General features: G+C 67.4%; 105 protein-coding genes and 1 riboswitch (2 of these 106 only partly in view). Of the genes, 44 read left to right on the top strand and 61 right to left on the bottom strand.

The features are described 5' to 3' along the window. Positions 1-1,636, top strand: partial view of an acetyl/propionyl/methylcrotonyl-CoA carboxylase subunit alpha gene (locus tag AB1281_RS21115; RefSeq protein ID WP_430346903.1) — the 3' portion only. 347 nt of this gene lie to the left of the window's left edge; only the last 1,636 of its 1,983 coding nucleotides appear in the window; the start codon falls outside the window, past its left edge; it ends in the stop codon at positions 1,634-1,636. A 19-nt stretch (positions 1,637-1,655) separates the two neighbouring features. Here the strand turns inward: AB1281_RS21115 and AB1281_RS21110 are convergent, their stop codons facing one another. Further along, positions 1,656-2,822: a putative peptide maturation dehydrogenase gene (locus tag AB1281_RS21110; RefSeq protein WP_075675644.1), complete on the bottom strand. Its 1,167-nt coding sequence runs from the start codon at positions 2,820-2,822 to the stop codon at positions 1,656-1,658. Positions 2,823-2,960: 138 nt separating this feature from the next. On the opposite strand from AB1281_RS21110, the gene AB1281_RS21105 reads away from it, so the two are divergent. Beyond that, positions 2,961-3,257 (top strand): NHLP-related RiPP peptide, encoded by a 297-nt coding sequence (locus AB1281_RS21105; RefSeq protein ID WP_075675645.1) that lies wholly within the window; start codon positions 2,961-2,963, stop codon positions 3,255-3,257. Positions 3,258-3,264: 7 nt separating this feature from the next. On the opposite strand, the gene AB1281_RS21100 is transcribed toward AB1281_RS21105, so the two are convergent. The 4 genes from AB1281_RS21100 to aceB all read right to left on the bottom strand — a co-directional run bounded on the left by AB1281_RS21100 (position 3,265) and on the right by aceB (position 10,216). Next, on the bottom strand, positions 3,265-5,757 hold the full coding sequence (locus AB1281_RS21100; RefSeq protein WP_430346902.1) for a putative peptide modification system cyclase: 2,493 nt from the start codon (positions 5,755-5,757) through the stop codon (positions 3,265-3,267). 13 nt (positions 5,758-5,770) lie between these two features. Continuing rightward, positions 5,771-6,811, bottom strand: a complete 1,041-nt coding sequence (locus AB1281_RS21095) for a GGDEF domain-containing protein (RefSeq protein WP_014035584.1) — start codon at positions 6,809-6,811, stop codon at positions 5,771-5,773. A 416-nt stretch (positions 6,812-7,227) separates the two neighbouring features. Then, positions 7,228-8,529: an isocitrate lyase gene (gene aceA, locus AB1281_RS21090; RefSeq protein ID WP_004153647.1), complete on the bottom strand. Its 1,302-nt coding sequence runs from the start codon at positions 8,527-8,529 to the stop codon at positions 7,228-7,230. A gap of 64 nt (positions 8,530-8,593) precedes the next feature. Then, a complete protein-coding gene (gene aceB, locus AB1281_RS21085; protein WP_430346901.1) occupies positions 8,594-10,216 on the bottom strand; it encodes a malate synthase A in 1,623 nt (540 codons plus the stop codon). A 110-nt stretch (positions 10,217-10,326) separates the two neighbouring features. Here aceB and AB1281_RS21080 point away from each other — a divergent pair, with 110 nt between their 5' ends. Together AB1281_RS21080 and AB1281_RS21075 are read left to right on the top strand one after the other, a co-directional pair. Beyond that, on the top strand, positions 10,327-11,295 hold the full coding sequence (locus tag AB1281_RS21080) for a LysR family transcriptional regulator (protein ID WP_430346900.1): 969 nt from the start codon (positions 10,327-10,329) through the stop codon (positions 11,293-11,295). 293 nt (positions 11,296-11,588) lie between these two features. Continuing rightward, the gene (locus AB1281_RS21075) at positions 11,589-12,497 is read left to right on the top strand and encodes a LysR family transcriptional regulator (protein WP_075675649.1); all 909 of its coding nucleotides are present in this window, start codon (positions 11,589-11,591) and stop codon (positions 12,495-12,497) included. A gap of 92 nt (positions 12,498-12,589) precedes the next feature. Here AB1281_RS21075 and AB1281_RS21070 read toward each other — a convergent pair whose 3' ends face one another. Together AB1281_RS21070 and lepB are read right to left on the bottom strand one after the other, a co-directional pair. Continuing rightward, positions 12,590-13,846: an MFS transporter gene (locus AB1281_RS21070; RefSeq protein WP_430346899.1), complete on the bottom strand. Its 1,257-nt coding sequence runs from the start codon at positions 13,844-13,846 to the stop codon at positions 12,590-12,592. 124 nt (positions 13,847-13,970) lie between these two features. Beyond that, positions 13,971-14,597, bottom strand: coding sequence for a signal peptidase I (gene lepB / locus AB1281_RS21065; protein ID WP_430346898.1), 627 nt, complete (start codon positions 14,595-14,597; stop codon positions 13,971-13,973). A 182-nt stretch (positions 14,598-14,779) separates the two neighbouring features. Between lepB and AB1281_RS21060 the strand changes: the two genes are divergently transcribed. Continuing rightward, positions 14,780-15,181: a hypothetical protein gene (locus tag AB1281_RS21060; protein WP_019661885.1), complete on the top strand. Its 402-nt coding sequence runs from the start codon at positions 14,780-14,782 to the stop codon at positions 15,179-15,181. A gap of 3 nt (positions 15,182-15,184) precedes the next feature. Next, positions 15,185-15,631 (top strand): 3-dehydroquinate dehydratase, encoded by a 447-nt coding sequence (locus AB1281_RS21055; protein WP_004153636.1) that lies wholly within the window; start codon positions 15,185-15,187, stop codon positions 15,629-15,631. A 183-nt stretch (positions 15,632-15,814) separates the two neighbouring features. On the opposite strand, the gene dcp is transcribed toward AB1281_RS21055, so the two are convergent. The 3 genes from dcp to arfB all read right to left on the bottom strand — a co-directional run bounded on the left by dcp (position 15,815) and on the right by arfB (position 19,121). Next, the gene (dcp, locus tag AB1281_RS21050; protein WP_430346897.1) at positions 15,815-17,971 is read right to left on the bottom strand and encodes a peptidyl-dipeptidase Dcp; all 2,157 of its coding nucleotides are present in this window, start codon (positions 17,969-17,971) and stop codon (positions 15,815-15,817) included. A 111-nt stretch (positions 17,972-18,082) separates the two neighbouring features. Next, complete coding sequence (locus tag AB1281_RS21045; protein WP_014035575.1) at positions 18,083-18,685, bottom strand: lysophospholipid acyltransferase family protein; 603 nt, start codon at positions 18,683-18,685, stop codon at positions 18,083-18,085. 4 nt (positions 18,686-18,689) lie between these two features. Continuing rightward, complete coding sequence (arfB, locus tag AB1281_RS21040) at positions 18,690-19,121, bottom strand: alternative ribosome rescue aminoacyl-tRNA hydrolase ArfB (protein ID WP_005420755.1); 432 nt, start codon at positions 19,119-19,121, stop codon at positions 18,690-18,692. Positions 19,122-19,234: 113 nt separating this feature from the next. Between arfB and AB1281_RS21035 the strand changes: the two genes are divergently transcribed. Continuing rightward, positions 19,235-19,783 (top strand): DUF2059 domain-containing protein, encoded by a 549-nt coding sequence (locus AB1281_RS21035; protein WP_170871738.1) that lies wholly within the window; start codon positions 19,235-19,237, stop codon positions 19,781-19,783. A 75-nt stretch (positions 19,784-19,858) separates the two neighbouring features. Here the strand turns inward: AB1281_RS21035 and AB1281_RS21030 are convergent, their stop codons facing one another. From AB1281_RS21030 to AB1281_RS21015, 4 genes are all read right to left on the bottom strand, one after another. Beyond that, positions 19,859-20,602: a pseudouridine synthase gene (locus AB1281_RS21030; protein ID WP_430346896.1), complete on the bottom strand. Its 744-nt coding sequence runs from the start codon at positions 20,600-20,602 to the stop codon at positions 19,859-19,861. Between the two features lie 86 nt (positions 20,603-20,688). Then, positions 20,689-21,267: an O-methyltransferase gene (locus AB1281_RS21025; RefSeq protein WP_430346895.1), complete on the bottom strand. Its 579-nt coding sequence runs from the start codon at positions 21,265-21,267 to the stop codon at positions 20,689-20,691. A 5-nt stretch (positions 21,268-21,272) separates the two neighbouring features. Beyond that, on the bottom strand, positions 21,273-22,928 hold the full coding sequence (gene ubiB / locus AB1281_RS21020) for a ubiquinone biosynthesis regulatory protein kinase UbiB (RefSeq protein WP_430346894.1): 1,656 nt from the start codon (positions 22,926-22,928) through the stop codon (positions 21,273-21,275). Continuing rightward, positions 22,925-23,560, bottom strand: a complete 636-nt coding sequence (locus tag AB1281_RS21015; RefSeq protein WP_014035565.1) for a ubiquinone biosynthesis accessory factor UbiJ — start codon at positions 23,558-23,560, stop codon at positions 22,925-22,927. The genes ubiB and AB1281_RS21015 overlap by 4 nt, the downstream gene beginning before the upstream one ends. Before the next feature lie 441 nt (positions 23,561-24,001). On the opposite strand from AB1281_RS21015, the gene ddlA reads away from it, so the two are divergent. After that, positions 24,002-25,096 carry a D-alanine--D-alanine ligase gene (gene ddlA, locus AB1281_RS21010; protein WP_430346893.1) on the top strand — a complete coding sequence of 365 codons (1,095 nt, stop codon included), beginning with the start codon at positions 24,002-24,004 and terminating at the stop codon, positions 25,094-25,096. Between the two features lie 196 nt (positions 25,097-25,292). Here ddlA and AB1281_RS21005 read toward each other — a convergent pair whose 3' ends face one another. The 3 genes from AB1281_RS21005 to oleC all read right to left on the bottom strand — a co-directional run bounded on the left by AB1281_RS21005 (position 25,293) and on the right by oleC (position 28,178). After that, a complete protein-coding gene (locus AB1281_RS21005; RefSeq protein WP_004153593.1) occupies positions 25,293-25,448 on the bottom strand; it encodes a DUF1328 domain-containing protein in 156 nt (51 codons plus the stop codon). Between the two features lie 82 nt (positions 25,449-25,530). Then, the gene (gene oleD, locus AB1281_RS21000) at positions 25,531-26,523 is read right to left on the bottom strand and encodes a 2-alkyl-3-oxoalkanoate reductase (RefSeq protein WP_430346892.1); all 993 of its coding nucleotides are present in this window, start codon (positions 26,521-26,523) and stop codon (positions 25,531-25,533) included. After that, positions 26,520-28,178, bottom strand: a complete 1,659-nt coding sequence (gene oleC / locus AB1281_RS20995; RefSeq protein WP_430346891.1) for an olefin beta-lactone synthetase — start codon at positions 28,176-28,178, stop codon at positions 26,520-26,522. The genes oleD and oleC overlap by 4 nt, the downstream gene beginning before the upstream one ends. Before the next feature lie 104 nt (positions 28,179-28,282). On the opposite strand from oleC, the gene AB1281_RS20990 reads away from it, so the two are divergent. Then, complete coding sequence (locus AB1281_RS20990; RefSeq protein WP_014035561.1) at positions 28,283-28,708, top strand: YkgJ family cysteine cluster protein; 426 nt, start codon at positions 28,283-28,285, stop codon at positions 28,706-28,708. 146 nt (positions 28,709-28,854) lie between these two features. Here the strand turns inward: AB1281_RS20990 and AB1281_RS20985 are convergent, their stop codons facing one another. The 4 genes from AB1281_RS20985 to AB1281_RS20970 form a co-directional block, all read right to left on the bottom strand. Next, complete coding sequence (locus AB1281_RS20985; RefSeq protein ID WP_430346890.1) at positions 28,855-29,745, bottom strand: alpha/beta fold hydrolase; 891 nt, start codon at positions 29,743-29,745, stop codon at positions 28,855-28,857. 117 nt (positions 29,746-29,862) lie between these two features. After that, on the bottom strand, positions 29,863-30,879 hold the full coding sequence (locus tag AB1281_RS20980) for a 3-oxoacyl-ACP synthase III (protein ID WP_014035559.1): 1,017 nt from the start codon (positions 30,877-30,879) through the stop codon (positions 29,863-29,865). A gap of 103 nt (positions 30,880-30,982) precedes the next feature. Next, positions 30,983-31,300, bottom strand: coding sequence for a DUF4156 domain-containing protein (locus AB1281_RS20975; protein WP_005407628.1), 318 nt, complete (start codon positions 31,298-31,300; stop codon positions 30,983-30,985). Positions 31,301-31,490: 190 nt separating this feature from the next. Then, entirely contained in the window at positions 31,491-34,340 is a 2,850-nt protein-coding gene (locus AB1281_RS20970; RefSeq protein WP_430346889.1) for a M16 family metallopeptidase, read from the bottom strand. Positions 34,341-34,755: 415 nt separating this feature from the next. Here AB1281_RS20970 and AB1281_RS20965 point away from each other — a divergent pair, with 415 nt between their 5' ends. Further along, positions 34,756-35,232, top strand: a complete 477-nt coding sequence (locus tag AB1281_RS20965) for a hypothetical protein (protein ID WP_101764697.1) — start codon at positions 34,756-34,758, stop codon at positions 35,230-35,232. 69 nt (positions 35,233-35,301) lie between these two features. After that, on the top strand, positions 35,302-35,781 hold the full coding sequence (locus AB1281_RS20960; protein WP_005407625.1) for a tRNA (cytidine(34)-2'-O)-methyltransferase: 480 nt from the start codon (positions 35,302-35,304) through the stop codon (positions 35,779-35,781). 193 nt (positions 35,782-35,974) lie between these two features. Here AB1281_RS20960 and AB1281_RS20955 read toward each other — a convergent pair whose 3' ends face one another. Next, entirely contained in the window at positions 35,975-37,138 is a 1,164-nt protein-coding gene (locus AB1281_RS20955) for an acyl-CoA dehydrogenase family protein (RefSeq protein WP_032962241.1), read from the bottom strand. A gap of 315 nt (positions 37,139-37,453) precedes the next feature. On the opposite strand from AB1281_RS20955, the gene AB1281_RS20950 reads away from it, so the two are divergent. Together AB1281_RS20950 and AB1281_RS20945 are read left to right on the top strand one after the other, a co-directional pair. Further along, on the top strand, positions 37,454-39,130 hold the full coding sequence (locus AB1281_RS20950) for an electron transfer flavoprotein-ubiquinone oxidoreductase (protein WP_430346888.1): 1,677 nt from the start codon (positions 37,454-37,456) through the stop codon (positions 39,128-39,130). Between the two features lie 65 nt (positions 39,131-39,195). Beyond that, complete coding sequence (locus tag AB1281_RS20945; protein WP_101764694.1) at positions 39,196-39,597, top strand: c-type cytochrome; 402 nt, start codon at positions 39,196-39,198, stop codon at positions 39,595-39,597. Here AB1281_RS20945 and AB1281_RS20940 read toward each other — a convergent pair. Beyond that, positions 39,591-43,190, bottom strand: coding sequence for an ATP-binding protein (locus AB1281_RS20940; protein WP_430346887.1), 3,600 nt, complete (start codon positions 43,188-43,190; stop codon positions 39,591-39,593). The genes AB1281_RS20945 and AB1281_RS20940 overlap by 7 nt on opposite strands. Positions 43,191-43,265: 75 nt before the next feature. Between AB1281_RS20940 and AB1281_RS20935 the strand changes: the two genes are divergently transcribed. The 7 genes from AB1281_RS20935 (at position 43,266) to pnuC (ending at position 52,120) form a co-directional block, all read left to right on the top strand. Further along, positions 43,266-43,904, top strand: a complete 639-nt coding sequence (locus AB1281_RS20935; RefSeq protein WP_430346886.1) for a response regulator — start codon at positions 43,266-43,268, stop codon at positions 43,902-43,904. Positions 43,905-44,279: 375 nt separating this feature from the next. Next, positions 44,280-45,050: a hypothetical protein gene (locus tag AB1281_RS20930; RefSeq protein WP_430346885.1), complete on the top strand. Its 771-nt coding sequence runs from the start codon at positions 44,280-44,282 to the stop codon at positions 45,048-45,050. A gap of 112 nt (positions 45,051-45,162) precedes the next feature. Beyond that, the gene (locus AB1281_RS20925) at positions 45,163-47,163 is read left to right on the top strand and encodes an XVIPCD domain-containing protein (RefSeq protein ID WP_430346884.1); all 2,001 of its coding nucleotides are present in this window, start codon (positions 45,163-45,165) and stop codon (positions 47,161-47,163) included. Between the two features lie 247 nt (positions 47,164-47,410). Then, complete coding sequence (locus AB1281_RS20920; protein ID WP_014035547.1) at positions 47,411-47,818, top strand: glycine zipper 2TM domain-containing protein; 408 nt, start codon at positions 47,411-47,413, stop codon at positions 47,816-47,818. Between the two features lie 121 nt (positions 47,819-47,939). Continuing rightward, entirely contained in the window at positions 47,940-49,064 is a 1,125-nt protein-coding gene (locus AB1281_RS20915; protein ID WP_430346883.1) for a phosphotransferase enzyme family protein, read from the top strand. 119 nt (positions 49,065-49,183) lie between these two features. Next, positions 49,184-49,279: riboswitch (TPP riboswitch) on the top strand. A 70-nt stretch (positions 49,280-49,349) separates the two neighbouring features. Beyond that, positions 49,350-51,539 carry a TonB-dependent receptor gene (locus AB1281_RS20910; protein WP_430346882.1) on the top strand — a complete coding sequence of 730 codons (2,190 nt, stop codon included), beginning with the start codon at positions 49,350-49,352 and terminating at the stop codon, positions 51,537-51,539. 8 nt (positions 51,540-51,547) lie between these two features. Further along, on the top strand, positions 51,548-52,120 hold the full coding sequence (pnuC, locus tag AB1281_RS20905; protein WP_346486200.1) for a nicotinamide riboside transporter PnuC: 573 nt from the start codon (positions 51,548-51,550) through the stop codon (positions 52,118-52,120). Between the two features lie 268 nt (positions 52,121-52,388). On the opposite strand, the gene AB1281_RS20900 is transcribed toward pnuC, so the two are convergent. From AB1281_RS20900 to AB1281_RS20880, 5 genes are all read right to left on the bottom strand, one after another. Continuing rightward, a complete protein-coding gene (locus AB1281_RS20900; protein ID WP_430346881.1) occupies positions 52,389-52,808 on the bottom strand; it encodes a hypothetical protein in 420 nt (139 codons plus the stop codon). Between the two features lie 86 nt (positions 52,809-52,894). Further along, positions 52,895-53,869 (bottom strand): Dyp-type peroxidase, encoded by a 975-nt coding sequence (locus AB1281_RS20895; protein WP_121505025.1) that lies wholly within the window; start codon positions 53,867-53,869, stop codon positions 52,895-52,897. A gap of 122 nt (positions 53,870-53,991) precedes the next feature. Next, complete coding sequence (locus AB1281_RS20890; protein WP_430346880.1) at positions 53,992-54,360, bottom strand: VOC family protein; 369 nt, start codon at positions 54,358-54,360, stop codon at positions 53,992-53,994. Between the two features lie 69 nt (positions 54,361-54,429). After that, entirely contained in the window at positions 54,430-55,197 is a 768-nt protein-coding gene (locus AB1281_RS20885; protein ID WP_430346879.1) for a helix-turn-helix domain-containing protein, read from the bottom strand. Between the two features lie 123 nt (positions 55,198-55,320). Next, positions 55,321-55,896, bottom strand: coding sequence for an Ax21 family protein (locus AB1281_RS20880; protein WP_005411880.1), 576 nt, complete (start codon positions 55,894-55,896; stop codon positions 55,321-55,323). A gap of 160 nt (positions 55,897-56,056) precedes the next feature. On the opposite strand from AB1281_RS20880, the gene AB1281_RS20875 reads away from it, so the two are divergent. From AB1281_RS20875 to AB1281_RS20850, 6 genes are all read left to right on the top strand, one after another. Next, on the top strand, positions 56,057-57,061 hold the full coding sequence (locus tag AB1281_RS20875; protein ID WP_430346878.1) for a DUF2268 domain-containing putative Zn-dependent protease: 1,005 nt from the start codon (positions 56,057-56,059) through the stop codon (positions 57,059-57,061). 211 nt (positions 57,062-57,272) lie between these two features. Then, entirely contained in the window at positions 57,273-57,545 is a 273-nt protein-coding gene (locus AB1281_RS20870; protein WP_010487149.1) for a hypothetical protein, read from the top strand. A 166-nt stretch (positions 57,546-57,711) separates the two neighbouring features. After that, positions 57,712-58,398, top strand: a complete 687-nt coding sequence (locus tag AB1281_RS20865) for a hypothetical protein (RefSeq protein ID WP_430347022.1) — start codon at positions 57,712-57,714, stop codon at positions 58,396-58,398. 414 nt (positions 58,399-58,812) lie between these two features. Beyond that, positions 58,813-59,076, top strand: a complete 264-nt coding sequence (locus AB1281_RS20860) for a helix-turn-helix domain-containing protein (protein WP_430346877.1) — start codon at positions 58,813-58,815, stop codon at positions 59,074-59,076. Continuing rightward, positions 59,073-60,455: a HipA domain-containing protein gene (locus tag AB1281_RS20855; protein ID WP_430346876.1), complete on the top strand. Its 1,383-nt coding sequence runs from the start codon at positions 59,073-59,075 to the stop codon at positions 60,453-60,455. Before AB1281_RS20860 ends, AB1281_RS20855 begins: the two co-directional genes overlap by 4 nt. A 135-nt stretch (positions 60,456-60,590) precedes the next feature. Continuing rightward, positions 60,591-61,235 (top strand): DUF2306 domain-containing protein, encoded by a 645-nt coding sequence (locus tag AB1281_RS20850; RefSeq protein WP_430346875.1) that lies wholly within the window; start codon positions 60,591-60,593, stop codon positions 61,233-61,235. Here the strand turns inward: AB1281_RS20850 and AB1281_RS20845 are convergent. Next, positions 61,221-62,651, bottom strand: a complete 1,431-nt coding sequence (locus tag AB1281_RS20845; RefSeq protein ID WP_430346874.1) for a helix-turn-helix domain-containing protein — start codon at positions 62,649-62,651, stop codon at positions 61,221-61,223. The two genes, AB1281_RS20850 and AB1281_RS20845, sit on opposite strands and share 15 nt — an antisense overlap. A 234-nt stretch (positions 62,652-62,885) precedes the next feature. Here AB1281_RS20845 and AB1281_RS20840 point away from each other — a divergent pair, with 234 nt between their 5' ends. After that, positions 62,886-63,260, top strand: coding sequence for a hypothetical protein (locus AB1281_RS20840; RefSeq protein WP_042358390.1), 375 nt, complete (start codon positions 62,886-62,888; stop codon positions 63,258-63,260). Positions 63,261-63,273: 13 nt separating this feature from the next. Here AB1281_RS20840 and AB1281_RS20835 read toward each other — a convergent pair whose 3' ends face one another. Beyond that, positions 63,274-63,939 (bottom strand): Ivy family c-type lysozyme inhibitor, encoded by a 666-nt coding sequence (locus tag AB1281_RS20835; RefSeq protein WP_430346873.1) that lies wholly within the window; start codon positions 63,937-63,939, stop codon positions 63,274-63,276. A 136-nt stretch (positions 63,940-64,075) separates the two neighbouring features. On the opposite strand from AB1281_RS20835, the gene AB1281_RS20830 reads away from it, so the two are divergent. Further along, complete coding sequence (locus AB1281_RS20830) at positions 64,076-64,531, top strand: YybH family protein (protein ID WP_430347021.1); 456 nt, start codon at positions 64,076-64,078, stop codon at positions 64,529-64,531. Positions 64,532-64,675: 144 nt separating this feature from the next. Here AB1281_RS20830 and AB1281_RS20825 read toward each other — a convergent pair whose 3' ends face one another. The 5 genes from AB1281_RS20825 to AB1281_RS20805 all read right to left on the bottom strand — a co-directional run bounded on the left by AB1281_RS20825 (position 64,676) and on the right by AB1281_RS20805 (position 67,761). Then, positions 64,676-65,701, bottom strand: a complete 1,026-nt coding sequence (locus tag AB1281_RS20825) for an NAD(P)H-dependent glycerol-3-phosphate dehydrogenase (RefSeq protein ID WP_010487166.1) — start codon at positions 65,699-65,701, stop codon at positions 64,676-64,678. 20 nt (positions 65,702-65,721) lie between these two features. Continuing rightward, positions 65,722-66,240, bottom strand: coding sequence for a protein-export chaperone SecB (secB, locus tag AB1281_RS20820; RefSeq protein ID WP_005407596.1), 519 nt, complete (start codon positions 66,238-66,240; stop codon positions 65,722-65,724). Positions 66,241-66,340: 100 nt separating this feature from the next. Continuing rightward, positions 66,341-66,778, bottom strand: a complete 438-nt coding sequence (locus AB1281_RS20815; protein ID WP_014035527.1) for a rhodanese-like domain-containing protein — start codon at positions 66,776-66,778, stop codon at positions 66,341-66,343. Positions 66,779-66,835: 57 nt separating this feature from the next. After that, entirely contained in the window at positions 66,836-67,261 is a 426-nt protein-coding gene (locus tag AB1281_RS20810; RefSeq protein WP_014035526.1) for a hypothetical protein, read from the bottom strand. 32 nt (positions 67,262-67,293) lie between these two features. Beyond that, a complete protein-coding gene (locus tag AB1281_RS20805) occupies positions 67,294-67,761 on the bottom strand; it encodes a YiiD C-terminal domain-containing protein (RefSeq protein WP_005407593.1) in 468 nt (155 codons plus the stop codon). A gap of 35 nt (positions 67,762-67,796) precedes the next feature. Between AB1281_RS20805 and AB1281_RS20800 the strand changes: the two genes are divergently transcribed. From AB1281_RS20800 to AB1281_RS20790, 3 genes are all read left to right on the top strand, one after another. Beyond that, positions 67,797-68,606 carry a uroporphyrinogen-III synthase gene (locus tag AB1281_RS20800; protein ID WP_430346872.1) on the top strand — a complete coding sequence of 270 codons (810 nt, stop codon included), beginning with the start codon at positions 67,797-67,799 and terminating at the stop codon, positions 68,604-68,606. A gap of 104 nt (positions 68,607-68,710) precedes the next feature. Beyond that, positions 68,711-69,688: a uroporphyrinogen-III C-methyltransferase gene (locus AB1281_RS20795; protein WP_430346871.1), complete on the top strand. Its 978-nt coding sequence runs from the start codon at positions 68,711-68,713 to the stop codon at positions 69,686-69,688. Positions 69,689-69,694: 6 nt separating this feature from the next. Next, positions 69,695-70,990 (top strand): heme biosynthesis HemY N-terminal domain-containing protein, encoded by a 1,296-nt coding sequence (locus AB1281_RS20790; RefSeq protein WP_430346870.1) that lies wholly within the window; start codon positions 69,695-69,697, stop codon positions 70,988-70,990. A 118-nt stretch (positions 70,991-71,108) separates the two neighbouring features. Here AB1281_RS20790 and AB1281_RS20785 read toward each other — a convergent pair whose 3' ends face one another. After that, positions 71,109-72,404, bottom strand: coding sequence for an acetyl-CoA C-acetyltransferase (locus AB1281_RS20785; protein ID WP_029550824.1), 1,296 nt, complete (start codon positions 72,402-72,404; stop codon positions 71,109-71,111). Between the two features lie 93 nt (positions 72,405-72,497). On the opposite strand from AB1281_RS20785, the gene AB1281_RS20780 reads away from it, so the two are divergent. Next, positions 72,498-73,385: a hypothetical protein gene (locus AB1281_RS20780; RefSeq protein WP_053448458.1), complete on the top strand. Its 888-nt coding sequence runs from the start codon at positions 72,498-72,500 to the stop codon at positions 73,383-73,385. Positions 73,386-73,507: 122 nt separating this feature from the next. Here AB1281_RS20780 and AB1281_RS20775 read toward each other — a convergent pair whose 3' ends face one another. The 14 genes from AB1281_RS20775 to glnA all read right to left on the bottom strand — a co-directional run bounded on the left by AB1281_RS20775 (position 73,508) and on the right by glnA (position 85,619). Further along, positions 73,508-74,134 (bottom strand): superoxide dismutase family protein, encoded by a 627-nt coding sequence (locus AB1281_RS20775; protein WP_430346869.1) that lies wholly within the window; start codon positions 74,132-74,134, stop codon positions 73,508-73,510. A 32-nt stretch (positions 74,135-74,166) separates the two neighbouring features. After that, positions 74,167-74,736 carry a superoxide dismutase family protein gene (locus tag AB1281_RS20770; protein ID WP_014035519.1) on the bottom strand — a complete coding sequence of 190 codons (570 nt, stop codon included), beginning with the start codon at positions 74,734-74,736 and terminating at the stop codon, positions 74,167-74,169. A gap of 93 nt (positions 74,737-74,829) precedes the next feature. Further along, positions 74,830-76,278, bottom strand: coding sequence for a nitrogen regulation protein NR(I) (ntrC, locus tag AB1281_RS20765; RefSeq protein ID WP_430346868.1), 1,449 nt, complete (start codon positions 76,276-76,278; stop codon positions 74,830-74,832). Continuing rightward, positions 76,271-77,332: a two-component system sensor histidine kinase NtrB gene (locus AB1281_RS20760; protein WP_430346867.1), complete on the bottom strand. Its 1,062-nt coding sequence runs from the start codon at positions 77,330-77,332 to the stop codon at positions 76,271-76,273. The genes ntrC and AB1281_RS20760 overlap by 8 nt, the downstream gene beginning before the upstream one ends. A gap of 81 nt (positions 77,333-77,413) precedes the next feature. Next, positions 77,414-77,728: a hypothetical protein gene (locus AB1281_RS20755; protein ID WP_053461818.1), complete on the bottom strand. Its 315-nt coding sequence runs from the start codon at positions 77,726-77,728 to the stop codon at positions 77,414-77,416. A gap of 72 nt (positions 77,729-77,800) precedes the next feature. Continuing rightward, positions 77,801-78,967, bottom strand: a complete 1,167-nt coding sequence (gene mltA, locus AB1281_RS20750; RefSeq protein ID WP_430346866.1) for a murein transglycosylase A — start codon at positions 78,965-78,967, stop codon at positions 77,801-77,803. A gap of 67 nt (positions 78,968-79,034) precedes the next feature. Beyond that, positions 79,035-79,781: an N-acetylmuramoyl-L-alanine amidase gene (locus AB1281_RS20745; RefSeq protein ID WP_430346865.1), complete on the bottom strand. Its 747-nt coding sequence runs from the start codon at positions 79,779-79,781 to the stop codon at positions 79,035-79,037. A gap of 122 nt (positions 79,782-79,903) precedes the next feature. Continuing rightward, the gene (locus AB1281_RS20740) at positions 79,904-80,212 is read right to left on the bottom strand and encodes a hypothetical protein (RefSeq protein ID WP_430346864.1); all 309 of its coding nucleotides are present in this window, start codon (positions 80,210-80,212) and stop codon (positions 79,904-79,906) included. Positions 80,213-80,375: 163 nt separating this feature from the next. After that, entirely contained in the window at positions 80,376-80,882 is a 507-nt protein-coding gene (locus AB1281_RS20735; protein WP_430346863.1) for a hypothetical protein, read from the bottom strand. Between the two features lie 51 nt (positions 80,883-80,933). Beyond that, positions 80,934-81,344 (bottom strand): imm11 family protein, encoded by a 411-nt coding sequence (locus AB1281_RS20730; RefSeq protein WP_430346862.1) that lies wholly within the window; start codon positions 81,342-81,344, stop codon positions 80,934-80,936. Positions 81,345-81,413: 69 nt separating this feature from the next. Then, a complete protein-coding gene (locus tag AB1281_RS20725; protein WP_430346861.1) occupies positions 81,414-81,926 on the bottom strand; it encodes a hypothetical protein in 513 nt (170 codons plus the stop codon). A 168-nt stretch (positions 81,927-82,094) separates the two neighbouring features. Continuing rightward, positions 82,095-83,525: an ammonium transporter gene (locus AB1281_RS20720; RefSeq protein ID WP_164117485.1), complete on the bottom strand. Its 1,431-nt coding sequence runs from the start codon at positions 83,523-83,525 to the stop codon at positions 82,095-82,097. A 22-nt stretch (positions 83,526-83,547) separates the two neighbouring features. After that, on the bottom strand, positions 83,548-83,886 hold the full coding sequence (locus AB1281_RS20715) for a P-II family nitrogen regulator (RefSeq protein WP_004134334.1): 339 nt from the start codon (positions 83,884-83,886) through the stop codon (positions 83,548-83,550). Positions 83,887-84,209: 323 nt separating this feature from the next. Continuing rightward, positions 84,210-85,619, bottom strand: coding sequence for a type I glutamate--ammonia ligase (glnA, locus tag AB1281_RS20710; RefSeq protein ID WP_004153533.1), 1,410 nt, complete (start codon positions 85,617-85,619; stop codon positions 84,210-84,212). Between the two features lie 223 nt (positions 85,620-85,842). On the opposite strand from glnA, the gene AB1281_RS20705 reads away from it, so the two are divergent. From AB1281_RS20705 to AB1281_RS20695, 3 genes are all read left to right on the top strand, one after another. Next, entirely contained in the window at positions 85,843-86,637 is a 795-nt protein-coding gene (locus AB1281_RS20705; protein ID WP_110710690.1) for an undecaprenyl-diphosphate phosphatase, read from the top strand. 73 nt (positions 86,638-86,710) lie between these two features. Further along, positions 86,711-87,538 carry an META domain-containing protein gene (locus tag AB1281_RS20700; protein ID WP_430346860.1) on the top strand — a complete coding sequence of 276 codons (828 nt, stop codon included), beginning with the start codon at positions 86,711-86,713 and terminating at the stop codon, positions 87,536-87,538. A gap of 121 nt (positions 87,539-87,659) precedes the next feature. Next, positions 87,660-88,118: an META domain-containing protein gene (locus AB1281_RS20695; RefSeq protein WP_430346859.1), complete on the top strand. Its 459-nt coding sequence runs from the start codon at positions 87,660-87,662 to the stop codon at positions 88,116-88,118. Between the two features lie 75 nt (positions 88,119-88,193). Here the strand turns inward: AB1281_RS20695 and AB1281_RS20690 are convergent, their stop codons facing one another. The 9 genes from AB1281_RS20690 to AB1281_RS20650 all read right to left on the bottom strand — a co-directional run bounded on the left by AB1281_RS20690 (position 88,194) and on the right by AB1281_RS20650 (position 97,159). Next, positions 88,194-88,805, bottom strand: a complete 612-nt coding sequence (locus tag AB1281_RS20690; RefSeq protein WP_430346858.1) for a YbhB/YbcL family Raf kinase inhibitor-like protein — start codon at positions 88,803-88,805, stop codon at positions 88,194-88,196. A gap of 10 nt (positions 88,806-88,815) precedes the next feature. After that, on the bottom strand, positions 88,816-90,885 hold the full coding sequence (locus AB1281_RS20685; protein WP_430346857.1) for a tetratricopeptide repeat protein: 2,070 nt from the start codon (positions 90,883-90,885) through the stop codon (positions 88,816-88,818). Between the two features lie 56 nt (positions 90,886-90,941). Beyond that, entirely contained in the window at positions 90,942-91,931 is a 990-nt protein-coding gene (locus AB1281_RS20680; RefSeq protein ID WP_042359058.1) for a YheT family hydrolase, read from the bottom strand. Between the two features lie 52 nt (positions 91,932-91,983). Then, entirely contained in the window at positions 91,984-92,775 is a 792-nt protein-coding gene (locus AB1281_RS20675) for a lysophospholipid acyltransferase family protein (RefSeq protein WP_430346856.1), read from the bottom strand. Between the two features lie 118 nt (positions 92,776-92,893). After that, the gene (locus AB1281_RS20670; protein ID WP_430346855.1) at positions 92,894-93,328 is read right to left on the bottom strand and encodes a hotdog fold thioesterase; all 435 of its coding nucleotides are present in this window, start codon (positions 93,326-93,328) and stop codon (positions 92,894-92,896) included. A gap of 10 nt (positions 93,329-93,338) precedes the next feature. After that, the gene (locus AB1281_RS20665) at positions 93,339-95,396 is read right to left on the bottom strand and encodes a phospholipase D family protein (protein WP_430346854.1); all 2,058 of its coding nucleotides are present in this window, start codon (positions 95,394-95,396) and stop codon (positions 93,339-93,341) included. Then, positions 95,393-96,010 (bottom strand): YceI family protein, encoded by a 618-nt coding sequence (locus AB1281_RS20660; protein ID WP_430346853.1) that lies wholly within the window; start codon positions 96,008-96,010, stop codon positions 95,393-95,395. Before AB1281_RS20660 ends, AB1281_RS20665 begins: the two co-directional genes overlap by 4 nt. Positions 96,011-96,014: 4 nt before the next feature. After that, entirely contained in the window at positions 96,015-96,491 is a 477-nt protein-coding gene (locus tag AB1281_RS20655; protein ID WP_014035499.1) for a SixA phosphatase family protein, read from the bottom strand. A gap of 38 nt (positions 96,492-96,529) precedes the next feature. Then, complete coding sequence (locus tag AB1281_RS20650) at positions 96,530-97,159, bottom strand: ParA family protein (RefSeq protein WP_010487235.1); 630 nt, start codon at positions 97,157-97,159, stop codon at positions 96,530-96,532. A gap of 123 nt (positions 97,160-97,282) precedes the next feature. On the opposite strand from AB1281_RS20650, the gene AB1281_RS20645 reads away from it, so the two are divergent. Continuing rightward, positions 97,283-98,767, top strand: a complete 1,485-nt coding sequence (locus AB1281_RS20645) for an AAA family ATPase (RefSeq protein WP_005420987.1) — start codon at positions 97,283-97,285, stop codon at positions 98,765-98,767. A gap of 594 nt (positions 98,768-99,361) precedes the next feature. On the opposite strand, the gene AB1281_RS20640 is transcribed toward AB1281_RS20645, so the two are convergent. Beyond that, positions 99,362-99,997 (bottom strand): tetratricopeptide repeat protein, encoded by a 636-nt coding sequence (locus tag AB1281_RS20640; RefSeq protein WP_049444419.1) that lies wholly within the window; start codon positions 99,995-99,997, stop codon positions 99,362-99,364. A 169-nt stretch (positions 99,998-100,166) separates the two neighbouring features. On the opposite strand from AB1281_RS20640, the gene AB1281_RS20635 reads away from it, so the two are divergent. From AB1281_RS20635 to AB1281_RS20625, 3 genes are all read left to right on the top strand, one after another. Further along, positions 100,167-103,853, top strand: a complete 3,687-nt coding sequence (locus AB1281_RS20635; protein WP_430346852.1) for an indolepyruvate ferredoxin oxidoreductase family protein — start codon at positions 100,167-100,169, stop codon at positions 103,851-103,853. Between the two features lie 207 nt (positions 103,854-104,060). Beyond that, complete coding sequence (locus tag AB1281_RS20630; protein ID WP_430346851.1) at positions 104,061-104,387, top strand: helix-turn-helix domain-containing protein; 327 nt, start codon at positions 104,061-104,063, stop codon at positions 104,385-104,387. 170 nt (positions 104,388-104,557) lie between these two features. Continuing rightward, positions 104,558-105,709, top strand: a complete 1,152-nt coding sequence (locus tag AB1281_RS20625; RefSeq protein WP_430346850.1) for a type II toxin-antitoxin system HipA family toxin — start codon at positions 104,558-104,560, stop codon at positions 105,707-105,709. Here AB1281_RS20625 and AB1281_RS20620 read toward each other — a convergent pair whose 3' ends face one another. Continuing rightward, entirely contained in the window at positions 105,710-106,324 is a 615-nt protein-coding gene (locus tag AB1281_RS20620) for a DUF938 domain-containing protein (RefSeq protein WP_430346849.1), read from the bottom strand. Positions 106,325-107,031: 707 nt separating this feature from the next. On the opposite strand from AB1281_RS20620, the gene AB1281_RS20615 reads away from it, so the two are divergent. The 5 genes in view from AB1281_RS20615 to AB1281_RS20595 are tightly spaced (at most 30 nt apart) and all read left to right on the top strand, a layout consistent with a single transcriptional unit that may run on beyond the window. Continuing rightward, entirely contained in the window at positions 107,032-108,663 is a 1,632-nt protein-coding gene (locus tag AB1281_RS20615; protein ID WP_197622185.1) for a TldD/PmbA family protein, read from the top strand. 30 nt (positions 108,664-108,693) lie between these two features. Then, positions 108,694-110,328: a TldD/PmbA family protein gene (locus AB1281_RS20610; protein ID WP_430346848.1), complete on the top strand. Its 1,635-nt coding sequence runs from the start codon at positions 108,694-108,696 to the stop codon at positions 110,326-110,328. A gap of 21 nt (positions 110,329-110,349) precedes the next feature. Then, positions 110,350-111,684, top strand: a complete 1,335-nt coding sequence (locus AB1281_RS20605; RefSeq protein WP_014035492.1) for a TldD/PmbA family protein — start codon at positions 110,350-110,352, stop codon at positions 111,682-111,684. Beyond that, on the top strand, positions 111,684-112,391 hold the full coding sequence (locus AB1281_RS20600; RefSeq protein ID WP_014035491.1) for a DUF4159 domain-containing protein: 708 nt from the start codon (positions 111,684-111,686) through the stop codon (positions 112,389-112,391). The genes AB1281_RS20605 and AB1281_RS20600 overlap by 1 nt, the downstream gene beginning before the upstream one ends. 16 nt (positions 112,392-112,407) lie before the next feature. Then, positions 112,408-112,782: the start of an AAA family ATPase gene (locus tag AB1281_RS20595; protein ID WP_430346847.1), read on the top strand. Its footprint extends 609 nt past the window's final position; 375 of the gene's 984 nt are visible here — the first part of the coding sequence; its start codon is at positions 112,408-112,410; its stop codon lies off the right edge, out of view.

The following is a 112,782-nucleotide window of genomic DNA, read 5'->3' as shown; positions in this document are numbered from 1 at the left end:
GAGCGCGGCCAAGGCGCTGATGGCCAAGGCCGGTGTACCGCTGACGCCGGGCTACCACGGCGACCAGCAGGCGCCGGACTTCCTGCGCGCGCAGGCCGATGGCATCGGCTACCCGGTGCTGATCAAGGCCAGCGCCGGTGGCGGTGGCAAGGGCATGCGCAAGGTCGAACGCAGCGAGGACTTCGTCGATGCGCTGGCCAGCTGCCAGCGCGAGGCGGCCTCGGCGTTCGGCAACGACCACGTGCTGGTCGAGAAGTACGTCGAGCGCCCGCGCCATATCGAGATCCAGGTGTTCGGCGACAGCCACGGTGAGGCGGTCTACCTGTTCGAGCGCGACTGCTCGGTGCAGCGCCGCCACCAGAAGGTACTGGAAGAAGCACCCGCGCCGGGCATGAGTCCCGAACGTCGTGCTGCGATGGGCAAGGCCGCGGTCGATGCCGCGCGCGCGGTGGGCTACGTCGGTGCCGGCACGGTGGAGTTCATCGCTGGCCCGGACGGCGATTTCTACTTCATGGAAATGAACACCCGCCTGCAGGTCGAACACCCGGTGACCGAGTACATCACCGGTACCGATCTGGTGGAATGGCAGCTGCGCGTGGCCGCTGGCCAGCCGATGCCGCTGCGCCAGGACCAGCTGGCCATCCACGGCCATGCCATCGAAGCGCGCCTGTACGCCGAGGATGCCGACCGTGGCTTCCTGCCCTCCACCGGCACCCTGCGCCGCCTGCGCCTGCCGGCGCCGTCGGCCCATGTGCGCGTGGATACCGGCGTCGAGGAAGGCGACAGCATCACGCCGTACTACGATCCCATGATCGCCAAGCTGATCGTCTGGGACGTGGACCGCGACGCCGCGCTGCGCCGCATGAGCCAGGCCCTGGCCGACTGCCAGGTGGTGGGCGTGACCACCAATGCCGGCTTCCTGCGCCGCCTGGTGAACACCGATTCGTTCACGCACGCCAGGCTGGATACCGCGCTGATCGAACGCGAGCAGGCCGCATTGAGTGCGGTAGGCGACAGCGACGACGCGCTGTGGCTGCTGGCCGCGGTGGCCTCCGTTGCAAGCACCGCGCACGCCGGCAGCGATGCGCGCGACCCGCATTCGCCGTGGCGAGCACAGGATGGCTGGCGCCTCGGCGCGTCCGCGCCGCGCGTGTTGCCGCTGCAGCAGGGCGAACGCAGGCACACGCTGAAGGTGTGGGCGCAGGCCGATGGCTGGCGCGTGCAGTTCGATGACGCTGCACCGGTGCAGGTGATCGGCACGGCCGATGTGCACGGCCTGGCGGTGCAGCTGGGCGAGCGCCGCTGGTCACTGCAGCTGCTGCGCGACGGTGACCAGCTGTACCTGTTCGGCGCCGACGGCCAGCACCGCTTCACCCTGCACGATCCGGTGGGTGAATCGGACCACGCCGTGGCCGACGCCGGCAGCCTGCTGGCGCCGATGCCGGGCAGAATCGTGGCCACGCTGGTCGCGGCTGGCACCGAGGTCAAGCGCGGTACGCCGCTGGTGGTGCTGGAAGCGATGAAGATGGAGCACACCCTGCAGGCACCGGCCGATGGCACGGTGAAGGGCTACCGCGCAAAGGCCGGCGACCAGGTCGGCGACGGTGCGGTGCTGGTGGACTTCGAAGCGGCGTGAACGCCGGGGCGACGGCCGCTCAGCGGTCGTCGCCCGCCGTCACCCGACCAGCGGGATCGAATTCGGCCGTGTCCAGCGTGGCACTGCGCCAACCCAGGCCGCAGATGGCCATCGCGCTCTGGCCGATGCCATCGAACCCGAAGGCACGATCGACATCGGCATCGTTGATGGCTGCGGTGACGAACGCCGCCAGCCCACGCTCGGTCGCGCACAGGTACAGCAGCTGCGAGATGTGGCCGACATCCAGCGTCACCGCACGGTGCGCCTTGGCGTGGTTGCGGTACTTCCAGAAGCAGCGGTCATAGCGCGGCGCCAGCACCAGCAGCGCCGGTGCATCGGCGAACCACTCCTGCCCGGACAGCATCCGCCGCGCCAGCGCAGCCAGTGCCTGCGGCGGTGGCGAGGGCAGCGGCAGCACGGCGTGCTGCACCGGGTGGTAGTGGTACAGGCCCGGTACCAGTCCTTCCACGTTCTGCACCAGCAGGAAGCCCTCGGTGGGATGCAGGCCGCCACCGGAAGGCACGTTCTTCTTCAGGAACTCGGTATCGCGCTCGACCTTCTGCACCGCGTGGGCCATCAGCGTGCGCTGCAGCACCTGGGCCAGCAGCGGCAGCGGCAGCGCGCGCTCCGGGTCGAAATTGCGGCAGGTGGTGCGACGCGCCAGCAGTGCATCGAACGCGGCCTCCTCGCTGCGCGGCAGCGGCTGGTAGTCGCCCTGCATGGGCTGTACCACCGGCGGTGGCGGCCCCAGCCGCTGGCGCAGGCCGGCAGCGGTGTCCAGCCCCTGCCGACGCATGTCCTCCACGCTGTCCACGGCCTGCCAGCGCGCATGGCGATGCGCCAGCGCAGCCAGCGGCCACCACTGGCTGCGGCGCAGCGCCTCGTCGCGCATCTGGTGCCCCACCTCGCTCGGCGGGTCGGTCAGCAGCAGGCCCTGCTCGACCAGGCGGGCCAGCATGGCCGGGGAGGCATCGGCGGGCGGTTCGCTCCAGCGGTGCGCGCTGAGCTCGCCCAGCAACTGGCGCTCCTCGGCGTCCACCGGCAGCGGCTGGTCCAGATGGGCGGCCAGCGCCACCCAGCTGATCTGACTGTCCATCTCGGCATGGCCGGCCAGCATCGCGCGCAGGTCCAGGGTGACCGCCTCGCGGGGCTCGAACATCAGGCTGGCGCAGCGGCGCAGGCGCATGGGTTTCCTTCCTTCTGCCGCACAACCGGCATAGCAGCAACGACCGCAGCGCGGCCAACTTTAGCGACGTGCAACGCGCGGCCCTCAATGGCAGGCTGTCGCGGCCGATACGAGAAACTCCACCTACGGACGATCCCCATGAGCACCCATCCCCGCCTTTCCGCCGCAGACGCCAGCACCCTGCTGGACCACCTGATCGGCAGCGACGACTTCCGCAGCCACTTCACCGCTTCGCCGGCCAAGGCCCTGGCCTCGATCGGCCTGGACGGTGCCGTTGGCGAAAACGACTGCATGAAGATCGGCACCCTGGCTTCGGTCGAGGAGCTGAGCCAGGTGCGTGACGGGCTGCAGGCCCACCTGTCCGGGTCGGTGGCGGCCATGACCGTGGTGTTCTGCTTCGAAGCCGGCAAGGTCGGCGAGCGCATCGACGGCTGACCCGCCATCAGGGCGCGCCGGCCGTGGCCGGCGTTGCCCACGTGGAGACGTCATACACGTTCAGCGGTTGCCACACCTGCAGGGCAGTGACCTCGGCAATGGCCTGGCCGCGATGCTGGACCAGCCATGCCTGCTGACGACGCACGGCGGCTTCATCGCCCTGTGCGCGCAGCGCGAGCAGCAGTACCACGTGCGCCTGCACCGGCTCGTTGCCATCCAGCATCGGTTCGATCAGGGTGCGGGCGGCCTCGGGGCGCTGCATCTGCAGCTCATCCATGGCACTGACGATGCGTAGCCAGCGGTCCGCGACCGGGCTGCGCAGACTGCGCAGCAGGGGCCGCTGATCGTCCAGCCAGCGCCTGGCCAGCTCGAACTGGCCCTGGCGCTGCGCCAGATGGACCAGCGCCAGCCACTGCAGGCCACGGGCATGCAGCATGGGATCATCGCGCTCCTGCAGCATCGGCTGCAGCAGCGCTGCGATGGCCTGCAGCTCGGCACGGTCGGCGCCCGAACACAACGCCGCCACGCTGGCGTGCTGCAGGCGCTGCTGTACCTGAAGGTCGATCAGCGTCGGCGCCGGTGCATCTTCGCGTATCGCCCGCTGCATCGCCGCGCAGTCGCGCTGCGCGGCCGCCAGCAGCAGCTGTGCACGCAGCTTCATCCGCTGCTGCAGGGCATCGCTGGCGTGGATCTGCGGCAACAGCTTTGCTGCCTTGGCGTACTGTCCCTGCGCCACCAGCACATCCACGCCGGTCTCATCGGCGTCATCACGGCCGCGCAGGATCTGCGCCTGGGCCAGTGTTTCGGCGGCACGCTGCGGTTGATTGGCAGCAATCTGTATCCGCACCAGATGGACCAGCGGATACAGCCGCAAGGGGTCCTGCGGCACCGCGGCCGCTCGCGCATAGGGCTCGGCCTCGCTGAACTGGTTGGCCTGCAGAAGGTACCAGGACGTGTTGGACAGCCCCGCGAACGAATCCGGGTAGACCTTGGCCAGCGTGCGCCATTGCTCCAGCGCCCAGCCGCCCGGCTCCAGCTCGGCCATCCAGGCCTTCAGGTACAGCCGCTCGCGGGGTGGCAGGCGATCCTGCAGGTCCAGCGCATGCTGCATGGCTTCGCGCGCGCGCCGCCCTTCCTCGACGCGCGCATGCAGTTTGGCCACGCCCATGTAGGCCAGGGCAAAGCCAGGATCGATATCGATTGCCGCCTGGTAGAGGTTGCGCGCTTCCTCGAAGCGACGCTGGCCCAGCGCACTCTCGGCCAGCGCGAATGCACGCAGTGCGCGCAGGTCCTGGGTCGATGCCCGCGGCAACGGCAACGACTGTTCCAGGCTTGCCACCGACTCGCCCAGTCCACGCCGCAGGCGCCCGACCACATCGTCCACCGCGAACACCATCTGATCGGATCGATCCGCAGTGGCGGTGAACGTCTGGATCACCTGCCCGCTGCCTGGCGCAGCAACATCGATGGCCAGCTCATAGCCACCGATCTTCTGCCGCACGGTCGGCAACAGCACGGCGCGCGCGCCTTCCCGCACCGCTACGTCGACGGCGGTATCGCGGTTCAACCGGGTATCGCCCGAGAGCCGCGCCATTTCCAGGCTTTCGCGGATCTTGCCCTCCGACAGCACGTTCACGTAGCGCGACTGCTCCAGCGCGATCCGGATCGCGTGCCGCATCGAGTCATCGAAGATCGGATCGCCGGTGAGGTTGTCGACATCGCCGAGCACCACCCAGTCGCGCTCAGCGAACGCAATCGCCGGTTCCGGCCGCAGCAGCAGCCAACCGCCGAGCACCGCCACCGCCAGTACCAGGCCTTCGGCGGCCAGCACCAGCGGCTGTCGCCACAGCGGCAGGTCGCGGCGCGCCTTGGCATTGGCGCGTGGCATGCGCAGCGGCGCCGAACCGATCTCGCCCACTTCGATCACTTCCTGCACTACCGGCACGCCCTTGAAGCGCCAGCGCCCGTGCGATTTCCACAGCAGGCGCGTGCCACGCTCGCCCAGTGCATCGGTGGCACGGCGGGTCAGCGATTCGGCCACCGCCGACAGCAGGATCTGGCCGGGGCGGGCCAGCATCATCAGGCGCGCCGCCATCGGCTTGGCCAGGCCTTCCACCTCCATCGACTTGGCACCGGCACGGACCGCCTCGGCACTGTTCTCCCAGGTCAGCACGTCACCCACGTGCAGGCCGGCACGCGCGCGCAGTTCAATCGCGCGCTGCTGGCCCAGCGCGTGCAGCTCACGCTGGTAGTCCAGGGCGAAGCCCAGTGCATCGATGGCGCGCTCGAACAGCATGAACAGGCCGTCGGAGCGATCGATCAGCTGGCCATTCCAGCGGTGCTGCAGCACCAGCACCAGGCGGTCGTGTTCCTGGAACAGGCTCGCCGCCGCCACATCGCCGATCCGCTCGACCAGCTGCAGCGAATCACACAGATCGGTGAACAGCAGGGCGCGTAGCTGTGGGCTATGCGGGGCTGACGTTCCGTTGTCGCCATTCATCGCCTGCATCTCCCTATTGGTCGTCCGGATCATCCACCCAGCGCAGGCAGTTGCCGCCGTCACGCTTGGCCCGGTACAGCGCCCGGTCGGCGCTGGCATACCACTCGCTCCAGTCCGCGTCGGCGGCCAGCAGGCTGGCTCCGATGCTGACCAGGCTTACATGCGGCGTGCCATGGCTGCGCTCGAGCAGGCCATGCACCGCGCTGAGGATGAACTCGGCCGCGTGCTGCACGATCTCGTGGTTGCCACGGCGCAGGATCAGGCAGAACTCATCGCCGCCGAGCCGGCAGGCCAGGTCCTGCTCGCCGGCCATCGAGCGCAGGATGTTGCCCATGCTCTGCAGCACGCGGTCGCCGGCCTGGTGGCCGTGGCGGTCGTTGATCTGCTTGAAACGGTCGCAGTCGATCAGCAGCAGCGCCTGCGGCGGCCCCTCGGCATGCTCGCGGCACTCCTGCAGGTACAGGGTGAGGCCACGGCGGTTGTGCAGCCCGGTCAGTTCATCGGTACGCACCAGCTCTCGGGTGTGGGTCAACTGGTGGGTGGTGATGTACAGGTTGTCCAGCGCGGTTTCCAGATCGTGGTTGCGCCGGCGCAGCTGGCTGATCAGTGCCTGTTCGTTGGTCAGCACGCGCATGATCGTGCGGCGCAGGAAGTAGGCCACCAGGCCGGGATCGGATTCGACCAGCCGGTGGAAATCGGCCGGGCCCAGCTCCAGCACATCGCAGTCGACCAGCGCGCGCGCGCTGGCGCTGCGCAGGTGATCGCCGACCAGCAGGCCCAGTTCTCCGAAGAACTCGTGCTGCCCGAGCGTCTTGATCACCAGGTCCTCGCCGAAGTCCAGTTCGATCTGGCCTTCGAGGATCACATACATGCGCTCGCCGCGGTGGCCGCGCTGGAACAGCCACTGTCCGGCACGGAGCTTGCATGCGCGGGCGAATCTGGCGAACAATGCCACCTCGGCATCTGACAACAGAGCGTGCACGATCTCGGCCATCGCCACCCGGGCGATACCTGTCGTCACATCACTGTTCTCGGCCGCACCCCTGCCGGTCATTCCCTGCACCCGCCGCCAGCGTCCCCTGGTGAGCCGCGGAGCATAGCACCGCTTTAAAGTGTGCGCCCTATCTCATTTTGACCCTTCCGCCGATCTTGATTGATGTGAAGATCGGTGCTGGCCCGTTCTGGTCACCGGTGTCCGGGCAAAACTCCTGCTGGATCAATCCGATGCCGGGTTTCACAGGGTTTCGGCCAAGTTGCCGGCCCAGGGGGTGCGCCTGATTGACGCTGCCCGCGCGCTGCACCCTTGCATCGATACAACAACGCCGGCAGGTCCCCCGACCGGCCGGCGTTGTCTGGCCCTTCCCTGGCCACCCTGATCGCTCTGAGGCCCGGTAGTGCCGGCCGCTGGCCGGCTTCCCTGCGGTGCCCGAAGGAGCACGTGGTTGCCGGCCAGCGGCCGGCACTACCGCATCATGCGGCGCGTTCGCTGCGCCCGCCGTGGAACTGCTCCTCTTCGGTCGAGCCGGTCAGCGCGGTGGTCGACGACTGGCCCTGCTGGATCGCCTGGGTCACCGCATCGAAGTAGCCGGTACCGACCTCGCGCTGGTGCTTGACCGCAGTGAAGCCGCGCTCGGCCGCTTCGAACTCCGCTTCCTGCAGTTCCACGAACGCGCTCATCTGCCGGCGTGCGTAGCCGTGGGCCAGGTTGAACATGCCGTAGTTCAGCGCGTGGAAGCCGGCCAGGGTGATGAACTGGAACTTGTAGCCGTAGCTGCCCAGTTCGCGCTGGAACTTGGCAATGGTGGCGTCGTCCAGGTTCTTCTTCCAGTTGAAGCTGGGCGAGCAGTTGTAGGCCAGCAGCTTGCCCGGGAACTTCGCATGGATCGCCTCGGCGAATTTCCGAGCGAATTCCAGGTCCGGCTTGCCGGTCTCGCACCACACCAGGTCGGCGTAGGGCGCGTAGGCCAGGCCACGGCTGATCGCCTGGTCCAGGCCATTGCGGGTCTTGTAGAAGCCCTCAACGGTACGCTCGCCGGTGGCGAACGGCTTGTCATTGCCATCGATGTCGCTGGTCAGCAGATCCGCGGCTTCGGCATCGGTACGCGCGACCAGCAGGGTCGGCACGCCCAGCACGTCGGCGGCCAAGCGCGCGGCGTTGAGCTTCTCGATCGCCTCGCGGGTCGGCACCAGCACCTTGCCGCCCATGTGGCCGCACTTCTTCACCGACGCCAGCTGGTCTTCGAAGTGCACGCCAGCGGCACCGGCCTCGATCATCGCCTTCATCAGTTCGAACGCATTGAGCACGCCGCCGAAACCGGCTTCCGCATCGGCCACGATCGGCTGCAGGAAATCGATGTCGTCCTTGCCTTCGGCGTGGTGCAGCTGGTCGGCGCGCAGCAGCGTGTTGTTGATGCGCTTGACCACCGCCGGCACCGAATCGGCCGGGTACAGCGACTGGTCCGGGTACATCTGCCCGGCCAGGTTGGCGTCGGCCGCCACCTGCCAGCCAGACAGGTAGATCGCCTTCAGGCCGGCCTTGACCTGCTGCATGGCCTGGTTGCCGGTCAATGCACCCAGCGCGTTGACGAACTCGCGCTCATGCAGCGACGCCCACAGCTTCTCCGCACCCAGGCGGGCCAGCGAATGCTCGATGTGGACGGTGCCGCGCAGGCGCACCACGTCAGCGGCGCTGTAGTTGCGCTGGATGCCTTCCCAACGCGGGTTGGTATCCCAGTCGTGCTGGATCTGTTCGGCAGTGGGCAGCTTGCTCATGTCTTTCTCCAGTTCGGTTCGTGCGTGCAGCGGGGAGGGAAACGGCGGGAAACGCGGGCGGCGATCAGTCGATGCGCGCGTAGGCCGGCAGGGTCAGGAAATCGGTCAGTTCGTCGCTGCGGCTCAGTTCGCCGAGCAGGGCGATGGCCTCGCCGATGCGTGCGCCACCGGGCAGCGCGGTGGTGTCACCCAGCCGTGCCGGCAGCTGCGCCAGCGTGGCATCCAGCAGTGCCAGGTCGATGGCGGTGCCGTCGTCCAGCTGCTGGCCCGGCGTATGCAGCCACTGCCACAGCTGGCTGCGGCTGATCTCGGCGGTGGCCGCGTCCTCCATCAGGTGGTGGATCGGCACGCAGCCGTTGCCATCCAGCCATGCCGCCAGGTAGCGCACGCAGACTTCCACGTTGCCTTCGAAGCCGGCGCGGGTGATGGTGCCGGGCGGCCGTGCGATCAGTTCGTCGCGGCCGACGCGCACATCCTGGCGCAGCACGCTGTGCTGGTTCGCACCGGGCATGTGTTCGTCGAAGATCGCCATCGCCACCGGAATCAGCGCCGGATGCGCGACCCAGGTGCCATCGTGGCCAGCGGTCACTTCGCGCAGCTTGTCGGCGCGCACGCGGGCCATCGCCTGTTCGTTGGCAGCGGCATCGTTGTTGATCGGAATCTGCGCGGCCATGCCGCCCATCGCATGCGCACCACGGCGATGGCAGGTCTGGATCAGCAGCTCCGAATACGCCTTCAGGAACGGCTGGGTCATGGTCACCTGGCCGCGCTCGGGCAGCACGCGGTCGGCGTGGCGGCGGAAGGTCTTCAGGTACGAGAAGATGTAGTCCCAGCGCCCGCAGTTCAGGCCGACGATGCGGTCGCGCAGCGCGTGCAGGATCTCGTCCATCTCGAACACCGCCGGCAGCGTTTCGATCAGCACGGTCACCTTGATCTGCCCGTGCGGCAGGCCGAGCATGCCTTCGATGTGCGACAGCGCGGTTTCCCACAGCGCCGCTTCTTCCATGCTCTGCAGCTTGGGCAGGTAGAAGTACGGGCCACGGTCCTTCGCCTGCAGGGTGCGGGCGTTGTGGAAGGCGAACACCGCCGCGTCGAACAGGCCACCAGCGATGAACTGGCCATCGATGCGCACGTGCTTCTCGTCCAGGTGCCAGCCACGCGGGCGCACGATCAGCACCGCCTGCTCGTCGTACGGGCGCAGGCGGTAGTGCTTTCCATTGGGTGCGGTGTATTCGAGATCACCACGCACCGCGGCGGCCAGCGACTGCTGCCCGGCCAGCAGGTTGCGCCAGGTCGGCGAGGTCGAATCCTCGAAGTCGGCCATGAACACCTTGGCGCCGGAGTTCAGCGCGTTGATGACCATCTTCGGGTCGGTCGGGCCGGTGATCTCGACGCGGCGGTCCAGCAGCGCGGCCGGCAGCGGCGCAACGCGCCAGTCGCCGCTGCGGATCGCGGCGGTGTCCGCACGGAAGTCCGGCAGGCCGCCCTGGTCGAAGAACGCCTGGCGCTCGCGGCGCGCCTGCAGCCGTGCCTGCCGGCCCGGTTCCACCGCACGGTGCAGCGACACCAGCAGGGCCAGCAGCGGCGCCGGCAGCAGGGTGTCCTGGCCGGCCACGCGGGTCGCCAGGGCGATGCCGGGGGTGGCCTTGCTGGCGGGGGTGGGAACAGCGGAAGCGACGGCGGACATGGGGCGACTCCAGCGGTGGGGGAACGTCTCCACGGTGCCGCCGGGGCCGAGTATTTGGCAAAACAGTTTTTGCAATGTTCTACATAAATTGTGCTAATACTTGTGACACGATGACCACACGCGCCCCGCCAAGTCCGCGTTTTTCCTACAAATCCGACCGGCTGAAGCCGTTGCGCGCGTTCTGCCAGACGGTGCGCCTGGGCTCGGTCTCACGGGCGGCTGAGGCGCTTTTCGTCAGCCAGCCGGCGATCAGCCTGCAATTGCAGGCGCTGGAACGGGAGCTGGGGGTGCCGTTGTTCGAGCGCAGCGGGCGCCGCCTGGTGCCCAGCCGCGAGGGCCAGCTGCTGTACGAAATGGCACAGCCGCTGGTGGAGAACCTGGACGGGCTGGAGGCGCGTTTCCGCGACAAGGTGCGTGGCCTGGATGCCGGCGAGCTGAACATCGCCGCCAACAGCTCGACCATCCTGTACCTGCTGCCGAAGATCGTCGAACGCTTCCGCATGCACCACCCGGACGTACGCCTGACCCTGCACAACGCGATCAGCGCCGATGGCACCGACCTGCTGCGCGAAGACGCCGCCGACCTGGCAATCGGTTCGATGACCGACGTGCCGGCCGACCTCAGCTACGCCCCGGCCTACCGCTTCGAGCAGGTGCTGATCGCACCGCACGACCATCCGCTGGCCAGCGGTGGCGAACTGGAACTGGCCGACATCGCGCGCTATCCGCTGGTGCTGCCGCCGAAGCGGCAGATCACCTACCGCCTGGTCGACCAGGTGTTCCAGCGCCACCGCATCGCCTACACCGTGGCGCTGGAGGTGGGCGGCTGGGAGGTGATCAAGCAGTACGTGGCGATGGGCATGGGTATTTCCATCGTGCCGGCGCTGTGCCTGAACGAGGCCGATCGCGAGCGGCTGGCGGCGCGGTCGATGAAGCGCTGGTTCCCGGAACGCAGTTACGGGGTGATCGTGCGGCGTGGCAAGGCGCTGTCGGCGCAGGCGCGGGCGTTCATCGAGCTGATCCAGCCGGAGTTGTTCAGTCCGCGCGATTACGACCAGAGCGGGCATTCCGAGCGGTGAGGGGTGTTCGGCAGGGCTGCGCCCTGCACGTGCCGAAGCCGAAGCAACGTCAACGTCAACGTCAACGTCAACGTCAAAAGCGGGCATTCCGTGGGATGGCGGGGTGGATCCGGTTGCGGGGGACGCTGCAAGTACGTCCATGTAAGCTCGGTCGCCGCATCCATGCGGCTCACGCCCCCGCAACCGGACCCACCCCGCCTTCGACAGTTGGCCGCGATCTGGCGGGGTCAGAGCCCGTTGCTGCGCAACGGGCTCTGACCCCATTTCCGGCTGACGATGAATAAACTGGCCCCATGTCCATCGAACTCCGCCATCTGCGTTACTTCCTTGCCGTCGCCGACACGCTGCACTTCGGCCAGGCGGCGGAGCGGCTCGGCATGTCGCAGCCGCCGCTCAGCCAGCAGATCCGCCAGCTGGAAGACCTGATCGGTGCGCGCCTGTTCGTGCGCAGCCATCGTCGTGTGCAGCTGACGCCGGCGGGCGAGCTGCTGCAGGAACGTGCGCGCGCCATCGTGCAGCAGGTGGAAACGGCGGTTGACGAAGTCCAGCGCGCGCAGCGCGGCGAGCAGGGTGAGCTGCGCATCGGGCTGACCCGCGCGACGCCACTGTCGCCGCAGATTCCACGCTCGATCCTGCAGTACCGCCAACGCTATCCGCAGGTGCGGCTGCAGCTGAGCGAGATGAATACCCTGCAGCAGATCGATGCGCTGCTCGACGGTTCACTGGACGTGGGCATCATCCGCAAGCGCGCATTGCCGCCGGAGCTGGTGGCGCACAGCCTGTTCGTCGATCCACTGGCGTTGATCGTGCATGCCGACCACCCTGCCCTGCGCAGGCTCTCGGCGCAGGGCACGCTGTCGCTGCGCGACTTCGCGCAGGAACCGTTCGTGGCCTTCCGCCGCAGCGCCGGTGCGGGTATCCATGACCACATGATCGCGTTGTGCGCGGCCGCCGGGTTCACCCCGCGCATCGTGCAGGAGGCCGGTGAGGCCTCGACCCTGATCAGTCTGGCCGCCGCCGGCCTGGGTGCGGCGATCCTGCCGTCGTCCTGCGATCACATCCGCGTGGAGGGCGCGCGCTTCGTCGCGCTGGCCGATGCCGGTGCGCATTCGGAAGTGCAGCTGGCGTGGCACCGCGAGGGTGTGACGCCGTTGATCCGCAATTTCGCCGGGCTGCTGCGTGAGGCGTTCGCCGAAGGGTGAGGTGCAAGCCACCCGGTAGTGCCGGCCGCTGGCCGGCATGCGGACCCAGGTGGGGTAGCCGGCCAGCGGCCGGCACTACCGTACGCGGTGATTCACGCCGTCACCGGCTGCGGGGCGCGCTGCTGCAGCGCCCAGACAATGCCACCGCCGATCAGGGTCAGCACGGCGGCGAACAGGCACACACCCAACCAGTCCCACGCCGCATAAGCCAGGCCGCCCACACCACCGAGCACGCTCGAACCCAGGTAATAGGCGAACAGGTACAGCGCCGAGGCTTCGGCGCGCATTGCACCGGCGCGGCTGCCGACCCAGCTGCTGGCCACCGAGTGGCCACCGAAGAAGCCAAAGGTCACCAGTGCGATACCCAGCGCCATCGTGCTCAGCCACGGCATCGCCAGCAGCACGATACCGGCACCAATCAGTGCGAACGAGATCGACAGGATGCGGCCGCGGCCGTAACGCGTCGCCTGCTGTCCCATCCACGCCGAGCTGAAGGTGCCCACCAGATAGACGCTGAAGATCAGGCCGACCACGGTCTGGCTGAGGTGGTACGGCGGCGCCAGCAGGTGGTAGCCCAGGTAGTTGTAGAGGGTGACGAACACGCCCATCAGCACGAACGAGGTAGCGAACAGCCACGGCAGGCCCGGGTCGGCGAACAGCGTGCGCCAGCGCGACGGTAATTGGCGCAGGCCGCCGCGACGTGCATGGAAGTGCCGCGACGGTGGCAGCTGCAGCCACAACAGCACGGTACTGGCGATGGCAATGATCGAGACCACGCCGATGCCCCAGCGCCAGCCCCAATGGTCGGCGATGATGCCGGCCAGCAGGCGCCCGCTCATGCCACCGATGGCGTTGCCCCCGATGTACAGGCCCATCGCCAGGCCCAGCGCGCGGCTGTCCATTTCCTCGACCAGGTAGGTCATCGCCACTGCCGGCACGCCGCTCAGCGCCAGGCCGAGCAGGGTGCGCAACACCAGCAGCGTGGTCCAGTCATCCACCAGCGCGGTGCTCAGCGACAGCATGGCCGAGGCCAGCAGCGCAGCGATCATCAACGGGCGACGGCCGACCGCATCGGACAGCAGGCCGGCCAGCAGCATCGCCACCGCCAGCGTGCCGGTGGTCAGCGACAACGACATCGCGCTGCCGGCGGCGGACACGCCGAAGTGACGGCTGAACTCGGGCAGCAGCGGCTGCACGGTGTACAGCAGGCCGAAGGTGGAGAAGCCGGCCAGGAACAGCGCCAGCGCGGTGCGGCGGAAGGCCGGCGTGCCCTGCTGGATGCGGGTCTCGGCAGCGGGGTCGACAGTGTGGGGGCGGCGTTCGAGGGCCGCCGCGGTTTCGCCAGTCATGGGATCGATGGGCCGGTGGGGGCGGCCAAGCGTGGGAGGGAACGGGCCTCAGACTAGGCCCGTCGATCCAGTCGATCCATAACCTGATAGGTCATGATTGATACACCAGAAGTATCAATTCAGCTTACAGGCGCTGCCATTCGAAGCCGTCGCCACTGCGGTAATACACCGCCACGGCGCGGCCATAGAGCTTGTCGGCGTCGACGAAGCCGAAGAAGCGGCCGTCGAAGCTGTTGCCGCGGTGGTCACCCAGCACCAGCACCTTGCCGGCCGGCACCACCAGATCGGCAATGTCCGGACCGCCGCCCATGTCCAGGTCGAGGCGGGCACGGCGCTCGCCGAAGGCTTCCACGTCCTGCAGGTCGGCGATCTGCAGCGGCTGGCCGTTGATGCTCAGATGGCCCTCGCGCATCTGCACATGGTCACCGGCCACCGCCGCGACGCGCTTGATCAGGCGGGTGCCGTCGGCCGGTGAATCGAACACCGCCACTTCACCGCGCTGCGGAACGCCGGTGGACATCAGTTCCTTGCCGGTGAACGGCAGGCGCAGGCCATAGGCGCGCATGTCCACCACTACCCGGTCGCCGGGCTGCAGGGTCGGCTGCATCGAGCCGCTGGGCACCACATAGTGGTTGGCCAGGGTATCGCGGGCGGCGGCGAGCAGGCCGAGCATCACCAGCAGCGGCAATGCTTCCTTCTTCAGCCAGGCCAGCGCGCGTTCGGAAAAGGGAGGACGGGCAACAGCATCCATGACAGGCTCCGGGTAGGTGGTAGCGGTATCAGACCACATGCAGGCGCCGCAGGTTCCCGGTAGCGCCGGACACGGGTTACGCAGGTTTTACGCCCCGGCCCGGCCGCGGGCATCGCACCTTTACGGGCAGCACGCGCATCGTGTGCCCACCGCGCCACAGGGCGCATTCCGCAAGGTGTTGTATGACCCTCCTGGTGATCCGCCACGCGTCTTCGTCGGCGCCGCGCCCGCAGCTGCCGGCGCAGCTGGCCGGCCATCGCGTGCTGTGCAGCGACTGCGCCAGCCTGTCCGAGGTACGCCAGTGCCTGTGCCAGCCGCAGGCGCGCTCGGCCGACTGGGTACTGCTGGATGTCGGCGCCGCCGACGAGGCGCAATGGCAGGCCGAAGGTGGCGCGCTGCAGGCGGCGCTGGAACGGCTGCCGGCGCAGTACATCGAGCTGCAGGCCCCCAGCGAGCCCGGCCTGGATGCACGCCTGCGCCTGCAGCACGGCCCCGCCGCCGTGGTGGTCGACCAGCGCAGCCAGCAGGCCGGTTACCCATTGTCGCTGGCCATTGTCGGCCGCCGCCTGGCACAGGAGGGCTGAGCCATGTCGATCTTCATCATCCGTGGCCCGGAAGCGGCCGGCGCCCTGATCCGCACCGCGATGCCGCTGCCGGCACCGGTCCTGAAGTCACTGGTGCATCGTGCGATCGACGCCGGCACCAGCGTGGCGATCCGTGCCTGTGGCTCGGAACAGGAACTGCTCGATGCGCTGCGCGTGGCCGACCACAGCCGCGGCGAGGTGACCCTGCTTGACCCGGGTGCGTGTGCCAACAGCCTGCGCCTGCAGCGCCTGCTGCCGTACCTGCACAACGCCTATGTGGAAGTGCATGACGACGGCGCAGTGGCCGAGCCGTGCTTGCCGGCCGGCGTCGGCCAGCGGCTGGGCATCGCCGCGGGGTATGGCGCGCAGAGTTATGTACTGGCGCTGGATATCGCGCTGGATCACCTGGGACTGGCCGAGCAGGCGAACCGCGTGCACGTGGGGACGTAAACCGCTTGTGTAGAGTCGAGCCATGCTCGACTGGCTTTTCATCGAAAGGCAGCCGAGCATGGCTCGGCTCTACAAGGGCGGGAATCGCAGCCGAGCATGGCTCGGCTCTACAGAAGAAAGTCGAGCATGGCTCGACGCTACATAATGAAAAACGGCGGGGTTGCCCCCGCCGTTTTCGCTTTCTTATTTCAGCCCGCGGAACTTCAGCAGCGGTTCCACCGACGGATCCTTGCCGCGGAAATCGCGGTACAGGGTCGACAGCTCCACGCTGTTGCCGCGAGAGAGGATCTTGTCGCGGAATTCCTGGCCGTTGGCTGCGGTCAGGCCACCGTGTTCGGTGAACCACTGGTAGGCGTCATGGTCCAGCACTTCGGCCCAGAAGTAGGCGTAGTAGCCGGCCGAGTAACCGCCACCCCAGATGTGGTCGAAGTAGGTGGTGCGGTAGCGCGGCGGCACCTGCGGCAGGTCGACCTTGAACTTCTTCAGCGCGCTGGCTTCAAAGGCGCCGACATCCTGCAGCGGCGCATCGGCCTTCTGCGTGTGCCAGGCCAGGTCCAGCAGGGCGGCCGACAGGTACTCGGTGGTCGCGTAGCCCTGGTTGAAGCTGCGCGCCTTGAGGATCTTGTCGACCAGCTCCTGCGGCATCGCCTCGCCGGTCTTGTAGTGCTTGGCGTAGTTGGCGAACACCTTCGGGTCCAGCGCCCAGTGCTCGTTGAACTGCGACGGGAACTCGACGAAGTCGCGCGAGGTGGCGGTGCCGGCGATCGACGGGTACTTCACGTTCGAGAACATGCCGTGCAGCGCATGGCCGAACTCATGGAACATGGTGGTGACGTCGTCGAAGCTGATCAGCGCAGGCTGCCCGGCGGCCGGCTTGGTGAAGTTGCAGACGTTGTAGACCACCGGCTTGGCACCGGTCAGGCCATCCTGTTCGACGAACACGTCCATCCAGGCGCCGCCGGACTTGCTGTCACGCTTGAAGTAGTCGGTGTAGAACAGGGCCAGCGAGGTGCCGTCCTTGTCGAACACCTCGTACACCTTCATGTCCGGGTTGTAGGTCGGAATGTCGGTACGCGGCTTGAAGGTGATGCCGTACAGCTGGGTGGCGGCGTAGAAGACGCCGTTCTGCAGCACGTTGTCCAGTTCGAAGTACGGCTTGATCTGCGACTCGTCCAGATCGTACTTGGCCTTGCGCACCTGCTCGGCGTAGAAGTCCCAGTCCGAAGCGGCGACCTGGAACCCACCCTTCTGCGCGTCGATCACCTTCTGGATCTCGCCGGCTTCGGCACGCGCCTTGGCGGTGGCGGCCGGCACGGTGTCGGTCAGCAGCTTGAGCGCGGCGGCCGGGGTCTTGGCCATCTGGTCGCCCAGCTGGTAGTCGGCGAAGGTGTCAAAGCCGAGCAGCTTGGCCTTCTGCGCACGCAGCTGGGCCAGGCGCTGCACGGTCTGCCGGGTGTCATTTGCATCGCCGCGCTCGGCGCGGGTTTCCGAGGCCTTCAGCACGGCGGCGCGCTGGTCGCGGTCGCTCAGCGAGCCGAGTACCGGCTGCTGGGTGGTGTTCTGCAGCGGCAGCAGGAACTTGCCATCCAGCTTGCGCTCCTTGGCAGCCGCCGCAGCGTTGTTGATCGCATCCTCGTCCAGGCCGGCCAGCTTGGCCTTGTCGTCGACGACGACGGCAGCAGCGGCGGTGGCGGCCACCAGGCGGGTGTGGAACTGGGTGGAGAGGGTGGTCTCTTCCACGTTGAGCTTGCGCAGGGTCGCCTTGTCGGCGTCGGACAGCTGCGCACCGGCGCGCACCAGGCCGTCGTAGTAGTGCTCGATCAGGCGCTTCTGCACCGGGTCCAGCTCCAGCGTGTCACGCTGGTCGTACAGCGACTTGACGCGCGCGAACAGCTTCGGATCGAGGTTGATCTCGTCCTGGTGCGCGGCCAGCTTCGGCGCCACTTCTTCCTGGATCTTCTGGCGCGCATCGTTGGTATCGGCCTGGACCAGGCCGAAGAAGATGCGCGACACGCGGTTCAGCGTCTCGCCGCTGCGCTCCATCGCCACGATGGTGTTGTCGAAGGTGGCCGGCTCACTGCTGTCGGCGATCTTGCGCACGTCGGCCAGGTGCTGGCGCATGCCTTCTTCGAACGCCGGCAGGTAGTCGCTGTCCTTGATCTTGTCGAACTGCGGTGCCTGGAACGGCAGCGTGCTCGCACTCAGCAGCGGATTGGTGGAGGCTTCGGCCGGCTGCTGGGCCGGGGTCTTCTGGGCTTCGGACACGGGGGTGGACTCCTTGCCGGAACAGGCCGCCAGCGCCAGGCTGATGGCGGCGGCCAGGACTACGGTACGCGACATGTGAAACGCTCCTTGGGCAGACGGTACGGGATACCAGCCCTCCACCCTACTCCTGTCGCGCTCGCCCGGCATGTGCCGGACGTGGCGTCTATGCGGCGGCCTGCGGCCGGCTCAGACCGTGCCGCGGGTCTTGCCGATCCACGGCCGGTAGAACTCGCGGATGGCGGCCATGTCGGCCACGTCGTCGCCGGTCGGCGTGAACAGCGGGCCGATGCCGATAGTCTTTTCCGGGTAGTGGAAATACGCGGCCAGGATCGGCACGTCGGCCATCCGGGCGATCTTCAGGAAGCCAGCCTTCCAGTCCTTCACGGCCTTGCGGGTGCCCTCGGGCGTGATGGCGAACCACATCTTCTCGTTGTTGCGCAGCAGGTCCACGGCCTGGCCGACAGTGCCCTGCGGCGAGCTGCGGTCCAGCGGGATCACGCCCAGCTTGTGCAGCAGCGGGCCCAGCGGCCACCAGAACAGCGAGGCCTTGCCCAGCACCTTCACCTTCATGCCCAGCGCGATCTTGGCCGCCATGCCCCACAGGCCGTCCCAGTTGGACGAGTGCGGAGCGATGATGAAGACCAGCCGGGGGATGTCAGGCAGGGTGCCGGTCACCTTCCAGCCACCCATGCGCAGGGTGCAGCGCGCCAGCCAGCGCAGGAAGGCGTTGGGTTTGACCTGCGGCATCTGCGGCGGCACGGCCGGCAGCAACGAAGTCGGGTTGTTCAAGCAATCACTCCCAGTCACGTGATGAGCGCCCGCGCTTGATCTGCGCGCGCCCGCGTTTGGCGTCCAGACGACGCAGTTTCGACCCGAGGGTCGGCTTGGTGGCCTTGCGCGGTTTGGGCACGCTCAGCCCGGCCTGGATGAAGGCCGCCAGCCGCTCGCGCGCATCCTCGCGATTGCGATCCTGGGTGCGGAAACGTTGCGCGTCGATGACCAGCACGCCTTCGCCGGTCATGCGCCGGTCACGCCGCGCCAGCAGGCGCGCGCGCAACGGTTCGGGCAACGAGGGCGAGTTGGCCACGTCGAAACGCAGTTCCACCGCGGTGGAGACCTTGTTGACGTTCTGGCCACCGGCACCACTGGCACGCACGAACCGCTCGACGATCTCGCCGTCGGGGATTTCAAGCTGCGCGCTGATGGTGACCGGTCCACTGCCCATCCGCGCATTGTAGCGGCAGGCACGCGGCGGAGTGCGGCATCGCGCCCCGTATGCCGCCGATCAGGTACCGAACACGCCGCCTTCGCCTTGGCTGCGGGTATGCTGGCCGTCCCATGTACCGCAGGAAGCCCCGCATGACCCGCTTCGCACCCGCCCTGCCGTCCCTGCTGCGCCGCGCCGCCCTGCTGCTGGCGCTGGCCGTGGCCAGCGTTCCGGCCCTGGCCGCCCCGCCGACCGACGGCGACATCAACCGCCTGCTGTCGGCCTCGCGTGCGCAGAGCATGATCGACACCATGGTGCCGCAGATCGAAGCCATGCAGCAGCAGCAGTTCCAGCAGGTGGCCGCGCAGCGCCAGCTCAATGCCCAGCAGCAGGAACAGCTGAAGCGGATCCAGGCCCGGACCAGCCAGACCCTGCGCCAGGCGATGTCCTGGCAGCAGCTGCGGCCGATGTACGTGGACCTGTACAAGAAGACCTTCAGCAAGGAAGACGTGCTGGCGATGGCCGAGTTCTACGAGAGCCCGGCCGGCCAGAGCCTGCTGGACAAGACCCCGGCACTGATGCAGAACGTGGTGGTGGCGATCCAGGCGCGCATGCAGCCGCTGTTCGCGGACCTGCAGAAAGACCTGGAAGCGATCGTCAACGAGCCGGAAAAGAAATGAGGTAGTGCCGGCCGCTGGCCGGCTCCCCAGTACATCTGGAATCGCGCAGCTGCCGGCCAGCGGCCGGCACGACCGTCAGGCCTGTTCCACCTGCCAGCCGAACAGGTCCAGCGCCTTCTGGAATTCGCGATCCAGCGGCGCACTGACATCCACGCTGCCCCCGTCCGGATGCGGAAAGCGCAGGCGCTCGGCGTGCAGCAGCATGCGGTGCACGCCCTGCATGCGGAAGATGCGGTTGTGGCGGCCATCACCGTGGCTGGTGTCGCCGATCATGTGGTGCGAGAGATGCTTCAGGTGCCGGCGGATCTGCCGGAAACGCCCGGTCTGCGGCTGGCAGCGCAGCAATGCGTAGCGTGAGCTGGTGAATTCACCGACCGGCACCGACAGCTCGCCGGTGGCGAGGCGCTGGAAATCGGTGATTGCCGGCTTCTTCACCGGCTTGCCCGGCCCACCGTCCAGATCATGGTCCACCCGCCAGGACAGCTCGGCCGGCCAGCCACGGCAGACCGTCAGGTAGTCCTTGGCCACTTCACCGCCCATCAGCGCCTTGCCCAGCGCACTGGCGGTCTCGCGGTCGAAGGCCAGCAGCAGGCAGCCACTGGTGGCACGGTCCAGGCGATGCACGAGGAAGATCGGCCGCCCCAGCTGCTCACGCAGGCGGTCGGCCAGGAAATCATCTTCGCCACGGGCCAGCTTGCTGTCGTGGACCATCAGCCCGGCGGGCTTGTTGACCACGGCCAGGCGCTCATCCAGGTGCAGCAGCTGCAGGGGCGCGGTTTCGGTCTCGACCGCGGCGAGGGTGTCAGGTTCGGTGCTCACCGCGGGATTATACGGGTGCCCTGATCGAGGTCAGATCCCTTTTCCTGTGGAAACGGGATCTGACCCCAGGTAGGCAGGTGCATCGGTCAGGCGTTGCGCACGGCCAGAAGCTCGCCGTTGCCCACCGGCACCAGGCTGGTGCCGAAGTCCGGATCGGCATCCAGCAGCATCCGCAACGGCTCCATCTGCCCGGCATGCGAAAGGGCGTTGTCCACCACCAATAGGCCGCCCGGGCGCAGCACGCGGCGCAGCTGCGGCCACCAGCCGGCGTATTGTTCGCGGTCCGAATCGAGGAACAGCAGATCGATGCTGGCATCGGCAGCCTGCGCCAACCACTGCCCGGCATCGCCGTGCACCAGCGTGATGTGCGCAGCCAGCCCGCTGCGCGCGAACGTGGCACGCGCCATCGCCACCTTGTCTTCGGCGTACTCCAGCGTGGTCACGTGGCCGTCGATGGCGGCGGCCGCTTCGGCCAGCCACAGCGTGGAGTAGCCATTGGAGGTGCCGATCTCCAGCACGCGCCGCGCCTGCCCGAAACGCACCAGCACCGACAGGAATTCACCGGTGTCCGGCGTGATGTTGAGCATGCGTCGGCCGCGCTCGCTTTCGCGTGCGTCGTTGTCGGCGCCGAAGCGGATCAGTTCGTCCTTGAGTGCCTGCAGCATGGGGCCTACTTCCACCACGCGCGCAGCAGCGCCACTGCGCCGACCGCACCGGACAGCCAGCTCCACGCCGGCACGTCGCCCCAGTACCAACCCGGCGGCTGCAGCACATACATCAGTGCGGCGATGGCCAGCAGGCCGACACCAGTGATCGCACCCACCGCGTGCTTCTGCAGGCGCTGCACGCTGGCATCGAGTGCGACCAGATCGCGCGAGCGCATCGCCAGTTCATGGCGGCCTTCCACCTGCTGGGTCAGCCAGGCGTGCACCAGGCGCGGCATGTCCGGTGCGTGGGTCATGATCTCCGGCAGGCGCTTGCCGATCTCGCGCACCACCCGCCGCGGGCTGTAGCGCTCGCGCAGGATCTTCGCCAGCACCGGCTTGGCCACCGCCCAGATGTCGATCTGCGGATCCAGCTGGCGGCCGACACCTTCGATGTTCAGCAGGGTCTTCTGCAGCAGGATCAGCTGCGGCTGCAGGGTCAGCTGGTAGCGCTGCGCCACGCGGAACAGCTTCATCAACACTTCGGCCAGCGAGATCTGCGACAGCGGACGGGTGAAGTACGGCTCGCACACCGAACGCACGGCGGCCTCGAGGTCATCGATACGCACGTTGTCCGGCATCCAGCGCGCCTGCACGTGCAGTTCGGCGATGCGGCGGTAATCGCGGTTGAAGATGGCCATGAAGTTCTCGGCCAGGTAGTACTGATCTTCCTGCGAGAGCTGGCCCATGATGCCGAAGTCCAGCGCGATGAAACGCGGATTGGCACGGCGCGACGGATCGGTGTCGACCCAGATGTTGCCGGCGTGCGCATCGGCGTGGAAGAAGTTGTCGCGGAACACCTGGGTGTAGAACACCCGCACACCCTTGGCGGCCAGCGCCTTGCGGTCGATGCCGGCCTTGTCCAGCGCGGCGATGTCGTCCGACGGAATGCCCCACACGCGCTCCAGGGTCAGCGCGCGCTCGGCGGTGTGGCTCCAGATCACTTCCGGCACGTACAGGTCGTCGCTGTTCTCCCAGAAGCGGCGCAGCACGCTGGCATTGGCGCCTTCGCGCTGCAGGTCGAGCTCGGCGGCCAGGGTGTTCTCGACTTCGGCCACCACTTCGCGCGGGCGGATCTTGTCGGCACGCGGGTGGGTGCGCTCGACCAGGGCGGCCAGCGAGTTGAGCAACGCGATGTCGGCGTCGATCTGCTTCTCGATGCCGGGGCGCAGCACCTTGACCACCACCTGGCGGCCATCGGCCAGCGTGGCCGCATGTACCTGCGCGATCGAGGCCGAAGCCAGCGGTTCGGTATCGAAACTGGCGAACGCCTCGCTGACCGGCAGGCCGAGTGCTTCTTCGACGATGCGGCGCGCAGTATCACCATCGAAGGGCTTGACCCGGTCCTGCAGCAGGGTCAGTTCGTTGGCCACGTCCGGCGGCACCAGGTCGCGGCGGGTGGACAGGATCTGGCCGAACTTGACGAAAATCGGACCGAGATCCTGCAGTGCCAGGCGCAGGCGCGCACCGCGCGACTGAGCGGCGATGTCGGCCGAGGCGCGCGGCACGAACGGCTTGGCCAAGCGCAGCCAGCGCTCGGCAGGAGTGCCCTGCAACAGGTCGTCGAGGCGGTAACGCAGGATCACCCGGCCGATGCGGCTTGCCCGCAGCACGGCCTTCATGCGGCACCCCGCAGGCGCTGCACGCGCGCACCGAGACGCTCGACGTCGTCGCGCAGCACGTCCACGTCATCGTGGAAGGCATCCAGTTCGGCACGCGGCACCACGTCGCGCGATTCCTCGGTGATGAATTCGGCGGCGCTGTGGGCCAGGTCGATCGCGCCCTGGCGCGCGTGCTGCAGGGCGCTGCGCAGGGTATTGGCCACCTGCACGCCCAGCACGTCGCCGAACACGCTGACGAACGGCTGCTGCCAGTCCGGGTCGAAGCCCTTGGCCAGCTGCTGCAGGCGACGCGCCAGTTCGGCGTCGCCGGCCACACGTACGCGGCCCTTGCCGTTGTTGTCGCCGCGCCGAGCGTTGGCCAGCAGCGGCAGCTGCGCCAGCACCCCGGCCAGGCTGCTGCGCACGGCCAGGTCGGCTTCCTGCGCATCCACCGGGCCGACCCGCAGCTGGTCACCGTCGACACTGATGCGCATCGCCAGCGACGGCGCTTCCAGGGTCAGGTCGATGTGCCGGCCATCGAGGCTGGCCAGTGCATGGCGGGTATCCGGATCCAGCGCCAGCGCGCGGTTCAGGGCGATCTGCAGGGCGCGGCCAGCGACCGGCTTGAGGGACTTGAGCAGGGAAAGAGCCATGTGCGCATTCTACCTGCGTGGGTGGGGGGCTTGGGCCGGGCTGCCGCCCGGCACCCGCACAGGCAACGGCAACGGCAACGGCAACGGCAACAGCAACGGCAACAGCCGAAGCAACAGCGTGCATTCCGTGGGATGGCGGGGTGGGTCCGGTTGCGGGGGACGCCGTAAACCCGTCCCTGGGGGCTTGGCCGCGGCATCCATGCCGCGGACACCCCCGCAACCGGACCCACCCCGCCTTCGACAGGTTCCTGCGATCTGTCGGACTATCCGGGGTCGGATCCCGTTGCTGCGCAACGGGCTCTGACCCCCTATTGATGGGCCATGGAGGACGGTAGATCCACGCCATGCGTGGATGGATTTCTGGTTCATCTGTGCCTCACGCGGAGGGCCGATGAAGGTTCATGCTATGAGGCCACGCACCGCACAGGACATCGCAACACCATGGCACGGACCCGGGTCGGCATCATCTTCGGGGGCAAGTCCTCCGAGCACGAGGTTTCACTGCAGTCGGCGAAGAACATCCTCGATGCGCTTGATCGCGAGCGCTTCGAGCCGGTGCTGGTCGGCATCGACAAGCAGGGCCAGTGGCATCTGAGCCAGCCGGACACCTTCCTGATCAATGCCGACGATCCGTCGCGCATCGCGCTGCATCGTTCCGGTACGTCGCTGGCAGTACGCCCGGGTGCCGAGCAGGCGCAGCTGCAGCCCTCCGACGCCGCCAGTGCGCTCGGCCAGATCGACGTCGTGCTGCCGATCGTGCATGGACCGCTGGGCGAGGACGGTGCGCTGCAGGGGCTGCTGCGCATGGCGAACCTGCCCTTCGTCGGTTCGCCGGTGCTGGGCTCGGCGGTGGCGATGGACAAGGACGTGACCAAGCGCCTGCTGCGCGACGCCGGACTGAAGGTTGCACCGTGGCTGTGCATCCGTCGCCACCAGGCGGCGGCGGTCGATGTCGAGGCGGTGATCGCGCAGCTCGGCCTGCCGCTGTTCGTGAAGCCGGCCAACCAGGGTTCGTCGGTGGGCGTGAGCAAGGTCAAGGATGCGGCGGGTTTCGCCGAGGCACTGGAACTGGCACTGCGCTATGACCACAAGGTGCTGGTGGAATCGGCGGTGGTCGGCCGCGAGATCGAGTGCGCGGTGCTGGGCAACGAACATCCACAGGCCAGCCTGTGCGGCGAAGTGGTGGTGCACGACGAGTTCTACGCCTACGACACCAAGTACATCAACGAGGATGGCGCCGAGGTGGTGGTACCCGCGGATATCGATGCTGCAACCCAGGCGCGCATCCAGCAGGTCGCGCTGCAGGCCTACCAGGCGCTGGAGTGTGCAGGCATGGCGCGCGTGGACGTGTTCCTCACCGCGGGCGGCGACATCATCATCAACGAAGTCAACACGCTGCCCGGCTTCACCCGCATCAGCATGTACCCGAAGCTGTGGGGTGCCAGCGGTGTGGACTACACGACGTTGATTACCCGCCTGATCGAACTGGCGCTGGAGCGTCATGCAGCCGATCGCGGATTGCACAGCGCCGTGTAGCGGCGCTCGCTGTCTCTGTAGAGTCGAGCCATGCTCGATGACCGTCTGTAGAGTCGAGCCATGCTCGACTCATGAAAGGCAGTCGAGCATGGCTCGACTCTACAAAGGGGCGTGTACAAAGGGGCGTGCCGACCAACGGTCGGCACCCACCGGAAAGAGCAGTGCCGGCCAGCGGCCGGCACTACCCAGCGGTCTTCTAGCCGCGCTTGCGGAACATCGAAATCACTGCCAGTACCAGGAACACAACGAACAGGATCCAGGCGATGTTGCTGGCGGCACCGGCGATGCCGGAGAAGCCGAGCACGGCAGCGATGATGGCGATGACGAAGAAAATAACGGCGTAATGCAGCATGGTGCTCCTCGCAGATGTCCGGGCCGTTGGATGGCGTGGGTCCATCCTCCCGATCTGGCGGTGTGCAACCAGTGATGGCGACCTATGCGGCAGATGAAGCCTTCAGCCTGCGCAGCCCTTCTTCGATGCTGACCTGCGGCACGTAGCCGAAATCGCGGCGGGCCGGCTCCATGCTGTACCAGTGCGGCGTGCACAGCTGCTCGGCCAGGAAGCGGGTCAGCGGCGGCTCGCCGCGCAGGCGCAGCAGCGGCCACAGCCGTTCGCAGACCGCGCCGATGCGATAGGCGGTCTTGAAGCTGATCGCCTTGTCCACCGTCGGCGCGCCAACCGCGGCCAGCAGCTTGTTGACCAGCTCGCGCATCGGCAGCGGCTCGCCGTTGGAGATGAAATAGGCCTTGCCCGCACACGCAGCCCCCGGTGCCAATGCTTCGAAGGCGAGGAAATGCGCGAGCGCGGCGTTGTCGATGTAAGTGGTATCCACCTTGTTGTTGCCATCGCCGACCAGCCGCAGGCGGCCCTGCCGTGCACGCTCGGCCAGGCGTGGCACCAGCTGCTGGTCACCCGGGCCCCAGATCAGGCGCGGGCGCAGTGCCACCGTCGCCAGCGACGCATCGTTGGCGGCCAGCACGCGCTGTTCGGCAATCGCCTTGGTCGCCGCATACGGTGCCTGGAAGTCCTCGCCGTACGGCACCTCGTCAGCACCCAGGCCTTCCACCGGGTGCGTGGCACGATGGGTCACGCTGGGCGTTGAGGTGTAGACCAGCCGGTTGATGCCGTGCACGCGGCAGGCGGCGATGACGTTGTCGGTGCCGACCACATTGGCCTGGTGGTAGCTGTCATAGCTGCCCCAGGCACCGGCCTTGGCGCCGTTGTGGAATACCGCATCGACGCCGGCCACCGCATGCAGCACAGCTTGCGCATCGGCCAGATCGCCGCGGATCTGGCCCACGCCCATGGCCTGCAGTTCCGGGTAGTGGCTGCGGTTGAACGCCAGCACCTGGTGGCCACGTTCGACCAGCCCGCGGCACAGCGCCTGGCCAAGGAAACCACCACCACCGGTGACCAGGATCTTCATGCGCGCTTCTCCAGTTCGGCGCTGGCCCAGACGGCGAGCTTCTCGCGGCCGATCTTGGCGTTGTGACGGATATCGACGGGGAACGCGGGATGCATCAGTACGTGCTGCAGGTTCGCCTCGGGCAATCGCAGGGTGGCCTGGGCGCGCAGCGCCTCGCGCAATGCCGGGTTGTCGCTCTGGCCACGCTGCAGTTCGACGCACAGCACCGGCACCTGCGCACCCGCCGGGCCAACGCCAACCAGTGCCGTGCGCGCTACGCCGGGCACGGTGTTGAACACCGGCTCGACCTGTTCGGTGTACAGAGGCCCCTGTGCGGTTTCCACGCGATGGGTCTTGCGGCCGCAGAACCACAGGCGGCCCTGCGCATCGAAGTAACCCACGTCACCCATGCGGTGGACGATGCGGGTGCTGCCATCGGCCAGCGTCTCGCGGATCTTCGCGGCGGCGGTGGCCTGCGGGCGGTTGAAGTAACTGTCGGTGGCGGTCGGCCCGGCCACGGTGATCTCGCCCACCTCGCCGGTGGCCAGCACACGTGCCTGCGACCAGTCGGCCAACGGTGCGTCATCGATGGCGATGATGCGTACCTCGTTCGGTTCCACCACGTTGCCCACGCAGGTGCCGGCGCCGGCCTCGGTGGCCGCGCGGGTACGCTCCAGCTCGCGCCCCTCCACCACCGCCACCGGCAGGCACTCGGTGGCGCCGTACGGGGTCCAGAACTGCGCATCGGCGGGCAGCAGGCTGCGGATGGTGGCGACCACGTCCGGCGGCACCGGCGCACCGGCCGAGGTCACCCGGGTCACCGTTGGCAATGGCCGGCCGTGCCGGGCCAGCACCCGCATCAATGCTGGCGAGCCGAACAGCTGGGTCACGCCGAAGCGCTGGATGGCATCGTGCAGGCGTGCCGGGTCGGCCTGCGCCGGCCGCGTCGGGTCCATGTCCGGGATCACCGAGGTCAGGCCCAGCGCCGGGTCGAACAAGGCAAACGGCGGGAAGGTCGGCAGGTCCACGCCGCCCGCTTCCATGCCGAACGCGCTGCCCAGCAGCTGGATCTGGCCGACGAAGTGGCGGTGGCGGTAGACCACGCCCTTGGGCACGCCGGTGGAGCCACTGGTGAACAGGATCGCGGCCATGTCCTCGCCATCGGTGTCGGCCAGCATCGGCCCCCCCTTGGCGCCGGCGCGCTCCAGCGCGGCCAGGCTGGTACCGCCCCAGCCGAGGCGGCGGCCAACGGTGACCAGGCGGGTCGCCGACGGCGCCCAGCGCAACACCAGCCGTGCCACGTGCGCCAGCGGAATGCCGATGAAGGCCTGCGGTTGCGCCTCGTCCAGGCACTGTTTCAGCGCGCGCTTGTCGATGCCCGGATCGACCAGCACCGGCACCGCGCCCAGCTTGAACAGGGCGAACATCAGCAGGAAGAACTCCGGCGACGGCCGCACCATCACCACCGTGCGCACCCCGCGACCGATCCCATAGCCGGCCAGGCCGGCGGCCATGGCATCACTGCGGGCGTCCAGCTGGCGGTAGTCCAGGGTGACGTCGTAGGCGGCCATGCCGTTGCCAGCGCCCCGGCGGCCCGGGCAGCGGATGGCGATCTGGTCAGGGCGTTCACGCGCCAGTTCAGGCAGGCGCGCGGCAATGTTGCAGGGTCGGTTCATCCGTTCATTGTCGCCGCTTACGGAATTTCTTGCGCGGCGGCCCACTTCGTGGAAAATCCGCACCCTCGTTCCTGATTCCGACTGCCGCCCGGGGCGGCTTGCCCATGCAACATCCCTGCATGACCTGCGGCGCCTGCTGCACCCAATACCGCGTGGCCTTCCATTGGATGGAATCAGACGAGGTCACCCCCGGCGGCGTGCCGCACCAGCTGACCGAGGTGCTGGACCCGCACCGCCTGTGCATGCGCGGCACCCATTCCAAGCCGGTGCGCTGCGTGGCGCTGGACGCGCAGATCGGCGTGTACTCACGCTGCACCATCCACCCCAACCGGCCCAGCGTGTGCCGTGAGGTGGATGCGTCGTGGGAGTACGGCAAGGCCAGCCCGCAGTGCGACAAGGCGCGCATCGCCTATGGCCTGGATCCGCTGACACTGGCCGACTGGCGCTGGCGCGATGACGCCGACAATGACGACGATCATCCGGACGACAACGGCAACAGCCCGTCGCCGCAGGCGCCGGTCGCCGCGTGACGGTCGGGGTCGGATCCGTTTCCGGCACGGAAACGGCTCTGACCCCATGTACGACAACGCCGGGCATGGCCCGGCGCTACCGAAGGGTTCCGACGCAGATGGGGTCAGAGCCCTCTCTGCGAGAGGGATCCGACCCTGCACATCGATCAGATCGGGTTCTTGTCCAGGAACGCGCGGATCTCCGGCACCAGCACGTCCTGCTTGTCTTCCAGCACGTAGTGCCCGGCGTCCTCGAAGGCATGCACCTGGGCCTGCGGCAGCGCAGCCTGGAAGCCCTTCAGGAAGTGGTGGTCGAACACGAAGTCGCGCAGGCCCCAGCCGAGGAAGGCCGGGCGGTCGGCGAACGTCGGCAGCGCCTTGCCGGCACGCTCCAGCAGCGACCAGGCCTTGTCGGCCGGCGACAGCGGGATGTCCTGCATGAAACGGATGGTGCTGATGCGGTTGGCGTAGCTGTTGTACGGCGACACGTAGGCGCGGCGCACGTCGGCCGGCATCTTCCGCTCCACGCCCAGCCACGAGGCGCCGGACGAGAACGCGTTGAAGGTGCGGATGATCCACTCGCCGATCTTCCAGTGGCGGCCCAGCGCGATCTGCCACGGCATCTTCTTCGCCGCCGGCATCGGGAACGCGGCGGTGTTGAGCACCACCAGGCGCTTCACCTGGTCGTGGTGCGACAGCGCCCAGCCGAAGCCGATCATGCCGCCCCAGTCGTGCACGGCCAGGGTCACCGGACCGGTGATGCCCAGGTGCTTCAGCAGCGCGTCGAGATCGTCCACGCGCGACTGCAGGGTGTACTCGTAGCGGCTATCGTCCGGCTTGTCCGACAGGCCCATGCCGATGTGGTCCGGCACGATGCAGCGGTACTTGTCCGACAGGCCGGCCACCAGCGTGCGCCAGTAATAGCTCCACGACGGATTGCCGTGCACCATCACCACCACTTCGCCATCGCGCGGGCCTTCGTCGAGATAGTTCATCGACAGGCCGGGGCGCACTTCGAAGCGCTGCGGGTGGGCGGGGTAACCGGGAAGCTGGGACATCGGATCGCACCTGTAGAAAGGGCCGGTAGAACCGGCCCTTGGACACTTGGAAAAATCATCGCTGTCCGTCGCGAGCGATTGGCCAGGCAATCGCGCAGCAGGTCAGCGGTGACTTTTTTACCAGACCACTTCAGCCATCGAGCAGTTCAGGCCCGAGCCGATGCCGAGCAGCGCGATGCGATCGCCCTTCTTCAGCTTGCCCAGCTGCTTGAGCTTGCTCAGCACGATCGGCACCGAGGCCGGGCCGATGTTGCCGTGCTCGCCGAAGATGGTCATGACCTTCTTCGGGTCGATGCCGAAGTTCTTGATGAACGCAGCGGTGTGCGGCTGGCTGACCTGGTGGATCACGAACTGGTCCAGCTCTTCCACGGCCCAGCCCAAGGCGATCTTGGCGGCGGTGAAGGTCTTCTGGGCCAGCTTGATGCCTTCGATCAGCAGCAGGCGGGTATCGGTGACCATGCGGTCCAGGTTGCCCAGGCACAGCTGGTTCCACTCGGTGGCCGAGCGGGTCACGCCACCCTTGTAGCGCGGCGCATCCGGCACCAGTTCCGAGCGCGCCATCACCATCGCGGCGGCGCCCGAACCCGTGGTCAGGGCGGCCAGCTCGTTGCGGAAGTCGTCGGCGGTGACGTCCGGGGCGGTCATGCGCTCCAGGGTCTTCTCGTACACCAGGTTGGCGGTCTCGCCATCCACCACCAGCGCGTAGTCGATGTCGCCGCGCTCGATCATGCGCGCCGCGATATCCATGCCGTTGATGAAGGCCAGGCAGGCATTGGCGACATCGAAGGTCATGCACTCGTCGCTGACGCCGAGGTTGCCCGACACGATCGAGGCCGTGGACGGCTCCAGGTAGTCGCGGCTGACCGAGGTGTTGACCAGCAGGCCGACCTGCGTCGCATCGATGCCTGCGTCTTCCAGCGCCTTGCGGCCGGCCATGGTGGCGGCATCGGACGCCAGCACGCCGTTGTCCCACAGGCGGCGGGCATGGATGCCGGCGATATCGCCGAGCACGTCGGTGCGGATACCGAGGCGATCCAACGTCGGCTGCAGCCGCTCGTTGATTTCCTTGGTCGTCAGCGTATGCGGCGCATCAACGTGTGCCAGGCCGGCGATCGAGACATTCTTGAAGAGCATCGAGGTTAGCGCCAAGGCTCAGGCAAAAGGGGGCGCTATTCTATAACCCCCGGGGCCTTCACCGCATCTTTACGAATTCAGGCTTGGCCGTATGGTGAAGCGTTCAGCGCGGCGGGCACTGGAAAGCGGCGAAGCGCTGGCTGCCATCGGCGGGCGCGGCGGCGGCCTGTACGGCGTTGGCGCCGGCGCTCGGGGCCTCGTTGCGGGCCAGGGTTTCCAGCTCTTCCTGCACGCGCAGCGGGTTGCGGTTGTAGAAGCCGACCTTGCTCTTCACGGTGACCACCACCTCGCCCTTGGCGATGCAGCCGGCCGGAACCGGACCTGCCGGCAGTACGCGGGTCGCCTTGCCGGCCGGTTCGATCGGCACCCAGGTACAGGCGGTGACGGTGAGCAGCAGGGAGGAAAGCAGCAGAACGCGCATGGGCAGATCCTGGAAGGGTATGGGGGGATTCTGCCTGAACAGCCTGAATCGGGGGTAGCCGGGTAGGGGTCCGATCCCCCGCAGGGGGCTCTGACCCCGAATGCACGGTGGGGGTCGGAGCCCTCCCAGGGGAGGGATCCGACCCCTTCAGGGTTGCCGGCCAGCGGCCGGCACTACCTGGCGCGGTGCCTTATTTCTTCACCGGGTTGCCCTCGGCGTCGATCACCGTCACCTCGCCCAGGTTCAGCGCGCGCACGGCCGCTTCGGTCTGCTTGAGGTCACCCACCACCACCCAGGTCAGCGCCTGCGGCTTGATCTCGGCGGCGGCCTGCTGCACCTGCGCCGGGGTCATCGCCTCGATCTCGGCCTTGCGACGCAGCACATAGTCGTCCGGGCGCTTGAACTGCACGATCGAACCGATGGTCGCGGCCACCGCACTGGCGGTCTCGTAGGCACCGGGCAGGCTCAGGGTCTGGATGTTGCGGATGCGGTTGACCTCGGCAGCGGTGGCCGGCTTGCTGCCATCCGCGAACGCGGCGATTTCCTTGCGCATTTCCGCCAGTGCCGGGCCAGTCTTGTCGATCTGCACCGGCGCGCTGGCCATCCACGGGCGCTGGCCCACCGAGTTGGTCGCACTGCTGCGCGCGCCGTACGACCAGTGCTTGTCCTCGCGCAGGTTCATGTTCAGGCGCGAGGTGAAGTCACCACCGATCACGCCGTTGGCGATATCGAAGCGGGTCGAACTGGCGGCGCTGGACGGCGGCACCACCTGGCCGGCGAACAGGTTGGCCTGCACCGCACCCGGCTGGTCGATCAGGAACACGCGCGGGCCCTTCGGCAACGCCACGTCGGTGGCCGCCTTCACCTGCGGCGCCTCGCCGGTCGCCTTCCAGTCGCCCAGCTGCTTGTCCAGCAGCGGCACGATCTCGGCCAGGGTGGTGTCACCGACCACGATCAGGGTGCCGTTCTGCGGGCGCAGCCAGTCGTGGTGGAAGTCGACCAGGTCCTCGCGGGTCAGGCCATTGATCGCCGCCTCGTCGCCGCTGCCGGTGAACGGAATGGCGTACGGATGGCCCTTGCCGTACAGCAGCGGCGGCAGCACGCGCATCGCCACCGCACCCGGGTTCACCTTCTCCTGCTGGATGCCGGCGATCCAGGTCGCCTTGACCCGGTCGATCTCGCCCTGCTCGAAACGCGGTTCGCGCAGCAGGTCGCGGTACAGCGCCAGCGACGGCGCCAGGTTCTCCTTCAGTGCCGACAGGTCCACGCTCATCGAATCCAGGCCGGCCGAGGCATCCAGGCTGGCGCCCAGTGCGTCGGCGGCATCGGCGAAGGCCAGCGAACCGAGCTTGCCGGCGCCTTCGGTCATCAGGCTCATGGTGAAGTTGGCGGTGCCCGGCTTGCGGCCCTGGTCGGCGCTGAAGCCACCCGGGAACTGGTAGCTGAACTGCACCACCGGAATCTCATGGCGTTCGGCCAGGATCACCTGGGTGCCGTTCTTCAGCGTGGCGCGCTGCAGCGCCGGGAACTTCAGCTGCGGGAACTCGCGGGTCTGCGGCACGCCGGCCTTGCGGTCCACCTGCTCCGGCAGGGTGCTGTACTTCGGGTCCACCGCCGGCACAGTGAACGGCTTCGGCGTCTGGCTCGGGTCTTCCTTCAGCGCCACGCGCTCACCCGGTGCGATCACCAGGGTGTGGCTGCCCTTGTCCAGCCACTGTGCGCCCAGGCGGCTCAGATCGGCGGCACTGGCCTTCTCGATGTTGGCCAGCGAGGTGCGGAAGCAGCCCGGGTCGCCAGTGAACACCGCGCACTCGGCCAGCGCATCGGCCTTGCCGCCGAAGCCACCGATGCGCTCGATGCCACGGATGAAGCCGGCACGGGCGCCGGTCTTGGCGCGCTCCAGCTCGGCTGCGGTCGGGCCCTGCTTGATCAGGCGGTCCAGTTCCTCGTCGATGATCTTCTCGACCTTGGCCGGGTCCTGGCCCTGCTTCACGGTCGCCACGATCACGAAGTTGGAGCCCAGCTGCGACGTCGACAGGCCCGAGCCGATGCTGTCCACCAGCTTGTCCTGGTGCTGCAGGCGCTGGCTCAGGCGCGAGGACTTGGCGCCGCCCAGCACTTCGGAGAACAGCTGCAACTGGTCGACGTCGGCGGTGCCGACCTGCGGCACGTTCCAGGCGCGGTAGATGCGCGCCTGCGGCACCTTGTCGGTCATCGTCTCGCGGGTATCGGCACTGCGCTTGGCCACGTTCACCGCCGGCTGCGCCATGGTCGGGCCAGCGGGGATGCTGCCGAAGTACCTGGCGACCTTCTCCTTGGCGGTGGCCAGATCGATGTCACCGGCCAGCACCAGCACCGCGTTGTTCGGGCCATACCAGGTACGGAACCAGGTCTTCACGTCGTCCAGCGAGGCCGCGTTGAGATCGTTCATCGAGCCGATCACGCCGTGGTGGTACGGGTGGCCAACCGGATACAGCGCCTTGTTGATCTGGTCCCAGGCCTGGCCGTAGGGCTGGTTCTCGCCCTGGCGCTTCTCGTTCTGCACCACGCCGCGCTGCTCGTCCAGCGCAGCCTGGTCGATCGCACCGACCAGATGGCCCATGCGGTCCGACTCCATCCACAGCGCCATGTCCAGCGCGGTGGTCGGCACGTTCTCGAAGTAGTTGGTGCGGTCGGTGTTGGTGGTGCCGTTCTGGCCGGTGGCACCGACCTGCTTGAACGGCTCGAAGTACTCGCCGTCGTGGTTTTCGCTGCTCTGGAACATCAAGTGCTCGAACAGGTGCGCGAAGCCGGTGCGGCCAGCCGGCTCATCCTTGCTGCCCACGTGGTACCAGACGTTGACCGCGACGATCGGCGCCTTCCGATCGGTATGCACGATCACGCGCAGGCCATTGGGCAGGGTGAACTGCTCGTACGGGATATCGACCTTGGCCGGAGCCGCCGGCTTGGCGGCAAGCGCGGAGGTGGGCGCAAGCGTGCCCAGGGCGGTGCTGAGGGCGACGGCCAGCAGTGCAGCGCGCGGGCGAAGGGCGAGAGACATATCCGGATCCTTGGTCACATAGGTGAACCCCGATCCTAGCCTGCGCGCGCAACGGCAGGAATCGGTCACCAGTCACTGGGGGTGTTTGCCGGGATGACCATCCGGCCCAGCTCCGTGGGCGGTCCTGATCCGTCACATGCGCCGGCTGAAGACGTCCGGACAGTGTCCGCGGCACATCGAATGGACAGGTGTCCGCCCACCGGACACTTTTCGATGAACATAAAACCCTTATAAATCAATAACTAAAAGTTGGCACGAGGATTGCTTGGTACTCCCTGCGCCAGGAAGGGCTTCAGACGAAAGCTGACTGAAGACTGAACAAATGCAGGAAACCGAAAATTTTCCTTGCAAGCCCAGAATCGGTGTACTACCTTACTACCACACCACTGATCACCAACACTAAACAGGCCCCGTCATGAACGCCAAGACCATTGCCATCGCCATCGCCCTGATCGCCGGCACCGCGGTTGTTTCGTCGGTGCAGGCCTCCGAATCCATCAAGACCCTGTCCACCGTGCAGGTCCGCCCGGCCGCCGACCAGCTGGCCCAGCAGGCCTGGGAACAGGCCAGCGGCATCCCGACCCTGGCCACCGTGGAAGTGCGTCCGAGCGCCGACCAGCTGGCCGAGCGCAACGGCTACGTCGCCGCCCCGGTCGCCGCCGCGATGCCGATCACCACCCTGGCCTCGGTGGAGGTGCGCCCGAGCCTGGAACAGCGCGTCGCTCTGGCCGCCGAGCTGGAAGCCCAGCGCTACGCCGCCACCCTGGCTGCCGCTGCCACCAACGTCGCCAACTCGGTCATCATCAACCTGCCGGCCCTGCAGGTGCGCCCGAGCGCCGCCGACCTGCAGGCCCTGGCCACCGAAACCGCCCAGGTCCTGCTGCGCCCGTAACCGGTGCCGCCCTGCCCCGTGCAGGGCGTGCGCCGTAAAGGCGGCGGTTGTCGCAGGTACACTGCGCCGATGAATGCCGCGCCCCAGTTCCACGTGATCCTGTTCCAACCGGAAATCCCGCCCAACACGGGCAATGTGATCCGGCTCTGCGCCAACACCGGCGCGCAGCTGCACCTGGTCGAGCCACTCGGCTTCGCACTGGAAGACAAGCAGCTCAAGCGCGCCGGCCTGGACTACCACGAGTACTCGCGCCTGCAGGTCCACCCCGACCTGGACACCGCGCTGGCGCGGATCGCACCAAAGCGCTTGTTCGCACTCAGCACCCGGGCCAGCGTGCGCTACGACAGCGTGGCCTTTGAAGATGGCGATGCCTTCCTGTTCGGCCCGGAAAGCCGCGGCCTGCCACAGGACGTGCTCGATGCCTTGCCCGATGGCCGCCGCCTGCGCCTGCCGATGCGGCCGGACAACCGCAGCCTCAATCTTTCCAACACCGTCGCCGTGGTGATGTACGAAGCGTGGCGGCAGCACGGGTTTGCCGGCGGCGCGTGAACCGCCTCAGGTGGGTGCGGACCGCTGCTGGTGGGTATGACCTGCTTCTGGTGGGTGCGGACCTTGGTCCGCACCGATGCCCGGTCGCGCGCTGAAGGAATGTGCCGACCAAGGTCGGCACCTACCAAAGCACAGTGATAGGCGCCATGTGCAGTAGATCCACGCCATGCGTGGATGGTGTTCCCCGCACCGCCTAGAACGCGTTGATGCCGGTCAGCTCACGGCCGATCACCAGCTGGTGCACGGTCTCGGTGCCTTCATAGGTGATCACCGATTCCAGGTTCAGTGCATGCCGGATCGCCACGTGCTCGGTGGTGATACCGGCGCCGCCCAGCAGATCGCGACACTCGCGGGCGATGTCGATGGCCATGCGGCAGTTGTTCCACTTGGCCAGGCTGACCTGCTGAGGCTGCAGCTGTCCTGCTTCCTTCAGGCGGCCCAGCTGCAGCGCCAGCAGCTGCGCGGTGGTGATGCGGCGGGCCATTTCGGCCAGCTTGATCTGCGCGCTCTGCGTGGCGGCCAGCGGGCGGCCGAACAGCACGCGCTCCTTGGCATAGCCCAGTGCTTCATCCAGGCAGGCAATGGCGGCACCGATCGGGCCCCAGCTGATGCCGTAGCGGGCCTGGGTCAGGCAACCCAGCGGGCCCTTGAGGCCCTTCACGTTCGGCAGGCGATGGCTGTCGGGCACGCGCACGTCATCGAAGAACAGCGCGCCGGTCAGCGACGCACGCAGGCTCATCTTGTGCTTGATCTCCTGCGTGGTGAAGCCGGCCATGCCCTTCTCCAGCACGAAGCCCTGGATGCCGTCCTCGGTCTGCGCCCAGACGATGGCCAGGTCGGCCACCGGGCCGCTGGTGATCCACATCTTGCTGCCGCTGATGCGCCAGTCGCTGCCGTCGCGCACCGCGCGGGTCTTCATGCTGGCCGGATCGGAACCGCCGTGCGCCTCGGTCAGGCCGAAGCAGCCGATCAGCTCACCGCGCGCCATCGCCGGCAACCACTGCTGGCGCTGTTCCTCGCTGCCGTAGGCATAGATCGGGTACATGCACAGCGAGCTCTGCACCGAGACGAAGCTGCGCAGGCCCGAATCACCGCGCTCCAGCTCCTGGCAGATCAGGCCATAGCTGACCGCCCCCAGGTCGCCGCCGCCGTATTCGGCTGGCAGGGTCGCACCGAGCAGGCCCAGCGATGCGATCTCCGGCACCAGTTCAGATGGAAAACGGGCCTGGTCAAAGGCATCGCCGATGATCGGCAGCACGCGCTCGTTGGTGAAGCGGGCGACGCTCTCCTGCACCGCGCGCTCTTCCTCGTTGAGCAGGGAACGGACATCGAACAGATCGTACGGATGCAAAGCCATGGCACTCACGCGCAGTCAGGACCCGGCCATTGTCGGTCATCCGCAAGCATCGCGTCTGGTAGGTGTGGACCTTGGTCCACACGGAAGCGGGTCCGGGCGGTGAAACAATGTGCCAACCAAGGTTGGCACCTACCCGGCCACGCGCATTACGCTGCACCGCAGCAATCGTGACGTGAACATCGGCGATCTAGCTCGATCACGCGCGGCCCGGTACCCTGACACATTCAAACAACCGTTTCGCTCGTGGCTGCACGCGCGATTCCCAGGCACCGCCGGTGGCCCCGATGCCGGCCCTACCCACGAGTCATGCAATCGATGAGCGCTGAAGCCAACGCCCTGCCCCCGCGTGAAGTAATGGAGTTCGACGTGGTGATCGTCGGCGCCGGCCCCGCCGGCCTGGCCACCGCGATCCGCCTGCGCCAGCGCGCGATCGAGGCCGGCCGCGAACTGTCGGTGTGCGTGCTGGAGAAAGGCTCCGAGCCCGGCGCGCACGTGCTGTCCGGTGCAGTGATGGATCCGCGCGCCCTGACCGAGCTGTTCCCGGACTGGGCCGAGCGCGGCGCACCGCTGAAGCAGAAGGTCACCCGCGACGAATTCCTGTTCCTCAGCGAAACCGGCGCGCGCAGCACGCCCAACGCACTGCTGCCGGAGTGCTTCCACAACGAAGGCAACTACATCATCAGCCTGGGCGAAGTGACCCGCTGGCTGGCGCAGCAGGCCGAGGCGCTGGAAGTGGCGATCTTCCCCGGCTTTGCGGCCGCCGAGGTGCTGTACGGCGACAACGGTGAAGTGATCGGCGTGGCCACCGGCGACATGGGCATCGAGAAGGACGGCAGCATCGGCCCGGCGTTCGAACGCGGCATGGCGCTGCAGGCCAGGTACACGATCTTCGCCGAAGGCGCACGCGGCCACCTCGGCCGCCAGCTGATCGCGCGCTACAAACTGGACGAAGGCAAGGACCCGCAGGCCTACGGCATCGGCATCAAGGAACTGTGGCAGATCGACCCGGCCAGGCATGAGCCGGGCCTGGTGGTGCACGCCGCCGGTTGGCCGCTGGACAGCGACACCTATGGCGGCGCGTTCCTGTACCACGCCGACGGCGGCAAGGTCGCCATCGGCTACGTGGTCGGCCTCGACTACAGGAACCCGTGGCTGAGCCCGTTCGAAGAGTTCCAGCGCTTCAAGACCCACCCGTCCATCCGCAAGCACCTGGAAGGCGGCACGCGCATCGGTTACGGCGCGCGTGCGATCACCGCCGGTGGCCTGCTGTCGCTGCCGAAGACGGTGTTCCCCGGTGGCGCGCTGGTCGGCTGCGAGGCCGGCTACCTCAACGCCAGCCGCATCAAGGGCAGCCACGCCGCGATCAAGACCGGCATGCTGTGCGCCGACGCCGCGTTCGATGCACTGGCTGCCGACCGCCAGCACGACGAACTGAGCGCCTACCCGAAGGCGTTCGAAGCCAGCTGGCTGTTCACTGAGCTGCAGCAGGCCAAGAACTTCAAGCAGTGGTTCAAGAAGGGCCAGACCGTGGCCACCCTGATGACCGGTGTGGAGCAGTGGCTGCTGCCGAAGCTGGGCGTGCGCAACCCGCCGTGGACCCTGCACCGCACGCTGCCGGACCATGCCTGCCTGGAACCGGCGGCCAAGCACACCCGCATCGCCTACCCGAAGCCGGATGGCGTGCTGACCTTCGACCGCCTCAGCTCGGTGTTCCTGAGCAGCACCAACCACGACGAGAACCAGCCCAGCCACCTGACGCTGAAGGACCCCAGCATTCCGGTGAAGGTGAACCTGGCCGAGTACGCAGGCCCGGAAGCCCGCTACTGCCCGGCCGGTGTGTACGAGTTCGTCGGCGAAGCCGACAACGCGCGCCTGCAGATCAACGCGCAGAACTGCGTGCACTGCAAGACCTGCGACATCAAGGATCCGACCCAGAACATCGTCTGGGTGACCCCGCAGGGCGGCGGCGGCCCGAACTACTCGGGCATGTGATCGCCCCGGGCTGCGACCGCGTGTCGCAGCCCGGCCGCGCCACCGCACCGCTATCCTGCCCGCCCATGCGTGCCTCCCGCCTGCTCATCGCCGTTGCCGTGGCCCTGCTTGCCACGGCCTGCCAGCGCCCGCCCGCGGTGCCGGCCACGCCCGAACAGGCGCAGCAACAGGCCATGCAGCGCGCGTTCGAACTGTGTGCCGGCTGCCACACCGTGCAGCCCGGTGGCATCCACCGCTTCGGGCCGAACCTGCACGGCGTGATCGGCCGCCGCGCCGGCAGCCTGCCCGACTATGGTTATTCCGACGGCATGCGCCGCGCCAACATCACCTGGACCGCGCAGACCCTGGATACCTTCCTGCAGTCACCCACGCACCTGGTGCCGGGTACGCGCATGTACAACGCCTTCCCCAGCGCAGAACGCCGCGCCCTGGTGATCGCCTACCTGCAGCAGCAGTCAGCTCAGTGAGCCAGGCGCTGCAGCTGTTGCTGCAGCCGCGCCACGAACGCCGTTACGGCGGCGAACAACGGCGCCGGATCGGCCTCCGCCGCATCCTGCAGGCGCTCGACCAGCGCATTGGCCTGCCCGGCCAGCGCCGTCGCCCCGATCGCCCCCAGGCCGCCCGCCTGCCGGTGCAGATGCAGCGCCGCGGCCTCGCGGTCGCCGGCCTGCACGGCGCGTTGCACCGCCGCCAGGTCGCCCTCGCTGGCCTGCAACAAGCTGTCGCGCAGCTGCTCGGCCACCGCGCGCGAGCCGAAGCGCTGCTGCAGGGTGGCCAGATCAGGCAATGCTTCACCGTCGTCGGCGGCAACCTCCGGCACCGGCACCTCGAACGACTGGCCCTGGGCCTGCGGCAGCCAGCGCAGCAGCGCGGTACGCAGCGTGTCCAGCGACAGCGGCTTGGCCAGTACCTCGTCCATGCCGGCCTCGCGGCAGCGACGCGCATCGTCGTCCAGCACGCTGGCGGTCAGCGCCAGCACCGTCAGCCGCGGCTGGCCGGTGCGGCCCTCGCGTTCGCGCAGCAGGCGGGTGAAGCCAAATCCATCGAGTACCGGCATGCGGCAGTCGGTGATCACCAGGTCGAAGCGCTCCGACGACAAGCGATCCAGCGCCTGCTGGCCATCGCCCAGCAGCACATGGGGCACGCCCAGCTGCTGCAGCCGCCACGCCATCATCGCCTGGTTGGTCGGGTGATCCTCGATCACCAGCACCCGTGCCTGGCGCAGCGCGGCGGGCAGCAGCGCGGTCTGGTCCTGCTCGGCCAGTAGCGCCGCCGCGTCCTCGCTGCCGGCCTCCACCAGCGAGACCCGTACTTCGGCGCGGGTTCCTTCGCCCAGCGTGCTGTGCAGGGTCAGTTCGCCCTGCATCATCTGCACCAGTCGCTGGCAGATGCTCAGGCCCAGGCCAGTGCCGCCGTGATCACGCTGGATGTAGGCACCGGCCTGCGTAAAGGGCGCGAACAGGTGCTGCAGTTGTTCCGGCGCGATGCCGATGCCGGTGTCGGTGACGCTCAGGCACAGCGGTTGCACGCCGTCTTCGCTGGTCGGTCCCAGCACCTCCAGCTGCAGGCGCACCTCGCCCTGTGCGGTGAACTTGATGGCATTGCTGAGCAGGTTGAACACGATCTGGCGCAGCCGCACGCCATCCACTTCGTGGGCAGGCGCCAGCAGTGGGTCGATCTGCACATGCAGGGCCAGGCCACGCGCGCTGGCCTGGGCCGACAGCAGGCGGCACACGCTTTCCAGCAGGGGCCGCAGCGGTTGCGGCACCGGTTCCAGGCGCAACGCCCCTGCTTCCAGCCGCGAGTAATCGAGGATGTCATCGAGGATCTGCCGCAGCATCTGCGCCGAATCCTCGATCACGCCGAGGATGCGCTGCTGTTCGCTGTCCAGCGGGGAGTGCGCCAGCACCTCCAGCATGCCCAGCACACCACTCATCGGCGTGCGGATCTCATGGCTCATCGTGGCCAGGAAACGCGATTTGGCCTCGGCGGCCTGCTCCGCCTCCGCCTTCGCCGCCGTCAGGGCGTCGGCCTGCATCCGCGCTTCGCTCACGTCCACCCAGTAACCGCTCCAGATCACCGCGCCCTCTTCGGCGGCATAGGGGTGGGCCTGGCTGCGCACCCAGCGCGCGCCCTCCCCCTCGCTGCGCAGGCGGAACTCCAGGATCAACGGGGCGAACTGGCGCGCGGCCTGCTCGATGGAGTGCAGGATGTGCGCGCGGTCCTCTTCCTCGATGCGTTCCAGCAACACCCTCGCATCCTGTTCGGCCTGCTGCCGTGTAATCCCGAACAACGCAGGCAGGTCACCAGCGATGAACGGGAAGCTGAGCGTGCCATCGGCGTCGCGACGCGCCTGATAGACCACTGCGGGCAGGTTGTCAGTCACCTCGGCCAGACGCTGCTCCAGCTGGCGACGTCCTGCCACCTCGCGGCGCAGCCGCCAATGGCCGACGCCATGCACCAGCAATGCGGTCAGCAGCACCAGCAGTACCGGTATGCCCCACCGCAGCACCTTGTTCCAGTCGGCGCCGTTGCGGTACTCCACCGCCAGCCAGGCGCTGCGCAGCGCTTCGCGCTTGCGCGGGGTCATCTGCAGCAGCAGGCGATCGAAGGTGGTGGCCAGGGCCGCATGCCGGCGCTCCACCGCCAGCACCAGCTGGTCGTTGAAACCGGCCGGGGCTGCCACCTGCAGCCGCCCCGGGAAACGGCTGCGCAGCAGATGATCGACCACGGCAAGGTTGCCGACATAGGCATCGGCCTCGCCATCGAGCAGGCGTTGCAGGGCCTGCTCGGCGCTGCGCGCAGCGATGATCCGGGCCTGCGGTGCCTGCTGCAGCACATAGGTGCGCACACGCTCAGGGTCGGACAGCAGCACCCGCCTGTCCTGCAGATCCGCCAGGCCCAGCAGCGACTCGCCATCGCTCCTGACCACAATCACGTTCGGCACGCTGATGAAGGGCTGGCTGAACACCCAGTCCGGGCCCAGGTAGCGCGAATCGACGGGCATGCCCATGACCGCCTGCAGTTCACCGCGGCGGGCCTTCTCACGCACCTCGTACCAGTCGTGGCTGTTCTCGACCTGCAGGTTGGCGCCGGCCTGCATCAGGCGCTGCAGGTACTCGCTGGCCAGGCCACTGGGCCGGCCATCCTCGCCGGTGAACGACAGGGGCGCGGCATTCGGGGCGAAACCGATCTTCAACGGCTGCTCCAGCACCCGCTTCTCGGCCTGGCTCAACGCCAGCTGTGCCGATGCCGACCAATGCGGGGGTGGCAACCAGCGTTGTGCAAGCGCGTCGCGCTGGGCCTGGCTGGTCGCGGCCAGCGCCAGGTCCAGGGCTTCGGCCAGGGGTTGCTTGCCGTTGGGGATGCCGAAATGCAGCCGTTCGGGCGGAAGGTCGCTCGGGCGCAGCAGCGCCACGCCCTGCAGGCGCCGGCTGGCGATCAGCTCGGTGGCGACGAAGGCATTGCCGATGTAGACGTCAGCCTTGTCGTCTCTGACCATCTGCAACGCCGTCAACGTGTCGTTTGCGACAAGCTGGCGGGCACGCGGGAAACGGGCACGCACCTGCGGACCGGTCAGGAAATCCTGCTCGATCACCACCCGCAGACCCTCCAGGTCGGGCATGTCGGAGGCACGCAGGTCATCCGGCCGGCCAACCAGGGCCAGCGGCGCCTCGCTGTAGGCGGCGGTATAGACCATGCAGCGGGTGCGGTCGGCACTGAGACCGACATTCATCACCACGTCGATCTCACCACGGCATGCCGCATCCAGCACGGAAGTCCAATCCGGATAGCGGCGCGCCTCAACCTTCACGCCGAGCTGGCGAGCAAGATGCGACAGGTAGTCCGGTCCCAACCCGACCTGCTGGCCGTCACGGAGGGACTCGAAGGGGGGCCAGCCGCTGTCATACTGCCCGACAACGATGGCCGGATGCGCCACCAGGTATTCGCGCTGCAACGGGCTGAGCGGCAGCAGGCCAGGGGCCGGCTGTGCCTGGACCACGGGCAGGGCCAGTACCGCCAGCAGCAGGAGCAGCCCGCGAACAGCCCACCTACGCATCTGCGTCAATCTCCTAGAATCCTGCCAGGGACCGCGATGGTCGCGGTCCGGCGTGCCCGATGGCCATACTAGAGCATGAGCTTGCGCATCATCATCGCAGACGATCACCCCGTGGTCCGTATCGGTACCCGCGCCGTCATCGAGTCGAGCGGCGTGGGCCGCGTGGTCGGCGAGGCCGACAGCGCGCAGGCGCTGATGACCCTGCTCGCCAACCAGCCCTGTGATCTGCTGGTCACCGACTACTCCATGCCGGGCAGCCCACAGGCCGATGGCTTCGCCATGATCGGCATGATCCGCCGCCGCTATCCCGACCTGCCGGTGCTGATGCTCAGCGTCTCCAGCAACCTGGCGATCCTGCGCATGGTGCTCGACAGTGGCGTGCTCGGCCTGGTGGACAAGAGTTCGTCGATGGACGAGCTGCCGCAGGCCATCCAGTCGGTCTACCGCGGCCAGCCCTACATCAGCCGCAGCCTGCGCGAGCGGGTGGACGCGGCCGGCAGCTGGCGCATGCGCGAGGGCGACGGCAAGCCGTTGTCACCACGCGAAGTGGAGGTGCTGCGACTGCTCGGCACCGGCATGACGGTGAAGGAGATTTCAGCGCAGCTGCACAAGAGCGTCAGCACCATCAGCCGGCAGAAGGGCGACGCCATGCTCAAGCTGGGGCTGAAGGGCGACGCCGAATTGTTCGACTATCTGCGCGACGGCAAGATCTGAGACGAACTTCACATAACAACCCTGTCTGCCGCGCCCCTCTTTGACGGCCTGCGGATCTGTGCCAAGATGGACGGGCATGAGTTCTCAATGCGAGGTCGAAGGAATCGACCGGCTCATGTCCTCGCTCCCGTCCCTGGTGGATGGGGTGCGGCTTCCTGCCGGCCGTCTGGCCCGGCAACGCTGACCATGGAGAGGCGCATGCAGTCCCCCCCCGAGCTACGTTGGACCCTGCCGTTGCGGCCCCTGCGCGCATTCGCGGCGTGCCTGCTCGTCTCCCTTTCCGCTGCCGCCTGCAGCGCCGCCGATCCGGCCCCCTCGTCCTCCCAGCCTGCGCCTGCGCAGGCTGCCAAAGCGCCCCGACAGGATGTTGCCCCGATGCAGAACCCCGCTCCCGATGCCGCCGTCACCCCGCCCGACGCGCCGACCGTGATGTATTTCATCTACCAGGTGGATGGCGATGGCGCGACGTCCTATGAGGTCCAGAACGGCAGCGTGGCGACCTTCTGGTTCGGCCACAGCTTCACCCTGGACGGCACCACCTACTACACCGGTTTTTCCTGGGACACCCGCGAGCACTACGGCAAGCCGGGCGAACAGCAGCCGGCCGGTCCCGACGACCGCGCCAATCTGGCGGAGGCCACCTTCGTGCTGGCCGGCGGCGACGCGAAGAAGCCGTGGAAGTTCCGTGGCCAGGAATGGACCATCGGTGCGCTCGGCGCCTACGACAAGGCCGACGACGTCGATACCCGGCGCAAGCCGATCGAACACCGCACCGCCGACGGACGCCTGCTGCTGGCGGTGCCGACCAGCAGCTTCGACCGCGGCATCGGCAGCAGCGGCTACGCCCTGCTGCTGTTCAACCCCAAGCGCAGCGAGGACGACCTGGACAGCAAGGTCTGGCGCTACGTCGGCTCGGTGCGCACCGGTGAAGACAACAGCGCGGCCTGCGACGACGGCAACGTGATGCCGTGCACCGACAGCGACGGCGAACTGGCCTTCGTGGCCGACGGCAACGGCCTGCCGCAGCTGACCGTGACCTTCAAGGGCACCACCATCGAAGCCCCGGGCAAGACCCGCGCGCTGGGTGCCGGCGACACCGTGCACTACCGCTTCGACAGCAAGGCCCAGCAGTACATCGCGCCCTGATTTCCATCCGCCGCAGGCGGGTTACCTGTTGACCGACATGTTCTTGACTCACGGATGAGTCCGGTTGGCGATTCGCGGCATCGGCCGCTCCATCAACCCCGAGGAAAACGTCATGGCACAGCATGACTACAGCAAAAAGGAAGTCCTGGACATCGTCGAGCAGGTCGCCCGGCAGAAGGGCATTCCGGTCGATGACTTCATGCGCTTCGCGCACATCGAGACCGGCGGCACCTTCAACGAGCGCGCCCACAACACCTCGACCGGGGCCAAGGGCCTGTTCCAGTTCGTGCCCGGCTCGGCCCGCCAGTACCACCTGACCGGCCACGAGTTCGACCCGACCCGCAACACCGAAGCCGCCGCGCAGATGTACCAGGACAACCTGGGCTCGATGGCGCGCCGCAATGAGCGCACCGGCCACCCGTACCTGTCCGGCGGCGACACGCCGACCGGCCTGGACCTGTACCTGGCCCACCAGCAGGGCAGCGCCGGCTACGGCTCGGTGCAGACCGCGATCGCCACCGGCACCTTCGGCGTGGTCCGCAACGGCCATGGCGAAGAGATCAACATGCGCCGCAACGTGCTCAACCAGATCGGCTCCGATGCCAAGGCCCTGACCGGCCACACCCTGGCCGAAATGCGTGGCATGAACGACGGCGACCTGGCGCGGACCTTCTCCAGCTACTACATCCACAAGTACGCGGCGATCAGCATCCCGGAAAAGCACATCGAACCGCAGGCGGTGGCACCGGCACCGGGCCAGACCCAGGCCCAGGCTCCGGCCACCCCGGCGCAGACCGCTGCAGTGGGCGCTGCTGCAGCCACGCTGGCGGCGACTGCATCGGCTGCCGCCACGCCAAAGCCGGGCATCGAACTGCACGCCGCCTACGACGCCGGCGTGAAGTACGACGATGTGAAGTACGCCATCAACATCCCAGGCCACGCACTGTATGTGCCGGGCAAGACCGGCAAGAACGTGGACCAGGGCTACATCGATTGCTCCGGCTGGGTCGGCACCCTGCAGAACCGGACCATGGACGAGATCAACCAGAAGGCCGGGCACGCTGTCTTCAGCAAGGCCGACCGCATCGACCTGGGCAACCTCGGTTCCGGCGGCATCGTGCACAAGGCCGTCGAACAGTCCGGCGTACTGCTCGAGCGCGACGCCATCCTCAAGCCCGGTGCGCTGAAGGAAGGCATGGTCATCGGCCTGGATACGGCCAGGACCCGCCACGAGCACTGGAATGGCATCGACCACATCGTGATGGTGGTGCGCGACCCGAACACCGACAAACTGCTGATCAGCCAGTCCACCGGCAGCAAGGGCGTGCACACCATGCCGGTGGAGGACTACCTCAAGCAGGTGAAGGACCACCCGAACTGGAAGCTGTTCGCGTCGGACCCGTTGTCCAAGGCGCGCGACCTGCTGGAAAACCGCACCCAATCGCACGAGCAGACCCAGGGCAAACCTGCCGCCGAGCACAAGGCCGCCGGCACCCCGCACGCCGAGCTGTACAAGCCGGGCGCGCACAGCGAGGGCGTGCGCAAGGTGCAGGAGCAGCTGGGCCACCTCGGCTATGCCGGGGCCGACGGCAAGCCGCTGGTCGAGGACGGCCGCTTCGGCCGCAATACCGAAGCGGCGGTGCGCCAGCTGCAGAAGGACAACGGGCTGGTCGCCGACGGCATCGTTGGTGCGAAGACGCTGGATGCGATCAAGGAGGCCCGCGAGCGCCCGCTGCTGAACGACGAGCGGCACCCGCGCAATCCGATGTACCTGCAGGCCACCGAAGGCCTGGAGCGGATGCCGGCGGGCACCTTCAAGGACCGCCACGCGCTGGAAAGCGCCGCAGCGGCGTTGACCAGGGAGGCGCATGCCGCCGGCCTGCAGCGCATCGACGCGGTGGTGCCCAGCCCGAACGGTGAGCGCCTGTTCGCCGTGCAGGGCACGATCGGTGACCCGGCGGCCAGCCGCGTTGCGGTGGAAACCCGCACCGCCAGCGAACAGAGCATGGCGCTCAGCAGCGGCGCGGTGCACGGCGCGCCGAACGTGCTGCACCAGCAGCAGGACGCGCAGCAGGAACAGACCCGCCAGGCACAGAAGGCCATGGGCATCTGAGCCCGCAGCGCCTTGCAGACCGGGAGGGGCCGCGCCATGCGCGGCCCTTTCCCCTTCTGCCAGCTGAGCGGCCGAGGCCGCTTTCAGGCTTGCTTCATGCCGCCTGCCGCTAGATGAATGCGCAAGCCGCCCGGTAGGCCAGGCAATGTTCCGGCAATGTTGGAACGCCAGCGTGGTCTCCACGGCAGCCGGGGCGCCCCGCGCCCTCCCTGCCCAACGTGGCATGCACCTCACAGGAGAACCGAACATGCTCAGTACTTCCACACTCAGCTTCCGTGGTCTGGCGATGGCTCTGGCACTGGTTGCCGGTGTCGCCGTGGTCAGCGATGCCAGCGCGATGTCGAGGAAGGACAAGCGCACCCTGGTCGGCGCCGTGGTCGGTGGCGTGGCCGGCAACCTGCTCTCCAACGGTGATCCTGCGGCCACCGTCGGCGGTGCCGTGGCCGGCGGCGCGATCGGCAACCTGACCACGTCCGACCGCCGCGACCGTCGCTATTACGACAACCGCTACTACGACAACCGCTACGATCGCCGTTACGACCGTGGCTACTACCGCAGCGGCTATTACGACCGTGGCGATGACCGCCGCTGGCAGCGTGAGCGCTACTACGACAACCGCTACTACAACGACCGCGGCCGCCATCGCGGCTGGTAAGCAGCGCCGACACACTGATGACGCGGAGACGGGCGGGTCGATGACCCGCCCGTTTGCGTTGGCCACGCGCATGGCGTTGAATGCGCAGCCTTGGATGTGACTTTCCCGATCGGACTGCGGCATGACGTCTTCCTCCCACCGCGTGCAGGGCCTCAACAACGACGAGGTCGCTGCCGACTGGCCGCCGATCAGCGCGGCGGACATCGCGTGGCTGAGTGCGCGTTACCCGCAGCTGGGCGGGCACAGCCAACCGCGCTGGCACAGCCCGCGGCCGCTGTCGGCCGCCGCCATTGTCGACGGCACGCGCGGCGCGGTATTCATCAAGCGCCACCACCACAGTGTGCGCAGCGCGGCCTGCCTGGAAGAAGAACACCACTTCATTGCCCATCTCGCCGCTGCTGGCGTGCCGGTGGTGCAGGTGCTGCCGGCCACCGATGGCCGCACCGCGATCGAACACGGCGAATGGACCTTCGAGCTGCACGATGTCGGCGTGGGCGACGACCTGTACCGCGACGCGGTGTCGTGGTCGCTGCTGACCGATGTCGCACAGGCCCGCGAGGCGGGCCGCATGCTGGCCCAGCTGCACCGTGCCGCGGCCAGTTACCACGCGCCCCAGCGCAGCACCCATCTGCTGGTCGCGCGCGATGATCTGATCCGTGCCGACGATCCGCTCGCGGCGATCAAGGCGGAGCTGCACGAGCGCCCCGGGCTGGCCCGCTATCTCGCGCGCATTCCATGGGAAGCGCAGCTGCAGCGCGACGTGCTGCCGTGGCACGCCGGGCTCGCCGAGCGCCTGCGCGACGAGCCACGGCTGTGGGCGCACAACGATTGGCATGTCTCCAACCTGCTGTGGCGCAACGGGCAGGTCAGCACCGTGCTGGATTTCGGCCTGGCTTCACCCACCAGCGCTTTGTTCGACCTCGCCACCGCGATCGAGCGCAACGCAGTGGCGTGGCTGGAACTGGAGCGCGGGATGGAGGCGGTGCGCATCGACATCGCACTGGCGTTGCTCGACGGCTACCGTGAGGTGCTGCCCTTGTCGGCAGCACGCGTGCATCTGCTGGCCGACCTGCTGCCGATGGTGCATTTCGACTTCGCACTGTCCGAAGTGGAGTACTTCGAAGGCATCACCGGCTCGACCGCGAATGCCGACGTGGCCTGGCAACCCTTCATGCTGGGGCACCCGGCATGGTTCAGCACCGGGCCAGGGCAGACGCTGCTGCAGGCCCTGCACGCGGCGGCGTGACCCGGTTGGTATACCGTTGGGGTCAGATCCCTTTCCTTGGGAAAGGGATCTGACCCCGCACCGCCCCGCCGCCTGAAGGACGCCGGCTCGCAAATCCGTACCATTTGTAGTGAAATGGTCACCTGAAGCGGGGGTGCCTGGATCTGCCAGGCTGAGAGAGTCCCTTGGAACCTGATCCGGTTTGCACCGGCGTAGGGAGCTTTGAGCCGCAGCCACACCCCCGTCATGGGCCGGTGCACCTGCGCGCCGTCGCTTCGTCTCCCTTGTTGTCCGAAGACGAACCGAATGAACCGCTGCCTGCGCCCCACCCTGCTCTCCCTCGCCCTCTGCGCCGCGTTGCCGCTGCATGCCAGCGAGGCCGACGCTGTTCCCGATGCGGCTGCCACCGGCGCCGATCGTTCGCCGACCGAACTGGCGGCGGTGCGCGTGCAGGCCGGCAAACCGAAGGCCGATACCTCACGCGTGAACGCCTTCGGTGGTGGAAGCTGGAAGGACACGCCGGCCTCGGTGAACGTGCTCGAGCGCGATTACCTCGACCGTCGCCAGGTGCGTTCGCTGTCCGAGCTGGCCAGCAACGATGCCTCGCTGGGTGATGCGTATGCGCCGGTGGGTTACTACCAGAACATCGCCATCCGCGGCTTTGCGCTGGATGCCGCCACCGGCTACCGCTTCAACGGGCTGTCCATCGCCGGCGAGCAACGCCTGGCGCTGGAGAACGTGCAGTCGGTGGAGATCCTCAAGGGTGAAGCCGGCCTGGCGGCAGGCGTGATGGCGCCGGGCGGGATCATCAACTACATCAGCAAGCGCCCGGCGGAAGTGCGCACCGCCACGCTCGGCACCGATTCGGAAGGCTCGCGCTACGTCGCCGTCGATGTCGGCCACTGGATCACCCCGCGCTTCGGCCTGCGCCTGAATGCCGCATGGGATTCCAGCAATTCCTACGTCGAGCACGCCGATGGCCGCCGCAACTTCTACTCGCTGGCCGCCGACTGGCTGATCGGCGAGCGCGGCAAGCTGGAAGTGGATGCCAACTACCAGACCAGCTCGCAGCGCTCGGTGTCCGGCTACCAGCTGCTGGGCGCGCGTGACCTGCCGCGCGGCGTCGACCGCGAGCACCTGCTCGGCTACCAGCCGTGGCAGCGCCCGGTGGATATCGCCAGCACCAACATCACCGCGCTGCACACCTACGACTTCAACGATGCCTGGCAGTCGCGCGTCTCGGTCGGCCACAGCCGCTCGGTGATCGATGACAACGTCGCCTTCGCCTACGGTTGCTACTACGCCGCGCAGTGCGCCGATGGCAGCGTGCCGAGCAACTACTTCGCACCCAACGGCGACTACGACGTCTACGACTACCGCAGCCCGGACGACACGCGCCGCAACCAGCAGGCCCGTGCCGAGCTGCGCGGCCGCTTCGAGACCGGCAACGTCGGCCACCAGCTGACCCTCGGTGCCGACTACTTCCGCCGCACCGTGGACAAGCGCCCGAGCGTCAACGAGTACGTCGGCACCAGCAACATCCACGACGCGCAGGTGCCGGTGTTCGAGCCGTCGCCGAAGATGCCCGGTCCCACCGCACGTCGCCTGGACAGCCGCCAGACCGCGTTCTTCGCGCTGGACCGGATGAGCTTCGGTGATGACTGGCAGTGGCTGGCCGGTGGCCGCTTCGTGCGCCTGGACGAGCGCGCGTACGACAAGCGTGGAAACCCGCAGCGGCACAGCCGCCTGTCGCGCTTCCTGCCGCAGACCGCCGTGGTGTGGAAGGCCACCGACCAGCTCAATGCCTATGCCAGCTACGTGCGCGGCATTTCACTGGGCCAGGAGGCGCCGTTCTGGACCAGCAACGCCGACACCTTCCTGCCGTCGGTGCAGTCGCGGCAGCTGGAAGTGGGCGTGAAGTACGTGCCGGTCGAGGCGCTGACGCTGGGCGCAGCCGTGTTCCGCATCTCGCAGCCGTACCAGTACGCCAAGCCGGACAGCAGCGACGTCGGCTACACCTTCGTCGAGGAAGGCACGCAGACCCACACCGGCCTGGAGCTGACCGCCAACGGCCAGCTGACCGACGCACTGCAGATCGTAGCCAGCGCCAGCGTGCTGCAGGCGCGCGCGCGCGACACCGGCACCCCGGCCTATGAAGGCCATCAGCTGGTGAACGTGCCGAAGGTACGTGCCAGCGTGCACGTGGCCTATGCACTGCCGTTCGTGCAGGGCCTGGACGTGACCGGCGGCTGGCGCTATGCCGGTGCCAACGTGGCACGCGCCGACGGTGGCGTGCGCGCACCGGACTACTCGGTGTTCGATGCCGGCCTGCGCTTCCAGCATCGCCTGCACGAACGCGCGGTGACCTGGAACCTGTCGGTGGACAACGTGTTCAACCGCTTCTACTGGCGCGATACCGGCAGCAGCGGCGGTGACTACTACCTGTTCCCCGGCGCACCGCGACAGGCCCGCCTGTCGGTGACGTTCGCGCTGTGAGCGGCGTCATGCTCGAGTGGACCGCCGCGCTGTGCAGCATCCTCGGCGTCTGGCTGATGGCCCGGCGTCGGTTGTCTGCGTGGCCAGTGGGCCTGCTGTCGGTGACGCTGTACGGGCTGGTGTTCGCCGAGGCCAAGCTGTACTCGGACACGCTGTTGCAGGTGATCTTCGGCGGCTTCCTGGTCTATGGCTGGATCAACTGGCGGCAGCATGCCGCCGATGAGGGCAGCATCCGCATCGTGCCATTGGCGCGCGGCAAGCTGCTGCGCGATCTGGCCATCGGCGTGTGCGGTGGCGTGGCGCTGGGCGCGGCCATGCACAGCTTCACCGACGCTGCCCTGCCGTGGTTGGATGCGATGCTGACCGGTCTGAGCCTGGTCGGGCAATGGTGGCAGGCACGTCGCCACGTGGCCTGCTGGTGGGTGTGGATCGCGGTGGACGTGGTCTATGTGGGTGCGTACCTGTTCAAGTCGCTGCACGTGACCGCCGCGCTGTACGTATTCTTCCTCGGCCTGGCCGTGTTCGGCCTGCGCGCATGGAGCGCAGCCGCGCGCGAGCCGCAGGGTGCACCCGTGCGTTGATGCGGAGGGCCGGGCTGTGCGCTGACCATCCACAGTAGAGCCACGCCATGCGTGGCTGGGGGCTACGGTAGTCGCCAACCTTGGTTGGCGCGCGCCTGACGACCAGGGTCGGCATCTACCAGACACATCCACGCATGGCGTGGATCTACTGCAATGGTCCGTCCGTGAGGTCAGTAGAGCCACGCCATGCGTGGCTGGGGGCTACGGTAGTCGCCAACCTTGGTTGGCGCGCGCCTGACGACCAGGCGCATCCACGCATGGCGTGGATCTACTTCGGCTCCAGTACCAGGCCCAGTCGCAGCGGTTGGCGCATGTCGGCGGGCGGTGGCGCCTGCAACGGCGCGGCCTGCAGCGTCGCGCGCAGGTCGGCGTCGACCTGGGCATCGCCGAGGCTGTCGAATTCCAGTTTCGAAATGCGGCCATCCGCGGCGATCCACACACTCACCGGCAACGGCGTCGGTGCATCCGGGTGTACCTGCAGCCATTCCAGTACACGCTGCGCGTGCGGGTCCTGCTCCTGCTGCAGGCGCTGCTGCAGCTGGCCGCCCACGGCGGCGGCATAGGCCATCCAGTGCGCAGGAGCTTCCTGCGCGGAAACGCTGGCACTCCCCAGTGCCAATGCGCCGAACAACGCGGCCAGTGGCCGCCACCAGCGACGCAAGCCGGTCCTGTTCCCTGCCATGGCCATCGCCTGCCTCCTGCACTCCCATCCAGCGCGCCATGGTCGGCGCCATAGATGACAGGGAGATGGCGGCCGGTGATGGCCCAGCGCGATCACTCGCCCAGGTCGGCCAGCACCTTGCGCGAGGGCGCGAAGAAGGTCACGCCGGTAGTGGCGGTGGAGAAGTCGAGGATGCGGTCATGCAGCGGCGCGGGATTGCCGATGAACATGCGCTCGAGCATCTTCTCGATCACCCACAGGCGGCGCGTGTAACCAATGAAGTAGGTGCCGTATTCGCCACGGCCCGGGTTGGCGAACGGCATGTTGTCGCGCAGGATCTCGTGCTCGCCGTCGGCGTCCTCGATGGTGCACAGGGTCTTGTGCGATTTCTGCGCATCGGCCGGTGCATCGTCCAGCTCGATGTTGTCGTGCTTGGTGCGGCCGATGATCGCCTCCTGCGCCTCGGTCTTCTGCGCACGCCAGGCATCGAGGTTGTGCAGGTACTTCTGCACCACCACGTAGCTGCCGCCGGCATGCGCGGGGTCTTCATCGCCCACGATGGTGGCTTCCGGCAGCGACAGCCCTTCCGGGTTGGCGGTGCCATCGACGAAGTCGAGCAGGTCGCGACCATCGAAGTAGCGGAAGCCGGCCACATCATCGACCGTTTCCACCGCATCGCCGAACGCCATCAGCAGGTTGCGCTCGAACGCCACGATCAGGTCCATGGTGCGCGCGCGGATGTGGTAAAGCAGGTCGCCCGGCGTGGACACGGCGGTATGGGTGGCACCCTTGATCTCGCGGAACGGCGCCAGCTCGCGCGGCGGCGTGGTACCCACCAGCGGCTGCCACACGCGGTGGCCGATGGCCACGTTGCAGGTGAAAGTGCGCTCGATCTCGCGGATGGCGGTGTTCTTGATCAGATCATCGGTGCTGGCCAGCACCTCGCGCGCCTTGGCGATCGACGCCTCGTCATCCTTCACCTTCAGCACCAGGAACGCCGCCGAATGGGTGAGCGGCGCAGTGATCTGCTGCGGCTCGTTGTCGAGCGTGTGGTTGAGGGCGGTGATCGGTGCGGGCTGGGAATTCACGGCAGTTCCTGCTGGCTTGAGACGGGTGCATCGCCGGTGGCGACGTGCCGGGATCATAGCGGAACCGCCTGACCGGGGACGGAGCGGTTCTCGTTCCGTCCACCGATAAAGGTCGGAAGACCTCAATCCACATCACTCCAGACCGCCAGCTCATAGCCATCCAGATCGCGGAAGTGGAAGCGGCGGCCGCCGGGGAAGGCGAACACCGCCTGCACCACCTCGCCACCGGCGGCGACCACGCGCCGCTGTGCGTCGGCCAGGTCCGCGCAGTACAGGATCACCAGTGGACCGCCGCGCGCACGCACCGGTGCGTCGGCCACGAATCCACCTTTCAGGCGGCCATCGTCGAACTCGGTGTAGGCCGGGCCATAGTCGGTGAAGTTCCAGCCGAACACCTCGCCGTAGAAGCGTTTGCTGCGGGCGATGTCGGCGACGTTGAATTCGATGTTGTCGATGCGGCGTTCGGCATCGTGGGTGGCGGCATGGCTCATGGGGTGGCTCCGTGGTTGGAAACCCCAGCTTCGGTCAGCGCGGCACGGCGGTCTTGAACGAAACGGCCATCATCGCCCCCATTCCACGCGCAGCTGCCGTGCGGTCATGCTGGCAAGCTCGCGCGCCTCCCGGCTGAGATGGGCCTGGTCGGCATAGCCGGCATCGGCGGCCAGCATCGCCAACGAGTGCTGCGGCAGCGCGCGGCTGCGCCGCAGGAAGCGTTGCAGGCGCAGGATCCGCTCCAACGTCTTGGCCCCATAGCCGAACTGCACCTGGCTGAAGCGCCGCAGGCTGCGCGGGCTCAGGCTCAGGCGTGCCGCGAGCTCATCCAGCGTGGCATGCCCGCTGGCAAGCGCCTGGAACAGGACGTGCGCCCGCTGTGACCGGCTGTCGAGCGCCGCGCCCCCGAGGTGCGGCTGCAGGCAGTGCGCCATCCGCTGCAGGCGCTGCGCCGGCGCGGTGTCGCCGATGGAAGCCGCAGCCTCTACCGCCCATCGACCCTTGAGATCAGTCAACGGCACCGCCTGGCCGATGATCTCGGCCAACGGCAGGCCCAGCGCGGCCAGCGCCTGCCCTGGCCGAAAGCGCGCACCCAGCACCTGCGCGCCCGGTGCCAGCATCGGATGTGCGGCTACCCGGTCAGGGCCGACGACGAACAGCGCACCGTCGCGCCAGAGGATATCCACGCAGCCATCGGGCAGCACGGTGATGTGCCCATCAGCATCGTCAGGAAGCTGGCTCTGCCACAGCTGGCCGAAGCGGCCACGCAGCGGGACAGGTGCCAGATGCTCCTGGTAGGCCGTGCCGGTACCTGCGAGAGAGGAAGGGTCGCGCATGCCGCATTGTCGCGCCACGCGGCCCATAAAAGTGAAGCCCGGCGCGAGGCCGGGCTTCGGTTGGCGTGTGGGAGAGAGAGAGAGTCACACGCCAGCACAACACGCACTAACGACAGGCGTTTGTTACCAGGTGAAGCGCGGGCCCACGAACCACTCGCGGTCGCCGGCCTTGGCCAGCTTCACTTCGCCACTCAGGCCCCAGTTCTGGTTGAACTTGGCGGTGGCGCCGACGCGGCCGTAGAACTCGCCGTCCGGGTTGATGCCGTGCTTCTTGGTGTAGTCCTCGTAGCCGGCCATCACGTAGCCTTCCACGTACGGGTTGAACGCGGTGCGCACGCCGACTTCGGTCGAGTAGCCGTTGAAGTCCAGGCCATGCTTCATGTCGAACTTCTGGTACGCGACGCGGGCCACCAGATCGGTGTTCGGTGCGATGCCGTAGTTGTAACCAGCACCGATGCGCCACTGGTCGACGTCATTCTTGAACTTGTCGGTCTCCTGCGCGCTGTAGTCGCCGAAGATGTGGAAGTTCGGGTGCACCGCCACGGAACCCTTCACCTTCCAGCCGTCGGCGTCGCCGCCCTTGGCATCGGTGTTCACGTAGCCGCCTTCAACGTAGTTGTACGACAGGCCGTCGGTTGCCGATGCAGCGAACGGCAGGGCAGCCAGAAGACCCAGGGCGAGCAGCGAATTCTTGTTCATCGGGACACACCTTTAATTATTTTGGTTTCGTCGGCCGCCTCCCGGGAGGGGAGAGAGAGGAGGCGGTCGACAGGTGTGAATTATCCGTTAGGGTGTCTAATCAACCCTGAATATTGAACTGACTGGTGTATAAATAAGGCTGGCGTTCAGGGAACTCCACATGCCGCACGCGTTCGCCGCGTCACTGCTGTTTCCGCCCCATGCGCGCCGCGCAGTGCGGGTGCTGCTGCTCGTCGTCCTGCCGATGATGCTGCTGCCAGCCAACGCGGCCGAGCGCGCCCGACCTTCTTCGCGCATCGTGGTGCAGACAGACGATGTCACGCGTTTCTTCAGCGTGCTGGATGCCAGTGGAGGAAAACCGAGTGCCGAAGATCTGCAGCGCGGCTATCTGGACACCGGCACGGATGCATTGCGCAGCTTCACCGATAGCCGCATCGGTTCGATGGAGCGTTTGGCCAGGACCATCCAGGACAAGCCAGCATTGTTCGCCAGGGCGCGCACCTGTGCAGCGGCATTGCCGGCGGTCCGCGCGCGGGTTGCCGACGCACTCGAACGGTTGGGCACGCTGCTCCCCTCCGCACGTTTTCCTCCGGTCACCGTACTGGTCGGGCGGGGCAACAGTGGCGGCGTCACCACCAAGGATGGAGTGGTGATCGGACTGGAAGCGCTGTGCAACGCCGATTGGATGCAGCCTGATGTCGGCGATCGTTTCGTGCACCTGATCGCCCATGAGTACGTGCACGTGCAACAGCCCGGTGCGAGCATGGATGTCGCGCAGCCCACCCTGCTCTATCAGACGTTGCTTGAAGGCGGCGCCGAGTACGTGGGCGAACTGATCTCGGGGCAACCGGCCAACGCGCATCTGCGTCGTTGGACGCAAGGCCGCGAATGTGCGCTGGAGCGCGCGTTCGTACAGGACAGTGCAGGCACCGATCTTTCGAAGTGGCTGTACAACGGCCCCGGCGATGAAGCACGACGCGGAGACCTCGGATACTGGGTCGGCTACCGCATCGCCCGCGACTATGTTTCGCGCGCGCCAGACAGGACCAGGGCCATCGCCACGCTGCTGGATGTGCGCCCCGACACCGCCGCGACCGTGTTTGAGGCGAGTGGATGGAAGCCTGCCTGCACCGCTGTAAATGGCGTCGAAAAGCAGTTGCTGTGACAACGGCTTCATACTGATGAATTGGCGATCTTGAACAGGCGCAAGGCGCTACGCCGACGCAGATCAGCTCGCCTGATCCCGCTTGTTAATGCAGGGTCAGAAGCGGGCTTCACAGTGCATCCACGTATTCAAATTCCAGCTGAAAGCGCTTGGTAGCAGCGGGAACAAACGCCGCTATATTCCAGCTTCCCCAGACGAAGGAGGGAGTGCAATGAACCTGAACCCGCAACACATGAAGACGGCCCGCGCACTTGCTGTAGCGCTCATCGCCACCGTCAGCCTTGGCGCCTGCGCCTCTTACAAGAACGAGTTTGCAACCATCAACTCGCGTCTCGATCAGCTCGATGTAAAGGTGCAGGGTGCTGCGCAGAGCGCGGAGTCCGCCAACCAGTCGGCACAGCAGGCCAACCAGCGTCTGGACCAGATCGAAGGTCGCGTGCAGCAGCTTGAAAGGGCACCTGCCGGCCGCAAGCCGCGCGGGTAATCGTTCCCTCACCGTTTGAATTGATCCACCTCTGTATCGGGTGTATCGGGACCCAGTGGCCTTCGCCGGCCACTGGCATCCTTCCACCCACGATTGCACTGCAAGGAGCCGTCCCATTCGTACTTCCTCCTCCCCTGCACGCCGCGCCCTCCATGCCGCACTGGCCATGGCACTGGCCGTTGCGTGCAGCGGCGTAGCCAACGCCAGGGACAAGGACGCACCTGCACCACCGGTGGCCGCCGTTGATGAACTTCCGCCTGACCAGGGCGTGTCCGAAACTGTGATCGAGCTGGCTGGCTGGGTCGTCGCAAGCAAGGACAACCAAGGCTATCCGTTCGCGATCATGGACAAAGCGGCGGCGCAGGTTCTGGTCTTCGGCGGCGACGGCAAGCTGCGCGGCGCGGCACCGGCGCTGTTCGGTTCGGCCATCGGCGATCACTCCGCACCGGGCGTCGCCAAGCTCGCACTGAGTGCGATTCCCGGCCACGACCGCACCACGCCTGCGGGTCGCTTCATTGGTGGTTACGGCCCTTCCGACGATGCCGGACGCGTGCTGTGGGTGGACTACGATTCCGCCGTGTCGATGCATCCGCTGCCACCGGGCAGCCCGAAGGAAAAGCGCGCCGAACGACTGGCGACGCCGACGCCGGACGACAACCGCGTCACCCACGGCTGCATCAACGTCTCGCCCGCGTTCTACGAGCAGATCGTGCAATCCACGTTCGAGAAGGGCGGCGTGTTCTACATCCTGCCGGACAAGGATTCGATCGCGAAGACGTTCCCCGAGTTCGCGCAGACCCGGGGCGATGCAAAGGACGAAGACGAGAAGGGCGCGCGGCGCGCGAGCAAGTAGCAGGCGCTTCAGGTGCAGCCGTGGCTGGTAGTGGCCGGCGTGCGACCAAGCCTGAGCCCGCGCTTCAGGCAGAGGTTCCCGGGCAGGCTCCTGGCGCCCCCACCTGGACCCCACGCATCGCGAAAGTCCCGCCACCGTGGCGCTGTCCATGGACGGAGAGGGCATCCCACTCCGCACCATGCCGGAGAATCCTCTTAATCATGAGGATTTCTGGCGAGCCGGACATCCTTGCAAAGAAATCCTTATGATGATGAGGATTTCATGGCATCCAGATCTTTTCTATAGAAATCCTCAGCAACGAAAGGATTCCCGGGGGTATCGGGTTCTGCGCAGAAAATCCTTACTGCAGTGAGGATTATATGCTATAGACGATGTGTCGAATCCGGAGCGTCAGGCTCTGCTGGGGAGCTCCCATTGAAGATCAGGCTCGAGAAGGCTGAGGCCTTGGGACCATTGGTAAGAGCCGCCCGCAAGCATCAGGGGCTGCGCCAGGATGCAACCGCCGAAGGCATTGGGGTCAGCGAGAACTTCCTGGCCAAGGTCGAACGCGGTGGTACCACGGTGCAATGGGGCAAGTTGTTCACCGTACTTGACGAGCTGGGGCTGCATGTCGAAATCGACGTGCCGGACGAAGCCATGGCCCTTCTGGCGAGACGTGCCAACGGGAAAGTGCCATGAGCGCCCCCCGTATCAACCTCAAGGACGTCATTACAACGACCGCGCTGTCTGGACTGCACTATCCGCTTCCACCACGCGAACTGCAGGTCAGCATCGATGAAGCGCCGGTGGGCCGCCTGACCGAGGCAGCAAACCTGTGGCGCTTCACCTATGCGCCGGAGTGGCTCGGCAATGCACATCGGTTTCCGCTGGCACCCGCATTGCCACTGCAGGAGGCCGCCATCGCCGATGGCTCCAGCCAGCGCCCGGTGCAGTGGTATTTCGACAACCTGCTGCCGGAAGAGCAACAACGCACGCTGATGGCAACCGATGCCAGGGTGGATGGCGCCGACGCGTTCGCCTTGCTGGCCGCCTACGGCGCGGAATCGGCAGGCTCGTTGACGCTGCTCCCGCCGGGGACCCACCTGCTCCCCGGCGGCAGGGAACCGCTGACCGACATGGAACTCTCCACGCGCATCCAGAAGCTGCCACGTACATCGCTCGCCGCCGGTGCCGCCAAGCGCATGTCACTGGCAGGTGCTCAGCACAAGCTGGCCATCATCGAGGTGGGCGAGGAACTGTACCAGCCTCTGGGCGCCGAGCCCTCGACCCACATCCTCAAGCCTGACAGCACCAGCAGCAGTTACCCGCACAGCGTGGCCAACGAGTGGTTCGTGATGCGCCTTGCACAGCGCATGGGGCTGCAGGTGCCGAAGATCGAGCGCCGCTACGTACCGGAACCGGTCTTCATCATCGAGCGCTTTGATCGCGAAATCACCGCCGACGCCATCCACCGCCGGCACGCGATCGACGCCTGCCAGCTGCTCAACCTCGACCGGCAGTTCAAGTACACGCTCGGCAGCATCGATACCCTGAAGGTCATCGTCGAGCAATGCAGAAGCAAGCTCAAGACGCGCGTCCGCCTGTTCGACTGGTTGATCTTCAATGTACTCACCGGCAACAACGATGCGCACCTGAAGAACCTGAGCTTCCTGGTCGACAGCAGGGGCATCGAACTGGCCCCCCACTACGACCTGCTGTCCACCGCATGTTACGAGACCCGCGCGTATGCCGACGAGGGCGCACGATGGCCAGAACGCTCGGAACTGTCGTGGCCCATTCTCGGTGTCGCGCGCTTCCACGACCTTCGTTTCGAGCATCTGGTTTCTGCCGGTGAAGCCCTGGGCCTGGGAAGGCCAGCCGCCACCCGGCAGCTGCGCCATCAGATCGACCGCATCGCAAGCGAAGCCCAGTCGCTTTACGCGGAGGTGCTGCAGGAAAACCAGCAATGGTTGGCCCGTTTCGGCATCGGCCCAACCCTGGAAGGCGAGGTGCATTTCCTGAGAACGCTGGTCCACGTGATCATCGCCGACATGGTGAGGCAGCTTTCACCCGCATGATGCGGACCTGCGGCCATTCCCGCTGATCCTGACCGTACTCCTTCACCGATCCCAGGTACGACTCCGCCGATCCGGACGCTTTTCCCGCACGTCGCACCCACGCTCGAACCTCCATCGCATGCACGAGGTTTCGAGATGCCACACCGCTTTCCCAGGACCGCTCGCTGGTCGGCCGGGCTGGTCTTCACCCTGCTCTGTGCCGCCGTGGCGGCCTACGCTTTCATGGCGCTGTACGCCCAGCCGCAGGCCGACAACACGCTGCAGGTCAAGTTCGCCGCTTCGGGTCTGGATGTGCCCGCCCATCTCTTCGGGGGCGGGCTGGCGCTCTTGCTGGCCCCGCTGCAGATGAGCGGATGGGTGCAGCGGCGCATCCCACGCCTGCACCGGGTGAGCGGCGGGCTGTACGTGGGGGGCGTACTGGTTGCGGGCCTTGCAGGTTTCTCCCTGGCCCTGCACGCCGAAGGCGGAGCACCTACCGGCATCGCCTTTGGCCTGCTCGCACTGGCCTGGCTGGCCACAACCAGCATCGGCGTGGGCTACGCGCTGGCGGGCAATCTGGCCCGGCATCGGCAATGGATGTGGCGCAGCATTGCCCTCACTGCGTCGGCGGTAACATTCCGGCTGATCCTGGGCATTGGACTGGGCGTCCTGCACCTGCCCTTCGCCCCCGTCTACCTGGCGGCGGCCTGGGGATGTTGGCTGTTCAACCTGGCCGTCTGCGAACTGGTCGTGCGCTGGCCCCGGCATTCATCGGCCGGCGCAGTATCAGGGGCGCGATGACGCCGCTGCAGTTTCCTGAACGTGACGCCTGCGGAAGACGCTGGGCGTTTCACCCAGCTGGCGCTTGAAGGCGGCGTTGAAGGTCGACTTCGAGGTGAACCCGCAGGCATAGGCGATGTCCAGGATGGTCCGTGTATCACTGCCATCGGCCAGATGGCCGGACGCGGCCTCGATGCGTTGTCGGTTGATGTACTCCCAGAAGTTCTCGCCGAAGCGGCGGTTGATGACCGCCGACACCAGGTATTCGGGATAGCCGCTGCGCTTGGCCAGCTGGCCGATGGTGAGCGCGGGTTCGCGGTAGAGCTGCTGCTCCGTCATCAGCTGCGACAGGCGCGCCTCGACCTCTGCGAAGCGCGGGTCGTCGGCGGCCGGCGCTACGTCGGGGGTGGTGGTTGCCGGCTCAGCCGCACGTTCGACGATCACCGCACCTTGGACGAGGCTGAGATAGCCCACCACGAAGACCCAGGCGGCCACCAGGCCATAGATCAGCGGATAGTCGATCCACGGAATCCTGACCAGCCACTGGGTGGTGGCAATCAGCCAGATGACGATCTGCGAGACCGCCATCGCATCGATCCAGTGCAGCGACATCCGGTCCGCGTCCGAACGCCGCTGCAGCAACCCCCGCCGATAGCGGACCACCTGCACCAGTCCCGCCATCACATAGGAAAGGCTGTACGCGTACAGCACGATGTTCAGCCGCATCCATTCCAGTTCCGCGATGCCCGGCAGCCAACGCGCAAGCATCCCCTCGGGCGGCACCAGCCCACGCAGGAAGAAGCCTGCATGCAGGGCCAGCACGATGATGAATCCAGAAAGATGCACGGCGTCGCGCCAGCGCGCGGCCCTCGCCTCGGTCAAGGCCCGGACATAGACATAGAACAGGCTGCCGTACAGGAACGGGAACAGGCCGACGAAGCGCAGCGCCTTGGTGGGTGCGGGGTACGACGGGTCCCAGTAGACCGCCTTCACCGCCAGGTCGATGCCGATCAGCGCGATCCACACTGCCAGCACCCGGTTCGCGCCGGCATTGACCGGCCGGCGCCACAGAGCGAGCGCAAGCAGGACGGCCTGGGCCGCTCCAATGGCGAAGACGACGGTCCAGAAAGCCATGAAAGGAGGCCGATCGGCAACGGGTTGGGATGAAAGCTTAGCAGCCGGGTTCCGGGCAGAAGAACAGGACGAACGGCATACGGCGGGCCCGACATGTCGCTTTTGCCCATTGCCGGTGCGGCGTCCAGCGGCGCCAACCACGACCGCTGTCGCATATTCCTCGAAGGCGCAAGGGCTTGGCGCCGCCTGCATCTGCGACGGCTTAACAGCATGCAAAAATGCCGAAAGCGTCTTTGTTTCAGCGTTGAATGCAACTGTTCTGATTGGCACTGCGCCGCGACACGCGTACAGATGGCGGGCCACCGGAAAATGGGTGGCCGGGCCTCGAAAACCCGTTAGATCACGAACGTTGTTTGCGCTTGCCAGCCGGCGTCACCCCGCGTGGCGCCGGCTGGCATTCCGTCTGCCGACTATGGCGGGCGGAGCGTGGAGGCCTTGCGCCTGCCGGTCTTGTTCGTGATCTCCCGGTTTTCGAGCCACGTCTCCGCCCGCCACCTTTGTGTGGCGGCTACCGTCTGTCCTGCACGGAGCACTGCCATGACCACTCCGGACTTCCCTCGCCTGCATCCGCATCACTCACCCGCCAAACCCGGTGAGCCGTCAGAACGCGCGCCTGCGGCCGATCCGAATGCCTTCATCGCCACGCTTCATCGCATCGGCAAAGGCGCGGCCGCCGACGGCCAGCCCTGGCCGGAGCGTCACCAGATGCCGGGACGCTGCATGGCGCTGGCCGATGCGGACTGCGCACTGGCAAGCCAGCGCGTGACGCTGGAGCTGCTGCTGGCGGCCGAACGCGTGCGCCAGAACGGCACGGAGGCCGAGTACGTGGGCGACCGGGTGATGGAAGGGCTGATCATGGCGTGCCTGGCCATGAACGCACAGGCCAGCGCGCGCATGCGGCCAGACGGGTGACGCCAGCGCCACATCACTCGCAGAGCGCGCTGTCTTCCTTCAAGGCGGCATCCTGCAGTGGCTGGCGCTGTTCGATCTGCTCACGTTGTTCCGCCGTGGGTTCGCCCAGCCACCACACACGGCAGCGCGCGGTAAGACGGCCGACCATCTTCGACTGATCGGGCGAATACAGCATCGCCAACGCGGTGCCGGGGCAGTCGTGGGCCTGGCAGGCGGTGTAGAACCACCACGGCTCGCCCTGCAGCACCACCAGTTCGCCAGGCCCGCTGGGCCCGCTCAACAGGCGTTCGCGCAGCGACGGAATCTCTTTGTCGGTGGATTCGGCCGCCGCCGTGTTCTTCATCAGGGCGTTGAACGCGGCCAGCACCTTCGGGTCCTTGCGGCCGCAGTCATCCACGGTGTTGCCGCCCACAAGGGTGAAGAAATGGGTCGCCAGCGGGTTGTCTGCGCAGGTGAGCTCGCCGCCGGCAGTCGGGTCTTCCGGTTCGCCTTCGTTGTCCCACACCGCTGGGTCCACGCCGTCTTCGATGGACGGTTCCTTTTCGACCACCGTCGCCGTGGCCGCCGGTGCTTCGGTGGTCGGTACCGGTGCGGCCGGTGCTGCATCGGGTGCCGGTGCCTGCCCGCAGGCGGCCAGCAGTGCGACCGTCAGTGCCATCCCTGTGATTCGAATCTTCATTCCGTGTCCTTGTCTGATCTGCGGTGCATGCAACCATGCGGGCGCCTGCGCGATTCTAACCAGCAGCGCGCTAGGATGCGTTCGCACCTTCCCGTCATCGCCTGGAGGTGGACGCATGCGCCGTGCACGACTCGCCATGATCTTCTGCAGTGCCCTGCTGCTGGCATCGCCGGCCATCGCCCACGATGCAGAAGGCGCGAAGCCCGCACAGCCGCTTCCCGATGCAGCCTTGCCCGCGCCGCTGGATCGCGTACTGCGCGACTACGAGCAGGCGTGGCGTGCGGGTGACGCCAAGGCGCTGGCCGGGTTGTTCGCCGAGGACGCTTTCATCCTGCAGAGCAACCAGCCCCCCGTGCGCGGACGCGATGCGATTGAACGCGCGTATGCCGGACAGGGTGGCAGCCCGCTGCGGCTGCGTGCCCTGGCGTACTCGGTGGAGGGGAACGTCGGCTACATCATCGGTGCCTACACCTACGGCAACAACGTAGGAGACACCGGCAAGTTCACGCTGACGCTGAAGCGCGCGGACGATGGGCCGTGGTTGATCTTCTCGGACATGGACAACAGCAACGCGCCGCCGCGATCGCGGTGATGAATGCCGCCGGGCATGGCCCGGCGCTACCGAGCGCCAACCAAGGTTGGCAGCTACCAGAAGCGGGTTCCGTCGTAGAGCCACGCCATGCGTGGATGGGGCGCGCACAGAAAAAACCCCGGCACGTGGCCGGGGTTTTTCGATTCACTTGAACAGCGTGTCCGGATACTCCGGCTTCTGTTCCCGCGCCAGCAATGCGCGCAGGCCTTCTTCCGGCGTCTGCTCGCCGTGCAGCACGGCACGCACGCGGTCGGAGATCGGCAGGTCGATGCCATGGCGGCGCGCCTGTCGCATCACCTCGTCGGCGGTCTGCACCGACTCGACCACCTGGCCGATTTCGCGCACGGCATCCTGCAGCGTCTGGCCGCGGCCCAGGGCCAGGCCCAGGCGGCGGTTGCGCGACAGGTCGCCGGTGCAGGTCAGCACCAGATCGCCGAGGCCGGCCAGGCCCATCAGCGTTTCCGGCTTGGCGCCGATCGCCGCGGCCAGGCGCAGCATCTCGTTGAGGCCACGGGTGATCAGGCCGGCACGGGCGTTGAGGCCAAGCTGCATGCCATCGGCCACGCCGGTGGCCACGGCCAGCACGTTCTTCATTGCGCCGCCCAGTTCGGCACCGACCATGTCGTCGCCGGTGTAGGCGCGGAACGCCGGGCCATGCATCGCCTCGGCTACCGTCTGCGCGAACTCGGGCACGTCGCCGTGCACGGTGATCGCGGTCGGCAGGCCCTGGGTCACTTCCTTGGCGAACGACGGCCCGGTGACGACGGCCAGCGGCACGTCCTCACCCAGCACTTCGCGCGCCACTTCGTGCAGGAAGCGGCCCGAACCGGGTTCGAAGCCCTTGGTGGCCCAGGCCACGCCGGCACCGGCCGGACGCAGCGGCGCCAGCGCGCGCACGGTCTCGCCGAACGCATGCGACGGGGTCACCACCAGGATCCAGGCCGCGCCCTCCACCGCCGACGCCAGGTCGGTGGTGGCACGCAGGCTGTCCGGCAGCGGGATGCCCGGCAGATAGCGCGGGTTCTCGTGGCGCTGGTCGATGGCCTCGACCACGGCAGCGTCGCGCCCCCACAGCACGGTCGGGTGACCGTGCCGTGCGAGCAGGCTGGCCAGCGCGGTTCCCCAGGAACCGGCGCCCAGCACGGCGATCTTGTCAGCGGGAGTGCTCATCCGTGACGTCGCGGCAGGAATCAGGCGTTGCCAGCCGGCTCGGAGTCAGCCAGCGACGGTGCGTCGCCCTGCTCCTGGCGCTGGCGCAGGGTTTCTGCGTACAGGCCTTCGAAGTTGATCGGCTGCAGGAAGAACGGCGGGAAGCCGCCGGCCTGGATCAGGTCGCTGATCAGCTGGCGCACGTACGGGAACAGGATGTTCGGGCACTGGGTGCCGAGCAGCACGTCGATCGACTGCGGGTCCAGGCCGACCAGGCCGAACACGCCGGCCTGCTTCACTTCGGCCACGTAGGCGGTGCGCTCACCGGCCTGGCAGGTCAGGGTCACGGCCAGCACGACTTCGAAGGCGTTCTCACCCAGGCGCTGCACCTGCTGGTTCAGGTTCAGCTGCAGCTCCGGCTGCACCTGGTCGTTGAAGATGGTCGGGGCGTTCGGCGACTCGAAGGAGACGTCCTTGACGTAGATCTTCTCGACGGTGAAAGCGGGGCCGGTGGCGGCATCGACCGGCGCAGCGGCGCCGTTGGTGATCTCTTCGGACATTTCCAGTAACTCCAGGTGAATGCAATGAAAACGATGGTCGAACTATTGCGATGGGGGCGGGATCAGGCCCATACAAGGCCGGATCCGCCACCTGCGACAATCAGTTGCGGCCCTTGACCAGCGGCAGTTCGGCCTGCTGCCAGGCGGGAATGCCGCCGTCGAGCACGTAGACCTTCTCGAAGCCGGCCTTCTTCAGCGCCTTGGCGGCGGTTTCCGAGGCGTTGCCGCTGCGGCAGACCAGCACCACCGGCGACTGCCTGGCATTGGCCACCAGCTTGTTTTCCGGGCCGAAGGCACTGGCCTGGGCATTGCGGCTGCCGGCAATGTGGCCCTTCTCGAAGTCACCGCTGGCCGACAGGTCGACCACCACCGTGCCGCCCGCGTTCATCAGCTGGGTCAGTTCGGCGGGCTTGATGCCCTTGAAGCCCCGGAACAGGCGGCGGATCTCGGTGACGATGATGGCCACGGTCAGGCCGACCAGGGCCGCGGACAGCATCGGGTTTCGGCCTGCAAAGGCCAGCAACTCTTCGTAATTCACTCAGGTCACGGGTCGATTAAGCGGGCGCCGATTGTCGCACAAGCCGGACGCGGCCCGTCACTGCCCCTTCCACAGGTCCGGCAGGCCGGCGGTCTGCCACCAGCGCTTGGCTTCCGGGTCCCAGCGCCAGCGCTCGACCACGACCACGGTGCGCTCGGCCTGGGTGTTCTGGTTGATCACCCCGATTTCGACCCGGCGCTCGACCAGTCCCCCGTCCAGCGAGGCGCTGCTGCGCTCGCGGTAGGACGACACGCGCAGCTGCGCGTAACGGTTGAGCTCGAACTCGGTGGGCGGCTTTTCCTTGCGCAGCTTGGGGTCGAGGTAGCCGATGGCATCGTCCATGCTGCCCCAGCGGATGGTCGCCCCGTAGGCGATCTGGGTCTCTTCCAGCAGCTTGCGCTGCTTGCGGCTGAGGTCGTCGGCCGAGGCCACGGCGCTGGCCAGCAGCAGGGAACAGATCAGGAACTGGATCAGGCGGCGCATCAGTGGTTTCCCCGGAACGTCAGCCTGCCATCCTACCCTTTGGCGAAGGCAACGAAGCGACCGCTGAATTCGGCGGCGGGCTTGCCATCGGCACCGGGCTGGGTGGCGATGATGCTGATGCGGGCCTTGCGGCGCTGGCGGAAGGTGTTCAGGAAGGCGTCCCAGCCGGTGGCTTCGGCCGCTTCGGCGTGGGCGTGCAGGTCTTCATAGACCGGCGCCAGGTAGCGCAGGTTGCTGTCGGCCACATAGACCTCGGCATCATGGCCTGCCAGGCGCAGGCGCAGGCTGACCAGCGCCCAGCCGGACAGGGTCAGCACCGAGGCCAGGCTGCCGCCGAAGGCGTTGCCCTTGTCGTTGACGTTGGCAGCCAGCGGCGCGGTGATGCGCAGCACGCCGTCGGCATAACCATCGAGCTGGATCTGCATGGCGCGTACCGCCGGCATGCAGTCCAGCACGTCCTGCAGGGCGGCCAACGAGGAAGTCAGGGCATCAACGGACATCGGAGCAGCGACCACGACAACGAAGGGCCCGCATAATGCAGGCAATGGTCGACCATACGATACCCACTGGCGCCAGCCGTTCCGGCGCGCGCTGGACCCTGATCTCGCTGCGCCCGCAGGGCCAGCATGCGGCGCTGCGCCGCGCCGTTGCTGGGCTGGGCGGGCATGTGCTGGCCCTTTCGCCGTGGCGGTTGCAGCGCCTGCACGGCACGCCCGTGCTGCGCCAGCTGCAACGCGCGCTGAACTGCGATCGGGTGGTGTTCACCAGCCCGGCCGCCGTTGCCGCAGCCGCGTCCGTGCTGCCGCTGGCCGAAGTGCAGCGCAGCCCGTGGCTGACCGTGGGCGAAGGCACTGCGCGCGCATTGCAGGCACACGGCATCACCGAGGTGCACGCGCCGCAGCGGATGGACAGCGAAGGCCTGCTGGCGCTGCCGGTGCTGGCCGACGTACAGGGCCTGCGCATCGGCCTGGTGACCGCGCCCGGCGGGCGTGGACTGATTGCCGCCCAGCTGCAGGCGGCGGGCGCCACGATCGAACGTGCCGACGTCTACCAGCGTCGCCTGTTGCGCCTGCCGCCCCGTGCGCTGGCTCGATTGGCGCATTCAGCGTATCCGTGGATGCTGGCGGTGAGCAGTGGCGAGGCGCTGCAGCATTTCTGGCAGCAGCTTCCGCCGGCATTGCAGCAGCGCCTGCAGGCGCACGCGACCGCCGTGGTGGCCAGTGATCGCCTCAGCGAACAGGCCCGGGCACTGGGCCTGCAGCACGTCGTGCGCGCGGCCGGCCCCACCACCGCGCAGCTGGTGGCGGCCGCACACGCCACGCTCACCGTCCCGGCAGCGACCTGAACAGGGACGTGGGTCACGCTTGCCGCTGTCGTCGGCAACAGTGATGCTGTGCACAACGCGGCCTGCCGGCCCCCGACCGGCGACGTTGCCGACAAGGAAGCCCGATGAACGACACTCCGCCCGTTTCCCCGCCCCGTCGACCCGTGCGCTGGCTGCTGCCGCTGGCCGGTGTGGTCGTGCTTGGCGTGGGCGGCTATGCCGGCTGGTACGTCTGGCAACAGCAACAGAACGAACAGGCAGCGCAGGCACAGACCACCGCCGTGCAGCTGCAGGGCCTGGAGGCCACGCTGGATGCACTTCGCCGTGACCAGCGCGCGAGCAGCCAGCGCCTGCAGGACGCGGCCGCCACCAACCGCGTGCTGCGCGACGAGATGCTGGGCCTTTCCCAGCGCAGCGCATTGCTGGAAGAGAACCTGGCCAAGCTGGCCGACAGCGCCAACCAGGGCCGCCAGGCGGTGCAGCGCGATGAGGCCGAACTGCTGCTGACCCAGGCCGCGCAGCGCCTGAACTACGCCGACGATGTGGAAGGCGCACGCCGGTTGTACGCCCAGGCCGCGACGGCACTGGCCGAACTGCCCGACAGTGATGGCCTGAACCTGCGCCAGGCGCTGGTGCAGGAGCGCGAGGCATTGGATGCGCTCGGCAGCGGCCCGCGCGTGCAGTCGCTGCAGCGCCTGGATGCTGTGGGCCGGGCGCTGCAGGGCCTGCCCTCGCAGATCACCGGCACGACCGGCAGCAGCACCGCCAAACCCTGGTGGCAGGCAACACTGGCGCCATTCGTGGACATCACCCCGAGCCGCCAGAACGGCCCGCTGACCGCCGCCGAACAGCGCAACGCCGACGATGCCCTGCAGCTGGAACTGACATTGGCACGTGCCGCAATCGAGCGCGGCGATCGCGCGGGCCGTAATACCGCATTGGACCGTGTTGAGCACTGGGCACAGCGGCGCTGGCCGGATTCACCAGCCCTGCGCGCACAACGTGCTGAACTGAAGGCCTTGCGCGAACTTCCGCTGCAGGCCAGCGATGCTGTTCTTGGCAGCACCCTGCAGCAACTGCGCACCCAGACCGACCGGAGGTAAGCCCGCATGAAACCCCTGCAATCCCTGGTCGTGCTGTTGTTGGCCGTGGCCATCGGCGTGGTCGCCGCGCAATGGCTCGGCGCCGATGACCTGAACCGCTTCGGCGAAGTGACCCTGCGCTACGGTGGCTACGACTACCACAGCAACCTGCCGAAGGTGGCGCTGCTGACAGTGATCGCGGTGCTGGTGCTGTGGCTGCTGTGGAGCCTGATTGCCGCACCGTTCCGCGCCTGGGGCCGCTACCGCCGCAAGCAGGGTCGCGTGCGCCTGATCGATGGCCTGCAGGCCTATGAGCACGGCCAGTGGCAGCGTGCCGAGAAGCTGCTGGACGGTGCCGCCAAGGACCCGGAAGTGAGCGCGGTGGCACTGGCCAACGCCGTGCGCAGCGCGCAGGCACGTGCCGATGGCCCGGCTGGCGAGGCGCTGCTGCAGCGCCTGGGCGAGAGCGATGCCACCCTGCAGGCGCTGCTGCGCGCCGAGCAGCTGCTGGCACGCGATCTGCCGGTGGATGCGATCAATGCCCTGGACGTAGCGGCGATCCAGCCGCTTCCGCCGCGTGGCCTGTGGCTGCGTACCGAAGCGCTGGCACAGGCCGGCCGCGCCCACGAGGCGTATGGCCAGCTGGGTGCGTTGCGCCAGAGCAAGGTGCTTCCGGCCGAAGCGAACAGCGAACTGGAAGCGCGCCTGGCCGCACAGGCGCTGCTGGAAGCGGCCGACGTCAATGCGCTGGCCGCGCAATGGGAAGCCACGCCGAAGGCACTGCGACCGACCCCGGACGTGGTGGGTGCCTATGCCAGCCGTGCGGTGGCACTGAACTGGGATGAGCCGGCATTGCTGGCGCTGGAACAGGCGCTGGACCATCGCTGGGACGACGAACTGGTGACGCTGTATGGTCGCCTTCCGGCCGAGCGCCTGGCCACGCGCCAGAGCAATCTGGCGCGCTGGCGCAACGTGCATGACGACTCGGCCGCGCTGCGCCTGGCACAGGGCCGCGTGGCCCTGGCCCAGCAGCAGTGGGATGCCGCCGACGCATTCCTGCACGAAGCCATCGCCGCGGGCGCGGGTGCACCGGCGTGGGAAGCGCTGGGTGAACTGTTTGCGCAGCGTGGCGATCATGCGCTGGCCGCGCAGTGCCTGGCCAATGCGCTGCGCCTGCAGCGCGGCGAGGACAGCGTGAAACTGGTGCGCGGCAGCGAAGCGCCGCTGCGTGCCACGGTGGAAGAGCAGCCGGTTACGGTGCAGCCGCCGGTGTATGACGCCAACGAAGAGCGCGACGAATTCGGTAATCCGCGGTTGCCGTAAGCATGGCTGAGGTGTGCCGACCAACGGTCGGCACCCACCGGAGCAAGAAAAAACGCCGCCCATCGGGCGGCGTTTTCGTACCAGCGTTGCCGGCCAGCGGCCGGCACTACCGTGATGCTCAGCGCTCGACGATCGCCACCACGCCCATGCCGCCGGCGGTGCAGATCGACACCAGCGCACGGCCACCGCCGCGCTCGGCCAGCTGCTTGGCGGCAGTGGCGATGACGCGTGCGCCGGTGGCGGCGAACGGGTGGCCGGTGGCCAGCGACGAGCCCAGCAGGTTGATCTTGTCCGGGTCGATGCGGCCCATCGGCGCGTCCAGGCCCAGGCGGTTGCGGCAGTAATCCTCGCTCTCCCACGCGCGCAGGGTGCACAGCACCTGCGCGGCGAAGGCTTCGTGGATCTCGTAGATGTCGAAGTCCTGCAGGGTCAGGCCGTTGCGCTTGAGCATCTCCGGCACGGCCACGGTCGGCGCCATCAGCAGGCCTTCGCCATGCACGAAGTCCACCGCAGAGACATGCGCATCGCGCAGATAGGCCTGCGGCTCATGGCCGTGCGCACGCGCCCACTCCTCGCTGGCCAGCAGCACGGCGGCGGCGCCGTCGGTCAGCGGGGTGGAGTTGGCGGCGGTCAGCGTGCCACGGCCGGAGACCTTGTCGAACGCCGGCTTCAGCGTCGCCAGCTTTTCCAGCGAGGTATCCGGGCGCAGGATGTTGTCACGCTCGACGCCACGGAACGGTGCGATCAGGTCGTTGAAGAAGCCGCGCTCATAGGCTGCGGCCAGCTTCTTGTGCGACGACACCGCCCACTCGTCCTGCGAGTCGCGCGAGATGTTCCACTCCTTGGCCATGTCCTCGCAGTGGTCGCCCATGCTCTTGCCGGTGCGCGGCTCGGCCACGCCCGGGAACTCGGGCTTGAGCTCGGAGAACTTGAAGCCGGCGGTGAGCGCACGGATCTTGTCGCCGGTGCTCTTGGCACGGTTGGCAGCCAGCAGGCGCGCGCGCAGTTTCTTGCCGTAGACGATCGGCACGTCGGAGGTGGTGTCCGAACCGCCGCCGATGCCCGATTCGATCTGGCCCAGCGCGATCTTGTTGGCGACGGTGATGATGCTGTCCAGCGAGGTGCCACAGGCGCGCTGCAGGGTGATGCCCGGGGTCAACGGCGACAGGCCGGAAGACAGCGTGGCTTCGCGACCCAGGTTCCAGTCGCTGGAGTGCTTGATCACCGCACCCATCGCCACTTCGCCCAGCTGCTGGCCATGCAGGCCGAAACGTTCGACCAGCGCGCCCAGCGTACGGACCGACATGCCGAGGTTGCCGACATCCGAATACGCGGTGTTCTGGCGGCAGAACGGAATGCGGACGCCACCGAGGATGGCGACGGGACGAGCGTTGGGCATGGAGATACCTGGCATGGATGAGGGTGTCTGCAACATGGCCTGCACGACGGAGCAGGCATAATGGAGCCAAGTGTAGCTGCCGCCCTGTGATGGGCCAACCGTGGAACCATGAGCAAACCCGACCCCGCGATGAATGCCCTTGGCGTGCTGGCCCTGGAACTGGCCGGCGGCGAAATCCCCCGCCAGGCGGTGCTCAGCGCTGAACAGGCCGGTGAACTGGCCGAACGCGTCGGCCGTGACCTTTCCAAGCTGGTGCCGCAGGTGGCCGAGCTGGACCTGGTGTTCGCCGCCGCCCATTTCGACCCGGCCGAAGTACTGCGCCCGGGCTGGCCGATCCATCGCCGCCTGGAAGAACTGCAGATGCGTGCCCCGGGCCGCAACCAGGGCCCGCGCCTGCTGGCCTTCGGTACCGATGCCAACGGCGACGTGCCGCTGCCGTTCCAGGCCGATGCCAGCCTGGTGGGCGGTGGCCTGCGCGTGGTGCCGTTCCTGCTGACCGGCAGCGACGTGGCCACCACCAACGCGGTGGCCAATGCGCTGGAAGAAACACTGCTGGCCAACGGCATGGCGCATGCCGACACCGCGTTGATGGCGCAGAACACCTTCGGTGCCCGCATCGAGCACGCGCGCTATTTCACCGTGAACGACCTGGCCGCGATGATGTCGATGCAGTACGACAACCAGGGCCTGGCGGCGCTGTGGCCGCTGATCGAGACTGCGATCATGGCCCCGGGCGAGGACGAGTGGCTCAACGCCGCGCCCGAGCCGCTGCTGCGCTACACGCACGGCGAAGCACGCATGGCGCTGTTCGATCCGGCCGGCTGGTGCGCCCACTACAACCACGGCAACAACGACTGCGACCGCCTGAAGGGCATCTACGAGCAGTTCCTGATGCGCCAGCGGCAGATGGCCGCGGTGCTGGAAGCACACGGCGTGCCGGTGCTGTTCGTGCACTGCGAGGCCGGGCAGGACGCGCGCGAGCTGTTGGCGCGCTGATGGGTCGTGCCGGCCGCTGGCCGGCACCCCTCGCATCTGCGAATGCCGGCCAGCGGCCGGCACGACCGATCAGGAAAAACGCCGGCTTGCGCCGGCGTTTTCCATTTCCAGCAGGACCGCGCTTACGGCGCCTTCTGGATCACCGCACACGCCAGGCGCGCGCCGGCGTTGCCGGTCGGCTGGGTCTTGTAGTCGTCCGCATCGGCGTGGACGATCAGGCCGCGGCCGATGATGTCGAAGTCATCACCCTTGCCGATGTTGACGTTGCTCGACACCGGGCCGTCGATGGTGGCCACGCCCTTGTCGTCGGCCTTGATGTTGGGCATGTCGCCGCCGTGGTGCGGATCGGTGGCGACGTTGCCGTGATCCTGGTGGCCCGGATTGAAGTGGCCGCCGGCGCTCATGCCGTCCGGCGCGCTGCAGTCGCCCTTTTCGTGGATGTGGAAGCCGTGCTCGCTGCCCGGCTTCAGGCCGGTGATCTGGCCGGTCACGTGGACCTTGCCGTCGACCACCTTGAAGGTAACGCTGCCCTTGGCCTCGTTGCCCTGGGTCGGTGCCAGCTCGGCGGTGGCCGAGGCATCGGCCGCCGGGGCGGCAGCAGGTGCCGGGGCTGCGGCCGGTTCGGGGGTGGCGCCCTCGGCCGGGGCGGCCGGCGGGGTTTCAGTCTGCGGAGCGGCCGGCTGCTGGCCGCAGGCCGCCAGGCCCAGCGCGGCGATGGCCGCAAACAGCGAAGTGTGGATCAGACGCATTGGAATCTCTCCCTGGATGAAGCCTGCGGTGATCAGCGGACAACCCGGATCACGCCACAGGCGATGCGGACGCCGGCATTGCCGGCGGGCTGGCTGCGATAGTCGTCGGCGTTGGCATGCACGACCAGTGCACGTCCGGCGATATCGGTGGCGGCGCCTCCGCCAAGGGTAACGCCCTTGAGGTGGATATCGACGTTGGCGCGGCCCTGGGCATCGGCACGCAGGTTGTCCATGTCGCCCAGGTGGTGCTTGCCGGTGCCGGCGCGACCATGCGCGGCGCCACCGGGGTTGAAGTGGTTGCCGGCGCTGCTGGCATCCACCGCGCTGCAGTCGCCACGCTCGTGGATGTGGAAACCGGCCTGCTGCATCGGCTGCAGGCCGCCGATCAGCCCGGTGATGTGGATGCCACCAGGCTCCACCATCAGCGCGATGCGGCCACTGACGATGCTGGCCGAGGCCGGCGACAGGTTGGCCTCGGCCTGCTTGGCGGCACTGACCACGGTCGGCGGCGGCGGGGTGGGCTCGGCCTTCTTCGGTGCGCTGCCACAGGCAGACAGCAGCACGGCGGCGGACAACGGCAGGATGGCAAAGGACAGACGCATCGAAGACTCCTTGCAGGTGACACTACGGACGGCATCGTCCATGAACGATCAACGATTCGGCAAGCGGGCGCGAGGATCGCGTGCAGGGACCGTTCAATGGCCCCCGCGACGGCGCCCGGCGCCCAGCTTGCGGGTAAGGGTATTGCGGCCGAGGCCGAGGCGGGCAGCGGCTTCGGCGCGGCGGCCGTGGGTGATCTGCAGCGCGGCCTCCAGCAGGGCATGGTCGACCCGCTCGCGCACCTGCGCGTGCAACCCTTCCACGCCTTCGGCCAGCTGACGGCGCGCCCATTCGGCCAGCAGCGCTTCCCACTGGCCCGGATCGGCGGCGCTGGCACTGCTGCGGCGGCCGCGCGCGCGGTTCAGCGCGGTATCGACATCGGCCACGCCGATGGTGTCGGCGGCGGCCAGCGCGGCCATCCGCCAGCACACGTTCTCCAGCTCGCGCACGTTGCCCGGCCAGTCGTGCTCGCGCAGCGCCTGCAGGGCCGCGGCGGTGAGGCGCTTCGGCGGCGTATCCAGCTTGCGTGCGGCGGCGGCCAGGAAGGTGCTGGCCAGTTGCGCGATGTCCTCGCGGCGCTCGCGCAGCGGCGGCAGCTGCAGGCGCACCACGTCCAGGCGGTGCAGCAGATCGGCGCGGAACTTCCCCTGCGCGACCAGTCCCTCCAGATCCTGGTGGGTGGCGGCCACCACGCGCACGTCGACGCGGATCAGCTCGCGGCCACCGACGCGGAAGAACTCACCCTGCGCCAGCACACGCAGCAGGCGGGTCTGCAGCGGCAACGGCATGTCGCCGATCTCATCCAGGAACAGCGTGCCGCCATTGGCCTGCTCGAAGCGGCCGATGTGGCGGCGCTGCGCACCGGTGAAGGCGCCCGCTTCGTGGCCGAACAACTCACTTTCCAGCAGTTCGGCCGGGATCGCGGCGGTATTGAGCGCGACGAACGGCCCCTGCGCACGCGGCGATTCGCGATGCAGCGCATTGGCCACCAGTTCCTTGCCGGTGCCGGTCTCGCCGGTGATCAGCACCGCCAGCGGCGCTTGTGCCAGGCGGCCGATGGCACGGAACAGCGCGCGCATCGGCGGGGTATCGCCCACCAGTTGCGGCGGTTGGTCGCTGGGCGCTTCCGCCGCAGGTGTGGGCGCCGCCAGTGCCGGCGCAATTGCCGGCAGCACACGCTGCGCCAGCGCCACGGCATCGTCCAGGTCGAACGGTTTGGACAGGAATTCATGCGCGCCACCGCGGAACGCGCCCGCGGTGCTGGCCACGTCGGTATAGGCCGACATCACCACCACGGGCAGCTGCGGCAGCGCGGCCTTGAGCTTGTCCAGCAGCACCAGGCCATCGTCGCCGGGCATGCGCACATCGGTGAACAGCAGCGCCGGCGGCGGGCCCTCGCTCAGGGCCTGCAGGGCGGGGGCGGCGCTGTCGAAGTCGACAACCTGGTAGCCCGCCTCGCGCAGCGCGGTGCACAGCACGAAGCGCACGGCGCGGTCGTCGTCGACCACCCAGATGCGTTGTGCGGGAGTGGAGGCGTCAGACATCACGCGGGGCCTCCTCGGCCAGGGCGGCGCCGCTGATGATCGGCAGCAGCAGGGTGAACACGGTATGGCCTGGGCGCGAGCGGTAGGTCAGCGTGCCGCGATGTTCGCGCGCGACCTGCTGGGCCAGCGCCAGGCCCAGCCCGGTACCCTCGGCGCGGCCACTGACCAGCGGCAGGAACAGGTGTTCAGCCAGTTCCTCGGGCACGCCACGGCCGTCGTCGGCGATTTCCAGGCGCAGCGCCAGCGTGTGCAGCTGCTCGGCGATGCGCACGCCATGCTCCACCCGGGTGCGCAGGGTGATGCTGCCGGCGCCGGCCTGGATCGCGTTGCGCACCAGGTTCCACACCGCCTGGGTGAGGCGGTCGGCGTCGCCGTGGAATTCGGGAATGCTGGGGTCGTAGTCGCGCTGCAGGCGTACCGCCCAGCCGGCCTCGTTCTCGGCCAGGCGCAGCACGCGCTCCAGCGCCGCATGGATGTTCAGTTCGGCATGCGGCGCAGCCGGGGCCGGCGACAGCAGCTGGTCGAGCAGGCCGTTGAGGCGTTCGATCTCCGACCCGATCAGCTCGATCAGCTCGCGTTCGCTGGCATCACGCTGGGCCGCGCGGCGGGCCAGCAGCTGGGCCGCGCCCTTCAGCCCGGCCAGCGGGTTGCGCAACTCGTGGGCCAGTCCCTTCAGCGCCGCGCTGAGCGCGCTGGGCAGGGCCTGGGTCGGGTCCAGCCCGGGGAATTCATCGACCGGATGCGCCTCCAGCAGCCAGCCGCCATCGTCGCGGCGGCTCATCCAGCCCTCGGCGAAGCGCGGGGCCTCGCCGGGCACCGCCAGCGCCAGCCGGTTCAGGCGCAGGCTGTCGCGCTCATCGCGGGCCAGGAAATGGGCCAGGGCTTCGCCCTGCACTTCCAGTGCGACCAAGGGCCGACCCAGCAAGCGCCGCGCGCTGACACCCAGCCAGCGGGCAAAGGCCGGATTGCAGCCGGCGATGCAGCCATCGGCCCCGGCCCAGGCCAGCGGCGTGCCCAGGGCATCGAGGGACGGCGGGGGTGCGGGGTCGGACATTGCACCAATGTAGTGCAAAACGCGGGTCCGGGGTCGGATCCCTTTCCGTCAGGAAAGGGCTCTGACCCCGGCCGGGCAGCGTTACACCGGGTAGCCGGTGGCTTCCCGGGCCTTCTTCCAGGCAGCTTCGAATTCACGCGCGGAAATTTCGTCGTCTTCGTCGAAATCCAGGAACGACACCGGCTGGTCGGCCAGCAGGAAGCGGTCGTCGCTGTGGGCATGCTCGTCGGCCCAGACCATCTTGGTGCCGTAGATCTCCACTTGGCGCACGATCTTCTCGCCACGGGCTTCCATCAGCACGTTGCCCTTGCCCAGGCCCGATTCGGCCCAGTGCTTGTAGTACTTCTTTGCGGCGGATTTCGCGCCGGATTTTGCGTTGTGCTTTGCGTAGGTCATTGCAGGGGTCCTGGCCGCAGGCGCGGCCGGAAAGTTCGGAATGGCGCCATTATCAGGCATCCGGGGGCCAACCTACTGCGGCAACGCCACGCCCTTCGGCCACAGCATCCAGATGTTGCCCTTCTGCTTCATGTCGCCGGCCAGCTTGCCGGCGGCATCGCCACTGCCCCAGTACAGGTCGGCGCGCACTTCGCCGGCAATGGCGCCGCCAGTGTCCTGCGCGGCCACCGGGCGCACCACCGGGGTGCCGTCCGGGCGCGTGGTGGACAGCCACAGCAGGCTGCCCAGCGGCACCACGGTGCGATCCACGGCGACGCTGTAGCCGGCGGTGAGCGGCACGTTCAGTGAACCGCGCGGACCCTCCGGGCTGTCCGGATTGCGCACGAAGAACACGTAGCTGGGGTTGCTGCGCAGCAGCTCCGGCACGCGCGCGGGGTTGGCCCGAGCCCAGGCGCGGATCGCGTCCATGGTGACGTCTTCCTTCTTCAGCTGGCCCTGGTCGACCAGCCAACGACCGATGGCGCGATACGGGTGGCCATTCTGCTCGGCATAGGCCAGCCGCACCTGCGTGCCGTCTGCCAGGCGTACCCGGCCCGACCCCTGGATCTGTAGCAGCTGCAGGTCCATCGGGTCGGTCAGCCAGGCCAGCACTGGAGCCTTGGCGCCCTTGGCCGCGATGGTGCCGGCGTCGTCATAGGGCTTGAGCACCTTGCCGTCGAGGCGACCGCGCAGGCGCTTGCCCTTCAGTTCCGGGTAGACGCTGTCCAGCTGCACCACGATCAGATCATTCGGCGTGCCGTAAACCGGTACGGTGGCAGCGGCCGTGCGGGTGAGGCTGCCGGCGTAGATCGGCTCGTAGTAGCCGGTAATCAGCCCGTCGGCCTGGTGACCGCCGGCACGCAGCGCATAGACATCGAGGTCGCGCTGCAGGAACTGGCGGATCGCGGCCGGGTCCTTGTCTGAAACCGCCGCGGCGGTGGCGCAGGGTTTTGCCCAAACAGCATCGTTCTTCAGGCGGGTGCAGCTGCTGCGCCAGGCAACGAAGCCGGCCTGCAGGTCGCTGTCGGAGACCGGTGGCAGTGCACTCCATGCGGCCTTGGCGTAGGTGGCCGCGGGCGGCGTGACCGGCGTCGGCACTTCGGATCCGCTGCGGGGAGCGGTGGTGGAGCAGCCTGCGAGCACGGCCGCTGCCAACAGGGTCCAGTGCTTGCGCTTGAAGAAGGTGGCGGAATCGATCATGCCGCCATGGTGGCGGGCCGGCCGCTGGGCGGCAACCCAGCGCGGGGTCAAGCGTTCATGCGCCGGGTCAGGGCGTCTGCAGCAGCAGCGAATGCAGGATGCGCGCGTCTTCGGCATCCAGCGTCTTCGGCAGGTCGTCGCGGCCACGGAATCGGCGGTGGAAGGCGGCGACGGTGGCGTCGCGGTTGTCCAGCGGATAGCCGAAGCGGGCCAGCGCATTCCACGCGTCGAAGCCCTCCGGCGCAGTCCCGTCGGCCGCGCGCGGCCAGACGCCGAAACCGGCCTCGGCCAGCTGTTGCCACGGGAAGAACCGGCTCGGGTCCTGCTTGCGCGTGGGCGCCAGGTCGGCATGGCCGATCAGCTGGCGCGGCGGGATGTTCAGGCGGGTGGTGAGATCGCGCAGCAGCACGATCAGCGATTCGATCTGTGCCGCACTGAACGGGCTGCGGCCATCGTTGTCGAGCTCGATGCCGATCGAGGCCGAGTTGAGATCGGTGATGGTGCCCCAGCGCCCGGCGCCGGCGTGCCAGGCACGGCGCTCATCGGCGACCAGCTGGTAGCGATGGCCATCGGCACCGATCAGGTAGTGCGCGCTGACCGGCCCACCGCTGTTGGCGGTGCGCAGCGTACGCAGGCTCTGCTGCACCGATTTCTGCTCAGTGTGGTGAATGACAATGATGACCGGCGTGCGCGCGTTGTGGTTGGGCGACGGCACCCAGGTGGCAAGCGGGTTGTGCTGCACGGGCGCGGTGGCGCTGCAGGCCGCCAGGGCCAGTGCCAGCAGTGTGGAAGCCAGGAGGCGAAGGCTGATCATGGGCGGATTCTAACCATGGATCGAGTCTATCGTTCGAGGCCATGTGCCGGACGACGCCACCGGTGGTCGTGCTGTCCACACAGGGACAGCAGGACCTGGTCAGGCCAACGCCGGCGTGCCGCTCAACTTCGAAAGAACGACAGGTTGTACAGAAACAGGCCCCAGACCGCGATCGCGAGTGGGATCTCGTAAAACGCGGAACGGTGTCGCAACGCCATCCGGATGAACATCACCACGGTCAGCATGGGCTGCCCGAAGAAGCAGACCCAGAAGAGCGCTTCTACACCTGGCACAGTGGACAGCTCGTAGATTCCGAGGGAGTTGTCGGTGTTCCGATTGAAAGTGACCGCACCCCAAAGGGCGAGCAGGAAAAGCCAGGGCAGTGCACTGGCGCTTGATAGAAACAAGGTCCGTCTACCTACGACACTCATTTTCGTTCCCATTCGGGTTGATCGAACCTGTACCGATCGATGACCGATGCACATGCTGCCTGGAGCAGACTTCCGCGATCCGCTCCTCATGCCCGCCATATCGTTCCTTCGTGCAGCGCACATGCGCGGCAGTATCAGGGTGCCGGAGCCGCATAGCTGTTATTCAGTACTCCGGTCCAGGATCCATCTCGGGTTCGAAGCAGCCGCCAACCTGTGCAAACCGTCGGATCGCCTCTTCATCCTCAGCCTCGTACTCGATGGCGAACGGCATGGGCGGGCGATGCTTCTTCCGCGGATTCATGCTTCGAAACAGTGCATAGCCCTCAAGCACAGCCAGCATCTGGGGTCGCGTCAACAAGACAACGTCCTGGGAGTTCCATCGCGAATGCACCAGGAAGAAATCGGCTGCCCGCAGGACAGCATGTCCCTCTCCATAATGGACGCATGCGCTGCCCTCGTCACCATTTGTGGGTGCAGCAAGCGCACTGCGGGTCCGCAGTTCGCTGCCGCGCCCGAGATGGCCGAAGTCTCCATCCAGCCACGCTGCGATTTCACCGGCACCCCGTCCCTGCCCATGGTGGACGACCGGCGCGTCACCGATCTTCTCTTCTCCGGAAGGAACGTGGCAATCGCCAGTCCAGTAGGGGAAAAGTACTGCTTGAATAGTCATTCGAAACCCATTCCCTGCTACCGCAACGGAAACCCCTGTTCCACTTCCGATCTACCCGACCTGCTCAAAGATCACGTCAGTCACGCCTGCCCGCTCAAGGCGTGACTTCACTTCCTCACTGACGATCAGTGCAGCACCGAATCCTCCAAGCCGGAAAATATGCCACGAGCCCACTTTCCCGCCATACAGAGCCAACTTCGCAAACGCGCGATACTGCCCAGCGAGATCAGGCCTCACGGGATCATCGCGCTCGAACCTCTCGAACCTCTCGAACTCGGAGCGTGATTCGCCGACACAGTCGACGCAGGTTTCGACAATCAATACAAAGTAGCTTCCCCGCGTGCGCTGGCCTTCAATCACGACAGGTTCCATTACGGCATTCGCATGGAGCCCGTCGACTTCTGGCAGACCTTCCAGTGCGCTGCGGAACCGGGCACTCACGATGGCAACGGGACAGGACACCCTGATCCAGAGCATAGCTTGAAGGAAAATGGCATCTTCTGCGAGCAACCGTTCACACGCGTAAGTGCTTCAGCCGATGGGAAATACCGGCCCACGGCTCCAGGGCACTCCGGCGTCGGAGAACATCCGTTCGATCTCATCGTGGAATCCTGGATGAAAGGTCGTCTCATCGCTCGACTGCGAACGCAGGTAACGCGAGACCAGATCCCGGCACAGCGCCGTCGCTTCCATGTAGGTATCCAGCCACAACACCTGCCCCTCGTCGGAAAGCTGATCCGGACGGACAACCGAGAGCTTGTGGCAGAAGGCATCGATGCTGGGAAACCCCAGATCTGCCAGCAGGTCGTGGTAGGTCAGCCGCCACAGACCGGAGGAAAGGCAGCGATAGGTGAGCTCCACGGCGAAGCTCCAGCGTTCTCGATCTGCTGCGCCAGCCACGCCGTCCACAAACGCATGCGGACTGTAGTCGTCCAGGGTCAGCAGGTAGACATACCATTCGATGTCTTCCATCACTGCTGCGGAAGTCGCCTGGATCACACCTGCTCCGTTCTGTAGTCCATCGAAGTCGTTGGTGGCGAACACGCACACCTGCAGACAGCCATTGAAGCAGGAACGGTAGGGCCACGCCATGCGTGGCTGAGTCGCCGACAGTGCCAAGCAAGCTTGGCACCTACCAGAGCAGGAGCAGTGCCAAGCAAGCCTGGCACCCACCAAACGCAAAGGCGGCCCCACAGGGCCGCCCGCTATGCATCAGGCCTCGTAGGCGGACTCGCCGTGCGAAGTCACATCCAGGCCAGTACGCTCTGCTTCCTCGGTGACGCGCAGGCCGACCACGCTGCGCACCACCAGCAGGATCAGCGTGGTCACCACCGCCGACCAGACCACGGTCAGGCCGACGCTGACCACCTGCACCCAGACCTGATGGGCGATATCCAGATCGGCCTTGGTGCCGCCCAGCGACTGCGCACTGAACACACCGGTGAGAATCGCGCCGACGATGCCGCCGACACCATGCACACCGAACACGTCGGCGGTGTCATCCACCTTCAGCAGGCGCTTCAAACCGGTCACGCCCCACACGCAGACCACGCCGGCGACGAAGCCGATGATGATCGCGCCGAGCGGGCCGACCGTGCCGCAGGCCGGGGTGATGCCGACCAGGCCGGCCACCGCACCCGAGGCCGCGCCCAGCGCCGACGGCTTGCCCTTGCCGATGGCTTCCACCAGGGTCCAGCCGAGCACGGCGGCGGCGGTGGCCAGCACGGTGTTGAGGAAGGCCAGTGACGCCACAGTATCGGCAGCGGCGGCGGAGCCCGCGTTGAAGCCGAACCAGCCCACCCACAGCAGCATCGCGCCGATATAGGTGAACGGCACGTTGTGCGGCTTCAGCGCGGTCTGGCCATAGCCCAGGCGCTTGCCGACGAACCATGCGGCCACCAGGCCAGCCACGCCCGCATTGATGTGGACCACGGTGCCACCGGCGAAGTCGATCGCGCCCAGTTCACCCAGATAGCCGCCGCCCCAGACGATGTGCGCCATCGGGATGTAGCTGAGAGTGAACCACAGCGCCGAGAACAGCAGCACCGCGCGGAACTTGATGCGCTCGGCGAACGCGCCGACGATCAGCGCGGTGGTGATGCCGGCGAAAGTCGACTGGAAGGCGACGAACAGGTAATCCGGCAGGCCCTTGATCGGCGTGTTGCCGACCGAGTCGGGGGTGAAGCCCTTGAGGAAAGCGAATTCGGTGAACGAACCGAAGAACGGATTGCCGGCGCTGAACACCGCGCTGTAGCCATAGGACACCCACAGCAGCAGCACCAGCGAGAACACCACCAGGATCTGGCTGAGCACCGACAGCACGTTCTTCGAACGCACCAGGCCGCCGTAGAACAACGCCAGCCCCGGCACCACCATCAACAGCACCAGCAGGGTGGAGGTGAGCATCCACGCCACGTCGCCGCGATCATAGGCGGCGGCCGCTTCTGCCACGGCCGGTGCAGCGGCTGCCGCTGCAGGATCCTGCAGCGGTTCGACCGCCACGCTTTCGCTGGGCAGCGGTGACACCTGCACCTGGGCGTGGGCACTGCCCGGCCAGGCACCGGCGGCCAGCGCGCTGAGCAGCATCAACAGGCACACCAGATGGAACCGGGCTTGCCACCCGGTGAGAAGGCGCATCTTCATGGGGGGAGTCTCCGGAAAGGGGTTACAGCGCGTCGGCACCGATTTCGCCGGTGCGGATGCGGATGACCTGTTCGACGGCGGTGACGAAGATCTTGCCGTCACCGATCTTGCCGGTGCCTGCCGACGACTGGATCGCTTCGATCACCGCGTCGGCACGCTCGTCGGTGACCACGGTTTCGATCTTGATCTTGGGCAGGAAATCGACGACGTACTCGGCGCCGCGATACAGCTCGGTGTGGCCCTTCTGGCGGCCGAAGCCTTTCACTTCGGTCACGGTGATGCCCGACACGCCTGCGTCGGACAGGGCCTCGCGGACCTCGTCGAGCTTGAACGGCCGGATGATGGCGGAGATCAGTTTCATGCGCATGTCCCGAGGATGGATGGGGCCAGCGCGCCAGCGCGCGTTGGCATCAGGCAACCAGCGGCCATCAGGGTGATGACCGTGGCTGTTGCACCGGACACGTACAGGGCCGGGACGGCCGTGCCTCTCTCCTTGCACGACCGACGCGGGAGGGAGGGCGGCCCTGGTCGCGTATCCGGTCTCTCTCTTGCCCCTGGATCAGGGGTCAGAGCCCGTTCGTAAACGAACGGGATCCGACCCCGATCTGACCGCGGCTCCCCAGCCGCGAAAACGGGTGCGATGGCGGCGGGTGGGAGGGGGATGCCCACCGCCATCGCCCCCGGTCAGCTGGCGTAGTACAGCTGGTATTCCAGCGGGTGGGTGGCCGCGCGGAACTTGGTCACTTCCTGCATCTTCAGCGCGATGTAGCCGTCGATGAAGTCATCGCTCATCACGCCGCCGGCCTTCAGGAACTCGCGGTCCTTGTCCAGCGCTTCCAGCGCCTGGTCCAGCGAAGAGCAGACCTGCGGGATCAGCTTCTCTTCTTCCGGCGGCAGGTCGTACAGGTCCTTGTCGCTCGGTGCGCCCGGGTCGATCTGGTTCTTGATGCCGTCCAGGCCGGCCATCATCAGCGCGGTGAAGGTGAGGTAGCCCGACTGGATCGGATCCGGGAAGCGCATTTCGATGCGGCGCGCCTTCGGGTTGGACACCCACGGAATGCGGCACGAAGCCGAACGGTTGCGGGCCGAGTAGGCCAGCATCACCGGTGCTTCGTAGCCCGGCACCAGGCGCTTGTAGCTGTTGGTGCCGGAGTTGGCGAAGGCGTTGATGGCCTTGGCGTGCTTGAAGATGCCGCCGATGTACCACAGCGCCAGCTGGCTCAGGCCGCCGTAGCCGTCACCGGAGAACAGGTTGGTGCCGCCCTTGGACAGCGACTGGTGCACGTGCATGCCGCTGCCGTTGTCGCCGACGATCGGCTTGGGCATGAAGGTGACGGTCTTGCCGTTGCGGTGCGCGACGTTCTTGATCACGTACTTCATGCGCAGCAGTTCATCGGCCTTCTGCACCAGGGTGCTGAACTTGGTGCCGATCTCGCACTGGCCGGCGGTGGCCACTTCGTGGTGCTGCACTTCCACTTCGATGCCGACCTGTTCCAGGGTCTTGCACATCTCGGCGCGCAGGTCGTGCAGGGTGTCGGTCGGCGGCACCGGGAAGTAGCCGCCCTTCACGCCCGGACGGTAGCCGCTGTTGGCGCCGTCGTACTTGGCGCCGCTGTTCCACGCCGCTTCTTCCGAGTCGACCTGGAAGAAGGTGTGGCCCATTTCATTGGCGAAGCGGACCGAGTCGAAGATGAAGAATTCCGGCTCCGGGCCGAAGAACGCGGTTTCGGCGATGCCGGAGGACTTCAGGTAGGCCTCGGCGCGCTTGGCGATGCCGCGCGGGCAACGGCCATACGGCTGCATGGTGGCCGGGTCGAGGATGTCGCAGCTGATCACGATGGTCGGATCGGCGTAGAACGGGTCGACGTAGGCACTGGCGGTATCCGGCAGCAGCACCATGTCCGATTCGGCGATGCCCTTCCAGCCGGCGATCGAGCTGCCATCGAACATCTTGCCTTCTTCGAACAGCGACGGCTCGACGATGCTGACCGGGAAGGTCACGTGCTGCTCGACGCCACGCATGTCGACGAAGCGCAGGTCGACGAACTCGATCTGGTTGTCCTTGATCAGCTTTTCTACGTTTTCCACGGACATCGGTACGACCTCGGATGGGGATGAATGCCTGCTGAGGTACAGCAACGACCGTGCCAACTTTTCGAAGGCCACAAGTTATTGATTTCAAAAAGGGCGCCCCGTGGCGGTGCAGAACCGTGCGCACCAAACGGGTGCGCCCGTCACCAGACGCACCCGTTTGGTGCAGCAGGGATCGTCTATCCTCTCGACCTTCTTCCTTCCGCCGCGCGTGCACGCACCGTCCATGTCCGACCTGCTCTCTGCCCTGCTGCTGGGCATCCTCGAAGGCCTCACCGAATTCCTGCCGATCTCCAGCACCGGCCACCTGCTCATCGCCCAGCACTGGCTGGGGGCCCGCTCGGACTTCTTCAACATCGTCATCCAGGCCGGCGCGATCGTGGCCGTGGTGCTGGTGTTCCGCCAGCGCCTGCTGCAGCTGGCCACCGGCTTCAACCAGCGCGAGAACCGCGAGTACGTGTTCAAGCTGGGCGCCGCCTTCCTGGTCACTGCGGTGGTCGGCCTGGTGGTGCGCAAGGCCGGCTGGTCGCTGCCGGAAACGGTCAGCCCGGTGGCCTGGGCGCTGATCATCGGTGGTGTCTGGATGCTGCTGGTGGAGGCCTACACCGCGCGCCTGCCCGACCGCGACCAGGTGACCTGGACGGTGGCGATCGGCGTCGGCCTGGCGCAGGTGGTGGCCGGCGTGTTCCCCGGCACCTCGCGCTCGGCCTCGGCGATCTTCCTGGCCATGCTGCTGGGCCTGAGCCGTCGTGCCGCCGCCGCAGAGTTCGTGTTCCTGGTCGGCATTCCCACCATGTTCGCTGCCAGCGCCTACACGTTCCTGGAAATGGCCAAGGCCGGGCAGCTGGGCAGCGAGAACTGGACCGACGTGGGCGTGGCCTTCCTTGCCGCGGCCGTCACCGGCTTCGTCGTAGTGAAGTGGCTGATGGGCTACATCAAGTCGCACAGGTTCACCGCCTTCGCGATCTACCGCATCGCGCTGGGCGCGGCGCTGCTGCTGTGGTTGCCCTCCGGCAGCTGAACAGCGCCGGGGCACGGTAACCCCGTTGCCGGCCCCACCCCGTTTCCCCCACGGTTCCCCAAGGAGAATCACCATGAACCGCAAGCTCACCCTGCTCCTCCCGCTGGCCCTGATGGCCGCCTGCAGCCAGACCCCGGCCCCGGCCGGCAACGGCGGCGACGACGTGGCCCCGGCCGCGGCCAAGGCAGCAGACCAGCAGACGCTGGCGCACCTGGATGCGCAGCGCCTGCAGAGCCAGCACTGGCTGCTGCAGAAGGCCACCGGCGCCGACGGCAAGCGCATCGACGCGCTGTTTGCCCGCGAAGACAAGCCGGTCACCCTGGACTTCGCTGATGGCCGCCTGTCGGTCAGCAACACCTGCAACCGCATGGGCGGTGGCTACACCCTGGCCGACGGCAAGCTGACGGTCAGTGCGATGGCCTCGACCCTGATGGCCTGCACCGACAAGGCGCTGATGGCGCTGGACGAGGCCGTGTCGAGCCGCCTGCAGGGCGAGCTGAAGGCCGAGCAGGATGCCGATGGCAAGCTGACCCTGACCAATGCCAAGGGCGACGTGCTGGTGTTCAACCCGGAGCCGACCGCTGAAACCCGCTATGGCGGCGCCGGCGAAACCGTGTTCCTGGAAGTGGCCGCCAAGACCGAGAAGTGCTCGCACCCGCTGATCCCGGACTACCAGTGCCTGCAGGTGCGCGAAGTGAAGTTCGACGACAAGGGCCTGAAGCAGGGTGAGCCGGGCAAGTTCGAGAACTTCTACGGCAACATCGAGGGCTACACCCACGAAGACGGCGTGCGCAACGTAGTGCGCGTGAAGCGCTACGAAGTGAAGAACCCGCCGGCCGATGCGCCGTCGCAGGCGTACGTGCTGGACATGGTGGTCGAGTCGGCCATCGAGAAGAAATAAAACTACAGAAGGGCGGCCGCGAGGTCGCCCTTCTTCGTTCTGTAGAGTCGAGCCATGCTCGACTGCTACTACGTTCAGTCGAGCATGGCTCGACTCTACAAAAGCGCATCGGGAGATCGGCATGAAGCACGTCCCCGCCCTCATCATTGCTGCGCTGCTGGCCCTGTCTGCGGATGTGGCCGCTGCCAGCACGCCCAGCACCGATCAGCTCGAGGCACACCGGTGGCAACTGGCGCGCGCCACCGACGCGCAGGGCCGGCGCATCGATGCCTTGTTCGTCCGTGGTCGCCCACCCTACACGCTGCGCTTCCAGCCCGGCTACATGAGCCAGTTGAACCTGTGCAACCAGTCAAGCAGCACCTATCACCTGCAAGGTGACCGGCTGGTTCTTGAGGGCGGCGTCATCACCACAGCCGCCTGCATCCGGGCCGAGGTGGCCGAACAGGAACGTGTCGCCGGGACGGTGGTGAATGCGCGCGCAGAGATGACACTTGCGCTGGATGGGCGTGGCCGCCTGCTGCTGCGCAACGCACATGGCGATGTGCTGGAGTTCGCGCCGGTATCCGGTACGGACGAATGAAAAGGGCGGCCGAAAGGCCGCCCTTCTTCATGGTAGGTAGAGCCGGCCGCTGGCCGGCTCTACCCGGTGTGCCGCTCAGCCCAGCGCCGGGTTCAACGTGTAGGTGCCATGCAGTGCGGCCTCGGCCAGCACGTGGCCGTGCATGGCGCGGTAGGCGGCGGCGGCGGTGAAGCGTGCCGGCAGCTGCAGCGAGGCCACGTCCAGCGCGAACACACGGAAGAAATAGCGGTGCACGCGCTCGTCGTTGAACGGCGGGTACGGGCCGTCGTAGCCCAGGTAGTCGCCGGCCATGTCCGGGTTGCCGGCAAACCAGCCGGTGAAGTCGTTCAGGCCCTGGCGGCTGCCGGCCGGGCCGGCCGGGGTGGCCCGGCCCTTCACCACGAAGCCGTCGCTGCAGCTGCCTGCGGCGATCTCGTGCACCGAAGCGGGGATATCGGCCATCACCCAATGCACGAAATCACAGCGCGGCTGGTCGCGCGGCACGCTCATGTCGGTGCGGCCAACCGTTTCCGGCACGGTCGGCACGTCCGGATCGACGCACACCAGCAGGAACGAACGGGTGCCCTCCGGCACATCGCTCCAGGCCAGGTGCGGATTGCGGTCCGATGCGAAGCCCGCGGCATCGCCGGCGGCGAATTCGCGGTCGATCGGTGCACCGTTGGTCAGGCTGTGGCTGCTCAGTTGCATCGGCGTGTCCTCACTCTTCCGGGTAACCCAGGCGCACCGCGATCGGGGTGAGCTTGGCGAAGGCGGCGCTCATCACGTCGCGGTAGTTGCGCCAGTGGCCCGGCGGGAAGCGCGGCGCGCCCAGCTGCGCGGCCGGCGGCATCGGCCGCTCGAACAGGCGGCCCAGCAGATCGGCCATCGCCTGCGGATCGTTGCCGATCTGGTCGATGCGCAGCAGTACCTGCGGGTACAGGTCGTCCTCGTGCAGCGCGGCGACCTGGGCCAGCGCGCGCGCCAGCCATTCGCTGGCTTCGGCCAGCGAGGTGATCGCCAGCGGTGCAGCCGCACCGTAGGCCACCCAGTCCAGCAGCATGTCGCGCGGATCACGCAGCACCACCAGCAGGCGGCCCTGCGGCAGCTGCGGGCGCAACGCCCACAGCAGCGCGTTGTCCCACCACAGCAGCCAGTCGATGATCGCGTCGTCCTGCACGCCGCGCGACGGCAGCTGTTCGCGCCAGCGCTGCACCAGCCGCTCCGGGGTCAGCACGCCGGAGGCGAGGTCCTGCAGCGTGTGGTAGTTCTGGAAGGCGTCGTCAGGCGCGTTGGAGGTATAGCGGTCGCTGCGCAGCACCGGGCTGGCCGCAGCCAGGCCGGTCGCCACGCGCTCCACGCCCGACCCCGGCGCGCCCCACAGGAAGATCGGCGCGGAGGTGGCATCGCCGTCGATCTCGCCCTTGTCCGGCCAGCTCGGCGGCGCCTTGGCCTGCGGCGGCAGCGGCAGGCGCTGCGAGGCCTGGTCGGCCTGCAGTGCCAGCCAGGTCTGCAGCGCGTCTTCGTGCTGCCCGGCGCGATCCTGGATCTCACCCAGCCAGGTGCGCAGGTCGGCGCGGTGGCCTTCCGGTGCCATGTCGATCAGCGCCTGCACGCGGGCGACCGCGGCGGCCGGATCACGTTGCAGCAGGCCTTCGACCAGGCGGGTTTCGCCGCTGACGCGGCCCGGTTCGAGGCTGACGATGCGCTCGGCGATCGCTTCGGCCTGCGCGTGTTCGCCCACCATGTCGTGCAGGCGCAGGCGCGCTTCCAGCGCCGGCAGGTGGCCCGGCATCGCGTCCATCCAGCGCTCGACCGTGGCGGCGGCGGTGGCACTGCCGACCTCTTCCACCGCCAGGCGTGCCAGCCACAGGTCATGCAACTGCGGGTGCTGCTCCAGGGCGGCATCCAGGCGTGCGCGGGCCTCGTCTTCGCGGCCCAGGCGCTGCCAGGACATCAGCAGCAGCTGCAGCACGTCGCGGTCGTCAGGCAGCGACTCCAGCAACGGCAGCAGGTGCTCCAGCGCCTGCAGCGGCTGGCCGCTGCGCAGTGCCAGTTCGCCGGCCAGGCGGCGCATCGACGGCGTATCCAGGCCCTGCTGCTGCAGCGCGATCTGCATCGCTTCGGCGGCAGCGTCCAGGTTGCCCTGGCGCATGGCCAGCTGCACCACCAGGCCATGCAGCGAGGCAATGGTGGGGTTCAGTTCCAGCACGCGGCGGAACGCCTGCTCGGCGAAGGCCAGCATGTTCTTGCCCAGGTAGGCGAAGCCCAGTGCGTAGAGCACGCGGATGTCGTTGGGCTGGGCCTGGTTGGCGGCCGACAGCAGCGTCAGCGCGCGATCGGCATCATCGCGGCGCAGCGCGATCATGCCGTCGATGGTCAGCAGTTCCGGGTGGTCCGGTTCGACACGCGAGGCCAGGGTAGACAGGCGCTGCGCTTCATCGAAATCGTTGCGGCCGATCGCCAGGTGGGCCTGCATCAGGTAGGCAGCGAATGCGTTCGGGTCCAGCCCGGTGGTGCGCGTCAGTGCCTCGCCTGCGCCGTCGAACTGGCGCAGGGCCAGCAGCAGGCCGGCGTGCTGCAGGTGCAGCTGGGCATTGTCCGGGGCCAGCTGCAGCGCCTGCTGCAGGGCCTGCATCGCGTCCTCGGCCTTGCCCTGCTGCTGCAGCGCAAGCGCCAGCCAGCGGTGGGCCTCGGCCTGGCCGGGTTCATCACGGGTCCACGCCTGGGCCAGCTGCACGGCCTGGTCGGCCTCGTTCTGGCGCAACGCTTGGATGATCTGGTCTTGCATGGCGGTCCGGTTCAAGGGCAAACCCGCATTGTAGCGGCCTGCGCGCCCGTGCCGGTTCAGCCTTGCAGCACGCGCTGCAGGCGCTGCGCCACCCAGCGCTCGGAGAAACCGTCACCGCGCCAGTTTTCCAGGAAGCCGCAGTGGCCTCCCCAGCAGGCGGTTTCCAGGTGCGCCTGGCGCGGCAGCTGCCAGTCGCTGAAGGTCGCGTACGGGATCACCGGGTCGTCCTGCGCCATCAGGATGTCGGCTGGCACCTGCAGCGTGGACAGGCGATCGCCGGCAATCGAGTAGCCATCGAAATAGGCCTGCAACGAGCCGAAACTGGTGTGGCGTTCGACCAGCCAGGCGGTCAACGCGCGGATGTCCAGCTTCAGCACGCGGTCGTCGCAGTCGCTCAGCTCGGGGAACAGGTCGCGCTTGCGCCGCAGCGAACCGGCCCACTTGCGGCGGAAGTACCAGTCGTACATCGCCGGGCCGTTCTCGATGCTTTCCATGGTCAGCGCCGGGTCCAGCACTGGGCATACGGACGCCACCCGCAGCAGCGGTACGCCAGCGGCCGGCGCGCGCAGGGCCAGGCGCAGCACGAAGTTGCCGCCCAGCGAATAACCGGCGGCCACCAGCGGCAGCTGCGGCCAGCGCTGGGCGATATCGCCGGCGGCATGCACCACTTCGTCGATCAGGTTGGAATGGAAGATGCCGGGGTTGAGATGATGGGTGTTGCCGTGGTCGCGGAAGTTCAGGCGCACCACGTCGAAGCCCTGTTCCAGCATGCGCGCGGCCGCCATGCGCATGTAGCTGGATTCGGCACTGCCTTCCCAGCCATGCAGCAGCAGGGCCATGCCTTTCGGTTCGCGGCCTTCGACATGGCTGTGCCAGCCCTGCAGGCGCACGCCGTCGCCGCCGTCGAGGATCAGTTCTTCGCTGATCGCGCCGGTCGCGGCCAGCAACAGCAGGCCGCGCTGCAGGCGCATGCGGCTGGAGCTGAGCATCGATTGCAGGTGCGGATTGCGCAGCCAGCGCGGTGGCTGGTAGTCAGCCGCATGCAGCGTCGGCGTGCCGGCGTCCAGGACGGGTGGCGGGATCAGGGCCACCGCACCCTCACTGCGTGCTCATGGCCGCCACGATGCGCGCGCGCGAAGTCTCCGCGATGCGCCGACGGCCTTCCAGGTCCTGCGCACCGATCGGTGCCAGGAAATGCACTTCCGCACGCCGCGCCGGCTCACCGAGCAGGCGCAGGAAATTGGCGAAGAAACTCTCGCCGGGGCCGAACGCGACAATGGTCTGCGCATCGCCCTTGAGCCCGTACACCAGAGCCACCGGCTGCACCGGCACGCCGGTCTCAACCGCGGCCTGGAAGATGCGGGCATGGAACGGGCCCACTTCGTGGCCACCACGGGTACGCCCTTCCGGGAATACGCCCACCGCCTTGCCTTCGCGCAGGCGATCGGCCATCACCTGCATCACGCCACCGAGGGATTCGGTGTTGCCGCGCTGGTGGAAGATGGTCTGCCCGCGCGCAGCGAGCCAACCGACCAGCGGCCAGCTGGCGATCTCGCGCTTGGCGACGAAGCCCATCATGCGCTGGCTGTGCAGGATGCAGATGTCGACCCAGCTGACGTGGTTGGCGACGAACAGCACGGCACCGGGCAACGGCCTGCCGATCTGCACCAGGCGGAAGCCGAAGATCCACATCAGCCCGCCCTGCCACCAGTTCACCACCTTGGCACCGAAGGTCGCTTCGCCCACGCGCAGTTCGCCCCACGGCCGAAGCATGCCGATCAGGATGAGCGGCAGGAACACGAGGATGTGGACCAACAGCAGCGGTACGCGGTACAGGTAACGGCACACACGCGCCACGCCGCCACGGGGGGCCGGAGTGGGGGAAGTCATCCGCGCACGATACCGGAGGGCCGTCATCGCTGCCAGCCGATTTAGGCCATAACCCCCATCGACCGGGGCAATCGGCAGGGAACGCTGGGTTCCGCTGCCGTCACCGGCCGTCCGGGACTCAGCCGTGGCCGGCCGCCACCACCGCCAGGGTCAGCCGCGAGATGCACACCAGCCGGCCCTGCCCGTCCTCGATGCGGATCTCCCACAGCTGGGTGCTGCGGCCCACGTGCAGCGCGCGGGCGGTGCCGGTGACCGTGCCCGAACGCACCGCACGCACGTGGTTGGCGTTGATTTCCAGGCCCACGCAGATCTGTTTTGCCGTATCCACGCACAGGTTGCCGGCGCTGCTGCCCAGGGTCTCGGCCAGCACCACCGACGCGCCGCCATGCAGGATGCCGTAGGGCTGGCGGGTACGCTCGTCCACCGGCATGGTGGCCTGCAGCCAGTCGTCACCGGCCGCGCTGAAGACGATGCCCAGCGACTCGATCGCGGTGTTGTGGCTGAGCGTGTTGAGCTGCTCGAGGGAAACGGCTTCGCGGAACACCTGGGTCATGCGGGCACCTTCAGAGGATGGGAACGAGGCCAGCGCCGAATGCGGTCAGCATGCGCACCAGCAGCCACTTCGGGCCGACATTGACCTCGGGGAAGTCGCCCACGGCGACATAGCAGCGGTGGAAGCCCGGGTCCTGCCGCGGCAGCGGCTGCGGGCAGTCAGGGCCGGGCTTGAACTCGTAGTCGGTGGCATAGCGCCACGGCCAGAAGTCGAGGATCGGCAGTGCCTCGGAGGCTTTGCCGACGCTGTAGTTGAGCCCGGACAGCACCGGCGGCTTGGCCCGCGGCGCCACCGTCCACGAGTTCTGCGGATGGGTGTCGCGCAGGATGCTTTCGGCCAGCTGCTCGGCGAAGGCCGGGTCGTCGATGATCACCGCGCCTTCGGTGTTGTAGTTCTCGCTGCGCGGATCGAAGTTGTGGGTACCGACCACGCCGATGCGGCGATCGACCACCAGCGACTTGGCATGCAGGCCCATGCGCGCGCCCTTGCGGGTGACCGGCAACGGCTTGTTGACCGCCTTGCTGCCCAGGAACGAGGGACGGGTCTCGGTGCGCAGCAGGCGCGTTTCGACCTCGCTGCCGGCCGCGCGGCGGCGCTCGCGCGCGTTCTGGTAGGCGCTGCCGGTGCGCGGATGGTTCACCGGGCCCTGCTTGCCGGTGGGCGCCGGCGGCTCATCGCGATCGCGGCTGCCGCCGGCATTGCTGCCGGCAGCACTGCCGCCGATCAGCGGGTTGCGCCCGCCGTCGTCGTCGCCTTCGGGCGCGGCGATCGGGTCGGGCAGCAGGTTGCGGTAATCGACCGGTGCATCCAGCGGGAACGGCTTGTATTCGAAGATGTTGAAGCCCAGTTCGCGCATGTTGCGCCGCTTGTACTTGTACGACAGCGCATAGACGATCGGGTTGTCGGTAGCCGCCAGGCTGTTGCTGGACACCACCACGCGCGGCGGCTGCGGTCGTTTGCGCAGCTCGCGGAACAGCTTCTGCGCCGGCTTGGACAGCACCAGGTACGGCGTCTGCAGGATCACTTCCTTCTGCGCGCCGGCGATCAGCGCATCCAGCTGCGGCTCGGTCACGTGCTGTCCGGCCAGCGGCGCATCGGCCTTCTCGCGCCGGTGCTTGCGCGGCAGGTCGGCGACATAGCGCACCGAGGCCACCGGCAACGCGGTATCGACGAAGGAACGGCTGACGAAGTCCATGTCGTTGGCTTCGGCACTGACCCGCTGCACCCGCTCGGGGCGGCGGAAGCTGGCCGGCGGCAGGGTCGGCACGCCCTCGCGCAGCAGGGTGCGGCCGACATCGTTCAGGCGCTCGGCCGGCACGCTGCGCTTGGCGCGCCAGAAGGCATCGAAGTTGGCCGCCATCGCTCGCGCCTCCGGGCCGGCGATCAGCACGTCGCGGTCGCGGAAGTTGTACTCGCGGTCCCAGTCGTAATAGTCGTCCTGGTAGTTGCGGCCGCCGACCACGCCGATCGCATCGTCGATCACCAGCAGCTTGTTGTGCATGCGCTGGTTGAAGCGGCGGAAGCAGCACAGCACGCTGCCGGCATAGTCGAAGTAGTTCAGCCGGGCCTTGCCGAAGGTGGGGTTGTAGACCCGCAGCTGGAAGTTCTGGTGCGCGCCGGACAGCGCGCCGAGGATCTGCAGGTCGGAAATCGCCGAGAGCTGGTCGATCAGCACCCGCACCTTCACCCCGCGCCGCGACGCGGCCAGCAGCTCGTCGATGACCAGCCGGGCGCTGTCGTCCTTGTCGAAGATGTAGGTCTGCAGGTCGATGCTGCGGGTGGCGCTGCGCAGCAGGTTCAGGCGCGCCACCAGGGCGCCCTCGCCCTCGTCGAGCAGGGTGGCGTAGTGGCGCGGCTGTTCCGGGGTGGATTCGGTGAACGCCCGCCCGGCCAGCGCACGCAGCGGCGAGTCCTGCGCGCAGCGGTCGGCGCGCTGGCAGTCGACGTCGGTCGAGCGCGCCTGCACGGCGATCGCTTCGGCGCGGTCACGCTCGGCATGCGAGAGCGATGCACAACCGCTGCCCAGCAACACGGTTGCCAGCGCCAGTACACGCAGCAGGAGGTTCACGGTTTCGGCGCCTCGCTCAGGCGCGCACGCAATACGAAGGTCACTCGGTCACTCAAGGCAAGCTGCCAGCTGTCCATTCCATACCGGCCTCGCTGCACGGTACCGCGGCTGACGACGTCGCAATCATAGCCGGGTCGGGCGCACTCCGCTTTCTCGACCTGCAGCGACTCGGGGTGGCTGATGCCGCGCAGGGTCAGCCGGCCATTGATGTCGCCGCCCTCTTCCACGGTCTCCGGCCAGTATGGCAGCGAGTCGAACTCGACCACCGGATGGCGCCCGGCATCGAAGAACTCCTCGCCACGCATCCAGCCGGTATAGCGCGCCTTGCCGGGGATCTCCACCGAACGGGTGAACATCTTCAGGTGCACCTGGTGGCGGCCATCGGACAGGATCTCGATACGCCCCTCGAAGTGCGGGAAGACGCCTTCGATGCGCTGGCCAAAGCGGGTGCGCACCTCGAAGCCGATCCGCGAGCGCTGGGTATCCAGGCGCAATACCCGTGGCGCTTCGGCGGACACGGGCGGCAACGGGGTCGGTGGGGGCGCCGCGGCCCAGGCCGGGCCGAGCGCCAGCAACGCGGGCAGCAGGAAGCGGCTGCGCCGCGCCAGGCTCATCGGATCACGGCCACCAGAACGCGTTCAGGCTGGCCACGCCGGGTTCGATCGAGGCCTCGCGCGGGAAGCCAAGCACGGCCACGCCGCCCGGCGGCATGCCGCGATAGTCACTGCTGGTGCCGTCGGTCATCAGGGCCACCAGCTGCTCCAGGCCCGGGTTGTGGCCGACGATCAACACCCGGTCCAGGTCACGACGCTCGTCCACCAGCGCCGCCAGGGTGCCCGGGGTGGCTTCGTAGATACGGTCTTCCAGGCGCTTTTCGACATAGCCGATGGCCGTCATCACCGCTTCCAGGGTCTCGCGGGTACGTCGCGACGGCGAGCACAGCACGCAGTCGGGCAGCAGGTTGTTTTCCTTCAACCACTTGCCGGCGGCTTCGGCCTCGGCGAGCCCTACCGGCGACAGCGGCCGGTCGAGGTCGGCCTGGCCGGAAACGGCGGGTTCGGCATGGGCATGGCGCAGCAGGATCAGTTCACGCATCGCGGGTTTCCATGAAAAGAGGGTGGAGACGTGCAGCGTTACAGCTTCAACCAGGACAGCAGCGGCTCCCAGTCGGCCTGGTGCTCGCGCACCTGGGCCGAGCGGTAGTCGAACAGGCTGCGGCCCAGGCCGGTCATGACCACGTAGCTCTGGCTGTCACGCAGCTGCGCGACCACCGGGTACGGCCACTCGCCCAGCATCTGCAGCGCCTGCTGCGAGGTCTGGGTCCAGGGTTTGGTACGGTTGAGGACCAGCCCCACCGGCAGCTTGCGGCTGTGCACGCGCGGGTTCTGGGCCAGGCTGTTGAGGAAGCCGACGATGGCTTCGATATCCAGTGCCGAGGGCAGCACCGGCACCACCACGGCGTCGGCCGCGTCCAGGAAATGGGGGATATCGTCGGCCAGCGCACCGGCTGGTGCATCGATGATGACGGTATCGGTACCGTCCGGCAGCTTCTGCGCCCACTGCTTCTTCCGATACACATCGATGGGCAGCACCGCACTTTCCAGCCCGGCACGCCGTTGTGCCCAGCGGGTGCTGGAGCCCTGCGGGTCGGCATCGGCGATCACCGTGGCCTTGCCCTGCAATGCCGCGTACGCGGCCAGGTGGGTGGCGACGGTGGTCTTGCCCACCCCGCCCTTGGAACCGGCCACCAGGATCGTCTTCATGCCAGCCTCGCTTCCGGGTACGTGCCCCGAGCGTACACCGGCGGTGGTGACGGGAGGTAGCACCGTGCTGAACCAGTGGCCATCGCCTTTGCTATCGTGGCGCCCCCGAAGGATCGAACCGGCATGAGCGAACTGCAGGACCTGAGCGCACTGATCCGCGCCAATACCCCCCTGATCGTGATCGAGACCCAGGATGAGGGCCGCATCGTCGAGCTGTTCCGGCAGACACTGATGCACGTGTGGCGGGCCCTGCACCGCTGGTCCATCACCGAGGGCCTGCGTCGCATCGACCTGGACCGCGAGGACCCGCCGGTCGGTCCGCCCGATGCCAGCGCCGCCCTGCAGATGATCCGCCAGGCCGACCAGCGGGGTGTCTACCTGCTGCTCGATTTCCACCCCTACCTGGGCTATGCCAGCCACCAGCGCGCGCTGCGCGACCTGATCCAGCGCCGCCACAGCGAGCCGCACGTGCTGGTGCTGATCGGCGCCAAGGTCGAGCTGCCGGCCGAGCTGGAAGCGCTGGCGGTGCGCTTCAACCCGCGCCTGCCCGATGCCAACGCCCTGCTGAAGATGTTGCGCGAGGAGGCCGACGCCTATGCGCGTGAGCACGGCGGCCGCCGCGTCGAGGTCGACAGCGAGGCGGTGAAGAAGATCCTGAAGAACCTGCAGGGCCTGAGCCTGGTCGATGCCCGCCGCATCGCCCGCCAGCTGATCTACGCCGACGGCGCGCTGCGCGACGACGACCTGCCGCAGCTGGCGCGGCTGAAGTTCGAGCTGCTCAACCGCAGCGGCCACCTGTTCTTCGAGCATGACAGCGCGCGCTTCGGCGACGTGGCCGGTGCCAACCGGCTCAAGCGCTGGATCAGCCAGCGCCGGGTGGCTTTCATCGCCGGCTCGGCACCGGCCGGCCTGGACCCGCCGCGCGGCATGTTGCTGCTGGGCGTGCAGGGCTGCGGCAAGTCGATGCTGGCCAAGGCCACCGCCGCCGGCTTCGGCGTACCGCTGCTGCGCCTGGACGTGGGCGCGCTGTACAACAAGTACCACGGCGAGACCGAGGCCAACCTGCGCCAGGCGCTGGCCTCGGCCGAGCAGCTGGCGCCCTGCGTGTTGTGGATGGACGAGATCGAGAAGGGCCTGGCCAGCGGTGGCGAGGACGGCGGCGTATCGCGCCGCGTGCTCGGCTACCTGCTGACCTGGATGGCAGAGCGCAAGGCGCCCGTCTTCATCGTCGCCACGGCCAACCAGGTACACGAGCTGCCGGCCGAACTGCTGCGCAAGGGTCGCTTCGACGAGATCTTCTTCGTCGACCTGCCCACCCCCGAAGTACGCGTGGAACTGCTACGGCTGCACCTGGGGCGACGCCAGCTCAATGGCGACGACTTCGCGCTGCCGGCGCTGGCGGCGGCGGCGAATGGTTTTTCCGGCGCCGAGATCGAGCAGGCGATCGTGGCCGGGCTGTATGCGGCGCACGCCGAAGGCCGGCCGCTGGATACCGAGCTGCTGATGAACGAGATCCGTGCGACGCGGCCGCTGTCGGTGCTGATGGCCGAGCAGGTGGAGGCACTGCGGGCATGGGCGTCGGGTCGGACGGTGTCCGCGGACGATTGAGGGGTTTCCAGCGAACGGCGCAGCCCCTCGTGGCTGGTCGCTCAACGCAGATGCCGGGTAGGGCCGGGCGGGTAGGCTGCGCAGGGGGCGCTGCAAGTACGTCCCTGTAAGCTCGATCGCCGCATCCATGCGGCTCACGCCCCTGCACAGCCTACCCGCCCGGCCTCTGACAGTTCCCGGGGCGTCCAGCCACGTAGAAGAAAGTAGAAGAGCAAAAGCAAAAGCGCTTGGCTGGCCGCTCTTGAGGGCATGGGGTCAGATCCGTTTTCCTCTGAAAAACGGATCCGACCCCAGTTCGATTTCTATCCCTGGCAGATCGCATCCACGCATGGCGTGGATCTATCGTGTCGACCAAGGTCGACACCTACCAACAGCTGCCGGAACCTGTCGAAGGCGGGGCACTGTGGGTTTGCGGGGTGTGAGCCGCATGGATGCGGCGACCAAGCCCCCATGGATGGGTTCACGGCGTCCCCGCAAACCCACAGTGCCCCGCCATCCCACAGGAAGCCCGCTGTTGCTGTTGCTGTTGCTGTTGCTGTTGCTCCAGCCATTGCCTCTGCGGGTGCCGGGTGCAACCCGGCCGCCCCCCTTCCCTCAGGGCCAGGCCGGCGGGGCGGCCGCCCAGGCCTGCTGCACTTCCGCCAGCGAGGCCCGCTCGTCGTCACGCCACAACGGCAACAACTGCGCATAGCGGCTGCTGTCGCTCCATTGCGTCGGCTCGGTACGCACCGCTGCGGCATACCACTGCACCGCCTCCTGCTTCTGCCCGGCCCGCCACAGCGCCAGCGCATAGGTGGGTGGCAACCAGCCCGGCTTGCTCAGCGAACCACCAGCGGCGGCCTGCCATTGCTCCAGCGCTGCCTCGGCCTGGCCCTGCCGCAGCAGGTCCCAACCGTAATTCCAGCGCACGCCACGGCCCAGGCTGCCCTGCACCGGCGCATCCTTCAGCGCTTCGCGATACAGCTGTTCACCCAGTTCGGTGCGGCCCTGCGCAATGGCCACCGACGCCAGCTGCACGGTGGCCTCCACGGTACGCCGGCCGCGCTCGCGCTGCTTGAGCAGCTGTGCCACCAGTTCATCACCGTCGGACTGGACCACGACCATCGGCACGGCGGCCGCATCGCTGTCGAAGTAGAACTCCTGTGGTGCCGGCACCGCCGGCGCGGCCCACACCGGGGCCGTTCCCGAGACCAGCAGCATGCTGCCCAGGATCTTTCCTGCAACTGACATCCCTTCTCCCCAGGCCGCAACCGCAGCCTCCCTCTCTCTCCCCGATCCTAACCCCAGCATGGCCGCCGGCGCGAGTGCCGGGGCGGAAGGGCCTCGCTGCTACAATTCGCGCCTTTCCCGCCGCGTGCCTGCACGCGGCCGGTGCCAGCCGATCCTGACCGGGCCAGCCATGACCAGTACCGCGCAACTCACTTCGCCCTCTTCCGCCGACCTGATCGACCGTGACTACACGCTCGACCACAAGTACACCCGCAACGAGGGGCGGATCTACCTGAGTGGCGTGCAGGCGCTGGTGAAACTGCCGTTGATGCAGCGGCTGCGCGACGCGCACGAAGGCATCGACAGCGCCGGCTTCGTCAGTGGCTACCGTGGCAGCCCGCTGGGCGGCTTCGATCTGGAACTGTGGCGCGCGCGCAAGCACCTGGACGCGGCCAAGGTGAAGTTCACCCCCGGCCTGAACGAGGACCTGGGCGCCACCATGGTGTGGGGCACCCAGCAGACCAACCTGTTCCCCGGCGCAAACGTGCAGGGCGTGTTCGGCATGTGGTACGGCAAGGGCCCGGGCGTGGACCGCTGCGGCGACGTGTTCAAGCACGCCAATGCCGCCGGCACCTCGCGCTACGGCGGCGTGCTGGCACTGGCCGCCGATGACCATGCCTGCCGCAGTTCAACCCTGCCGCATGGCAGCGAGGACGAGTTCGTCAGCGCGATGATGCCGGTGCTGAATCCGGCCGGCGTGCAGGACATCCTCGACATGGGCCTGCTGGGCTGGGCAATGAGCCGCTATACCGGGCGCTGGGTCGGCTTCAAGACGATTGCCGAAACGGTGGAATCGTCGGCCTCGGTCGAGGTCGACCCGATGGCGCGCCGCATCGTGCTGCCGGAAGACTTCGAAATGCCCTCGGGCGGCCTCAACATCCGCTGGCCGGACCCGCCGCTGGACCAGGAAATGCGCCTGCACCGCTATGCGGTGAAGGCCGCACAGGCGTTCGCCCGCGCCAACGGCATCGACAAGGTGGTGATGGACGCGCCGCGCGCGCGGCTGGGCATCGTCACCACCGGCAAGAGCTACCTGGACGTGCTGCAGGCGCTGGAATACCTGGGCCTGGATGAAGCGGCGTGTGCCGACATCGGTATCCGCGTGTACAAGGTCGGCATGACCTGGCCGCTGGAGCCGCAGGGCATCGCGCGCTTCGCGCAGGGCCTGGAAGACATCATCGTGGTGGAGGAGAAGCGTGCCTTCATCGAGCGCCAGATGAAGGAGCAGTTCTTCAACTGGCCGGCCAGCTGGGGCCAGCGCCCGTCGATCGTCGGCAAGTACGACGAGAGCGGCGAATGGATCCTGCCGTCCACCGGCGAGCTGACCCCGGCCACCATTGCCGGCGTGATCGGCCGCCGCATCCAGAAGTTCTTCAACAACGAGTCGATCGAGCAGCGCCTGCAGTGGATGCAGGAAAAGGAAGCCGAGCTTGCGTTGCCGCGCGCCAGCTTCCCGCGCGTGCCGCACTACTGCTCGGGCTGCCCGCACAACACCTCCACCAACGTGCCGGAAGGCTCGCGTGCGCTGGCCGGCATCGGTTGCCATTACATGGTGACCTGGATGGACCGCAGCACCGACACCTTCACCCACATGGGCGGCGAAGGCGTGACCTGGGCCGGGCAGGCGCCGTTCACCGATACCCCGCACGTGTTCCAGAACCTCGGCGACGGCACCTACTTCCACAGCGGTTCGCTGGCGATCCGCCAGGCGGTCGCGGCCGGCGTCAACATCACCTACAAGATCCTCTACAACGATGCGGTGGCGATGACCGGCGGCCAGCCGGTGGACGGCCCGCTGAGCGTGCCGGACATCGCCAGGCAGATGCGCGCCGAAGGCATCCACACCATCGTGGTGCTGTCGGACAACATCGGCAAGTGGACCAGCCAGCGCGAGCACTTCCCCAGCGACGTCGAGTTCCACGACCGCAGCGAACTGGATGACGTGCAGAAGCGCCTGCGCGAGGTGAAGGGTGTTTCGATCCTGATCTACGAACAGACCTGCGCCACCGAGAAGCGCCGCCGCCGCAAGCGCGGCAAGCTGGAAGATCCGCAGAAGCGGGTGCTGATCAATTCGCTGGTCTGCGAAGGCTGCGGCGACTGCGGCAAGAAGAGCTTCTGCGTGTCGGTGCTGCCGAAGGAAACCGAGTTCGGGCGCAAGCGCGAGATCGACCAGTCCAACTGCAACAAGGACTATTCCTGCGTGAACGGCTTCTGCCCGAGCTTCGTCACCGTGCACGGTGGACAGCCGCGCAAGGGCAGCAAGCGCGACGCCTCCACGCTGCTGGACAACCTGCCGGCACCGTCCCTCCGCGGCAGCCTGGAGCAGCCCTGGAACATCCTGATCACCGGCGTCGGCGGTACCGGCGTGGTGACCATCGGTGCGCTGCTGGGCATGGCCGGCCACCTGGAAGGCAAGGGCGCGACCGTGCTCGACCAGACCGGCCTGGCGCAGAAGGGCGGCGCGGTGACCACGCATATCCGCATTGCCCGTCGCCCCGAAGACATCCACGCCGTGCGCATCGCCGCCGGCGAGGCCGACCTGGTGCTGGGCTGCGACATGGTGGTGGTGAACGATTACTGGGCGCTGTCGAAGGTGCGCGCCGGCCGTTCGCAGGTGGTGCTGAACACCTATGAAGCGATGCCGGGCACTTTCACCACCCGCCCGGACATGCAGTTCCCCGCCGCCGATATCGTGGCCGGTGTGCGCGTGGCGCTGGGCGGCCAGGAGCCGCTGCTGCTCGATGCCACCCAATTGGCCACCGCACTGCTGGGCGATGCCATCGCCGCCAACCTGTTCATCCTGGGCTATGCGTGGCAGCAGGGCCTGGTGCCGCTGTCGTTCGATTCACTGATGCGCGCCATCGAACTCAATGGCGCAGCCGTGGCGATGAACCAGCAGGCCTTCGCCTGGGGCCGCCTGGCCGTGGTCGACCCGCAGGCCGTGCAGCAGGCGGCCGGCCTGGTGCGCAACCGCCACACCGATACCGAATCCACCCCGGGCCCGCTGCATCCGCTGCCGCCGGGCGAGTGGGAGGGCAACGAATGGGGCGCCACTGCGGCGCCGCGCAATACCGGCGACGAACGCGAACTGCGTGGCCTGCCCTCGCACGGTGGCGATGTTGCGTTCCTGCCGCTGGACGACGCCCGCCTGTCGCGCTCGCTGGATGAAATGATCGAGCGCCGCGCCGCCTTCCTGGTCGAGTACCAGGACGCTGCCTACGCCAACCGCTACCGCAGCCTGGTCGAGCGCGTGCGCACCGCCGAAGCCGACCGCATCGGCGGTTCCACTGCGCTGACCGAGACCGTGGCCCGTTACCTGTTCAAGCTGATGGCCTACAAGGACGAGTACGAAGTGGCCCGCCTGTATACCAGTGGCGACTTCCAGCGCCGCCTGCAGCAGCAGTTCGAGGGCGATTACCAGCTGCGCTTCCACCTGGCGCCGCCGCTGTTCGCCAAGAAGGACGAGCAGGGCCGGCTGCTGAAGAAGGAATACGGCCCGTGGATGTTCAAGGCCTTCGGCCTGCTGGCCAGGCTGAAGTTCCTGCGTGGCGGCCGCTTCGACGTGTTCGGGCGCACCGCGGAACGCCGCATGGAGCGCAAGCTGATCGGCGATTACGAGGCCACCGTGCAGGTGCTGCTGGACGGCCTGGATGACGACCGCCTGGCGCTGGCGGTGGAAATCGCCAGCGTGCCCGAGCACATCCGCGGCTTCGGCCACGTCAAGGAAGCGCATTTCGAGCAGGCCAAAGCGCGCGAAGCCGCCCTGCTGGCGCAGTGGCGCAATCCGAAGGCGCTGCACATCGTGCAGGTGGCGTAACGCCGCGAAACAGGTAGTGCCGGCCGCTGGCCGGCAGCCCTGTAGCACGCTTCCTCGGCTGCAGTGGCAGCGAACGCTGACATTCTGAGCGTAGTCAGCGCTCGTTGACATTTCGTAGAATGTTAACGATCACTGACTTTTGCTTAAGTGTCGGCGAGCGCATACATTTGTGGAATGAGCGTTCTCCGAACTTCCCGAGACCTGGGCGTGGTCATCCGCCAACGTCGCAAGGCACTGCGCTGGGACCAGGCGCAGCTGGCCGAGCGCGTGGGAGTGAGCCGGCAGTGGGTCATCGAAATGGAGAAAGGCAAGCCGCGGGCCGAACTGCAACTTGTGCTGCGGACGCTGAATGTCCTCGGCCTGGTACTGGGCGTTGGTAACGTCGAGGGCGAGGCATCCGTTGCTGATTCGTCGGAAATGCCTCTAGCGCTGCCCGATATCGACACTATCGTGGATGGCAACCGACTGGCCCCGGATGAACGTCGCAGGGCGGTTGTGCCAGTCGATCGTCGCAACCGCAGCAAGGATCTCTGAAAGCCTCTTCTCTCTGGACACTGTGCTTCCGGCATGGACCTCAACGTACTCCTTTCCAACAGAGTGGCTGGATACCTTGGGCAGGATGCACATGGGCATCCAACGTTCCGTTACGCGGACAGTTGGCGCCAGACGCCGGGGGCCTATCCCTTGTGTCTCTCGCACTTCCGTTGGCGCAGGACAGTGCTCCCAGCGCGACGCTTTCCGCAGTGCTGTGGGGACTGCTTCCGGACAACGAAGCACTGCTGCAACAATGGGCCTCGCGATTCCATGTATCGGCCCGCAATCCGATCGCATTGCTGTCCCACGTGGGTGAGGACTGCGCGGGAGCCGTCCAGTTTGTGAGAAGTGAACGGCTCGCGGCCGTCATTTCAGGCGAGAGCGACAGGCAGCAGCCAGTGTCCACGCATGAAATCGCCCAACGCCTGCAGCGTGTACGGGTGGACCAAGCCGCAGCACGGCGACTCGATGATGTCGGACAGTTCAGCCTGGCCGGGGCACAAGCCAAGATCGCCCTGTTACAGTGCGACGATGGGGGCTGGGAGATTCCCGCTGGTCGTATTCCAACGACCCATATCCTCAAGCCACCCAGCGGCGACTACGACGGATTCGTCGAAAATGAGGTGTTCTGCCTTCGTCTGGCCAGACAACTTGGCATGTCGGCCGCGTTTGCTGAGATGATCTGCGTGGAAGACGCACGGGCAATTTCCGTAAGGCGATACGACCGCATACGTACGGCGGCTGGATGGCAGCGTGTACACCAGGAAGACTTCTGCCAGGCTCTGGGCGTGATGCCTCAAATCAAGTATCAGAATCAGGGTGGGCCCGGTCCTGCCGATCTCGCACGAGCGCTATGGGATCACTCCAGTCAACCGCGCTCGGATGTCGAGGCGCTGCTGAAGGCGCTGCAGTTCAACTACCTCATCGGCGGTACGGATGCGCACGCGAAGAATTATTCGCTGCTGATAGGCGCCCAGGGTAGGGCCCGCCTTGCCCCTCTGTACGATATCTCCAGCGCACTGCCCTACACCGAACTTCAGCACCGCAAGATCAAGATGGCGATGAAGATTGGAAGCCACTACCGCTGGTGGGACGTCCGCTTGATGGATTGGCGGTCTACCGCTGAGGCAATGAGACTTGACGCAGACAGAGCACTGTCTGGATTGTTCGACATGGCCACCCAACTTCCCGCGCTCGCACGGCAGTTGCATGCGGACCTCCACGCTGGGGGGCTTCGTCACCCGGTACTGAATCGCCTGCTGGATGCCATCGACATGAGCTGTCAGCGCTGCCTGCGGCAATTTGAACAACCCGCAACCTGATCACCCCAGCCGCCACAGCAGCAGGCGGTTGTGGGCCGGCATGGCCACGTCACCAAGCCGGGTAAAGCCGTTGTCGGCGGCCAGCGCCTGCACCGCTTCGATATCGCGGATGCCGCTGCGCGGATCGCGCGCCTTCAGCCAGGCATCGAACTGCGCATTGCTATCGCTGGTGTAGCGGCCGCCGTAGTTGAACGGGCCGTACACCGCCAGCAGCGCGCCGTGGCGCAGCACCGGTGGCAGCGCGGCGAACAGCGCCTGCACGTGCTCCCAGCTCATGATGTGCAGTGTGTTGGCACTGAATGCGGCGTCGAACATGCTGCCTTCCGGCAGGCTCAGGCCGGTCGCCGGCGGCAGCTCCACCTGCAGTGCCACCGGCGGCAGCAGGTTCAGCAGCGCCGCCTCCGCGCGCCAGGCCTCGATGCCCGGCAGATGGTCCGGATGGTCGCTGGGCTGCCAGCGCAGCCAGGGCCAGCGCTCGGCGAAGAAGGCCGCGTGCTGGCCGGTACCACTGCCGATCTCCAGCAGCCGGTGACGGTCGCCCATCCACGGGTCGAGTGCGGCGGCGATGGGATCGCGGTTGCGCTCGCAGGCTTCTGAATACGGCTTGCTCGACATCAGGACGGTGTCCAGGCGGGGTCGGCCCCATTGTGCACGAGGGGGTGTTGCTCGGCAGGGCTGCGCCCTGCACCCGCCGAAGCCGAAGCCGAAGCCAGAGCCAGAGCAACGTCAACGTCAAAAGCTGGCATCCCGTGGGATGGCGGGGCGGTGTGGGTGGTCAGGACACGCCGTAAACCCATCCATGGGGGCTCGATGGCGCCATCCATGGCGCCAACGGTCCTGCCCACCCACACCGCCCCGCCTCTGACAGATTTCGTGTGCTGTTGGTAGGTGTCGACCGTTGGTCGACACATCTGTCAGATATCAATTTTTAAGACGTGATCCGACCGCGTGCCGACCAACGGTCGGCACCCACCAACAGCAGCAGGTTCCAACAGCTCGCAGGAAACCGTCGAAGGCGGGGTGGGTCCGGTTGCGGGGGCGTGAGCGCCATGGATGGCGCGACCGAGCCTCCATGGACGGATTTACGGCGTCCCCCGCAACCGGACCCACCCCGCCAACCCACGGATAGCCAGCTATTGACGTTGACCTTGACGTTGCCTTGGCTTGTAGCCTCTGCGGGTGCAGGGCGCAGCCCTGCCGAAACCCTCCCCAACCATGACTGCAGTCACTTGCCCGGAGGCGCCGCGCTGGCGAAAGTCGAGAAGTTGACGTGATCGGCTCGGCCTGTTGCCGGCCGCACGCAAGCGAGAGAGAGAAACGCTGTGCAACGACGTGAGTTCCTGGCTTTTTCCGGTCTGGGCCTGGCGGGCCTGCTGCTGCCGCATTCCCGTGCCATCGCCGCCGAGCAACTGCTCGCCCCGGTCGACACCCTCCAGCGCAGGCGCCTGGCGGACGTGGCGCTGGCCACCGCACGCACGGCCAAGGCCAGCTACTGCGATGTGCGCATCGGCCGCTACCTCAACCAGTCGGTCATCACCCGCGAGCACCAGGTCGGCAATGTGACCAACCGGGAATCGTCCGGCGTGGGCGTGCGGGTGATCGTCAACGGTGCCTGGGGATTTGCCGCGACCCATCAGCAGACCGAGGCCGCCGTGCGCGCTGCGGTCGAGCAGGCTGCGGCGATCGCCCGTGCCAACGCCAGCATCCAGACCCGACCAGTGCAGCTGGCGCCGACGCCCTCGGTCGGTGAAGTGCGCTGGCAGACCCCGGTCCGCAGGAACGCGATGGCGGTGCCGATCCAGGACAAGGTCGAGCTGCTGCTGGCACTCAACGCCGCCGCGCTGAATGCGGGTGCCGACTACATCAATTCCACCCTGTTCCTGGTCAACGAACAGAAGTACTTCGCCTCCAGCGACGGCTCGTTCATCGACCAGGACATCCATCGCATCTGGCTGCCGTTCACCGCCACCGCCATCGACAAGGCCAGCGGCAGGTTCCGCACCCGTGCCGGCCTGTCGTCGCCGATGGGCATGGGCTACGAGTTCCTTGATGGCGATGCGCGCGGCAAGGTACACCTGCCCGGTGGCATCACCGCTTACCGCGATTCCTACGACCCGGTCGAGGACGCCATTGCGGCCGCCCGCCACGCGCGCGAGAAACTGAAGGCGCCGTCGGTGAAGCCCGGCAAGTACGACCTGGTGCTGGACCCGTCCAACCTGTTCCTGACCATCCACGAGAACGTCGGCCACCCGCTGGAGCTGGACCGCGTGCTCGGCTACGAAGCCAACTACGCCGGGACCAGCTTCGCCACGCTGGACAAGCGCGATGCGGGTTTCCGCTGGGGCAGCGACATCGTTACCTTCTTCGCCGACAAGACCCAGCCCGGCAGCCTCGGTGCAGTCGGCTACGACGACGAAGGCGTGAAGACCCAGCGCTGGGACCTGGTGCGCGACGGCATCCTGGTCGACTACCAGGCCACCCGCGATGAAGCCCACATCCTCGGCCGCGATGCATCGCATGGCTGCAGCTATGCCGATTCCTGGTCCAGCGTGCAGTTCCAGCGCATGGCCAATGTCTCGCTGGCGCCGGGCAAGCAGCCGCTCAGCGTCGAGGACATGATCAAGGACGTGGAGAACGGCATCTACATCCACGGCCGCGGTTCGTATTCGATCGACCAGCAGCGCTACAACGCGCAGTTCGGCGGCCAGCTGTACTACCAGATCAAGGACGGAAAGATCGCCGGCATGGTCGAGGATGCGGCCTACCAGATCCGCACGCCGGAATTCTGGAATGCCTGCACCGCCATCTGCGATGAACGCGACTTCCGCCTGGGCGGTTCGTTCTTCGACGGCAAGGGCCAGCCCGGCCAGGTCTCGGCGGTCTCGCACGGATCGTCCACCACCCGCTTCAACGGCATCAACATCATCAACACCGCGCGCAGTCTCGGCGCTTGAGCCACCCATCCTTCGACATGGAGAGCAGCCTTGCAAAGACGTGACTTCCTGGCCCTGACCGGGCTTACCGCGGGCGGGCTGATCGTGCCCTCCTTCTTCGGCAAGGTGATCGCCGCCGAACAGCTGCAGTCCAGCCTCGACCCGGCGCTGAAGAAGCGCCTGGCCGACGCCGCCCTGCAGGCCGCGCGCAGCGCCGGTGCCACTTACTGCGACGTGCGTATCGGCCGCTATCTGCGGCAGTTCGTGATCACCCGCGAGGACAAGGTGCAGAACGTGGTGAACACCGAGTCCACCGGCGTGGGCATCCGCGTGATCGTCAACGGTGCCTGGGGCTTCGCCGCCACCAATGCGCTGGGCACCGCCGACGTGGCCAAGGCCGCGCAGCAGGCCGCGGCGATCGCCAAGGCCAATGCCGGCGTGCAGACCGCCCCCGTACAGCTGGCCAAGGCGCCGGGCGTGGGTGAGGTGAGCTGGCGCACGCCGATCCGCAAGAATGCGATGGAGGTGCCGATCAAGGACAAGGTCGGCCTGCTGCTGGACGTCAACGCCGCAGCGATGGGCGCCGGTGCCAGCTTCGTCAATTCGATGCTGTTCCTGGTCAACGAGCAGAAGTACTTCGCCTCCACCGATGGTTCCTACATCGACCAGGACGTGCACCGCATCTGGGCGCCGATGACGGTCACCGCCATCGACAAGACCAGCGGCAAGTTCCGCACCCGTTCGGGCCTGTCCTCGCCGATGGGCCTGGGCTACGAGTACCTGGATGGCGCCGGCGCCGGCAAGGTGGTCAGCCCCAACGGCGTGGTCAACTACAGCTCGTCCTACGACATGAAGGAGGACGCCATCGCCGCCGCCAAGCAGGCGCAGGAAAAGCTGAAGGCACCGTCGGTGAAGCCGGGCAAGTACGACCTGGTGCTCGACCCGTCGCACACCTGGCTGACCATCCACGAATCGATCGGCCACCCGCTGGAACTGGACCGCGTGCTCGGCTACGAAGCCAACTACGCCGGCACCAGCTTCGCCACCCTGGACAAGCGCGAACAGCAGTTCCAGTACGGCAGCGAGCTGGTCGACATCTTCGCCGACAAGACCCAGCCGGGCAGCCTTGGCGCGGTGGCGTACGACGACGAAGGCGTGAAGTGCAAGCGCTGGGACCTGATCAGCAACGGCAAGCTGGTGGACTACCAGACCATCCGCGACCAGGCCCACATCCTCGGCAAGACCGAGTCCGACGGCTGCTGCTATGCCGACTCGTGGTCCAGCGTGCAGTTCCAGCGCATGGCCAACGTGTCGATGGCACCGGGCAAGAAGCCGCTCAGCGTGCCCGACCTGATCAAGGACGTGGAGAACGGCATCTACATCATCGGTGACGGTTCGTTCTCGATCGACCAGCAGCGCTACAACGCGCAGTTCGGCGGCCAGTTGTTCTACGAGATCAAGAACGGCCAGATCACCCGCATGCTGGAAGACGTGGCCTACCAGATCCGCACGCCGGAGTTCTGGAATGCCTGCACCGCCGTGGCCGACGAGCGCGACTACCGCCTGGGCGGTTCGTTCTTCGACGGCAAGGGCCAGCCCGGCCAGGTCTCGGCGGTCTCGCACGGTTCGTCGACCGCGCGCTTCAACGGCATCAACGTCATCAACACCGCACGCAGCCTCGGCTGACCGGTCAGGAGCCCTTACACCATGAGTATCTTCACCGAAGCCCAGGCCAAGGCCATCCTCGACAAGGTCATCGCCCTGTCCAAGGCCGACGAGTGCACCGCCGTGCTGGCCGGCGCGATCAGCGGCAACATCCGTTTCGCGCTGAACAATGTCTCCACCAGCGGCATCGTCGACAACACCGAGCTGGCGGTCACCGTCGCCTTCGGCAAGCGCGTCGGCACGGCCTCGATCAATGAGTTCGACGATGCCGCGCTGGAACGCGTGGTGCGCCGTGCCGAAGACCTGGCGCGCCTGGCCCCGGAAAACCCGGAGTTCATGCCGGCCATCGGCAAGCAGAGCTACCGCGCCAGCCCGACCTTCAGCGAATCCACTGCTGCGATCGATCCGGCGTTCCGCGCCAAGGTCGCCGCCGATTCGATCGCCCCGTGCCGGGGCCACGGCCTGATCGCCGCCGGCTTCCTCGAGGACGGCCAGGGCTTCCAGGCCACTGCCAACAGCAACGGCAACTTCGCCTACCAGCGCACCACCAACTTCGATTACACCTGCACCGTGCGCACCGAAGATGGCCGCGGTTCGGGCTGGGTCGGCCGCAACCTGAAGGATGCCGCCGACTTCAAGGCCGACCAGGACATCCGCATCGCCATGCGCAAGGCCACCGAATCGGCCGAAGCCAAGGCGCTGGAGCCGGGCAAGTACACGGTGATCCTGGAGCCGGCCGCGGCCGCGGGCCTGATCAGCTTCATGATGAACTTCTTCAGCGCACGCTCGGCCGATGAAGGCCGCAGCTTCCTGTCGAAGAAGGGCGGTGGCAACAAGCTGGGCGAGCAGGTCTACGACCCGCGCGTGACCATGATCGCCGACCCGTGGCATCCGGATGCACCGGTGCTGCCGTGGGACAACGAAGGCCTGCCGCGCGAGCGCATGGCCATCATCGAGAACGGCAAGGTCGCCAACCTGGACTACTCGCGCTTCTGGGCGCAGAAGCAGGGCAAGACCGCCAAGGCCTCGCCGGGCAACCTGCTGATGAGCGGTGGCGACAAGAGCACCGCCGAGCTGGTGCGCGGCACCCAGAAGGGCATCCTGGTCACCCGTACCTGGTACATCCGCATGGTCGATCCGCAGACCGTGCTGCTGACCGGCCTGACCCGCGACGGCACCTTCTACATCGAGAACGGCCAGATCAAGCACCCGGTGAAGAACTTCCGCTTCAACGAGTCGCCGGTGATCATGCTCAACAACATCGAAGAGCTGGGCAAGCCGGTGCGCGTGGCCGGTGATGAATCCAGCTACGTGATGATGATCCCGCCGATGAAGCTGCGCGATTTCACCTTCACCTCGCTGTCCGACGCCGTCTGATGGATCGCCGGGCCTGCCTGCGCTGGTTGGCCGCTGCCGCTTCGGCGGCGGCGCTGCCAGCCTGGGCGCAGTCAGGCCCGCGCAGTTCACGCTACGACTTCTGGTTCACCCGGCTGCAGTACGACTCCGGTGACTGGGACGTGGACGCGCGCATGCCGTCCAACCTGATCACCTCGCTGATCGACTACACCTCGCTGCGCGTGGACCCGCAGGAACACGTGGTGGCGCTGGCCGACCCGCGCATGCTGGAAGCGCCGTTCTGCTACCTGGCCGGGCACACGCTGGTGGAGTTCAATGCCGCCGAGCGGCAGAACTTCGTGCGCTACGTGCGCAATGGCGGCTTCGTCTTCGTCGACGACTGCAACCATGATATCGATGGGCTGTTCGCCACCTCGTTCGAGGCACAGATGGGCCGCCTGTTCGGTCCGAAGGCATTGCAGAAGCTGCCCAACAGCCACGCGCTGTACCGCAGTTTCTTCCGCTTCCCGGATGGCCCGCCCGCCACCAGCTTCGAACTCAACGGCTGGGGCGACGACCTGGTGCACGACTACCTGAAGGGCATCGAGGTCGACGGCCGCCTGGGCCTGCTGTACAGCAACAAGGACTACGGCTGCGAGTGGGACTACGACTGGCGCAACAAGCGTTTCCTGGCCGAAGACAACACCCGCTTCGGCGTCAACATCGTGATGTACGCGTTGAACAATTGATAGGACCTGCACGCCCATGACCTCCCCCGACCTCGATTCCCTGTTGCCGCGCCTGGAGGCGCTGCGCGCCGCGCTTGCACGCGCAGTGGTGGGCCAGCACACCGTGGTCGAGCAGCTGCTGATCGGCCTGCTCGCCGGCGGCCACTGCCTGCTGGAAGGCGCGCCCGGGCTCGGCAAGACCCTGCTGGTGCGCTCGCTCGGACAGGCGCTGGAGCTGCAGTTCCGGCGCGTGCAGTTCACCCCCGACCTGATGCCCAGCGACATCCTCGGCACCGAGCTGCTGGAGGAAGACCACGGCACCGGCCATCGCCATTTCCGCTTCCAGCAGGGCCCGATCTTCACCAACCTGCTGCTCGCAGACGAACTCAACCGCACCCCGCCGAAGACCCAG

Source organism: Stenotrophomonas sp. NRRL B-14846, assembly GCF_050473585.1.
GTDB lineage: Bacteria > Pseudomonadota > Gammaproteobacteria > Xanthomonadales > Xanthomonadaceae > Stenotrophomonas.
The sequence above is the reverse complement of the archived record's forward strand: the minus strand, read 5'-3'. Positions and strand labels throughout refer to the sequence as shown.

What these genes read in the sequence shown, in the direction of transcription:
- AB1281_RS20740 (WP_430346864.1), bottom strand. Translation starts at nt 80,212, where the DNA reads ATGAGTGTCGTAGGTAGACGGACCTTGTTTCTATCAAGCGCCAGTGCA.
- AB1281_RS20940 (WP_430346887.1), bottom strand. Translation starts at nt 43,190, where the DNA reads ATGCGTAGGTGGGCTGTTCGCGGGCTGCTCCTGCTGCTGGCGGTACTG.
- AB1281_RS20755 (WP_053461818.1), bottom strand. Translation starts at nt 77,728, where the DNA reads ATGACCTACGCAAAGCACAACGCAAAATCCGGCGCGAAATCCGCCGCA.
- AB1281_RS20840 (WP_042358390.1), top strand. Translation starts at nt 62,886, where the DNA reads ATGACCACTCCGGACTTCCCTCGCCTGCATCCGCATCACTCACCCGCC.
- AB1281_RS20830 (WP_430347021.1), top strand. Translation starts at nt 64,076, where the DNA reads ATGATCTTCTGCAGTGCCCTGCTGCTGGCATCGCCGGCCATCGCCCAC.
- AB1281_RS20705 (WP_110710690.1), top strand. Translation starts at nt 85,843, where the DNA reads ATGTCCGACCTGCTCTCTGCCCTGCTGCTGGGCATCCTCGAAGGCCTC.
- AB1281_RS20890 (WP_430346880.1), bottom strand. Translation starts at nt 54,360, where the DNA reads ATGAGCCATGCCGCCACCCACGATGCCGAACGCCGCATCGACAACATC.
- AB1281_RS20660 (WP_430346853.1), bottom strand. Translation starts at nt 96,010, where the DNA reads ATGAGCCTGGCGCGGCGCAGCCGCTTCCTGCTGCCCGCGTTGCTGGCG.
- AB1281_RS20605 (WP_014035492.1), top strand. Translation starts at nt 110,350, where the DNA reads ATGAGTATCTTCACCGAAGCCCAGGCCAAGGCCATCCTCGACAAGGTC.
- AB1281_RS20985 (WP_430346890.1), bottom strand. Translation starts at nt 29,745, where the DNA reads ATGTCCCAGCTTCCCGGTTACCCCGCCCACCCGCAGCGCTTCGAAGTG.
- AB1281_RS20825 (WP_010487166.1), bottom strand. Translation starts at nt 65,701, where the DNA reads ATGAGCACTCCCGCTGACAAGATCGCCGTGCTGGGCGCCGGTTCCTGG.
- AB1281_RS20920 (WP_014035547.1), top strand. Translation starts at nt 47,411, where the DNA reads ATGCTCAGTACTTCCACACTCAGCTTCCGTGGTCTGGCGATGGCTCTG.
- ubiB (WP_430346894.1), bottom strand. Translation starts at nt 22,928, where the DNA reads ATGAAGGCCGTGCTGCGGGCAAGCCGCATCGGCCGGGTGATCCTGCGT.
- AB1281_RS20935 (WP_430346886.1), top strand. Translation starts at nt 43,266, where the DNA reads ATGAGCTTGCGCATCATCATCGCAGACGATCACCCCGTGGTCCGTATC.
- AB1281_RS20720 (WP_164117485.1), bottom strand. Translation starts at nt 83,525, where the DNA reads ATGAAGATGCGCCTTCTCACCGGGTGGCAAGCCCGGTTCCATCTGGTG.
- AB1281_RS20805 (WP_005407593.1), bottom strand. Translation starts at nt 67,761, where the DNA reads ATGTCCGTTGATGCCCTGACTTCCTCGTTGGCCGCCCTGCAGGACGTG.
- AB1281_RS20775 (WP_430346869.1), bottom strand. Translation starts at nt 74,134, where the DNA reads ATGCGTCTGATCCACACTTCGCTGTTTGCGGCCATCGCCGCGCTGGGC.
- AB1281_RS20970 (WP_430346889.1), bottom strand. Translation starts at nt 34,340, where the DNA reads ATGTCTCTCGCCCTTCGCCCGCGCGCTGCACTGCTGGCCGTCGCCCTC.
- aceB (WP_430346901.1), bottom strand. Translation starts at nt 10,216, where the DNA reads ATGTCCGCCGTCGCTTCCGCTGTTCCCACCCCCGCCAGCAAGGCCACC.
- arfB (WP_005420755.1), bottom strand. Translation starts at nt 19,121, where the DNA reads ATGGGCAGTGGACCGGTCACCATCAGCGCGCAGCTTGAAATCCCCGAC.
- AB1281_RS20910 (WP_430346882.1), top strand. Translation starts at nt 49,350, where the DNA reads ATGAACCGCTGCCTGCGCCCCACCCTGCTCTCCCTCGCCCTCTGCGCC.
- AB1281_RS21095 (WP_014035584.1), bottom strand. Translation starts at nt 6,811, where the DNA reads ATGACCGGCAGGGGTGCGGCCGAGAACAGTGATGTGACGACAGGTATC.
- AB1281_RS20850 (WP_430346875.1), top strand. Translation starts at nt 60,591, where the DNA reads ATGCCACACCGCTTTCCCAGGACCGCTCGCTGGTCGGCCGGGCTGGTC.
- AB1281_RS20930 (WP_430346885.1), top strand. Translation starts at nt 44,280, where the DNA reads ATGCAGAACCCCGCTCCCGATGCCGCCGTCACCCCGCCCGACGCGCCG.
- mltA (WP_430346866.1), bottom strand. Translation starts at nt 78,967, where the DNA reads ATGATCGATTCCGCCACCTTCTTCAAGCGCAAGCACTGGACCCTGTTG.
- AB1281_RS20975 (WP_005407628.1), bottom strand. Translation starts at nt 31,300, where the DNA reads ATGCGCGTTCTGCTGCTTTCCTCCCTGCTGCTCACCGTCACCGCCTGT.
- AB1281_RS20640 (WP_049444419.1), bottom strand. Translation starts at nt 99,997, where the DNA reads ATGTCAGTTGCAGGAAAGATCCTGGGCAGCATGCTGCTGGTCTCGGGA.
- aceA (WP_004153647.1), bottom strand. Translation starts at nt 8,529, where the DNA reads ATGAGCAAGCTGCCCACTGCCGAACAGATCCAGCACGACTGGGATACC.
- AB1281_RS20745 (WP_430346865.1), bottom strand. Translation starts at nt 79,781, where the DNA reads ATGATCAGCCTTCGCCTCCTGGCTTCCACACTGCTGGCACTGGCCCTG.
- AB1281_RS21105 (WP_075675645.1), top strand. Translation starts at nt 2,961, where the DNA reads ATGAGCACCCATCCCCGCCTTTCCGCCGCAGACGCCAGCACCCTGCTG.
- AB1281_RS21055 (WP_004153636.1), top strand. Translation starts at nt 15,185, where the DNA reads ATGTCGATCTTCATCATCCGTGGCCCGGAAGCGGCCGGCGCCCTGATC.
- AB1281_RS20980 (WP_014035559.1), bottom strand. Translation starts at nt 30,879, where the DNA reads ATGCTCTTCAAGAATGTCTCGATCGCCGGCCTGGCACACGTTGATGCG.
- AB1281_RS20690 (WP_430346858.1), bottom strand. Translation starts at nt 88,805, where the DNA reads ATGCAACTGAGCAGCCACAGCCTGACCAACGGTGCACCGATCGACCGC.
- oleC (WP_430346891.1), bottom strand. Translation starts at nt 28,178, where the DNA reads ATGAACCGACCCTGCAACATTGCCGCGCGCCTGCCTGAACTGGCGCGT.
- ntrC (WP_430346868.1), bottom strand. Translation starts at nt 76,278, where the DNA reads ATGTCTGACGCCTCCACTCCCGCACAACGCATCTGGGTGGTCGACGAC.
- AB1281_RS20855 (WP_430346876.1), top strand. Translation starts at nt 59,073, where the DNA reads ATGAGCGCCCCCCGTATCAACCTCAAGGACGTCATTACAACGACCGCG.
- lepB (WP_430346898.1), bottom strand. Translation starts at nt 14,597, where the DNA reads ATGGATGCTGTTGCCCGTCCTCCCTTTTCCGAACGCGCGCTGGCCTGG.
- AB1281_RS20620 (WP_430346849.1), bottom strand. Translation starts at nt 106,324, where the DNA reads ATGTCGAGCAAGCCGTATTCAGAAGCCTGCGAGCGCAACCGCGATCCC.
- AB1281_RS20645 (WP_005420987.1), top strand. Translation starts at nt 97,283, where the DNA reads ATGAGCGAACTGCAGGACCTGAGCGCACTGATCCGCGCCAATACCCCC.
- AB1281_RS20780 (WP_053448458.1), top strand. Translation starts at nt 72,498, where the DNA reads ATGAGCAAACCCGACCCCGCGATGAATGCCCTTGGCGTGCTGGCCCTG.
- AB1281_RS21060 (WP_019661885.1), top strand. Translation starts at nt 14,780, where the DNA reads ATGACCCTCCTGGTGATCCGCCACGCGTCTTCGTCGGCGCCGCGCCCG.
- oleD (WP_430346892.1), bottom strand. Translation starts at nt 26,523, where the DNA reads ATGAAGATCCTGGTCACCGGTGGTGGTGGTTTCCTTGGCCAGGCGCTG.
- dcp (WP_430346897.1), bottom strand. Translation starts at nt 17,971, where the DNA reads ATGTCGCGTACCGTAGTCCTGGCCGCCGCCATCAGCCTGGCGCTGGCG.
- secB (WP_005407596.1), bottom strand. Translation starts at nt 66,240, where the DNA reads ATGTCCGAAGAGATCACCAACGGCGCCGCTGCGCCGGTCGATGCCGCC.
- AB1281_RS20685 (WP_430346857.1), bottom strand. Translation starts at nt 90,885, where the DNA reads ATGCAAGACCAGATCATCCAAGCGTTGCGCCAGAACGAGGCCGACCAG.
- AB1281_RS20885 (WP_430346879.1), bottom strand. Translation starts at nt 55,197, where the DNA reads ATGCGCGACCCTTCCTCTCTCGCAGGTACCGGCACGGCCTACCAGGAG.
- AB1281_RS20670 (WP_430346855.1), bottom strand. Translation starts at nt 93,328, where the DNA reads ATGACCCAGGTGTTCCGCGAAGCCGTTTCCCTCGAGCAGCTCAACACG.
- AB1281_RS20835 (WP_430346873.1), bottom strand. Translation starts at nt 63,939, where the DNA reads ATGAAGATTCGAATCACAGGGATGGCACTGACGGTCGCACTGCTGGCC.
- AB1281_RS20770 (WP_014035519.1), bottom strand. Translation starts at nt 74,736, where the DNA reads ATGCGTCTGTCCTTTGCCATCCTGCCGTTGTCCGCCGCCGTGCTGCTG.
- AB1281_RS20635 (WP_430346852.1), top strand. Translation starts at nt 100,167, where the DNA reads ATGACCAGTACCGCGCAACTCACTTCGCCCTCTTCCGCCGACCTGATC.
- AB1281_RS21080 (WP_430346900.1), top strand. Translation starts at nt 10,327, where the DNA reads ATGACCACACGCGCCCCGCCAAGTCCGCGTTTTTCCTACAAATCCGAC.
- AB1281_RS20735 (WP_430346863.1), bottom strand. Translation starts at nt 80,882, where the DNA reads ATGACTATTCAAGCAGTACTTTTCCCCTACTGGACTGGCGATTGCCAC.
- AB1281_RS20675 (WP_430346856.1), bottom strand. Translation starts at nt 92,775, where the DNA reads ATGACTTCCCCCACTCCGGCCCCCCGTGGCGGCGTGGCGCGTGTGTGC.
- ddlA (WP_430346893.1), top strand. Translation starts at nt 24,002, where the DNA reads ATGGCACGGACCCGGGTCGGCATCATCTTCGGGGGCAAGTCCTCCGAG.
- AB1281_RS20900 (WP_430346881.1), bottom strand. Translation starts at nt 52,808, where the DNA reads ATGGCCATGGCAGGGAACAGGACCGGCTTGCGTCGCTGGTGGCGGCCA.
- AB1281_RS21005 (WP_004153593.1), bottom strand. Translation starts at nt 25,448, where the DNA reads ATGCTGCATTACGCCGTTATTTTCTTCGTCATCGCCATCATCGCTGCC.
- pnuC (WP_346486200.1), top strand. Translation starts at nt 51,548, where the DNA reads ATGCTCGAGTGGACCGCCGCGCTGTGCAGCATCCTCGGCGTCTGGCTG.
- AB1281_RS20990 (WP_014035561.1), top strand. Translation starts at nt 28,283, where the DNA reads ATGCAACATCCCTGCATGACCTGCGGCGCCTGCTGCACCCAATACCGC.
- AB1281_RS20600 (WP_014035491.1), top strand. Translation starts at nt 111,684, where the DNA reads ATGGATCGCCGGGCCTGCCTGCGCTGGTTGGCCGCTGCCGCTTCGGCG.
- AB1281_RS20810 (WP_014035526.1), bottom strand. Translation starts at nt 67,261, where the DNA reads ATGCGCCGCCTGATCCAGTTCCTGATCTGTTCCCTGCTGCTGGCCAGC.
- AB1281_RS20965 (WP_101764697.1), top strand. Translation starts at nt 34,756, where the DNA reads ATGAACGCCAAGACCATTGCCATCGCCATCGCCCTGATCGCCGGCACC.
- AB1281_RS20800 (WP_430346872.1), top strand. Translation starts at nt 67,797, where the DNA reads ATGCAGGCAATGGTCGACCATACGATACCCACTGGCGCCAGCCGTTCC.
- AB1281_RS20795 (WP_430346871.1), top strand. Translation starts at nt 68,711, where the DNA reads ATGAACGACACTCCGCCCGTTTCCCCGCCCCGTCGACCCGTGCGCTGG.
- AB1281_RS20715 (WP_004134334.1), bottom strand. Translation starts at nt 83,886, where the DNA reads ATGAAACTGATCTCCGCCATCATCCGGCCGTTCAAGCTCGACGAGGTC.
- AB1281_RS20655 (WP_014035499.1), bottom strand. Translation starts at nt 96,491, where the DNA reads ATGCGTGAACTGATCCTGCTGCGCCATGCCCATGCCGAACCCGCCGTT.
- AB1281_RS20785 (WP_029550824.1), bottom strand. Translation starts at nt 72,404, where the DNA reads ATGCCAGGTATCTCCATGCCCAACGCTCGTCCCGTCGCCATCCTCGGT.
- AB1281_RS20650 (WP_010487235.1), bottom strand. Translation starts at nt 97,159, where the DNA reads ATGAAGACGATCCTGGTGGCCGGTTCCAAGGGCGGGGTGGGCAAGACC.
- AB1281_RS20790 (WP_430346870.1), top strand. Translation starts at nt 69,695, where the DNA reads ATGAAACCCCTGCAATCCCTGGTCGTGCTGTTGTTGGCCGTGGCCATC.
- AB1281_RS21075 (WP_075675649.1), top strand. Translation starts at nt 11,589, where the DNA reads ATGTCCATCGAACTCCGCCATCTGCGTTACTTCCTTGCCGTCGCCGAC.
- AB1281_RS20915 (WP_430346883.1), top strand. Translation starts at nt 47,940, where the DNA reads ATGACGTCTTCCTCCCACCGCGTGCAGGGCCTCAACAACGACGAGGTC.
- AB1281_RS20700 (WP_430346860.1), top strand. Translation starts at nt 86,711, where the DNA reads ATGAACCGCAAGCTCACCCTGCTCCTCCCGCTGGCCCTGATGGCCGCC.
- AB1281_RS20875 (WP_430346878.1), top strand. Translation starts at nt 56,057, where the DNA reads ATGCCGCACGCGTTCGCCGCGTCACTGCTGTTTCCGCCCCATGCGCGC.
- AB1281_RS20950 (WP_430346888.1), top strand. Translation starts at nt 37,454, where the DNA reads ATGAGCGCTGAAGCCAACGCCCTGCCCCCGCGTGAAGTAATGGAGTTC.
- glnA (WP_004153533.1), bottom strand. Translation starts at nt 85,619, where the DNA reads ATGTCCGTGGAAAACGTAGAAAAGCTGATCAAGGACAACCAGATCGAG.
- AB1281_RS20880 (WP_005411880.1), bottom strand. Translation starts at nt 55,896, where the DNA reads ATGAACAAGAATTCGCTGCTCGCCCTGGGTCTTCTGGCTGCCCTGCCG.
- AB1281_RS21015 (WP_014035565.1), bottom strand. Translation starts at nt 23,560, where the DNA reads ATGGCTCTTTCCCTGCTCAAGTCCCTCAAGCCGGTCGCTGGCCGCGCC.
- AB1281_RS20865 (WP_430347022.1), top strand. Translation starts at nt 57,712, where the DNA reads ATGGCACTGGCCGTTGCGTGCAGCGGCGTAGCCAACGCCAGGGACAAG.
- AB1281_RS21070 (WP_430346899.1), bottom strand. Translation starts at nt 13,846, where the DNA reads ATGACTGGCGAAACCGCGGCGGCCCTCGAACGCCGCCCCCACACTGTC.
- AB1281_RS20925 (WP_430346884.1), top strand. Translation starts at nt 45,163, where the DNA reads ATGGCACAGCATGACTACAGCAAAAAGGAAGTCCTGGACATCGTCGAG.
- AB1281_RS20760 (WP_430346867.1), bottom strand. Translation starts at nt 77,332, where the DNA reads ATGTCCGACCCCGCACCCCCGCCGTCCCTCGATGCCCTGGGCACGCCG.
- AB1281_RS20870 (WP_010487149.1), top strand. Translation starts at nt 57,273, where the DNA reads ATGAACCTGAACCCGCAACACATGAAGACGGCCCGCGCACTTGCTGTA.
- AB1281_RS20945 (WP_101764694.1), top strand. Translation starts at nt 39,196, where the DNA reads ATGCGTGCCTCCCGCCTGCTCATCGCCGTTGCCGTGGCCCTGCTTGCC.
- AB1281_RS21025 (WP_430346895.1), bottom strand. Translation starts at nt 21,267, where the DNA reads ATGCTGCAGGCACTCAAGGACGAACTGATCCGCTTCGGCGCCGACAAC.
- AB1281_RS20695 (WP_430346859.1), top strand. Translation starts at nt 87,660, where the DNA reads ATGAAGCACGTCCCCGCCCTCATCATTGCTGCGCTGCTGGCCCTGTCT.
- AB1281_RS21035 (WP_170871738.1), top strand. Translation starts at nt 19,235, where the DNA reads ATGTACCGCAGGAAGCCCCGCATGACCCGCTTCGCACCCGCCCTGCCG.
- AB1281_RS20960 (WP_005407625.1), top strand. Translation starts at nt 35,302, where the DNA reads ATGAATGCCGCGCCCCAGTTCCACGTGATCCTGTTCCAACCGGAAATC.
- AB1281_RS20955 (WP_032962241.1), bottom strand. Translation starts at nt 37,138, where the DNA reads ATGGCTTTGCATCCGTACGATCTGTTCGATGTCCGTTCCCTGCTCAAC.
- AB1281_RS21110 (WP_075675644.1), bottom strand. Translation starts at nt 2,822, where the DNA reads ATGCGCCTGCGCCGCTGCGCCAGCCTGATGTTCGAGCCCCGCGAGGCG.
- AB1281_RS21100 (WP_430346902.1), bottom strand. Translation starts at nt 5,757, where the DNA reads ATGAATGGCGACAACGGAACGTCAGCCCCGCATAGCCCACAGCTACGC.